This window comes from Citrobacter sp. Cf072 (assembly GCF_030334485.1).
GTDB lineage: Bacteria > Pseudomonadota > Gammaproteobacteria > Enterobacterales > Enterobacteriaceae > Citrobacter > Citrobacter freundii.
Genome location: NZ_JAOWDX010000034.1, coordinates 171,364 through 252,549 on the forward strand (window position 1 = coordinate 171,364; position 81,186 = coordinate 252,549).

The 81,186-nt window shown below is 52.8% G+C and carries 69 protein-coding genes, 1 tRNA gene and 2 other RNA genes; 32 read left to right on the forward strand and 40 right to left on the reverse strand.

Translation table 11 applies throughout. The features are described 5' to 3' along the window. Positions 1-360: 360 nt before the first annotated feature. Positions 361-1,119, reverse strand: a complete 759-nt coding sequence (locus OGX66_RS03665; protein WP_046670983.1) for an SDR family NAD(P)-dependent oxidoreductase — start codon at positions 1,117-1,119, stop codon at positions 361-363. A gap of 119 nt (positions 1,120-1,238) precedes the next feature. On the opposite strand from OGX66_RS03665, the gene OGX66_RS03670 reads away from it, so the two are divergent. From OGX66_RS03670 to OGX66_RS03680, 3 genes are all read left to right on the forward strand, one after another. Then, positions 1,239-2,138, forward strand: a complete 900-nt coding sequence (locus tag OGX66_RS03670; RefSeq protein WP_003837759.1) for a LysR family transcriptional regulator — start codon at positions 1,239-1,241, stop codon at positions 2,136-2,138. Between the two features lie 47 nt (positions 2,139-2,185). After that, positions 2,186-3,211: an inner membrane protein YhjD gene (yhjD, locus tag OGX66_RS03675; RefSeq protein WP_016151136.1), complete on the forward strand. Its 1,026-nt coding sequence runs from the start codon at positions 2,186-2,188 to the stop codon at positions 3,209-3,211. A gap of 350 nt (positions 3,212-3,561) precedes the next feature. Then, positions 3,562-4,884 (forward strand): MFS transporter, encoded by a 1,323-nt coding sequence (locus OGX66_RS03680; RefSeq protein WP_003023312.1) that lies wholly within the window; start codon positions 3,562-3,564, stop codon positions 4,882-4,884. A gap of 93 nt (positions 4,885-4,977) precedes the next feature. On the opposite strand, the gene OGX66_RS03685 is transcribed toward OGX66_RS03680, so the two are convergent. Further along, positions 4,978-7,038 (reverse strand): AsmA family protein, encoded by a 2,061-nt coding sequence (locus OGX66_RS03685; protein WP_088902975.1) that lies wholly within the window; start codon positions 7,036-7,038, stop codon positions 4,978-4,980. Positions 7,039-7,116: 78 nt separating this feature from the next. Further along, complete coding sequence (gene pdeH, locus OGX66_RS03690; RefSeq protein ID WP_003023308.1) at positions 7,117-7,884, reverse strand: cyclic-guanylate-specific phosphodiesterase; 768 nt, start codon at positions 7,882-7,884, stop codon at positions 7,117-7,119. A gap of 230 nt (positions 7,885-8,114) precedes the next feature. On the opposite strand from pdeH, the gene kdgK reads away from it, so the two are divergent. Beyond that, positions 8,115-9,044, forward strand: a complete 930-nt coding sequence (gene kdgK, locus OGX66_RS03695; RefSeq protein ID WP_016151138.1) for a 2-dehydro-3-deoxygluconokinase — start codon at positions 8,115-8,117, stop codon at positions 9,042-9,044. Between the two features lie 100 nt (positions 9,045-9,144). On the opposite strand, the gene OGX66_RS03700 is transcribed toward kdgK, so the two are convergent. From OGX66_RS03700 to OGX66_RS03715, 4 genes are all read right to left on the reverse strand, one after another. Beyond that, positions 9,145-10,638, reverse strand: coding sequence for a M16 family metallopeptidase (locus OGX66_RS03700; RefSeq protein WP_270932821.1), 1,494 nt, complete (start codon positions 10,636-10,638; stop codon positions 9,145-9,147). Positions 10,639-10,859: 221 nt separating this feature from the next. Further along, entirely contained in the window at positions 10,860-12,146 is a 1,287-nt protein-coding gene (dctA, locus tag OGX66_RS03705; protein ID WP_003837746.1) for a C4-dicarboxylate transporter DctC, read from the reverse strand. A gap of 157 nt (positions 12,147-12,303) precedes the next feature. Next, positions 12,304-14,310: a biofilm formation regulator HmsP gene (gene hmsP, locus OGX66_RS03710; protein WP_003846127.1), complete on the reverse strand. Its 2,007-nt coding sequence runs from the start codon at positions 14,308-14,310 to the stop codon at positions 12,304-12,306. Positions 14,311-14,536: 226 nt separating this feature from the next. Continuing rightward, a complete protein-coding gene (locus OGX66_RS03715; protein ID WP_003023297.1) occupies positions 14,537-14,644 on the reverse strand; it encodes a type I toxin-antitoxin system toxin Ldr family protein in 108 nt (35 codons plus the stop codon). A 428-nt stretch (positions 14,645-15,072) separates the two neighbouring features. On the opposite strand from OGX66_RS03715, the gene megL reads away from it, so the two are divergent. Together megL and OGX66_RS03725 are read left to right on the forward strand one after the other, a co-directional pair. Then, entirely contained in the window at positions 15,073-16,269 is a 1,197-nt protein-coding gene (megL, locus tag OGX66_RS03720; RefSeq protein WP_003023295.1) for a methionine gamma-lyase, read from the forward strand. A gap of 117 nt (positions 16,270-16,386) precedes the next feature. After that, entirely contained in the window at positions 16,387-17,685 is a 1,299-nt protein-coding gene (locus OGX66_RS03725; RefSeq protein ID WP_016151142.1) for an aromatic amino acid transport family protein, read from the forward strand. A 35-nt stretch (positions 17,686-17,720) separates the two neighbouring features. On the opposite strand, the gene OGX66_RS03730 is transcribed toward OGX66_RS03725, so the two are convergent. The 13 genes from OGX66_RS03730 to OGX66_RS03790 form a co-directional block, all read right to left on the reverse strand. After that, complete coding sequence (locus tag OGX66_RS03730; RefSeq protein WP_003024321.1) at positions 17,721-18,923, reverse strand: sigma-54 interaction domain-containing protein; 1,203 nt, start codon at positions 18,921-18,923, stop codon at positions 17,721-17,723. Positions 18,924-19,099: 176 nt separating this feature from the next. Further along, positions 19,100-20,104, reverse strand: a complete 1,005-nt coding sequence (gene dppF, locus OGX66_RS03735; protein WP_003024319.1) for a dipeptide ABC transporter ATP-binding subunit DppF — start codon at positions 20,102-20,104, stop codon at positions 19,100-19,102. Beyond that, complete coding sequence (dppD, locus tag OGX66_RS03740; protein WP_003024317.1) at positions 20,101-21,084, reverse strand: dipeptide ABC transporter ATP-binding protein; 984 nt, start codon at positions 21,082-21,084, stop codon at positions 20,101-20,103. The genes dppF and dppD overlap by 4 nt, the downstream gene beginning before the upstream one ends. A 10-nt stretch (positions 21,085-21,094) precedes the next feature. Then, positions 21,095-21,997, reverse strand: coding sequence for a dipeptide ABC transporter permease DppC (dppC, locus tag OGX66_RS03745; RefSeq protein ID WP_057101820.1), 903 nt, complete (start codon positions 21,995-21,997; stop codon positions 21,095-21,097). A gap of 9 nt (positions 21,998-22,006) precedes the next feature. After that, a complete protein-coding gene (gene dppB, locus OGX66_RS03750; RefSeq protein ID WP_003837733.1) occupies positions 22,007-23,026 on the reverse strand; it encodes a dipeptide ABC transporter permease DppB in 1,020 nt (339 codons plus the stop codon). 166 nt (positions 23,027-23,192) lie between these two features. Continuing rightward, entirely contained in the window at positions 23,193-24,800 is a 1,608-nt protein-coding gene (dppA, locus tag OGX66_RS03755; protein ID WP_003837731.1) for a dipeptide ABC transporter periplasmic-binding protein DppA, read from the reverse strand. Further along, positions 24,715-24,951: a hypothetical protein gene (locus OGX66_RS03760; RefSeq protein WP_127674029.1), complete on the reverse strand. Its 237-nt coding sequence runs from the start codon at positions 24,949-24,951 to the stop codon at positions 24,715-24,717. The genes dppA and OGX66_RS03760 overlap by 86 nt, the downstream gene beginning before the upstream one ends. 592 nt (positions 24,952-25,543) lie before the next feature. Then, positions 25,544-25,677: non-coding RNA, RtT sRNA (locus tag OGX66_RS03765), on the reverse strand. Between the two features lie 31 nt (positions 25,678-25,708). Next, positions 25,709-25,842: non-coding RNA, RtT sRNA (locus OGX66_RS03770), on the reverse strand. A gap of 32 nt (positions 25,843-25,874) precedes the next feature. Continuing rightward, positions 25,875-25,951 (reverse strand) — tRNA-Pro (locus tag OGX66_RS03775). 91 nt (positions 25,952-26,042) lie between these two features. Further along, positions 26,043-27,737, reverse strand: a complete 1,695-nt coding sequence (gene eptB / locus OGX66_RS03780) for a kdo(2)-lipid A phosphoethanolamine 7''-transferase (RefSeq protein WP_003846110.1) — start codon at positions 27,735-27,737, stop codon at positions 26,043-26,045. A gap of 213 nt (positions 27,738-27,950) precedes the next feature. Further along, entirely contained in the window at positions 27,951-29,153 is a 1,203-nt protein-coding gene (locus OGX66_RS03785; RefSeq protein WP_003024301.1) for an L-lactate MFS transporter, read from the reverse strand. Positions 29,154-29,404: 251 nt separating this feature from the next. Continuing rightward, the gene (locus OGX66_RS03790) at positions 29,405-30,106 is read right to left on the reverse strand and encodes an autotransporter outer membrane beta-barrel domain-containing protein (protein ID WP_003024299.1); all 702 of its coding nucleotides are present in this window, start codon (positions 30,104-30,106) and stop codon (positions 29,405-29,407) included. A gap of 157 nt (positions 30,107-30,263) precedes the next feature. Between OGX66_RS03790 and tag the strand changes: the two genes are divergently transcribed. Further along, a complete protein-coding gene (gene tag, locus OGX66_RS03795) occupies positions 30,264-30,833 on the forward strand; it encodes a DNA-3-methyladenine glycosylase I (RefSeq protein WP_174328855.1) in 570 nt (189 codons plus the stop codon). Continuing rightward, the gene (locus OGX66_RS03800; protein WP_016151144.1) at positions 30,823-31,263 is read left to right on the forward strand and encodes an N-acetyltransferase; all 441 of its coding nucleotides are present in this window, start codon (positions 30,823-30,825) and stop codon (positions 31,261-31,263) included. Before tag ends, OGX66_RS03800 begins: the two co-directional genes overlap by 11 nt. On the opposite strand, the gene OGX66_RS03805 is transcribed toward OGX66_RS03800, so the two are convergent. Continuing rightward, positions 31,232-33,565 carry a molybdopterin guanine dinucleotide-containing S/N-oxide reductase gene (locus OGX66_RS03805; RefSeq protein WP_044713971.1) on the reverse strand — a complete coding sequence of 778 codons (2,334 nt, stop codon included), beginning with the start codon at positions 33,563-33,565 and terminating at the stop codon, positions 31,232-31,234. The genes OGX66_RS03800 and OGX66_RS03805 overlap by 32 nt on opposite strands. A 159-nt stretch (positions 33,566-33,724) precedes the next feature. Here OGX66_RS03805 and OGX66_RS03810 point away from each other — a divergent pair, with 159 nt between their 5' ends. From OGX66_RS03810 to ghrB, 6 genes are all read left to right on the forward strand, one after another. Continuing rightward, positions 33,725-34,387 carry an OmpA family lipoprotein gene (locus OGX66_RS03810; RefSeq protein ID WP_003837719.1) on the forward strand — a complete coding sequence of 221 codons (663 nt, stop codon included), beginning with the start codon at positions 33,725-33,727 and terminating at the stop codon, positions 34,385-34,387. Positions 34,388-34,528: 141 nt separating this feature from the next. Beyond that, a complete protein-coding gene (locus OGX66_RS03815) occupies positions 34,529-35,545 on the forward strand; it encodes a LacI family DNA-binding transcriptional regulator (RefSeq protein WP_044700393.1) in 1,017 nt (338 codons plus the stop codon). Between the two features lie 99 nt (positions 35,546-35,644). Next, positions 35,645-36,394, forward strand: coding sequence for a sugar phosphate isomerase/epimerase family protein (locus OGX66_RS03820; protein WP_149911611.1), 750 nt, complete (start codon positions 35,645-35,647; stop codon positions 36,392-36,394). Between the two features lie 3 nt (positions 36,395-36,397). Beyond that, on the forward strand, positions 36,398-37,336 hold the full coding sequence (locus OGX66_RS03825) for a sugar kinase (RefSeq protein ID WP_270932822.1): 939 nt from the start codon (positions 36,398-36,400) through the stop codon (positions 37,334-37,336). 70 nt (positions 37,337-37,406) lie between these two features. Beyond that, on the forward strand, positions 37,407-38,717 hold the full coding sequence (locus OGX66_RS03830) for an MFS transporter (RefSeq protein ID WP_032939182.1): 1,311 nt from the start codon (positions 37,407-37,409) through the stop codon (positions 38,715-38,717). A 258-nt stretch (positions 38,718-38,975) separates the two neighbouring features. Further along, entirely contained in the window at positions 38,976-39,950 is a 975-nt protein-coding gene (gene ghrB, locus OGX66_RS03835) for a glyoxylate/hydroxypyruvate reductase GhrB (RefSeq protein WP_016151146.1), read from the forward strand. Positions 39,951-40,008: 58 nt separating this feature from the next. On the opposite strand, the gene OGX66_RS03840 is transcribed toward ghrB, so the two are convergent. Next, positions 40,009-40,719 (reverse strand): DUF3053 domain-containing protein, encoded by a 711-nt coding sequence (locus OGX66_RS03840; protein WP_003837709.1) that lies wholly within the window; start codon positions 40,717-40,719, stop codon positions 40,009-40,011. 380 nt (positions 40,720-41,099) lie between these two features. On the opposite strand from OGX66_RS03840, the gene OGX66_RS03845 reads away from it, so the two are divergent. From OGX66_RS03845 to cueP, 3 genes are all read left to right on the forward strand, one after another. Continuing rightward, positions 41,100-41,390 carry an HTH-type transcriptional regulator gene (locus tag OGX66_RS03845; protein ID WP_003024273.1) on the forward strand — a complete coding sequence of 97 codons (291 nt, stop codon included), beginning with the start codon at positions 41,100-41,102 and terminating at the stop codon, positions 41,388-41,390. A gap of 279 nt (positions 41,391-41,669) precedes the next feature. Continuing rightward, complete coding sequence (gene cspE, locus OGX66_RS03850) at positions 41,670-41,882, forward strand: transcription antiterminator/RNA stability regulator CspE (protein WP_000014594.1); 213 nt, start codon at positions 41,670-41,672, stop codon at positions 41,880-41,882. Positions 41,883-42,069: 187 nt separating this feature from the next. Continuing rightward, positions 42,070-42,609 (forward strand): copper-binding periplasmic metallochaperone CueP, encoded by a 540-nt coding sequence (gene cueP / locus OGX66_RS03855; protein ID WP_003024269.1) that lies wholly within the window; start codon positions 42,070-42,072, stop codon positions 42,607-42,609. A 112-nt stretch (positions 42,610-42,721) separates the two neighbouring features. On the opposite strand, the gene glyS is transcribed toward cueP, so the two are convergent. From glyS to OGX66_RS03870, 3 genes are all read right to left on the reverse strand, one after another. Then, positions 42,722-44,791: a glycine--tRNA ligase subunit beta gene (glyS, locus tag OGX66_RS03860; RefSeq protein WP_003837705.1), complete on the reverse strand. Its 2,070-nt coding sequence runs from the start codon at positions 44,789-44,791 to the stop codon at positions 42,722-42,724. Positions 44,792-44,800: 9 nt separating this feature from the next. Continuing rightward, on the reverse strand, positions 44,801-45,712 hold the full coding sequence (glyQ, locus tag OGX66_RS03865) for a glycine--tRNA ligase subunit alpha (RefSeq protein WP_001168551.1): 912 nt from the start codon (positions 45,710-45,712) through the stop codon (positions 44,801-44,803). A 95-nt stretch (positions 45,713-45,807) separates the two neighbouring features. Continuing rightward, on the reverse strand, positions 45,808-46,116 hold the full coding sequence (locus tag OGX66_RS03870) for a YsaB family lipoprotein (RefSeq protein ID WP_032937205.1): 309 nt from the start codon (positions 46,114-46,116) through the stop codon (positions 45,808-45,810). 172 nt (positions 46,117-46,288) lie between these two features. Between OGX66_RS03870 and OGX66_RS03875 the strand changes: the two genes are divergently transcribed. Beyond that, positions 46,289-47,284, forward strand: coding sequence for an acyltransferase (locus OGX66_RS03875; protein ID WP_003837703.1), 996 nt, complete (start codon positions 46,289-46,291; stop codon positions 47,282-47,284). Here the strand turns inward: OGX66_RS03875 and yiaB are convergent. The 3 genes from yiaB to xylA all read right to left on the reverse strand — a co-directional run bounded on the left by yiaB (position 47,281) and on the right by xylA (position 50,650). Then, complete coding sequence (yiaB, locus tag OGX66_RS03880) at positions 47,281-47,634, reverse strand: inner membrane protein YiaB (protein WP_270932823.1); 354 nt, start codon at positions 47,632-47,634, stop codon at positions 47,281-47,283. The two genes, OGX66_RS03875 and yiaB, sit on opposite strands and share 4 nt — an antisense overlap. Positions 47,635-47,801: 167 nt before the next feature. Further along, the gene (gene xylB / locus OGX66_RS03885) at positions 47,802-49,256 is read right to left on the reverse strand and encodes a xylulokinase (protein ID WP_044713986.1); all 1,455 of its coding nucleotides are present in this window, start codon (positions 49,254-49,256) and stop codon (positions 47,802-47,804) included. 71 nt (positions 49,257-49,327) lie between these two features. Continuing rightward, positions 49,328-50,650, reverse strand: coding sequence for a xylose isomerase (gene xylA, locus OGX66_RS03890; protein WP_003024252.1), 1,323 nt, complete (start codon positions 50,648-50,650; stop codon positions 49,328-49,330). Positions 50,651-51,011: 361 nt separating this feature from the next. Between xylA and xylR the strand changes: the two genes are divergently transcribed. Beyond that, the gene (gene xylR, locus OGX66_RS03895; protein WP_003024250.1) at positions 51,012-52,190 is read left to right on the forward strand and encodes a D-xylose utilization transcriptional activator XylR; all 1,179 of its coding nucleotides are present in this window, start codon (positions 51,012-51,014) and stop codon (positions 52,188-52,190) included. A gap of 44 nt (positions 52,191-52,234) precedes the next feature. Here xylR and OGX66_RS03900 read toward each other — a convergent pair whose 3' ends face one another. After that, positions 52,235-53,059, reverse strand: a complete 825-nt coding sequence (locus tag OGX66_RS03900; protein WP_003024247.1) for a protein bax — start codon at positions 53,057-53,059, stop codon at positions 52,235-52,237. Between the two features lie 316 nt (positions 53,060-53,375). Between OGX66_RS03900 and malS the strand changes: the two genes are divergently transcribed. Both malS and avtA read left to right on the forward strand, forming a co-directional pair. Beyond that, positions 53,376-55,406, forward strand: a complete 2,031-nt coding sequence (gene malS / locus OGX66_RS03905; protein ID WP_044713988.1) for an alpha-amylase — start codon at positions 53,376-53,378, stop codon at positions 55,404-55,406. 176 nt (positions 55,407-55,582) lie between these two features. Beyond that, the gene (avtA, locus tag OGX66_RS03910) at positions 55,583-56,833 is read left to right on the forward strand and encodes a valine--pyruvate transaminase (RefSeq protein ID WP_048217060.1); all 1,251 of its coding nucleotides are present in this window, start codon (positions 55,583-55,585) and stop codon (positions 56,831-56,833) included. A gap of 34 nt (positions 56,834-56,867) precedes the next feature. Here avtA and OGX66_RS03915 read toward each other — a convergent pair whose 3' ends face one another. Together OGX66_RS03915 and yiaJ are read right to left on the reverse strand one after the other, a co-directional pair. After that, positions 56,868-57,341 carry a 4Fe-4S dicluster domain-containing protein gene (locus tag OGX66_RS03915; protein ID WP_044700411.1) on the reverse strand — a complete coding sequence of 158 codons (474 nt, stop codon included), beginning with the start codon at positions 57,339-57,341 and terminating at the stop codon, positions 56,868-56,870. Between the two features lie 117 nt (positions 57,342-57,458). Beyond that, on the reverse strand, positions 57,459-58,274 hold the full coding sequence (gene yiaJ, locus OGX66_RS03920; protein ID WP_003024237.1) for an IclR family transcriptional regulator YiaJ: 816 nt from the start codon (positions 58,272-58,274) through the stop codon (positions 57,459-57,461). Positions 58,275-58,491: 217 nt separating this feature from the next. Here yiaJ and yiaK point away from each other — a divergent pair, with 217 nt between their 5' ends. The 8 genes from yiaK (at position 58,492) to araD (ending at position 66,066) form a co-directional block, all read left to right on the forward strand. After that, complete coding sequence (yiaK, locus tag OGX66_RS03925) at positions 58,492-59,490, forward strand: 3-dehydro-L-gulonate 2-dehydrogenase (protein ID WP_003024235.1); 999 nt, start codon at positions 58,492-58,494, stop codon at positions 59,488-59,490. Positions 59,491-59,501: 11 nt separating this feature from the next. Further along, entirely contained in the window at positions 59,502-59,966 is a 465-nt protein-coding gene (locus OGX66_RS03930; protein ID WP_003024232.1) for a YhcH/YjgK/YiaL family protein, read from the forward strand. A 12-nt stretch (positions 59,967-59,978) separates the two neighbouring features. Then, a complete protein-coding gene (locus OGX66_RS03935) occupies positions 59,979-60,911 on the forward strand; it encodes a DUF4862 family protein (protein ID WP_270932824.1) in 933 nt (310 codons plus the stop codon). Positions 60,912-60,942: 31 nt separating this feature from the next. Further along, the gene (locus OGX66_RS03940; RefSeq protein ID WP_003837687.1) at positions 60,943-62,262 is read left to right on the forward strand and encodes an MFS transporter; all 1,320 of its coding nucleotides are present in this window, start codon (positions 60,943-60,945) and stop codon (positions 62,260-62,262) included. Between the two features lie 97 nt (positions 62,263-62,359). Continuing rightward, a complete protein-coding gene (locus OGX66_RS03945; RefSeq protein ID WP_049001510.1) occupies positions 62,360-63,862 on the forward strand; it encodes an FGGY-family carbohydrate kinase in 1,503 nt (500 codons plus the stop codon). Beyond that, the gene (ulaD, locus tag OGX66_RS03950) at positions 63,862-64,524 is read left to right on the forward strand and encodes a 3-keto-L-gulonate-6-phosphate decarboxylase UlaD (RefSeq protein ID WP_270932825.1); all 663 of its coding nucleotides are present in this window, start codon (positions 63,862-63,864) and stop codon (positions 64,522-64,524) included. Before OGX66_RS03945 ends, ulaD begins: the two co-directional genes overlap by 1 nt. Beyond that, a complete protein-coding gene (locus tag OGX66_RS03955; protein ID WP_003024218.1) occupies positions 64,517-65,377 on the forward strand; it encodes an L-ribulose-5-phosphate 3-epimerase in 861 nt (286 codons plus the stop codon). The genes ulaD and OGX66_RS03955 overlap by 8 nt, the downstream gene beginning before the upstream one ends. Further along, positions 65,371-66,066: an L-ribulose-5-phosphate 4-epimerase gene (gene araD, locus OGX66_RS03960; protein ID WP_003024215.1), complete on the forward strand. Its 696-nt coding sequence runs from the start codon at positions 65,371-65,373 to the stop codon at positions 66,064-66,066. The genes OGX66_RS03955 and araD overlap by 7 nt, the downstream gene beginning before the upstream one ends. A gap of 4 nt (positions 66,067-66,070) precedes the next feature. Here araD and OGX66_RS03965 read toward each other — a convergent pair whose 3' ends face one another. Then, entirely contained in the window at positions 66,071-66,886 is an 816-nt protein-coding gene (locus OGX66_RS03965; RefSeq protein ID WP_136345988.1) for a helix-turn-helix domain-containing protein, read from the reverse strand. Between the two features lie 252 nt (positions 66,887-67,138). On the opposite strand from OGX66_RS03965, the gene OGX66_RS03970 reads away from it, so the two are divergent. Together OGX66_RS03970 and OGX66_RS03975 are read left to right on the forward strand one after the other, a co-directional pair. Next, a complete protein-coding gene (locus OGX66_RS03970; RefSeq protein WP_102191052.1) occupies positions 67,139-68,539 on the forward strand; it encodes an MFS transporter in 1,401 nt (466 codons plus the stop codon). Between the two features lie 10 nt (positions 68,540-68,549). Continuing rightward, positions 68,550-70,505 carry a glycoside hydrolase family 127 protein gene (locus OGX66_RS03975; RefSeq protein WP_202580931.1) on the forward strand — a complete coding sequence of 652 codons (1,956 nt, stop codon included), beginning with the start codon at positions 68,550-68,552 and terminating at the stop codon, positions 70,503-70,505. 87 nt (positions 70,506-70,592) lie between these two features. On the opposite strand, the gene OGX66_RS03980 is transcribed toward OGX66_RS03975, so the two are convergent. Continuing rightward, positions 70,593-71,333, reverse strand: coding sequence for a MipA/OmpV family protein (locus tag OGX66_RS03980; protein WP_003024206.1), 741 nt, complete (start codon positions 71,331-71,333; stop codon positions 70,593-70,595). A gap of 121 nt (positions 71,334-71,454) precedes the next feature. On the opposite strand from OGX66_RS03980, the gene OGX66_RS03985 reads away from it, so the two are divergent. Further along, complete coding sequence (locus OGX66_RS03985; protein ID WP_003844559.1) at positions 71,455-72,417, forward strand: LysR family transcriptional regulator; 963 nt, start codon at positions 71,455-71,457, stop codon at positions 72,415-72,417. Between the two features lie 7 nt (positions 72,418-72,424). Here OGX66_RS03985 and OGX66_RS03990 read toward each other — a convergent pair whose 3' ends face one another. From OGX66_RS03990 to OGX66_RS04020, 7 genes are all read right to left on the reverse strand, one after another. Further along, positions 72,425-73,561, reverse strand: coding sequence for an HlyD family secretion protein (locus tag OGX66_RS03990; RefSeq protein ID WP_061549525.1), 1,137 nt, complete (start codon positions 73,559-73,561; stop codon positions 72,425-72,427). A 5-nt stretch (positions 73,562-73,566) separates the two neighbouring features. Further along, complete coding sequence (locus tag OGX66_RS03995; RefSeq protein WP_003024200.1) at positions 73,567-73,890, reverse strand: DUF3302 domain-containing protein; 324 nt, start codon at positions 73,888-73,890, stop codon at positions 73,567-73,569. A 211-nt stretch (positions 73,891-74,101) separates the two neighbouring features. Next, positions 74,102-75,640 (reverse strand): aldehyde dehydrogenase AldB, encoded by a 1,539-nt coding sequence (aldB, locus tag OGX66_RS04000; RefSeq protein ID WP_003837670.1) that lies wholly within the window; start codon positions 75,638-75,640, stop codon positions 74,102-74,104. 92 nt (positions 75,641-75,732) lie between these two features. Beyond that, complete coding sequence (yiaY, locus tag OGX66_RS04005; protein ID WP_003844555.1) at positions 75,733-76,884, reverse strand: L-threonine dehydrogenase; 1,152 nt, start codon at positions 76,882-76,884, stop codon at positions 75,733-75,735. A 189-nt stretch (positions 76,885-77,073) separates the two neighbouring features. Further along, a complete protein-coding gene (gene selB / locus OGX66_RS04010) occupies positions 77,074-78,918 on the reverse strand; it encodes a selenocysteine-specific translation elongation factor (protein WP_088902963.1) in 1,845 nt (614 codons plus the stop codon). Beyond that, entirely contained in the window at positions 78,915-80,306 is a 1,392-nt protein-coding gene (selA, locus tag OGX66_RS04015) for an L-seryl-tRNA(Sec) selenium transferase (protein ID WP_003837664.1), read from the reverse strand. The genes selB and selA overlap by 4 nt, the downstream gene beginning before the upstream one ends. Before the next feature lie 98 nt (positions 80,307-80,404). Continuing rightward, a complete protein-coding gene (locus OGX66_RS04020) occupies positions 80,405-81,013 on the reverse strand; it encodes a glutathione S-transferase (protein WP_003024191.1) in 609 nt (202 codons plus the stop codon). Between the last annotated feature and the right edge of the window lie 173 nt (positions 81,014-81,186).

An 81,186-nucleotide genomic window follows, 5' to 3' on the forward strand; every position in this document is an offset into this window, starting at 1 on the left:
TAGATTTGAGGTTATAAATGAAATTCACGATTTATTATTCTTCCTATGCGAAATTTTTAGCACATAGGCCATGTTTTCACATACGCGATCGAACGCTCAATTTTTAATGTCGAATTTTTAACATTTCAAAGAATTAAATTCTGAATCTGTGGGGGATGGGGAAGTGATCATGGTTTCTTCTGAGACAAATCCGCTGTCGAAGAAAAATGAGTTATTCAGAAAGTTTATCCCGGATTTCTTTCGGCACCGCGATCGCTGAATTAGATTGCAGGTAATATCGGTAACGCCACCAGCTATATTTTTACCTGGAGTGGCGCACCGGTTTTCTATTGCTCAAAAGCTGAATAAGATACGAGCGATTTACAGGAACATTCCGCCCGATACTTCGATACGCTGCGCTGTCATCCAGGCCAGCTCATCACTGAGCAACGCGGCAATCGCGTCGCCAATATCATCCGGCAAGCCCGCGCGTCCCAGCGCCGTTTGCGATGCCACATATGCATTCAGCTCTTTATTATCCCGCAGTCGACCGCCGCCAAAATCGGTTTCAATCGCCCCAGGCGCGATGATATTTACTGAAATACCCCGCTCTCCCAGTTCTTTCGCCTGATAACGCGTCAGTACTTCCATCGCCCCTTTCATTGAGGCATAGGCGGCATACCCTGGCAGTGCAAAACGCGCCAGTCCCGATGAAACATTCAGGATCCTGCCGCCATTCTGGATCAACGGCAACAGACGTTGGGTCAGGAAGAAGGGGCCCTTAAAGTGAATGTTCACTAATTGATCAAACATCGCTTCGGAGGTATCGGCAAAAGCGCCATACAGACCAATTCCGGCATTGTTCACTAAATAATCAAACGCCTCACGATTCCACATGCTCTTCAGCTGCGCTTGTACCTCATGGGTAAAGGACTCAAAGCCAGACACATCGCTGACATTCAGTTGTATTGCCGCAGCTTTTCTGCCTTTTTGCTCAATTTCAGCAACTACATCCAGCGCCGCCTGCTGCTGGCTGTTGTAGGTAAAGATAATGTCCGTTCCTCTGTCAGCCAGCTTAAGTGCGGCGTTTTTACCGAGCCCACGACTACCACCAGTCACTAATGCGATACGTTGCGTCATAAGAAACCTCATTTCCGACGTTATGATGATTGAGATAAAGCTTATTAGGTGATAGAAAAACAATAAATGTCGTCTGTTGCGCATTACTGTTTCATTTGGAACAACAATAGGGCATAAGAATGGATAAAATTCACGCAATGCAGTTGTTCATCCGCGTCGCAGAACTGGAGAGCTTTTCGCGTGCGGCAGACACACTTGGTCTTCCTAAAGGTAGCGTATCTCGCCAAATCCAGGCCCTGGAAAATCATCTGGGCACGCAGTTGTTGCACCGCACTACCCGCCGCGTTCAGCTCACACAAGACGGTATGATCTATTACGAACGCGCAAAAGATTTGTTGAGCAATCTGGATGAGCTGGATGGACTATTTCATCACGATCCGTCCAGCATCAGCGGCAAGCTGCGCGTCGATATGCCGGTTGGCGTGGCGAGAAATCTGGTGATGCCCCGCTTACCCACTTTCTTGCATCAGTATCCCGGCCTTGAGCTCGAACTCAGCAGCAGCGACCGCCTGGTGGATCTGGTCCGCGAAGGTTTCGACTGTGTGGTACGCGTAGGCACGCTGAAAGATTCAGGGCTGATTGCGCGCCCACTGGGGAAACTCACGCAGATTAACTGCGCCAGCCCGCAGTACCTCGCCCGCTTTGGTTATCCGGAAAGCCTGGAGGATTTAGCTTCACATGCAGTGGTGCACTACTCGGTCAATTTGGGAACGCGTGCGCAAGGCTTCGAAGTGGCGACAGAAAACGGCACGCAATGGGTTAAAACCGGCGGCATGCTAACGGTAAACAGTACCGAAACCTATCACGCGGCATGCCTTGCCGGTCTGGGCATTATTCAGGTACCGCGCGTTGGCGTGCGTGATGCCCTGCGCGCCGGTACGCTGGTCGAAGTGTTGCCGCAATATCGCGCCGAGCCAATGCCGGTCTCTTTGCTTTATCCGCATCGACGCAACCTCTCTCGTCGGGTACATCTGTTTATGGAATGGCTGACTGGCGTGATGAAAGACTATGTGGACTGACAAGCTATACTGTCCTGAGAATGAACAGAACAAGGATTATTGCCCTGATGACGCAGGAAAAAGAGATTAAACGCCCCATTCAGGAACTTGAGCACGCCCCCATCCTAAAAATTGAGCCCCTGGAGCAGGAAAATACAGAAACCAATGGTAAGACCAACCAGGCGCTGAAAACTGCCCTGACCTTCGCTGAAAAAGTTCAACGCCAGCCCATGATTGCCCATCTGATTCGGGCTGCGGAGCGGTTTAACGATCGCATGGGAAATCAGTTTGGCGCCGCGATTACCTACTTCTCGTTTCTGTCGATGATCCCGATCCTGATGGTGTCGTTTGCCGCCGCGGGTTTTATTCTCGCTTCGCATCCTACGCTGTTACAGGATATCTTCGGCAAAATTCTGCTCAACGTCAGCGATCCGACGCTCGCCTCTACGCTGAAAAACACCATTAATACTGCCGTACAGCAACGTACCACCGTCGGTCTGGTGGGGCTTGGCATCGCGCTCTATTCCGGCATTAACTGGATGGGAAACCTGCGCGAAGCAATTCGTGCCCAGTCGCGGGATGTCTGGGAGCGTACCCCGCAGGATCAGGAAAAAATTTGGGTCAAATATCTGCGTGATTTTATCTCATTGATTGGCTTACTGATTGCGCTGATTGTTACTCTGTCCATTACCTCCATTGCCGGCTCCGCCCAGCAGATGATTATCTCTGCGTTGTATCTCGACGGTATCGAATGGCTGAAGCCCGCCTGGCGGCTGATCGGCCTGACCATCTCTATTTTCGCCAACTACTTGCTGTTCTTCTGGATTTTCTGGCGGCTACCGCGTCACCGACCGCGTAAAAAAGCGCTCATACGCGGCACATTTATCGCGGCTCTGGGGTTTGAAGTCATCAAAATGATCATGACATATACCCTGCCGTCACTGGTGCAATCGCCGTCAGGCGCGGCGTTTGGTTCCGTGCTTGGATTGATGGCGTTCTTCTACTTCTTCGCTCGTCTGACTCTGTTTTGCGCTGCCTGGATTGCCACGGCGGAATACAAAGACGACCCGCGTATGCCGGGGAAAACGCAGTAGCCACCGCCGGATTAGTTGTTAATTGCCGGATGGCGACGCACGCGTCTTATCCGGCCTACGGGTGAGTTTAGTAGGCCGGATAAGCGCAGCGCCATCCGGCAATTATAATGCCGCCCGATCTCACCGATTTAGTGAATAAATCCAACCCGTAACTTTTATTTAACCTAAAACTAGTTTTATCATCTAAGTTTTAAATTATGTGAAGCATTTCATGGAAGTGAAATCTCAAGCCTAAAAATTATCCCCTTTTTGCTCTATTTTTGACCATTCTCAAAGTTTGTTACAGATTGAAATGTCTCTTTTGCTGTGCGTAATATGGCCTTTCGTTCGGCCAAAAATAAGAAAATATTATGCAAGCAACAGCCACAACGCTCGACAATGAACAGGAACACACCCCGGTCAACTCGCGCAATAAAGTCGTCGTCGCCTCGCTCATTGGCACCGCCATTGAGTTCTTCGACTTCTATATTTACGCCACCGCCGCGGTGATCGTGTTCCCGCATATCTTCTTCCCGCAGGGGGATCCGACTGCCGCGACGCTACAGTCCCTGGCGACTTTTGCTATCGCCTTTGTGGCACGACCGATTGGTTCTGCGGTATTCGGGCATTTCGGCGATCGCGTCGGCCGTAAAGTCACGCTGGTTGCCTCACTGCTCACCATGGGGATCTCGACGGTTGTGATTGGCCTGCTGCCGGGCTATGAAACAATCGGCATTTTCGCCCCCTTGCTGCTGGCGCTGGCGCGTTTTGGTCAGGGGTTAGGTCTGGGCGGTGAATGGGGCGGTGCTGCGCTGCTGGCGACGGAAAACGCGCCACCGCGCAAACGCGCGCTGTACGGATCATTTCCGCAGTTGGGTGCGCCTATTGGCTTCTTCTTCGCCAATGGTACCTTTCTGCTGCTCTCCTGGCTGCTGACCGACGAGCAGTTCATGAGCTGGGGTTGGCGCGTACCGTTCATCTTCTCTGCGGTACTGGTGATTATCGGTCTGTACGTTCGCGTTTCGCTGCATGAATCCCCGGTCTTCGCCAAAGTAGCCGCGGCGAAAAAGCAGGTGAAAATCCCGCTGGGTACTCTGCTGACCAAACATGTTCGCGTGACGATCCTCGGCACGTTCATCATGCTGGCGACCTATACGCTGTTCTATATCATGACCGTCTATTCGATGACGTTCAGCACCGCTGCCGCGCCTGTAGGACTTGGCCTGCCGCGGAATGAAGTGTTGTGGATGCTGATGATGGCGGTGATTGGCTTTGGCGTCATGGTACCGGTGGCGGGCCTGCTGGCCGACGCATTTGGTCGTCGCAAGAGCATGCTCATCATCACCACGCTCATCATTCTGTTTGCGCTGTTTGCCTTTAAACCACTGCTCGGCTCTGGCAATCCGGTGCTGGTTTTCGCCTTCCTGTTGCTGGGCTTAAGCCTGATGGGGCTGACATTTGGTCCGATGGGCGCGCTGCTGCCGGAGCTGTTCCCGACTGAAGTGCGCTATACGGGAGCGTCGTTCTCGTACAACGTGTCATCGATTCTTGGTGCTTCCGTTGCCCCTTACATTGCCGCATGGCTGCAGGCGAATTACGGCCTGGCGGCGGTCGGTACGTATCTGGCATCAATGGCGGCGTTAACGTTAATTGCGCTGCTGTTAACCCATGAGACACGGCATCAATCGCTGTAATTTGATTGCCTGATGGCGCTATACTTATCAGGCCTACTGACTGCAATCCCCCGTAGGCCGGATAAGGTGTTTACACCTCATCCGGCGCTCTCATCACTTCTTCATCTGCGACAGGATTGTCCGGCACTGATTAGCATCCCCTTCAGAAGGTGAAATCAGCGCCAGCAGGGCTGCCGCTGGCGTCACCAGCGTTGCCAGCGCAGCAGCAACCGCACCGCGCGCAATCAGCGGCCCGGCCTTCACGCCTGCCTGCGGATTCTTAAAGGTGCCGCGAACATACAACGGCGAACGCAGAGTAATAATACGAATGCCTTTACTCTCCGGATCGACGGTTAAATCCAGTTGCTCAGAGGCAAAACTCGCCGTTCCGGTGACATTGATGACCGCGTTCTCGGTATCAAAAGCAAAAATCTGCGGGCGCGCGACGCCGTTAACAATGTCCAGATTTGCCGCCGCGCAGTTCACCCGCACTTCGTCATCGCCAAATATCTGCCCGACAAGATAGTTCCCCAGATTCAAGCCCACAATTTCCATCAGATTCCGGCTGATCAAACCGTCATTCATCAGCAGTTTCAGGTTGCCATTGCTGTTACCCAACAGCGCCGCCACCGAGTTTCCGCTCCCACTAAACCTGGCGTCACCGTTCATTTCACCAAGCGTTTTTTGCATCAGTTCCACATCCGGCATCAGCGCTTTAAGCTTCAGGCGGCGAGCCTGGATATCCGCCTGCCCCCGCATCGGCTTTTTATCCCCTTCCAGATGGATGCTGGAAACAATGCTGCCTCCCGCAAGACCAAATTTCAGCGGTTGCAGACGCAGGTCGGCATTTTTCAGGATGATATGAGTGGAGAGATCGCTGATCGGCAGACTACTGCCATGCTCAATACGCCGTCCTTTGAAACGCACGTCAGCGTCCATTACGTTCCATTTGTCAGTTTCAAAACGGTCATACGGCAACACCTTGTCCGCAGGCTGAACGCTCTTCTCACCTTTGCGCTGTTCAGATTGTTTTGCCCGTTCCGCCCCTTTGCCTGAATCCACCCCGATCAGCGGCCCCAAATCGGCCAGCCTCAGCTGGCGTGATTCCACATCGCCCTTCAGCATGGGTCGCGGCTTGCCGGTGGTGTAGGCCAGCGTTCCGTGAATATCGCTGTCGCCAATGCGGCCATTGAAATCGCGATAATCAAAAACAGAGGATTTTTCCGGGTCAATTTTCGCTACCAGACGTCCGTCGGTTTCAAACGGCGGCGTATCCGGGAGCAGCACGCCGGTCAAATCGTATAAATCCCCTAGCGAATCTCCCGAGAATTTAAGTCGCAGATCCGCCCCGCCCATGTTCATCGGATCGTTTATCGTGCCGATAAACGCTACGCGCGTATTGCCCGAACGGAAATCAGCCTGAATCGGGAAAGGCGTATCTTCACCACGCAGCGCCAGCATTCCGCCAATTTTTCCGCTACCGCTTAGCGGTTCGCCGTTATATCGCCCTTGCACTTTCAGACCAAACACGTAGTCCTCGACGCGGGCGTTGCTCTCTTTACCTTTTGCGCCGGTCACTTCGCTAAAGGGCAACGGTTTGCCAAGCGGATCGACCAGGATCTCAATCTCCGACTTCGTCACCTTATCGTTAATGGCGATGCGTCCCTGGTCAAACAGAATGTTATCCAGCCGGAACGACCACGCGGATGGCGGCGCATTAGGATCGCGGTTTTCGTCCCCAGCTAAGTTAAAGGTCCAGTTATTGTTTTTCTCCGACAGGCGGATCAGCCGCGCATCGGGTTTGACCAGCTTGACCCACGGGAGCCAGACGGTTTTTGTCAGCAGTGCCAGTGGTGCGAGCGTAGCTTCAACACGCGGGAGATGCACCATGGTAACGTCAGGAATGTCTGGCGGGTTGCCGAGGATGATATCTTCAGCATGAACATGCGGCCACGGAACCCAGCTACGCCAGCCGGTTTCCTGCTTCTGGCGTTCCCAAACCACGCCCAGGTCACCCCGTATAGCAAAGGGCCGGTTGAGTTCTGTAGAGACTTTCTGGTTGATGGTCGGTTTGAGCCGGTTCCAGTCAAATGTCGCAATCACAATGATGAGTACGACGATCAACAACAAGAAACCCCCTATTACTGAAGTGGTTATTTTACCTGTTTTCGTCATGTCTAACCTCTCTACTTCCTTCCTTGCCTGTCCTAAAGATAGTCCAGCAGGATGAAAAGGAGGTGTGCTACGTCCTCATCAAAGCGACAGGATCACCTCTTCAAGCGTGTCCAGAGGCACTGGACGAGAGAGAAAATAGCCTTGTGCGGCAAAAGCCGGTGAGTTTTGCACATCGCGCCACTCTTCCAGCGTTTCAACGCCTTCGACAATCACGCCGCGGCAATAGCGGTTCATCAGCTGTAATAGTAGTGTGAAGAGATTACGTCCCTCCGGCGTCTTGCGCAGCATGACGAACAGGTCTCGCGCCACTTTGATATAGTCATAATTCACTTCACTAAGCGCCGAGAAGTTCGCCATTCCGGTACCAAAATCATCCAGCCAGAGCGGGCCAAACTCGCACATTGAGGCGAAGGACGACCCCTTCGGTAAGCGGATATGTTCCACTAGCTCAAAACGCAGCCACGGCAGGCCTTCAATGATTTTCAGGATTTCGGGATCCTGGCGCATCGCTATGAGCGTTGGTCCGTCGACGTTCACGGAAGCCAGCAGGTTGTTGGCTCTGAAAAAGTCCCCTTTCAGCTCAAGTTGAAGAAGTTGCTCTATCACCACATCAACACGATGTCGGACGGTTACTTCGGCAAAATAGCGGTCTGGCGCAATACGTTGGGATGGATTATCAGGATGGCTCACGACAGTCAGCAGTTCAACGGCCATCAGTCGTCCGTTGGTCTGGTAAATTGGCTGGTAGGTGTAAGCACGCTCGCACTGCAGCCAATAGCGTCTCTCCTGCAAGTTTTCAATACTCGCATCGAGCGTAATGAGCTGCTGGGTAACCTGCTTTATCATCTGAGATGTCCTGTAAATAAGAGTGTGACTGACCGGACTCGTCAAAGGTTATCGGCGCTCAGACGCAGAACTTTACGTTCAGCTGTGCGCAAAAATAAAAACTAAGCGGCAAAAACAACGCAGAACACGTGCTGGCTCAAAAAAATAATGGAACGTTGTTTTAATATAGTTGACCACTTAACACCCACAGCGCACACTAACGCTAATTTTTTTCAGAGCAGGTTACGACTATGTCCAGAAAGATTGCCGTGATTGGCGAATGCATGATTGAGCTGTCACAGAAAGGCGCTGACGTTCAGCGCGGATTCGGTGGCGACACGTTGAATACATCCGTTTATATCGCCCGTCAGGTCGATGCTACGGCACTTTCCGTACACTATGTGACTGCACTGGGTACCGACAGTTTTAGCCAACAAATGCTGGAGTCCTGGCAGGGTGAAAACGTGGATACCTCATTAACCCAGCGCATGGAAAACCGCCTGCCGGGTCTCTACTACATTGAGACCGACAGCACTGGCGAGCGCACCTTCTATTACTGGCGTAATGAAGCCGCCGCAAAATTCTGGCTGGAGAGCGAGCAGTCTGCCGCGATTTGCGAAGAGCTGGCGACATTTGATTACTTGTATCTGAGCGGAATCAGCCTGGCGATTTTAAGCCCGGCAAGTCGTGACAAGCTGCTGTCGTTGCTGCGTGAATGCCGTGCCAACGGTGGAAAGGTCATTTTTGATAATAACTACCGCCCACGTCTGTGGAGCAGCAAAGAAGAAACCCAGCAGGTGTATCAGCAGATGCTGGAATGCACCAATATCGCATTCCTGACGCTGGACGATGAAGACGCGCTGTGGGGTGAAAAACCCGTTGCTGAGGTGATTGCCCGTACTCACGCAGCTGGTGTACAGGAAGTGGTTGTGAAGCGTGGCGCAGACTCTTGCCTGGTTTCCATCGCGGGCGAAGCGCTCATCGACGTTCCGGCCGTTAAATTGCCGAAAGAGAAGGTGATCGATACCACTGCGGCCGGAGACTCCTTCAGCGCCGGATATCTGGCGGTACGTCTGACCGGTGGCGATGCTGCTGAGGCCGCAAAACGCGGCCACCTGACGGCAAGCACCGTGATTCAGCACCGCGGGGCGATTATCCCACGCGACGCTATGCCGCAATAACGTCGATTATCCGGTCTGCATACCGTAGGCCGGGCAAGCGAAGCGCCCCCGGCATCTCCAATGCCGGATGGCGGCGTAATCGTCTTATCCGGCCTACAGGTTATTGTACCGGCGGGATATCCGTCACTTCAGGGTGTGATTCATCCGTTTCAACAGATGTTGCCGCTGCGGTAACGGGCGCCATAATGCTATCCCACGTCGCCTGCAGATCCTTCATATTGAATTCAGGTTCACCCTTCGGTTGCAGCAGAATTAACGCCATATCTTGCGACAGCTGCTGTCGCAGGTCCTGATTCAGCATCTCAACACTCAGGCTGTTGAGGAAGCTCTGGCGTAAACGCTGATACTGTTCAGGCGCAATATCCACCACCTGATTTTGCAGCGAGCGCAAACGCTGGCTGATCAAAATATCGGTATCGGTACGACCATAGGTGGCAAACAGCTTCTGCAGTTCCAGATTCTTTTGCGCGACCAGCGCATTGAACTCTTCTTCCGGAAGTCCCTTATCACGCACTTTCGCCAGTTCACGCGCAACCGTACCCAGATTGGCGTTCAGCTTATCGTTTGGCGACTCAACGTTAATCGCACACTGCGCGCGCAGGAACAGCACCCGGCAGTCAAATCCGAGGCCAATGTCTTTGGCATTGTTTTTGGTTAACTCTTGCTGAATGTGCCAGAACAGCGCCTCACGAGCTAAATCAGCGCGCCAATAACGTAACAACGCGGCAGATTCACGGATCGGTTGCCACGGCGTATCCCACATAATAGACAGGCGATCCTGGCGTACCGCATCGGTCATAATGCTTACGGCTTCTGCTCGCAGCGGAGAGAGCGTAGGTACCGGTGCAGGCGTTTCGCGTTTTCCTTTTAACTCGCCAAAGGTTTTATTGATTTGCTCAGCTACGCTGCGTGCATCAACGTTACCGACGATGATCAGCGTCATCGCGTCCGGGGTATACCATTTCTGGTAGAAAGACTGAATTTTCGCCGCATCTACAGGCGTTTTCAGCGGATCGGCGGGATCGTGTCCCAGCAGGGTCGATCCCTTCAGACGGTAACGCCACCACCCTTCTTTGGTATCTGACGGCCAGGTTGCAACCATATCTTCGCTGCTCAGCGCATGATTGACCGTTTCAGGAGTAATGCTCAGATTGCCGGAGATATTCGCCAGATAAGAAAGTGACTCTTTCAGTAGATCGTTACGGCTGTTAGGCAGACTGAGGTTATACAACGTGGAATCATAGGAAACGATAACCGGCGGCATGGGACGTTTGGGATCGAACCCCTGCTGCCACAGTGAACGGGCTTGCGTGGCATCAAGGCCACCGCTTTGCGTCAGCGCGATACGCGGGATCGCATGGCTGAAACCACTCTGTTGCGTACTTTCGGTGAGTGAACCGGTATTAACCAGCAGGCGGACCTCAATACGGTCGCTGGGGCGCTGGGGAGTGGCTAACACTTGCCACTGTAGACCATTTGCCAGCGTGCCCTGTTGCCACGCCGGGTCAGGCTGGAGCGCATCTGCCTGCACATAGCTGGCAGTGGCCATCATCAGCAAGCCGCCCGCTAAAAGTCGAATTTTTGTGCCCTGCATGTGAACCCCTGATCAACTATCCTGGAAATAAAAAGACAGCCCTCGAAAGGACTCTCTGAATATGACGTTAAAAACACTTCGTGTTAGACCGCGAGAACATAAAAATGTCACGGAAGAAGTGAAAAAATCCCGAGCCGCCGAATCGACGGTTTCAGGCACAGGGGGTAATTATGCGCAAACGCCCGCAGTCCTGGAAGGGACTACGGGCATAAGTGACGAGATTAAGAGGATAAATCGTGCGTTTTGCCATCCGGCGCACGATTATTCAGCACATCGTCCAACTTTTTATGGTCCAGTTCTTTGACCCATTTAGCGACGACGACAGTTGCCACACCGTTGCCGACCAGGTTAGTCAGCGCACGTGCTTCAGACATAAAGCGGTCAATACCAAGAATCAGAGCCAGACCCGCAACCGGCAAATGGCCTACAGCAGAGATCGTCGCGGCCAGAACAATGAAGCCACTGCCGGTCACACCCGCTGCACCTTTTGAGGAGAGCAGGAGCACCACTAACAGGGTTATCTGATGGAAGATATCCATATGGCTGTTGGTTGCCTGAGCGATAAACACCGCCGCCATCGTCAGATAGATTGATGTCCCATCAAGGTTAAACGAGTAGCCCGTGGGTATAACCAACCCGACAACCGACTTCCGGCAGCCCAGTTTTTCCATCTTATCGAGCATACGCGGCAGCGCGGATTCAGAAGAAGACGTACCCAGTACGATCAGCAGTTCTTCACGGATATAGCGGATGAATTTGAAAATGCTGAAGCCGGTTGCGCGAGCAATGGAGCCCAGAACCACAACCACAAACAGAATACAGGTGATGTAGAAGCAGATTATCAGCTGACCCAGTTGCACCAGCGTTCCGACGCCATATTTACCGATGGTAAAGGCCATGGCACCGAAAGCACCGATCGGCGCCAGACGCATGATCATATTGATGATGCCGAAAATAACCTGCGAGAAGCTTTCAATCACGTTGAAAATCATCTGGCCTTTGCTGCCCAGACGGTGCAGCGCAAAACCAAACATTACCGCAAACAGTAATACCTGCAGGATGTTACCGCTGGCGAACGCGCCAATCACGCTACCCGGGATAATATCCATCAGGAAGCCTACGATCCCCTGGTCTTTTGCCTGTTCAGCGTAAATGGCAACCGCTTTAGCGTCCAGCGTCGCCGGATCGACGTTCATTCCGGCACCGGGTTGCACCACGTTGACGATGATAAGGCCGATGATCAGCGCAATCGTACTGACAATTTCAAAATAGAGCAGTGCAACCGCACCGGTGCGGCCTACTGCTTTCATACTTTCCATGCCTGCAATGCCGGTCACGACAGTACAGAAGATGACAGGTGCGATGACCATCTTGATGAGCTTAACGAAAGCATCACCAAGCGGCTTCATTTGGGCGCCTAATTCAGGGTAGTAATGGCCAAGGAGAATACCAATGGCAATTGCTGTCAGGACCTGAAAGTAAAGGCTTTTGAATATAGAGGTCTTCATAGGGTGTCCTTAAAGTAAAAACCACAGGTCTTGTAAGGTTTTGTTTAACCTGCGGCCTTAAAGTAACACCCACTCAACATGACAGAAATGCACCTGGATCATAATTGATACAAAAATGTTAAAAATTTTGAGCTGGCTCGCACAAGCGAGACCTTTTTTAACTTTTGTAATCAGCGCTTTCCGGTGCCAGATAACGTTCTTCAAAGATATTTGCCGGAACGGGTCGGGCAAACAGGAATCCTTGCGCCACTTCCACCCCGGCTTTTGATAACCATTCACGTTGCGCTTCGGTTTCAACGCCTTCGGCGATCATCTGCAAGTTGAGGCTATGTGCCAGCTGAATGATGGCGGAGATCATGCTGCAATCTTCGGGCACGCCATCGACAAACATCTTATCGATTTTGAGTACATCCACCGGCAGCGACTTCATATGCTGTAGCTGTCGCAGACCCGCATACCCCATGCCAAAGTCGTCCAGGGCGATGCGCACGCCCGCGTTGCGCAGCGGTCGCAAAATGGCCACTGCGGCGTGGGGATCGTCAATATGCCGGCTTTCAGTCACTTCCAGAATCAATGTGCCTGGCTTAATGCGATAGCGCGTTAACAACTCCAGCAGATCAGACACCATACTTGGGTGCATCAACTGGAGAGCGGATAAATTCACCGAGAGCGGCAGCATGAGACCGCGTTCTTGCCAGGCTGACAGCTGGCGGCATGTTTCTTCCAGCACCCAATAACCGACGGTCACCATCAGACCACAAGACTCAATTCTGTCGATTAACCCTTCCGGCAGCTCCCAGCTACCGTCCGGCTGCTGCATCCGCAACAATGCTTCTGCGCTCAATACCTTGCCGCTGGACATCTCAACCTGGGGCTGCATCCAGAGCGCAAATTGCTGGTTATCCATGGCGGTTAAAATATCGTTCTCTTGGGTTAAACGCTGCTGCGCCTCTTCCATCTGCAACGGATCAAAGAACTGAATTTGGTTTTTACCTTTATGACGCGACGTTAACACGGCTGACAGGGCGCGGCGGTAGAGCTGCTCTGCGGTTAAATCACCATAAAACATCGCCACCCCAATGTTGCAGGTAGGACGTAGTTGAATGCCCTGAATCGGTAACCGCTCATTAACGATTGTGAGTACTTGCTGACCTAGCGTAATAGCGTGCCAGGGTTCTTTTACACCATGGGCGATAATGGCAAAGTCATAGCCACTCACCTGGGTAAGCACCATCCTGGGAGACAATACAGACTTCAGTTTTTCGACCAGCGTAAGTAACAGGATTTCTCGCTGGGTTTCGGTTAACACACCCGCGGTGTCACGTAGGGTTTCGCAGGTGACAATCATCAGCGCCGTCGTCTGTTGGCGGGTAACAACCTGCTCCAGCAGCCCCATTAAAAACGACTTATTGGGAAGTTCGGAAACCGGGAAACGCATTGCTAAGTCGCTTTGATCTTCGCTATGTCGCTGAATCAACTGCTGATTAAGATTGTAGCTACGCACCAGCATACCAATCTCATCATCCTGATGTAGACGCGGCAATGCCAGTTGATAACCAATCAGGTCCTGCTGTTGAATGTCGTTCAGCTCACGGGCAATTTTACGTAAGGGGTGCACAATCAAGCGGTTAATGCACCAGGAGATAGCGACGGTCAGTATTAGCGACAAAAGTAAGTAAATGGTCACTAACGTCGAGAGCGTACTCATCACGAATTTGTACATGCGGTACGAATCCGCCTGCAGCACCAGATACGCCAGCGGTTGTGGGTTAGCGGAACGTTCAAGAGAATAGATCGGCAGCGAAATTTGTACCGGAAGCTCAAACAGGCGAGTCACCGTAACCGGAACCGGACGTTCAGGTATAAAGCTCATCCGCAGCGCCTGAAACTGATTAGGTAGCACCACATCGGCGCGACTTACCACGCCTGCAGGCCGAATACTTCTTAAAATAGCTTCCGCTTCGGGAATATCCCCTTTCAGGATAGTGTTCGACAGAGGTTCACGAACGGAGCGAGCGATACTTTCCAGTTGCGTAGCCGTGTTATAGCGGTTTTGCTGGACCAGATGGAACAACAAAACGGTGCAAAAAATAAAAACGAACACCATAACAACGGCCGCAACCATTGCCATCTGCTTAATTGTTAACGAGCGACTGACACGCAAACTGACTCTCCACGGATAGACGAAACTGCCGTCAGAGTATACCCGATCGTAGCGGTATTAAGAGAGGCGGTATCTGAAAACTTCCCAGCGTGCATTATCGCGACAGGATAGGCACCTGACGACGAGATTTATCTGCATTTAAGCCGAAAAAGGCCGCAAGGTTACCCCCTGCGGCCTGGTTCGGGCGCATGTTGCCATTACGGCAGGCAGACGCCCGCAAAGTGCATTACTTCCTGTTACGCAGCCAGTTCACAATCAAGCTGGCAATAATGCCAGCGATAATTGGAGCCGCTAAATCGTGCCAGAAAGCCACGCCTAACTGTGCGAGCGTCATATAGCCGCCTGTGTTGCAATGGCAACTGTTCGCGGCTATTCTTGAACTGTTGAGGATCAAGGTTAGCCCCCGTTTTGTTGCCAGGTTTATACCGAACAACGTGCGGGGGTTTTCTCTTTCCAGCAACCTATGCCGCCGGGGATCAAGCCCCCGCAACATCGCGCCTCACCGGGTAAACCCGGCTTGCTGCTGATTCTACGGTAACACTTCCGTCTCATCACCCCGGAGTGATCCAGTCTGCGTAAAGCCTCGCAATTACGGCTTAATAAATCCGCCAAGCGCTGGAAAGTTTCTTGCCAACTGGCAACTTTCCTGACGGCCACCCGCACGATAAAACCACTAACACATTGATATCCATTAGTTTATTTTCTGGCACAGCGATTGCTACATGACTGCGAGCTGTTCTGTTCCGAATCAAAGGAGATATCATGTCTGACTGTCGTACTTACGGATTCAACACCCAGATCGTTCACGCGGGGCAACAACCCGACCCTTCAACTGGCGCGCTCAGTACGCCTATTTTCCAGACTTCAACGTTTGTTTTTGACAGCGCCGAACAAGGTGCCGCCCGCTTTGCGCTCGAAGAGTCCGGGTACATTTACACCCGTTTGGGTAACCCCACCACCGATGCGCTGGAGAAAAAGCTGGCGGTACTGGAACGAGGTGAAGCCGGACTGGCAACCGCGTCCGGTATTTCAGCTATCACCACAACGCTGTTGACGCTTTGTCAGCAGGGTGACCATATCGTTTCCGCCAGCGCGATTTACGGTTGTACCCACGCGTTTTTGTCGCACAGCATGCCGAAGTTTGGGATTAACGTCAGCTTCGTCGACGCGGCAAAGCCTGAAGAAATCCGCGCCGCCATGCGCCCGGAAACCAAAGTTGTATATATCGAAACGCCCGCTAACCCGACGCTGTCGCTGGTCGACATTGAAACGGTAGCCGGTATCGCCCATCAGCAAGGCGCATTGCTGGTGGTGGATAACACCTTTATGTCGCCGTACTGTCAGCAGCCTTTGCAACTGGGCGCGGATATTGTGGTGCACAGCGTCACCAAATATATCAACGGTCACGGGGATGTGATTGGCGGCATCATTGTTGGTAAGCAGGAGTTTATCGACCAGGCGCGGTTTGTTGGCCTGAAAGATATCACCGGCGGCTGCATGAGTCCTTTCAATGCGTGGTTGACGCTGCGCGGCGTTAAAACGCTGGGCATTCGTATGGAGCGTCACTGTGAAAATGCGCTGAAAATCGCCCGCTTCCTCGAAGGGCATCCGTCCATTACTCGGGTGTATTATCCAGGCCTGTCATCGCATCCGCAGTATGAGCTGGGCCAGCGACAAATGAGCCTGCCAGGTGGAATTATCAGCTTCGAAATCGCCGGCGGCCTCGAGGCTGGCAGACGGATGATCAATTCTGTAGAATTATGCCTCCTCGCGGTCAGTCTCGGTGATACCGAAACCCTCATTCAGCACCCAGCGTCTATGACACATTCGCCCGTTGCGCCAGAGGAACGGCTTAAAGCAGGTATTACCGACGGGCTTATCCGTCTTTCTGTGGGTCTTGAAGATCCAGAAGATATTATTAACGACCTTGAACACGCCATCAGAAAGGCAACATTCTGACCAATATGGCCTGAACCGACGCCGTTCGGTTCAGGTTGTTGAGAATCAAGGCACAACAGTCTGGCAATACGCGCAATCCTCTTTCGGGGAGAACGTGTATTTTGGGCAGGGGGTTCTATGCAGGACAACACATTACAATTAAGCAACAATACAGCAACCGCCGTACCATTCTCAAAAAAAATACCGTTTACGAAATACGATTTTGGCTGGGTATTACTGTGCATAGGCATGGCCATTGGTGCCGGAACGGTACTGATGCCGGTACAAATTGGCCTAACAGGCATTTGGGTATTTATTGTCGCCTTTATTATTGCTTATCCGGCAACTTATATTGTGCAGGATATTTATTTAAAAACATTATCAGAAAGTGAAACCTGTAATGACTACACGGATATTATAAGTCATTATCTGGGAAAAAACTGGGGCGTATTTCTTGGCGTCATCTATTTTCTGATGATTATTCACGGCATATTTATTTATTCCTTATCGGTGGTTTTTGACAGCGCCTCATATATCAAAACCTTCGGCTTGACCGAGTCCGATCTTTCACAGTCGATAATCTACAAAGTGGCCATTTTTGCCGTGCTGGTCGCCATTGCTTCCGGGGGAGAAAAACTGCTATTCAAAATCTCCGGCCCGATGGTAGTGGTCAAAGTGGGTATCATCATCGTATTTGGTTTTGCGATGGTTCCACACTGGAACTTCGCTAATATCAGCGCCTTCCCTGAAGCCTCGGTGTTCTTTCGCGATGTGCTGCTAACCATCCCGTTCTGCTTCTTCTCCGCGGTGTTTATTCAGGTGTTGAACCCTATGAACATCGCCTACCGCAAACGGGTGGCAGACCGGGTACTGGCCACTCGTATGGCTATACGTACGCATCGGATCAGTTACATTACGCTGATTGCGGTCATCCTGTTTTTCTCTTTTTCTTTTACCTTTTCCATTAGCCATGAAGAAGCCGTTTCAGCCTTCGAACAAAATATTTCCGCACTGGCGCTGGCGGCACAGGTGATTCCGGGACAGATTATTCATATCACCTCAACGGTATTAAATATCTTCGCCGTATTAACCGCGTTCTTTGGTATTTATTTGGGATTCCACGAGGCGATCAAAGGAATTATTCTTAACGTACTGAGCCGCGTTATTGACGTGGAAAAAATTAATCCTCTGGTGCTTACGCTGGGTATTTGTACCTTTATTGTTATCACCCTGGTGATTTGGGTATCGTTTCGCGTATCAGTACTGGTGTTCTTCCAGTTAGGCAGCCCGCTGTACGGGATTGTGTCGTGTATTATTCCGTTTTTCCTGATCTATAAAGTCACACAACTGGAAAAACTACGCGGGCTGAAAACCTGGCTAATCCTGCTGTACGGGATCCTGCTGTGCCTGTCGCCATTACTGAAGCTGATTGAATAACCCGCGTAAACTGCGCCGTCAGCTCCTGGCGGCGCTTAGCTCACACTCTCCAGTTGATAGCTGCGAATTTTATTCAGTACCGTGGTATGTGATACCCCCAGCGCTTTGGCGATATGCCGCGACGACACATTCTCTTCCATCATTTGTTCAATAAGCTGGCGTTCCGCATACAAAACCTGCTCTTTAAAAGGACGTTCTGTCGGGCCTTGCTCAGCGGCGGGCAAATTCACCATCCCTAATTCTTCGGGCGTAATAACATCGGATTCCGCCATTAGCATCAGACGAATAATGGTATTTTCCAGTTCGCGCACGTTTCCCGGCCAGCTGTGATGGTGCAAGGCATCAAAACAAGCTTTATCCAGAATGATCCGCCGCTGGAATTCCTTTGCGTATTTCTGCACAAAGTGGCGAATCAACAGACTGATATCCTGCGGACGCTCCCGCAAAGGCGGAATAGTCAGGGAAAGTACATTGATGCGGTAATAGAGATCGGCGCGCAACAGACGTTGTTCCACCATATCTTCCAGATTGGCGTTGGTTGCCACAATAATGCGTACATTAACCGGAATAATTTGCGCCCCGCCAACGCGACGGATCCCGCCATCCTGCAGGACGCGCAATAATTTAGCCTGTAAGCCCAGCGACATTTCACCAAATTCATCGAGAAAAAGGGTGCCTTTATCGGCCATTTCAAACAGCCCTTTTTTGCCTTTACAATCCGCGCCGCTAAAAGCCCCTTTCTCATAGCCAAAGAATTCACTCTCCATAAGCGACTCAGGTAGTGCAGAGCAGTTGACCGGAATAAACGGATAAAAACGTCGCTGCCCGGAATTATGGATAGCCCGGGCCAGCAGCTCTTTGCCGGTACCCGTATCGCCACGGATCAGAACGGTATATTTGCTGTCAGCAATTTTTATCGCCTTTTCGATAAGCGCGTGCATGCTCTGGCTGCTGCAAATAATGTCAGAGAAATAACGCGGGCGTTCCGGCTCCGGCGTTGACAGCTCGCTTATCTCCTCACAGAGGTAAGCGACATTAATAATATCGGCGCGCTGGCTTAAACAGGATTGCACACAGGAAATATCCTGTAGCTGGCGGCACCAGGATTTAATCAGGATCCGTCCAGGTGTGACTTTCATGGAGATGATATTGATATCGCAGCAGGAAAATTCCTTCAGGACATCCTCAACCATCGACAGACGATCAATTGTTTTAATATCCCAGCGTATCGTGACCACATTTGCTCCTGATAGTTAGCAACTGCGAAATAGATATTTCTGTGGCGAGAGGAAACCTGACTACATTTTAGACGCTGTGGAATAATGTTCTGCCAGAGGACTCACATTGTGGACGGAAAAACAAAATATAAAAAAACCGGAGCACAAGGCTCCGGTTATCGGGTCATAACCCACGTTTATTGCTGTGGGTTTTCGTCCTGATCAACGGCGAAACAGGCCACCAGCTGACCGCCATAGTCTTTTAACTGTGGCTGAAGCTGAGTACACGGACCAAATCGACGACGGCAACGGGCGTTGAATGCGCAGCCTGGTGGCGGATTCAGCGGACTTGGCAGCTCACCGGTCAGCTTGATACGCTCGCGGCGATCGTCCGGGTTCAGGCGCGGCGTTGCGGAGAGCAGCGCCTGAGTGTACGGATGCCGTGGATTATTGAAGATCTGATCCTTGGTCCCTTTTTCCACACAGCGGCCTAAATACATCACCATCACTTCATCGGCAATGTGCTCTACCACCGACAGGTCGTGCGAGATAAAGACGTATGACAGCCCCAGTTCCTGTTGCAAGTCCATCATCAGGTTCAGCACCTGCGCACGTACGGAAACGTCCAGCGCCGAGACCGGTTCGTCAGCAATCACCACATCCGGGTCAAGCATCAGACCGCGGGCAATGGCGATACGCTGACGCTGGCCGCCGGAGAACATATGCGGATAGCGGTCGTAGTGCTCGGTTTTCAGCCCCACTTTCGCCATCATCGCCAGCGCTTTTTCACGACGCTCCTCTTTGCTTAGCGTGGAGTTGATTAGCAACGGCTCTTCCAGAATCTGCCCTACTTTTTTACGCGGGTTCAGGGAACCATAGGGGTTCTGGAACACTATCTGGATTTTCTGCCGACGCAGCTTCTGCGCCTGCGGGTCATGCTTGAGTAAATCCTGTCCCTGGTAATACAGCTCACCGCCAGTCGGGATTTCAATCATCGTCAGCAGACGGCCAAGGGTGGATTTCCCACAGCCCGACTCACCTACCACCGCCAGCGTTTTACCGCGCTCCAGAGTAAAGGAAACGCCATCCAGCGCTTTCACCAGGCGTTCCGGGGCGAACATGCCCTTCTTCACCGGGTAGTGTTTTTTCAGGTCAATTGCCTGCAACAGCGGCTGTTGCGCGGCGGCCTTTTGCGTACTCATAGCCCAGGCCTCCCGGCATCATCAAGTGGGTAGTGGCATTTCGACTGACGACCGCCTTCCAGCAGGTTCAGTTCAGGTTCTTCAGCGCGGCATTTGTCGGTCGCATAGGGGCAGCGTGGATTCAGCAAACAGCCGCTCGGGCGGTCATATTTACCGGGAACCACGCCCGGCAGTGAGGCCAGACGCGCTTTGTCCTGAGCAAACTCCGGCAGCGCGCGCAGCAGCGCCTGGGTGTAAGGATGACGCGGCGCGCGGAAGATATCCTGCGCGGCCCCGGTTTCCACTACCTGCCCAGCGTACATCACGATGATTTTGTGCGCCGCTTCAGCTACCAGCGCCAGATCGTGCGTAATTAAGACCAGCGCCATGTTCTCTTTTTGCTGCAATTCCAGCAGTAGCTCGATGATCTGCGCCTGAATGGTCACATCCAGCGCCGTTGTCGGTTCATCGGCAATCAGCAGCTTCGGACGACAGGCAATCGCCATCGCGATCATCACGCGCTGACTCATCCCACCGGACAACTGGTGCGGATAGACATCCAGACGCGAGGCCGGATCGGGGATCCCCACCAGCGTCAGCAGATCAATTGCCCGCTGAATACGCGTTTTTTTGTTGCCGCCCTGGTGCACCTTGATGGCTTCCATAATCTGGTAGCCGACGGTGTAGCAGGGGTTAAGGCTGGTCATCGGGTCCTGAAAGATCATTGCCACTTCCGCACCCACCAGTTGGCGACGCTCTTTCTCAGAAATGCGTTTCAGGTCGCGACCATTAAACTCCAGATTTTCGGCCATAACGCGGCCAGGGTAGTCAATCAGTCCCATAATCGCCAGCGAGCTGACGGACTTACCAGAACCAGACTCCCCAACAATGCCAACCACCTCACCCTGATTCACACTGTAGCTAATGCGGTCTACGGCGCGGAATTCGGAACCTACGTCGCCGAAATGCACCGATAATTTATCTACATTTAATAACGCCATCTCGAACCTCTTACTGCTTCAGTTTGGGATCGAGCGCGTCACGCAGACCGTCACCCATCAGGTTAAATGCCAGCACCGTCAACAGGATCGCCAGCCCCGGGAAGGTCACAACCCACCAGGCGCTTTGGGCAAACTGCAGAACGTCAGAGAGCATGGTGCCCCATTCCGGCGTAGGCGGCTGTGCGCCCATCCCCAGGAAGCCGAGGGCAGCCATATCGAGAATGGCGTTAGAGAAGCCAAGCGACGCCTGAACAATCAGCGGCGCAAGACAGTTAGGCAGAATATTGACGAACATTTGGCGCATCGCGCCGGCTCCCGCCACGCGGGATGCGGTGACGTAGTCGCGGTTAACTTCCACCAGCACAGCGGCGCGCGTCAGACGCACATAGTGCGGCAATGCCACAAACGTCAGCGCCAGCGCAGCGTTGCCTATCGAGGGACCAAATACCGCCACCAGCACCAGCGCCAGTAACAGGCTCGGCAATGCCAGCATGATATCGACCACACGCATGATGAAGTTATCGACAATTCCACCAAAGTAGCCGGCGATCAGCCCAAGAACCACGCCCATCAGCAGGGAGAGTACAACCACCAGACAGCCAACCAACAGCGACAGACGCGCACCGTACATCAGGCGGGACAGCACGTCGCGGCCCACATCATCAGTACCAAACAGATGCGCCATGGAACCGCCTTCCTGCCACGCAGGAGGAGCTAGTAGCGTATCGCGGAACTGGTCTGCCGGGTTGTAGGGTGCAAGGACGTTGGCAAAGACCGCAATCAGGATCATTACCACCACATACACCAGCCCAACAACCGCGCCTTTGTTGCGTTTAAAATAGTGCCAGAACTCCTGCAGCGGCGTCATCGGCACCGGTGCAGCAATAACTTTGTTTTCAGTAACCTGTGACATGATGGCCCCTTACTTCTTATGCCGAATACGCGGGTTCACCACGCCATACAGCAGGTCTACCAGCAAGTTGACGAGGATAATCATCGTCGCGACCAGCAGTACCCCGCCCTGCACTACCGGATAATCACGGCGTTGCAGCGCATCGATCAGCCAGCGTCCCAGCCCCGGCCACGAGAAGATAGTCTCGGTCAGGATTGCCCCAGCCAGCAACGTACCAACCTGCAGGCCGATAACGGTTACAACGGGCAGCATCGCGTTACGCAGAGCGTGAATGATGATGACGCGCATACGGGTCAAACCTTTAGCGCGCGCGGTACGAATGTAATCCTCGCCCAGTACTTCCAGCATCGACGAACGTGTCATACGCACAATGACCGCCAGAGGAATGGTACCCAGCACCATCGCAGGCAAGACCATATGCGCCAACGCATCGATAAAGTTACCCTCTTCACCCCAGATGGCGGTGTCTATCAACATAAAACCGGTCAGCGGATTGGAATCATCAAGGAACACCATGTCGCTCACCCGCCCAGAAACTGGCGTCAGGTTCCACTGCACGGAAACCAGCATGATCAGCATCATGCCCCACCAGAAAATCGGCATGGAGTAACCGGTCAGCGCCAGGCCAACGGCGGTGTGATCGAAAATGGAGCCGCGCTTAACGGCAGCAAGTACACCCACCGGGATACCCACTGCGACGGCGAAAATCATCGCGCAGACGCCGAGTTCCAGCGTGGCTTTGAATCGAGGTACGAACTCTTCCCACACCGGTAAGCGGCTTTTCAGTGAGATACCTAAATCGCCATGCATAACCCCCCAGATATAGTGGAGGTACTGCTGCCACATAGGCTTATCCAGACCGAGTTCAGCCAGCAGTTGAGCATGACGCTCAGGGGAGATCCCACGTTCACCTGCCATGATCATAACCGGATCGCCGGGGATCATATGGACGAAGGCAAAGGTGAGAAGAGTGATACCGATAAACGTGGGGATGACGAGTCCCAAACGTCGGAGAATGAACTGCAACATAACCCGGATTCTCTCTAATGACGCACGGCCTGGAACCGTGAGTCTGTATTGCTCACAAATCTTATCCCACGCAAACTGCATCGCGGGTAAAGCATTACGCCGGAGGGCGCTGCGCTTATCCGGCCTACACAATACCGGGGCGCAGCGCTTCCTTAATTGCTTTTAATTATTCGACAGAGACGTTTTCGAAGTGGTGTTTGCCTAATGGATCAACCACATAGCCTTTCACTTCTTTACGCACTGGTTCGTACACGGTGGAGTGAGCAACAATCAGAGCCGGGGCCTGATCGTGCATAACAACCTGAGCTTGCTTGTACAGTTCAATACGTTTGTTGTGATCGTCGGTCGCACGCGCCGGTTGGATCAGGTCTTCAAACGGTTTGTAGCACCAGCGAGAGTAGTTGGAGCCGTCTTTCGCTGCCGCACAACTGAACAGGGTGGCGAAGAAGTTGTCCGGATCCCCGTTGTCACCGGTCCAACCCATCATCACCGCCTGATGTTCACCCGCTTTGGCGCGTTTCAGATACTCGCCCCACTCGTAGGTCACAATCTTGGCCTGAACGCCAATTTTCGCCCAGTCAGCCTGAACCATTTCCGCCATACGACGAGCGTTCGGGTTGTAAGGACGCTGTACCGGCATGGCCCACAGTTCAACGGTAAAGCCTTTGTCCTGACCGGCTTCCTTCAACAGCGCTTTGGCCTTCTCAGGATCGTAGGTGTAGTCTTTAACGTCGTCGTTATAGCCCCACATGGTCGGTGGGATCAGGTTTTTCGCGGCAACGCCAGCACCCTGATAAACCGCTTTGATGATCGCTTCTTTGTTTACCGCGTAGGTCAGCGCCTGACGGACTTTCACATCATCAAACGGTTTCTTCTCGGTGTTGAAAGAGAGGTAGCCAACGTTCAGACCGGCCTGCTCCATCAGGTTGATATTTTTATCCTGCTTCATGCGTGCGATGTCAGCCGGGTTCGGGTACGGCATCACCTGGCACTCGTTCTTCTGCAGTTTGGCGTAACGCACAGAAGCGTCAGGCGTAATGGAGAAGACCAGACGGTCGATCTGCGGCTTAGTGCCCCAGTAACCTTCGAATGCTTTATACAGAATACGAGAGTCTTTCTGGTACTGCTGCAGCTGGAACGGACCGGTACCGATTGGGTTCAGATCCACTTTCTCCGGGGAACCGGCTTTCAGCATGTTGTCCGCATATTCTTTGGAAAGAATAGAAGCGAAGTCCATCGCCAGGTCAGCCAGGAACGGTGCTTCCGGGCGAGTCAGCACGAACTGAACGGTTTTATCATCCACTTTTTTCACTTCGGAGATCAGGTCTGGCAGACCCATCCCTTCGAAGTATTCATAGCTGCCGCCAGAAACTTTATGGTACGGGTTCTGGGCATTTTTCTGACGATCGAAAGAGAACACCACGTCATCGGCGTTTAAATCGCGCGTCGGTTTGAAATCTTTGTTGTCCTGCCACTTCACGCCCTGACGCAGGTGGAAGGTATAGGTTTTACCGTCTTCGCTGATTTCCCACTTCTCAGCAAGTCCCGGGATCACTTCAGTTGTGCCGGTTTTGAACTCGACCAGGCGGTTATAGATCGGCACGGAGCTGGCATCATAGGTGGTACCAGAGGTGAAAAGCTGCGGGTTAAAGCCTTCAGGAGATCCTTCTGAACAATAAACCAGAGTTTTAGCCTGTACGCTTGCTGCGACGGTCATAGCCACCAGGCTCAGACCAAGCTTCAGCATCCCTGACTTCTTCAAGGAAATACTCATTCTTCTGCTCCAAATGTGATGTTTGTTGTTTTACCCTTTGCAATGGGTTTGCACCGCCTGGCCTTTTTTGTTTTTTACCCGGCCGGGTCAGCGTTAAGAGGATGGGGATTCCGTTCACATAAGCGACTGAGTTGCAGTGCGGATTCTCCATGAAATGCCCCTCATACCCTACAATCTGTCAACAGAATGTGAAAACGTCAATACAGGTAACCGCGATTTACACCAACGGTGAGAATTGGCAAACAAAGATTAAAAAAAGTGCAAGCGGGTATTTTCAGCAGGGAAATTTGTGCTACGCGCACTATGCCAGAATAAACATCTTCATACTTCGCAACATTTGGAGATTAACATTTATGCAATTTATTCAAATTTTCCCAATGAATGCTGCATATCTGAGCGATTAATGCCATGAACGTTAAAACGCACAGCGGAAAATGCCAGCGCCAGCCATAAGTAGCGCAAAAAAAGTTTCAAGCAAACATAAAAAAAGGCAATGGAATATGTCACAGAATCGTTAACTGTCAGTGGGAAGTGATGCACAATTTTTGCAGATAAAAGGAAGGTCAAAGGTGGGGTTGGAATAACGCCATACACGCCGGGATGAAACTGAGTCTGTAGGCCGGATAAGGCGCTTGCGCCGCCATCCGGCCAATGCCAAAACCGTGCAATGTTTTGCCTGATGGCGCTTCGCTTATCAGGCCTACAAAGCAAAAAACCCTGCTCGTTGAGCAGGGTTTTAAATTTGGTCGGTGATAGAGGATTACTCGCCACTACGTGGCTCGCCCTGCGGGCCGTTGCTGACGCAACGTTCTCTCGCTACGCTCGAGTCGAACCTCTTACCCCCGGAGGTTCTCATCCTCCTGGGCTATAAAACAAAAAACCCTGCTCGTTGAGCAGGGTTTTGAATTTGGTCGGTGATAGAGGATTACTCGCCACTGCGTGGCTCGCCCTGCGGGCCGTTGCTGACGCAACGTTCTCTCGCTGCGCTCGAGTCGAACCTCTTGCCCCCGGAGGTTCTCATCCTCGTCAATTCCGGAAAGCAAAAAGCCAGCCCGAAGGCTGGCTTTTCTAATTTGGTCGGTGATAGAGGATTCGAACCTCCGACCCCTTCGTCCCGAACGAAGTGCGCTACCAGGCTGCGCCAATCACCGAATGCGGGGCGCATCTTACTGCTCAGCCGCGCGCCCGTCAATCCCTTAGTATCAAAATGCCATTTGATCGGCGAGAAAGTCAGCAGCTCTGTTACTGGGCTGTAACCTTCTTCGCGTCCGGGATACGACACCAGTTGTTATTCTCGTTAATCCCCCCATTTGGCGAGGTATAACCAAGGCAACCCAGAACGGTATCGTACAGTTCCACATGACGACGCGGCACCTTCATCTCAGCTTCTTGCTTCAGGTGCGCAAATGCCTTCGCATGGTCAGGGTCTTCCAGATATTTGTCTGACATCCACACCATCATAGGAACGCGGAACTGCTCAGGCGGCGCCATTTTACGCGGCGTACCGTGCAGGTGCTCACGTTCGTTAATTGACTCACCGTGATCGGCGGCGTAAAACACGATCGCTTTCTTATCGCGCAACTGATCAAACACCTGGGTAATAAAGTGATCAACGTAGGTTACCGAATTATCAAATGAATTAATCATCTCAGCTTTCGAGCAGCCACTATCAACATTGACACACTCCGGCTTCCACTGTGCATATTCGCGGGTGTAGCGCTGGGTGTAGTTAAAATGCGAGCCCTTGGTGTGCAGAATAATCAGACGCTTTTCGCCATCATCAGTCTTCTGTAAAGATTGCTGCATCTCATTAATCAGCAGCATATCGTCAACGTTTTTGCCACGGTTACGCGGCTCTGCGCCAATCTGTTCACGATAGGCAATGTTTTCCGCCATGGTATTGCTGTAGAACCACATCTCGCTTTGCATCGCGTAAAGATCGGTCTTGAACCCTAACTGGCCGAGCACAGAAAAGACGTTTTGTTCTTTCAGAGTACGCTGCGGGTTTTCTTCCGCCCCGCCCTCGCGCACAAACATACAGCGCAGCGAAAGTTTAGTCGCCGTATCACAGGAATATCCTCGGAAAGCCGCCAGATTTTTCTCCTGCGCAAGCCTTGGCGTGGTGTTTCGCTCATAGCCAAAAATCCCCATATGATCCCAGCGCGTGGTTTCACCGATAATAAACACGACATAGGTGTCGTCGAGATTGTTGGGGGCAACGTAGGTGAACTTCTTCGCCGGGTTCATCAGCGATTTGTTGTCTGAAGATTCATCCACCTGCGCCCAGGCGTATAAACCCAGCGCAGAGAGCCAGTTTGACGGCAAATAGGAGTTCGCAACGACTCCGCCGTAGCTGGGTAAATCGATCCCTGTTTCACGCTCAACGCTTTTTTGTTGCATGCTGAGCAGACGAATGGGCGCCCACACCATCAGGCCAGCCAATAAAACCGCCGCTACGCTACGCCATCTCATGCCTGGCGTACGAATCTGTTTCATCAGGGTATAGCGGCAGCGATTACTCCAAATCAGAACCAACGGTAAAATGCTGACCGAAACCAGCCACACGATAAAATGCCAGCCGACGACTTCTTTTGATAAATCAATATCGGTGGTCATGACCGAGGCAATAATACCGTAGCCAATGACCACGTTCAGGAAGGTCATGTAATAGCTGGCGCCGGCAGAACAGAGCACCACAAACGTTGCCAGTACACGCCAGGCGCGTCGGCCAAATAAAGAGAGAACACGGAGTAAAAAGAAGGTCACCAGCACAGTGCCAGCTAATTCAACAACCGCAGAGAGTCCTTTCCAGACGGTAAACTCGTGCGCATATCCGCTAAAGCGACGGAAAAACACAGCGCAATTCATAAAAAGACCGATATAGATCGCCAGCAAGAAACTCAGCTTCTGCTGCGTCATCGATTTGATATATCTCATGCAAACAAACCCTGGAGGAAGGGATAAAAACACCCTGCGCAAAAGCCTGTCAGGCCATACAGGGGAAAAGTGCGACAAGTGCAGATAATAAGAAAATTCTACAGCGCAGGTAAGTAGACCACAGGAGGGAAGAAAAGTGCTTATAGAGAATGCAAACGGCGCATATATTTTTGTAAATATATGCGCCGGGCATTAATCAGACCACTAATAGATTCAGGCGTGTGCCTCGGTATAGACGCTACGCTGCGGCTGACGAATAGTGGTAGAAAGCGCCAGCGAGATAATTAACAGCGCAAAGATAACGCAGAAGGTCACATAGAATCCGCCGAACAGCGAGGCGATAATGGAACCACAAATGCTGCCGATACCGAAACCTAAGTAAATGACACCGTAGTTTTTAGCCAGGTTGTTCAAACCGAAGAACTCACTCACCAGTGACGGGAACACGGTGATGGTGCCGCCAAAGTTAAATGCCACACAGGCAATCGCCGTAAAGAAGGTCACATCATTCAACGGCGCGAACAGCAGTGCGGCCATACCCACCAGCGAAACGACCTGACCAATGGTGATAACGCGAATACGAGAGATTTTGTCGGACAGAATCCCCAGAACCAGACGACCGGACAGGTTAGCGATAGAAATCACGGTCACCGCGTTTGCCGCCGTTGCCACATCCATATGTGCCAGACTTTGTGCGATATCTTTCGCCACGCCAATTACGTACAGCCCGCTCATACATGCCGTCAGGAACATGACCGCCAGCATCCAGTACTGCGGTTTACGCATGGACTGCGCCAGGGTGTAGTCATTCTCAACCACGCCATTTTTCGTTTTCACTTCCTGATTCGGCGCGTCTTTCATCAGCGTGGAGCCAAAGACGATCATTACCAGCACAATCGCGCCCCAGATCATGAAGGTTTTTTCCAGACCCACGGTGCTCAACAGTTGGCTATCGATGAATTTAAAACCGAGGCTGCCAAGACCGTAAGAACCGATAGCGAAGGCGGAAATCAGCCCTTTACGCTCCGGGAACCATTTTACACAGTTGGAAAGTGTTAACAGGTAGCCTGCGCCATCCGCCAGACCAACCAACACACCAGCGCTCAGCCACAGCATAATCAGGCTGTCAGAGTGGGCGGTTAAGAAGAAGCCCACACCGAGTAAAATACCGGAGGCCATGGTGACGCGTTTCACGCCAAAACGTTCCTGCAGTTTCCCGGCGACGGAAGAAGAAATTGCCAGCCCGAGGCTCAGCAGGCCAAAGGAAAAGGCAACCTGACTCACCGGCGCATCAAGCTTAGAAGAAAGCGCACCGTTAAACAGGCTCCAGGTATAAACAGAACCTAAAGCAAATTGGGTAATGATGGTGCCGATCAGTGTCAGCCAGCGGGTACGCTGATAATCAGAAGTTTTCATGGCAGTCTTCCTGCATAAACAAAAGGGGAAATTCTCTGCCAACAACCATACCGAAGCGTTTTTATGAGCAGGGGAAAACGGCATGAAATGCCGCCAGGACGGAATGAAATGCCTGGAATGCGGAATGAATGACGAGACAAAAAGTCGGGTTACTGAATTTTATCGCATGAGTTAGTACACGCTATCGCTGGAGTGCGTGTGATTGTTGATCTCAACATGTAATCAAGATGTTTATGTGATGATTGTTTACGTTAAAATTTGGCGCTCACTCCCATGGTGTACATATAGTCGCTGTTGTTGGTGCTATTTTCCGCCTGCGACAGCGCCGCGTAAGCCGCCATGTGCGGGTTCAACAGCATATCCGCACCGACGGTAACATCTACCCAGTTACCGTCCTGACCCGCCGCCGTCATGCGACTGAGACCCGACTGCGCCTTCCAGATATTTTCGCCAAACTGCTGGTTATAGCTGATTTGCGCCCACGGTCGCACATCACCGAACTGCGAATTGACTCGCCAGCCCAACGAGCTCACGCTGGCATGCCACAGCGGATCGTTCTGCGTTGCCGACGTCGCGCTATCGCCAAATTCGTTGTAAGTAGATGTGGTGGAACCGTCATAATGCAGCGCGGCAACCGGACCGGTTGTCACCTGCCTTGAAAGCGGGAAGTTCCAGCCCATACTCATGCCGCTGGTGGCATCCATTGGTGTCTCATCCGCCAGATTCACCACGGGCCCCGCCACGTTCTGAGTGGAACGAATACGTTCTTCCAGAATGTCGTTATAACGTGGTTGGTGATCGCTGTCCCATGTATAACGTTCAGCCGTATGCCCTGACAGCGCATCAACGATATATTCTTGTTGCCAGCCATATGCTGTATTGATGGACAGCGCACAAACTATGACGCTCGCCAGAGTTAACCTTTGGCGACCACTACTGTTTCTTATAAGCATCAACGCGACTCCAGAAAAGAGCCGAATTCGGCGATATTATTGTCATTGTGTGAAGTATTTGGGCCAGCAGGCCTTGTATTAAATATTGTCTTTTTAGCTGGCGCGTCAAGGCGGGCCGAATGAAATTTTTACGCCAGTAAAAACAGCGAGGAAGAATATGCAGCGTTGCGGATGGGTCAGTCAGGATCCACTTTACATTGCCTACCACGACAAGGAATGGGGCGTCCCCGAAACCGATGGCAAAAAGCTGTTCGAAATGATCTGCCTCGAAGGCCAGCAGGCCGGGTTATCGTGGATTACCGTACTCAAGAAACGGGAAAATTATCGCCACGCTTTCCACCATTTTGACCCGGAAAAAGTGGCGGCCATGACCGAAGAGGATGTGGAAAGGCTGGTACTGGATGCCAGCATAATTCGCCATCGCGGAAAAATTCAGGCCATTATCGGCAACGCTCGTGCCTTTCTGACGATGGCACAAAACGGAGAGTCGTTTAGCGAGTTCGTCTGGTCATTTGTTGATAACCAACCACAAGTGACCTGCGCCGCCAACCTGAGCGATATTCCCACCTCCACGCCTGCGTCAGACGCGCTGTCTAAAGCGTTAAAAAAACGCGGTTTTAAGTTTGTCGGCACCACCATTTGTTACTCCTTTATGCAGGCATGCGGCCTAGTCAACGATCATGTCACCAGTTGCATCTGTTATCCGGGAGAACAACATGATTCGTGAATCAAAGGCTGAAGATCTACCAGCGATTCTGACGCTGTGGATGGAAAGCACAATCCATGCCCATCCGTTTATCGAAGAGCGCTACTGGCGCGAAAGTGAATCAGTGGTGCGGGATGTTTATCTGCCAGCCGCGCAAACCTGGGTGTGGGAAGAAGAAGGCGAGCTCAAAGGTTTTGTCAGCGTCATTGATGACCGCTTCCTCGGCGCGCTGTTTGTCGCGCCTGCCGCCATCAGAAGCGGGATCGGCAAAGCGCTGGTGCAGCATGTGCAGCAGCGCTTTTCGTTACTCAGCCTGGAGGTCTACCAGAAGAATCAATCAGCGGTGAACTTCTACCATGCGCTGGGTTTTCGCATTGAAGACGGCGCATGGCAGGAAGAGACTCACCATCCCACGTGGATTATGGGCTGGCAGGCGGATCAAACGCCGTAAGCGTCAACGTGGGTCCGTTGTATTTTTCAAGCCACGCCAGCGCGGTGTTGCCCGCGCAGCCATTCCCCAGCTTCGAGCTGGGGAGATCTTTGGTCAGCACGTTGACGGCGCCATTTTTACAAATACCGTTCGCTGCGAGATCCAAATCAGGCCAGGCGCCTTCATGAATACAGATAACGCCGGGTTTAATACCCGCCGTCACCACCGCGCCCGCCAGAACTTGACCACGCTGGTTCCACACCCTGACCGTATCGCCATCCGCAATGCCGCGCGCGTGGGCATCCTGCGGATGAATCGTTACCGGCTCACGATCCGCTACCGCGTACTGCTCACGTAGCGCACTGTAGTTAAGCTGACTATGCAAACGGTGCGCCGGATGGGCGGAAAGCAGCTGTAGCTGGTCCGGTTCGGCGTTACCGAACCACTCATCCGGCTCCAGCCACATCGGGTGCCCCGCACAGTCCGCGTAGCCGTAACCAGCAATCCTCGCGGAGTAGATTTCAATTTTTCCGCTGTCCGTTTTCAGCGGATGAGCCTGCGGGTCGCGGCGAAAATCCGCAAAACGGATAAACTGCGCGCTGGCGGCATTTTCCGGCATTTCGATCAGGGCGTTGCGCTGCCAAAACTCGGCGAAAGGCGGCAATGTCACCTGCTGACTGGCCCCACGTTGCCCGGCAATATTGTAAAACGTCTCCAGCCATTCCAGCTCGCTTTTGCCTTCGGTGAATCGCTCGTAACCGCCCTCTTCCCAGCGTTCACTCAGCTCGGCAAAAACATCATAATCATTTCGCGCTTCGTCCTGCGGCGGCACAACCTGCTTCATCGGCACCAGGTGCTGGTTGCTGTAGTCGCCGGTCATGGTCAAATCATTGCGCTCAAAGGAGGTGGTCGCCGGCAGTACGATATCGGCATGCTTCGCTGCGGCGGTCCAGAAACACTCCGAGATAACCACCAGCTCCGGTTTTTGCCAGGCGCGAATTAAACGGTTAGTGTCTTGATGATGGGTGAAGTTAGCGCCACCAGCCCACCACAACATGCGGATGTCCGGGAAATGGCGGTCCATGCCGTTGTGCTGGTAAAAACCACCGGGATTTTCCAGCGCTTCAACAATTCGCGCTACCGGGATTTTATCTACCGCGTCGGTACCGCCTTTAACGCTGCCCTGCATTGAAGCCAGCACCGCAGCCCGGCGCGTTGGGTTGCCTCCGTTGGCAAAATGATACGACAGCCCAAAACCGCCGCCTGGCGTCCCGATTTGCCCGAGCATGGCGGCCAGGGTGACGATCATCCAGTGTTTCTGCTCACCATACTGTTGGCGCTGCATCCCCCATCCGGCCATCAGCATGGTGGTATTTTGGTGAAATATCGCCGCAAGTTCGCGTATTTTTGTTGCGGGTATACCGCAAATCTCCGCAGCCCACTCTGCCGTTTTCACAACATCATCAGATTTACCCAACAGATAGTTTGCAAAACGGTCATAGCCGGTGGTACACCGGGCGAGAAAATCCTCGTCATGCCAGCCGTTTTCCACCAGCGTATGCGCGATGCCCAGCATCAGCGCTACGTCGGTTCCCATATGCGGGGCAATCCATTCCATCTTATCGCCAAAGAAATCGACGCTTTCCGATCGCATCGGATCGATACAGATCAACCGTTTACCGCTGTCGCGCAAAGCCTCAAAGTAAGCGAGCCCCTGCTCATCGGACGCGTTCCAGGCAATCTTCAGTGTATTCAGCGGATTAGCGCTCCATAACACCACCACCTCGCTGTTCTCAAGCACCACAGGCCAGCTGGTTTGCTGCTGGTAAACCTCGTTACCGCCCACCACGTACGGCATGATCGCCTGCGCAGCCCCCGTCGAATAATCCCCCAGATGCCCGGTATAACCGCCTGCCAGCGCCATATAACGCTGTAGCAGAGTTGCCGCTTTGTGTAACACGCCGTTAGAGCGCCAGCCGTAGGAACCGGCAAAAATCGAGGCCGGGCCGTAGCTGTCACGGATACGTTTATGCTGCGTATGGATAAGATTCAGCGCGTCGTCCCAACTGACGCGAACAAATTCATCCTGCCCACGCACGCCCTGGGGATTCTCCGGCGAGGCGAGAAAGCCTTTACGCACCATTGGAAAACGTACCCGCGTTTTACTGTGAACCTGGTCGCGCACCACGGTTTGCAAAGAGTTGGGATGGGAAGTGGGCAACGCGCCACGCGAGGAGAAAACCGTCTCACCATCGGTGTCGACGAGAATTGGTCCCCAGTGGGCGGCGGTTAACACCGAGTAATGTGCGGGTGAATTAGCCAAGATGGCGCTCCTGAATGCGATGTAACGACTTATTTATTATGCCGTTCAATGTTACTTACAAATTTCAGAGTCTTCCCTGGAATTTTCTTCATGTTCACACGTCATAATCAACCGCCACGGTCGCTGTGGCAAAGAAGAAAAAGTCATTAAGGAATTAAGATGAAGAAACGTGTTTTTGTTATTGCTGCCATCGTGAGCGGCGCCCTGGCGGTTTCTGGCTGCACAACAAACCCTTACACCGGCGAACGCGAAGCGGGTAAATCCGGCATTGGCGCGGGTATTGGCTCTCTGGTCGGCGCGGGCATTGGCGCACTCTCTTCTTCGAAGAAAGATCGCGGTAAAGGCGCACTGATTGGCGCGGCGGCGGGTGCGGCCGTTGGCGGCGGTGTCGGTTATTACATGGACGTGCAGGAAGCCAAACTGCGCGACAAAATGCAGGGAACGGGCGTCAGCGTGACGCGTAGTGGCGATAACATCATTCTGAATATGCCGAATAACGTCACCTTCGACAGCAGCAGCGCCAACCTGAAACCTGCTGGTGCCAACACCCTGACCGGCGTGGCAATGGTACTGAAAGAGTACAATAAAACCGCCGTCAACGTGCTGGGCTTCACCGACAGCACCGGCAGCCAGGATCTGAATATGCGTCTGTCTCAGCAACGCGCGGACTCCGTGGCCAGCGCCTTAATCACGCAAGGGGTTGCCGCTAATCGTATCCGCACTCAGGGCATGGGTCCGTCAAATCCGATCGCCAGCAACAGCACGGCGGAAGGTAAAGCGCAAAACCGTCGCGTAGAGATTACGTTGAGTCCTATGCAGTAATCGTTGAGCCGGGTGGCGGCTTCGCCTTACCCGGCCTACGTTCGACATGTAGGCCCGGTAAGCGCAGCGCCACCGGGCAAATTACTTGCTTCGTCAGATTTTCCCGCTAAGGTATTCACACGAAATTCAGGGAAATCAGCGATGAGCAAATCAACACGGGCAACCATCAGCGATGTGGCGAAAGCCGCAAAAACCGGCAAGACCAGCATTTCACGCTATCTCAACGGTGAAAAGCACCTGCTTTCCGACGCGCTACTGGCCCGCATTGAACAAGCCATTGCCGATCTCGACTACCGTCCCAGCCTGATGGCAAGAGGCCTGAAACACGGTCGTACCCGCCTGATTGGTCTGATCATCGCCGATATTACCAATCCCTACTCCGTCAACGTGTTAAGCGGCATTGAAGCCGCCTGCCGCGATAAAGGCTTTACCCCGCTGGTGTGTAACACCAACAACGAAGTGGATCAGGAACTGCATTATCTTGACCTGCTGCGCAGCTACCAGGTCGAAGGGATTGTGGTCAACGCCGTCGGGATGCGCGAAGAGGGGCTGAACCGCCTGCAGCAGTCTGCGCTGCCGATGGTGCTGATTGACCGTAAAATCCCCGATTTCGCCTGTGATATGGTCGGGCTGGATAACACCCAGGCGGCAACGGTTGCCACGGAACATCTGGTCGAACAAGGTTTTGAAGCCATCCTGTTCCTCAGCGAACCACTCGGCATGGTGAATACCCGCCGCGAGCGCCTGAGCGCTTTTCGCGCCACCCTCGCACAGTACCCCGGCGTTATCGCGCAAAATGCCGAAGTCCCGCTCACGGACAATACGCAGTTGGACGAAACCCTGCGCCAGTTCCACCAGCAGCACCGGGGAATGCGCAAAGCTGTTATCTCAGCTAATGGCGCTCTCACACTGCAGGTTGCCCGCGCCCTGAAACGCATTGGCCTTAACTGGGGCAGCGATATCGGCCTGCTCGGTTTTGACGAACTGGAATGGGCCGAACTGGCGGGCGTTGGTATTACCACGTTGAAACAACCTACCTGGCAGATTGGCTACACCGCCGTTGAGCAGGTTGTACGCCGGATCGATGGCGGCCCTGCTGCCATTCAGGAACAGGTCTTCTCCGGCGAACTGATCGTTCGCGGCTCTACCGCCCGTTAAATTTCCTTCGTGATGGTGATCATAAATTCAACATCATAAGCTTTTCTTTGGAACCGGTTCCATCTAGCGTTATAGCAAGAACGCTAGTCTGGAGTTTCCATGAAAAGAAAAATTATGGTGGTCACCGCCGCTTACGGCCACGACCAGGTACGGGCCGCTGGCGGGCAAACGGCAATGCTGCCCATTATCGCTGAAGCCGGTGCTGACGGCGTCGAAATCCGCCGCGAATTGCTGACCGACGCCGAGCTGCACACGCTGTCTACGGTGGCATCTGCTATCGAAATCTTCGGCCTGCTGGCCTGTTACTCAGCGCCTGAGCCGTTGTTCCTTGAGGACGGTAGCCTCAATCCCCGACTTCCTGCGCTACTTGAAGAAGCACAGGCCCTGCAGGCTCTGTGGCTAAAAGTCTCCCTCGGCCATTTCTCCCATACCGAACAGTTCAACGTGTTACGTGAATGGCTGGACAACAGCGGAATGGAACTGGTTGTCGAAAACGATCAGACCGCCTGCGGACGCCTGAAGCCGATGCAGCGCTTTAACGAAGCCTGCCAGACGCAAAATCTGCCGATATCTCTGACCTTCGATATGGGCAACTGGCTGTGGGTGGGCGACTCCCCGGAACAGGCGGCGCAGAAACTGGCGTCAACCGTTGGGTATATCCATGTCAAAGCCGCCGTTGCACATCGCGACAGCTACCGTGCCGTACCGCCTGATGCAGCCGATCCGCGCTGGCTGACGCTGTTGAAAACGCTGCCGGGCGATGTTCCACGCGGCATTGAGTTTCCCCTGGAAGGGCAGGATTTGGCGGCGGTTACCCGCCGTTACATCGAGTTGTTACGCGAGGAGTAACGCATGAAAAATTCACTGGATGTGGTCACTATTGGTGAAGCGATGGCGATGTTTGTCGCCACGCAAACCGGCGAACTGGCGGATGTGGAGCAGTTTATCAAGCGCGTTGCTGGCGCTGAACTCAATGTGGCGACCGGTCTTGCCCGGCTGGGCCTGAAGGTCGGTTGGGTAAGCCGTGTAGGCAACGACAGTTTTGGCCGTTTTATCGTTAAGTCGCTGGAAAAAGAAGGGATTAATGCGCAGGGAGTCACCCAGGACGGGCGTTACGCTACCGGCTTTCAGCTTAAATCTAAAGTCGAAAATGGAACCGATCCCATTGTGGAATACTTCCGCAAAGGTTCCGCTGCCAGCCACCTCAGCATTGAGGATTATCACGAAGCCTACTTCGCCAGCGCGCGCCACCTACACCTGAGCGGCGTAGCGGCGGCGCTTTCTGCCAGCTCTTATGAACTGTTAGCCCATACCGCCCGCACACTGAAAGCACAAGGGAAGACCATCTCGTTCGACCCGAATTTACGCCCTGTGCTGTGGAAAAGCGAAGCCGAGATGGTGGAAAAACTGAACCGTTTGGCATTCCAGGCCGACTGGGTTTTGCCTGGATTAAAAGAGGGCATGATTTTAACCGGTCAGCAGACGCCTGAAGCCATCGCCGACTTTTATCTGCGCCACGGGGTGAAGGCCGTGATCATCAAAACAGGGGCCGATGGCGCCTGGTATAAAGCCGCCAACGGCGAGCAGGGCTGCGTCGCACCGGTAAAAGTCGACAACGTGGTCGACACCGTCGGCGCAGGCGATGGCTTTGCGGTCGGCGTTATTAGCGCCCTGCTGGAAGGCCGCTCGCTGCATCAGGCGGTGACCCGCGGCAATAAAATTGGCGCACTGGCCATTCAGGTTCAGGGCGACAGCGAAGGATTACCCACACGTGAACAATTAGGGGAATAAATTCCCGGCCAACTCTGTCTCTGTACCCTACATTCAGAGGCGGCGTATCAGTATAACCAGAGGGCAGTCTATGAATAGCTCAACTAATGCAGCAAAACGCTGGTGGTACATCATGCCAATCGTGTTTATCACGTATAGCCTGGCGTACCTTGACCGCGCGAACTTCAGCTTCGCCTCCGCCGCAGGTATCAACGAGGACCTCGGCATTACCAAAGGGATCTCTTCCCTGCTGGGCGCGCTGTTTTTCCTCGGCTACTTCTTCTTTCAGATCCCGGGCGCAATTTACGCCGAACGCCGCAGCGTACGAAAACTGATTTTTGTCTGTCTGATCCTCTGGGGTGCCTGTGCGTCGTTAACCGGCATGGTCAGCAATATTCCAATGCTTGCCGCCATCCGCTTTATTCTTGGCGTCGTTGAAGCCGCGGTTATGCCCGCAATGCTGATTTATATCAGTAACTGGTTTACGAAGTCCGAGCGTTCGCGCGCAAACACTTTCCTGATCCTCGGTAACCCGGTTACCGTCCTGTGGATGTCCGTGGTTTCCGGGTATCTGATCCAGGCACTGGGCTGGCGGGAAATGTTCATCATCGAGGGCTTCCCGGCCATCATCTGGGCGTTCTGCTGGTGGGTGCTGGTAAAAGACAAACCGTCTCAGGTCGGTTGGCTGTCAGAATCTGAAAAAGCCGCCCTTCAGGCACAACTGGAAAAAGAGCAGCAAGGCATCAAAGCCGTACGGAACTATAGCGAGGCTTTCCGCTCACGTAACGTCATCCTGCTGTGTATGCAGTATTTCACCTGGAGTATTGGCGTCTATGGTTTTGTCCTGTGGCTGCCGTCGATTATCCGCAACGGCGGTGCAAATCTGGGGATGGTTGAGGTTGGCTGGCTGTCATCCGTACCTTATCTGGCGGCGACGGCGGCGATGATCCTCGTTTCCTGGGCCTCCGATAAACTGCAAAATCGTAAGCTGTTTGTCTGGCCACTGTTACTGATAGCTGCTTTCGCTTTTATCGGCTCCTGGGCCGTGGGCGCAGACCACTTCTGGATTTCTTACACGCTGTTGGTTATTGCGGGTGCGGCAATGTATGCCCCTTATGGTCCTTTCTTTGCCATCATTCCGGAAATGCTGCCGCGCAACGTTGCCGGGGGTGCAATGGCGCTGATTAACAGTATGGGCGCGCTAGGCTCATTCTTTGGTTCATGGTTTGTCGGCTACCTCAATGGCGCTACCGGCAGCCCGTCCGCCTCGTACATTTTTATGGGGGTAGCGCTTTTTGTCTCAGTATGGCTAACTCTCATTGTGAGGCCGAGTCCTGCCATTGAACACACCGTCGACACTGTGGCAGAACCGCGTAATCAAGGCGGAGGGCGCTGGGCATAGTGAACTATGCCCAAGCCAGACAACGAAGAGTTCGTGGTTCTGACGCGTGTCCCGAAGGGCTGGGGCTATTTTTGCCCATTGCGGCGTTACTCCCAGCTCGTTTGGTTCACCAAACTTCTCTGCTCGTGCCTTGCACTGGGCAAAAATAACCGCCAGCGACGTGCGTGTGCAACGGCAGGACTCGGCCTGAGCCTGCTAATAATCAACAGCTACCTATTGGCGCACGCCACGCTTAAATTTTAACTTACGGAGATTCGCATGAAGCCGTCCATTATTCTCTATAAAGCGTTACCTGACGATTTACTGCATCGCCTGGAAGAGCATTTTACTGTGACTCGTGTGCCTAACCTGCGCCCGGAAACGGTCGCACAGCACGCCGAAGCGTTTGCCAATGCGGAAGGTCTGCTGGGCTCCAGTGAAGCCGTCAATACCGCGCTACTGGAGAAAATGCCGAAACTGCGTGCGACCTCCACGATTTCCGTCGGCTATGACAACTTCGACGTCGATGCCCTTAACGCGCGTAAGGTACTGTTGATGCACACGCCAACCGTACTGACAGAAACCGTCGCCGATACGGTGATGGCGCTGGTGTTAAGCACCGCTCGCCGCGTGGTAGAAGTGGCTGAACGGGTGAAGGTCGGTGAATGGACCAAAAGTATCGGGCCGGACTGGTTCGGTACGGATGTGCACCACAAAACGCTGGGGATTGTCGGCATGGGCCGTATTGGCTTGGCGCTGGCACAACGTGCGCATTTCGGCTTTAGCATGCCGATTCTCTATAATGCGCGCCGTCATCATCAGGAAGCAGAAGAACGTTTCAACGCGCGCTACTGCGATCTTGATACGCTGTTACAAGAATCCGATTTTGTCTGCCTGATCCTGCCGTTAACCGACGAAACGCATCATCTGTTCAGCACCGAACAGTTTGCCAAAATGAAGTCTTCCGCCATTTTCATTAACGCCGGACGTGGGCCGGTGGTCGATGAAAAAGCACTGATTGCCGCCCTGCAAAACGGCGAAATTCATGCCGCTGGCCTGGATGTGTTTGAGCAGGAGCCATTACCGGCAGACTCACCGCTGCTGTCGCTGCCAAACGTGGTTGCTGTGCCGCACATTGGTTCAGCCACGCACGAAACGCGCTATAACATGGCGGCCTGTGCGGTGGATAACTTAATCGATGCGCTGCAAGGACGCGTTGAGAAGAACTGCGTAAACCCGCAGGTCGCGCGATAAACAAAAGGCCGGGTAGCGCTTACGCTCACCCGGCCCTTCATATCTTACAGCGGCTTAATTACTGAGCGGCATTCACCGCAGCAGTCCAGGCCTGGTTAAATGCTTGATGTTGAGAAGCCAACGGGCCAATCAGCGTGTTGTACTGACTTGCCTGCTGTGACGTTGGGAACTGGATACCGTTGGCGACAAAGCTCACCTGCGTATCCTGCTGCGCCACAAAATCACCAACCTGCACTAACTGCTGCGTGAAGATTTGCGCTGCAGGGATCAGCGGCTGTAACGCCTCTGCAGGTACAGTGACGACTTTATTGTAAACCTGGTCAAAGACCGGCTTCAGATCTTCGCCCTGCTTCAGCGCGCCATGCGCAGCATCTGCCTGTAGTTTCGCATTCTGCAACTGTTGCCCTAATACACCTAGCGCACCATTTGCCTGACGCAGCGGCTCACGCTGAGTCACATAATCCTGAGGAACACGAATCGCATTTACGCTATCAACCACCGGACGCAGACCGGAGTCCATCGCCTGATTAACCTGCTGCGAATAGCCATACAGAATCGCGTAATCGGACACAAACGGGCCAAACTGTTTTTTCTGATCGGCGGTCAGCGTTGGTAAACGCTCTCCGCTACGCATTGCAGTATTCTGCAGAAAATCGATAAACGCTTTGCGTTGATCGCCTTCTTTATCAAAACACCCACTCAGGCCAACTACCATTAAGAGCGCCAAAACAGGCGCAAACCAGCGAGAGCAGGACTTACCTGTCGCCATTTTAATACTCCTTTCACCCAAAAATGCGCACAACGACACCCGCGTGCCTGACGTTAACAAGGATAGTCCAGGTCAGCCCCGCAAGATACCCTTTCCGCATAATCTTGTGGGGGAAAATAACCGTTCCCACCACCGTTCGTTTTGCTAAACAATGCTGCATTTACTACTCGGCGTCATATTTTAGTCATCTTTACAATCGGAATCGATCGTTCGGAGATCCCGACCTTTATCAGTTTGTTAGCCTGCGAAAGATTGTTGCCCACCGTTTGCTGAAACGAATCCATCTCTCAAACCCCGAATCCGACTTCATTTTTTCCGACTACTCTTAATGAGCTTCGAAGAAATTCACGATCCCGCTGTGTGATTTGTAGGAGTTCTCAATGGAATACAAAGATCCTATGTTTGAACTGCTGAGCAGTCTGGAGCAGATTGTTTTTAAAGATGTATCGCAGACGGTCACTCTGACGCAAAAAACCAACCCTTTCACCGAATTTGAACAGTTACGACGAGGGACGGGTTTAAAAACAGATGATTTTGCCCGAGTAATGGGCGTGACAGTCGCGATGGTTCATGAATGGGAGTCTAAACGCGTAAAGCCTTCCACTACCGAATTGAAGTTAATGCGCCTGATCCAGGCAGATCCAAGATTAAGTAAGCAACTGATGGATTGAACTATTTTTCAATTTTGCTTAAGAACGGTCCTGTAACGGGGCCGTTCCCTTACGAAGGTTATCCACAAAAAAGAAAATAGTAGTTGCATCCACATGCGTAAAATGAGTTAATGCCCTCAACGGTTTGACGTACAGACCATTACAGCAGTTAGTAAGGCAAGTCCCTTCAAGAGTTATCGTTGATACCCTTCGTAGTGAGCATTTCCTTTACTGTTAAAAAATCTGTAAAGCACGCCATATCGCCGAAAGGCACACTTATTTTTTAAAAGGTAATACACTATGTCCGGTAAAATGACTGGTATCGTAAAATGGTTCAACGCTGACAAAGGTTTCGGCTTCATCACTCCTGACGATGGCTCTAAAGACGTGTTCGTACACTTCTCTGCTATCCAGAACGATGGCTACAAATCTCTGGACGAAGGTCAGAAAGTTTCCTTCACCATCGAAAGCGGCGCTAAAGGCCCGGCAGCTGGCAACGTAACCAGCCTGTAAGCTTAAAAAGCTCAAGATTCTGAATCCCTGCCAAACGGCGGGGATTTTTTTTATCTGTACTTCTTAAAACGCCTCGCCCACACGCGTCTTTGCATTACTTTACCCGTCGCCCCTTTGACCTTTCCCTAAGGGCAAGCTTTATAGTGAGCCAGTCTGTATTCCACAACGTTCACAAGGAATTGAAGCTATGTCGAAATCCTCATTGCTGCTGGTTTTAGGTTTACTCACCACCGGTAGCGCGTTCGCCGCAACCCCTGAAGCCACTTTTTTGGCGGAACACGGGCTCAGCGGAAAATCCGTCGAGCAAATCGTCGAGGCCATTGACCAGTCTCCCCAGAGCCGCCCACTGCCCTACTCGGCATCCGTCACCAGCACTGAACTGAAGCTATCTTCAGGCGATCAGATCTATACCCTGCCGCTCGGTGACAAGTTCTATCTGTCATTTGCCCCTTATGAATGGCAAACACATCCTTGCTTCAACCACAGCCTTTCCGGTTGCCAGGGCGAAATGCCGGAGAAGACATTCAATGTCAAAGTGACGGATAACAAGGGTGACGTAGTGCTACAAAAAGAGATGAAGAGCGGTCGAAATGGCTTCGTCGGGGTTTGGCTACCGCGCAATATGGCAGGCACCATCGCAGTAAGCTACAACGGCAAAAAAGCGGAGTATCCCATTAAGACCATGGAAGACAGCCAGACCTGTCTGACTAAATTACAGCTGCGCTAACAACATAAAAAAATGCCGGATGGCGCAATGCTTATCCGGCCTACTGGTGTTTATCTCGTAGGCCGGATAAGGCGAAGCTGCATCCGGCATTTTCTAAGTCAGCTCAGGACCGTTACTGCAGCAGCGAAATATCCGCCACGCGCAGGAACAGTTCGCGCAGTTTTTCGAGCATGGAGAGACGGTTGATACGCAGATCTTTATCTTCTACGTTGACCATCACTTTCTCGAAGAACGCATCAACTGGCTCACGCAGTTCCGCTAACTCAACCAGCGCTTCCTGGTAATGGCCAGCGGCGAAAACAGGCTCCAGCTTATCGCGCAGCACCACAACCTGCATCGCCAGCGCAATTTCTTCCGGCTCTTTCAGCGTTGCCGCATTCACACGGTCATTCAGCGTTTCTTCAGACTTCGCCAGAATATTTGATACGCGCTTGTTCGCGGCAGCCAGCGCGGACGCGGCCTCCAGGGTACGGAAGTGCGAAACCGCCTTCATACGTGCGTCGAAATCAGCCGGACGAGTCGGACGACGCGCCAGCACGGCCTGAATGGTATCGACGGTATAACCTTCGTCCTGATACCAGGCGCGGAAGCGACCAAGCATAAAGTCGATAACGTCATCCACCACGTTGGCGTTGGTCAGCTTGTCGCCATACAGACGAACAGCCTCTTCCGTCAGCGTTTGCAGATCCAGATTCAGGTTCTTCTCAACGATGATACGCAGCACGCCCAGCGCAGCACGACGCAGCGCAAACGGGTCTTTATCGCCTTTCGGATGCTGACCAATACCGAAGATACCCGCCAGGGTGTCCATCTTGTCAGCAATCGCCACGGCACAAGCCACCGGATTAGACGGCAGGTCATCACCGGCAAAACGCGGCTGATACTGCTCGTTCAGCGCCACAGCAACATCTTCCGCTTCGCCATCGTGACGCGCGTAGTGCATTCCCATCACGCCCTGAGTGTCGGTGAACTCGAAGACCATGTTGGTCATCAGGTCGCACTTGGACAGCAGGCCAGCACGCGTTGCGTGGTTAACGTCAGCGCCAATTTGACCAGCAATCCAGCCCGCCAGCGCCTGGATACGGTCAGTCTTATCGCGCAGCGTACCCAGTTGCTGTTGGAACAGCACGGTTTGCAGACGCGGCAGATGGTCTTCCAGGCGTTTTTTACGGTCGGTATTGAAGAAGAACTCAGCATCCGCCAGACGCGGACGAACGACTTTCTCGTTACCGGAGATAATCTGGGTCGGATCTTTCGATTCAATGTTGGCAACGAAGATAAAGTTCGGCAGCAGTTTGCCGTCATTCGCGTATACCGGGAAGTACTTCTGGTCACCTTTCATGGTGTGTACCAGCGCTTCAGACGGAACAGCGAGGAATTTCTCTTCGAATTTCGCGGTAAGCACTACCGGCCATTCTACCAGCGAGGTGACTTCTTCCAGCAGGCTTTCGCTCAGATCGGCGTTGCCGCCAATCTTACGCGCCGCTTCTTCAGCATCGGCTTTGATTTTCGCTTTACGCTCAGCGTAATCCGCAATGACTTTGCCGCGCTCACGCAGGATTTCCGGATACTGATCGGCAGAATCGATAGTGAATTCCGGCTCGCCCATAAAGCGGTGTCCACGGATCACACGATCGGACTGAATGCCCAGAATCGTTGCCGGAATCACTTTGTCGCCCAGCAGCAGAGTCACGGTGTGAACCGGACGCACGAAGTGAACGTCAGACGCGCCCCAGCGCATCAGTTTCGGGATCGGCAGCTTCGCCAGCGAAGTGGCAATCATGTTTGGCAGCAGCGTTTCAGCGCTTTCGCCTTTCACATGCGCGCGATACAGCAGCCATTCGCCTTTGTCGGTAGTCAGACGCTCAGCCTGATCAACCGTGATGCCGCAGCCACGTGCCCAACCTTCTGCCGCTTTGCTCGGTTTGCCTTCAGCGTCAAACGCCTGGGCAATGGCCGGACCGCGTTTTTCAACTTCACGATCGGGTTGAGATTCCGCCAGATTCGCGACTTTCAGCGCCAGACGACGCGGCGCAGCGAACCACTCAACGTTGCCGTGCGCAATGCCAGCGTTATCCAGCTCCGCGGTAAAGTTTGCAGCAAAGGACTCAGCCAGGCTGCGCAGTGCTTTTGGTGGCAGCTCTTCAGTGCCGATTTCCACCAGAAAAGTTTTCTCAGACATGGCCGCCTCTTATTTGTCTTTGTTGCACATCGGGAAGCCAAGGGCTTCACGGGAAGCGTAGTAAGCTTCTGCCACTGCTTTGGTCAGGGTGCGAATGCGCAGGATATAGCGCTGACGCTCGGTGACGGAGATGGCTTTACGCGCATCCAGCAGGTTGAAGCTATGGGCGGCTTTCAGAATACGTTCATACGCAGGCAGCGGCAGCGGATTTTCCAGCGCCAGCAGCTGCTGCGCTTCTTTCTCGTACTGCTCGAAGCAAGTGAACAGGAAGTCCACATCGGCGTATTCGAAGTTGTAGGTGGATTGCTCCACTTCGTTCTGATGGAACACGTCACCGTAAGTGGTTTTACCCAGCGGGCCGTCGCTCCAGACCAGGTCGTAAACGCTGTCTACGCCCTGAATGTACATGGCCAGACGTTCCAGACCGTAGGTAATTTCCCCGGTTACTGGTTTACATTCCAGACCACCAACCTGCTGGAAGTAGGTGAACTGAGTCACTTCCATGCCGTTCAGCCACACTTCCCAACCCAGACCCCAGGCACCCAGCGTCGGGTTTTCCCAGTTATCTTCCACGAAACGGATATCGTGAATGGTCGGGTCCATACCCAGCTCTTTCAGAGAACCCAGGTACAGCTCCTGAATGTTGTCCGGTGACGGCTTAATCACTACCTGGAACTGATAGTAGTGCTGTAAGCGGTTCGGGTTTTCGCCATAGCGGCCATCGGTCGGACGACGGGAAGGCTGCACATAAGCAGTCGCCATCGGTTCCGGCCCCAGCGCACGCAGGCAGGTCATTGGGTGAGATGTTCCCGCGCCGACTTCCATGTCCAATGGTTGAACAATGGTGCAGCCCTGGCGAGCCCAGTAATCCTGTAAGGTCAGGATCAAGCCCTGGAAGGTCCTGGTATCAAACTTTTGCATATTATTTCGTGCTGGATACGTGTGGATTTAAAGGAAGCGATCAGTATACCCGCTGGCTGCAAGATATACAGTACGAAACGGGAAAAAGGGGGAACTTAGCGCATGGAAAGGTGCAAAAACTGCCCGTCTGCATCAAAAGAACAGACAAAACTCTCTTTACGGAAGGTAGAACCACGCATCTCATAGCTGCCCTGGAATTGCTCCAGGCCGGAGATATCAATTTTCTGCGCGCCAGTGTTGTAGCGTTGCGCAGCCTCATTTTTGCACAATGACTCCATATCCAGCGAACGTGTGGCACTGACCTTAACCTTTTGCGCTTTCTGCGCGGGTGCAGACGGTTGTGTGTCAGCGCACGCTACCAGCAAAAGGGTAGCGATTGCGGGAAAGAAATACTTCATCATCATTTTATTACCGCCTGGTTTGCTGGTCAGTCTTATTATTAGTGTCTGGAAACAGATCCTATTTTGAGAATCTCATCAGACCATCTCAAGCTTTAGCGTAAGAACTCGGATTATTCCAGTGAGCTACGTTCGCAAAATATCGGTCAGACTTTTTTTAATGGACACAGAGGAACTGATGCAGCCCAAAATTTTCTGGATTGATAACCTGCGCGGGATAGCCTGTTTAATGGTCGTGATGATCCACACCACGACCTGGTACATCACCAATGCGCAAAGCGTCAGCCCGTTGAATTGGGATCTGGCTAACGTGCTCAATTCAGCCTCTCGCGTCAGCGTTCCGCTGTTCTTTATGATTTCGGGCTATCTGTTTTTTGGTGAGCGTAGCGCCAAACCGCGCCATTTCCTGCGCATCGCGCTCTGCATTCTGTTTTACAGCAGCGTGGCGCTGGCCTATATCCTGCTGTTTACCTCGATCAACGCTGAGCTGTCGCTGAAGAACCTGCTGCAAAAGCCGGTGTTCTATCATCTGTGGTTTTTCTTCGCGATCGCCGTCATCTACCTGGTTTCTCCGCTGATACAGGTGAAAAATATCAGCGGCAAGATGCTGCTGGCGTTGATGGTGGTGATAGGCGTGATTGCCAATCCCAACACCGTCTCGCAAAAAATTGGCGGTTTTGAATGGCTACCCATTAACCTGTACATCAGCGGCGACACCTTCTATTACATCCTGTACGGCATGCTGGGCCGGGCGATTGGCATGATGGATACGCAAAAGCGCGCGCTCAGCTGGCTCTGTGCGGCGTTATTCATTACCGCAGTATTTATTATTTCTCGTGGCACATTGCATGAACTGCGCTGGCGAGGCAATTTTGCCGACACCTGGTACCTCTACTGCGGCCCTGCGGTATTTATTTGCGCCGTCTCACTCCTGACGCTGGTCAAAAATACGCTCAGCACACGTACTCTGCCGCTACTGGGCCTTATTTCTCGCCATTCATTGGGCATTTATGGTTTTCATGCGCTGATCATTCACGCACTGCGAACCAACGGAATTGAACTCAAAAACTGGCCACCGCTGGATATGCTGTGGATTTTCAGCGCCACGCTGGCAGGCAGTTTACTGTTGTCCATACTGTTGCAGCGTATCGATACGCGCAGGCTGGTGAGTTAATCCCCCATATTTTGCAGACGTAGCAACAAAACTTGCCCCAGTAAACATACGATGAATGCTACCGGGTACAGCCCTTTTTCGAGGGGAGATAACGGGGCATTCCATACACCCACCAGCAGCAATCCTGCCGTGATGTGTGTGACCATTTGACATACAGAGGTTAAGCGCTCGTCGCTCTGATCGAGATTTTCAGCACGCTGATAAACATATGTCACAAACATTCCCGTCATCAGCACGCCGAAAAAATAGCCTTTGCCACTCAATAACGGGCATGCCCGCCAAAAACCAATAACGTAAATCAGTGCGCCAGAGAGGAATAACATCCATAGCAACAGCCTTGTCGTCTTCATTGGGATCTCCTTATCCATCATGGATACAATATGAATAACCCGCTAAAGACAACACAGAAAAATGGCACTACGCCGGACTTTCAGAATAAATCCATGCGTACTAACTATTTATTGGATTGAAATATACATTTGATAAATCCCCTCTGTTTACCAGAGGGGAACGAGGATCAGGACATCAGCGGTTGCAACTGCTGGTAGATTCGGCGGAAGGTTTCCCGACGTTGTTGGTAAAGCGCGTGGCGCCCGGCGTCAGGATAATGCGCTTGTTCCAGCGTAAGCTGAGGCAGAAGGTCTGATAAAGGCCGCTGCGGATTCATGGCAATTTGCGCCAGTCGCGCCGCACCAAGTGCAGGGCCGACATCACCGCCGGTACGATAATCCAGCTGCAATCCGCTGATGTCAGATAGCATCTGACGCCAGTATTCACTGCGCGCCCCGCCGCCAATCAACGTAATGCTGGCGGGCTGCACGCCGCAGGCATGTACCACGTCCATACCGTCAGCCAGCGCAAACCCCACACCTTCCAGCACCGCCTGCGCCAGTTCTGCCGGACCATGCTGATGCGTCAGACCGAAAAATACGCCCTTGGCCTGCGGATTGTTATGCGGCGTACGTTCACCGGAAAGATAAGGTAAAAACCAGACCGGCTCCGCGAGTTCATCGGCCTGTTGCGCAGCGTCAATCAATGCAGGAACGCTCGCCAGTCCGGTTAATTTTGCCGCCCAGTCCAGACACGATGCCGCACTTAACATCACAGACATCAGATGCCATCGCTCAGGCAAAGCATGGCAAAAACTGTGAACCGCACTTTCCGGTTTGCTAAGGAAACCATCACTCACCGCAAAATAGACACCGGACGTCCCCAGCGAAAGCATCGCCTGACCGGCATTCATCATGCCTACGCCAACCGCTCCCGCCGCGTTATCACCACCTCCGGCAACAACCGCAATTTCCTGCATTCCCCAGGCTTTAGCGACTTCTGGCAACAAGGTTCCGGTAATCTCGCTGCCTTCATAGAGCGCAGGCATATGTGCGCGAGTCAGTTTACAGGCAGCCAGCATGACATCGCTCCAGTCACGCTTCGCGACATCCAGCCACATTGTCCCTGCCGCATCAGACATATCGCTGGCAAAATCACCGGTCATGCGCAAACGCAGGTAATCTTTCGGCAGCAGGACTTTATCAATCTGGTTGAAAATCTCCGGCTCGTGGCGTTGCACCCACAGCAGTTTTGGCGCGGTAAAGCCAGGCATCATCAGGTTGCCGGTGATCGCACGAGACTGCGGAACCTGATTCTCCAGCATCACGCACTCTTCACCACAGCGACCATCGTTCCACAGAATAGCCGGACGCAATACCTTCTGTTGCTCATCCAGTAGCGTCGCGCCGTGCATCTGTCCGGCAATCCCCAACGCTTTCACCTCGCGAAGCGAATGCTGCTGGCCCAATGCTTTCACAGCCCGATCCGTTGCCGACCACCACTGCTCAGGGTCTTGTTCAGACCATAACGGATACGGGCGCGAGACGGTGAGTTTCTCCGTGTGCGAAGCGACCACATCCCCCTGCTCGTTGAGCAGGATGGCCTTTACGCCTGATGTGCCAAGATCTATCCCGATATACATAAGGCATCGTTCCTTAAAGAAAGGCCCGGTAGCGCGAGCTGACCGGGCTTACGGACGTTCTCAGAAACCCGTTATTTGTCGAACAAATAATGGTTCACCAGATTTTCCAGCAATTCCTGATGACCGCTCTGGTGCACCGGCGCCAGGTTATGTTGTTCAGCGTACTGCGCAATTTCCGTCAGCGTCATCTGCCCTTTCAGAATTTGCTGGCCCAGCTCACCATTCCAACCGGCATAACGTTTTGCCACGCGCTGATCCAGACCACCGTCTTCAATCATACGGGCCGCAATTTTCAACGACAGTGCCATGGTATCCATCGCGCCAATATGACCATAGAACAGATCATATTTATCGGTACTCTGACGACGCACTTTGGCATCGAAGTTCAGGCCACCAGTGGTGAAGCCGCCCGCCTTCAGGATTTCGTACATCACCAGCGCGTTCTCTTCTACGCTGTTCGGGAACTGATCAGTGTCCCAGCCCAGTTGCGCGTCACCACGGTTGGCATCAACAGAGCCAAACAGACCCAGCGCGATAGCGGTGGCGATTTCGTGATGGAACGAGTGGCCCGCCAGCGTGGCATGGTTAGCTTCGATATTCAGTTTGATCTCTTTTTCCAGACCGAACTGCTTGAGGAAGCCGTAGACGGTCGCCGCATCGTAGTCGTACTGGTGCTTGGTCGGTTCCTGCGGTTTCGGCTCGATAAGCAAAGTGCCCTGGAAACCGGTTTTGTGTTTGTGTTCCACCACCAGTTGCATGAAGCGACCAATTTGCTCACGTTCCTGACGCAGATCGGTATTCAGCAGCGTCTCATAGCCTTCACGACCACCCCACAGAACGTAGTTTTCACCGCCTAACTTGTGCGTGGCATCCATGGCCGTAACCACCTGCGTGGCGGCCCAGCTGAATACTTCCGGATCAGGGTTCGTGGCCGCACCCGCGCCGTAGCGTGGGTTGGTAAAGCAGTTTGCTGTTCCCCACAGCAGCTTCACGCCGCTCTGTTCCTGTTTTGCCGCCAGCACATCAACCATCTGCGCAAAGTTGTTTTTGTACTCTTTCAGTGAAGCCCCTTCAGGCGAGACATCCACATCATGGAAGCAGTAGTAAGGCACGTTCAGCTTGTGGAAGAACTCAAATGCCACGTCCGCCTTGCGTTTCGCCAGCGCCAGTGCTTCACCAGGCTGCTGCCACGGACGATCGAAAGCCCCCATACCGAACATATCCGCACCGTTCCAGCAGAAGGTATGCCAGTAGCAGGCAGCAAAACGCAGATGATCTTCCATACGTTTGCCCAACACGATTTCGTCAGGATTGTAATGGCGAAATGCGAGCGGGTTAGTGGATTGAGTACCTTCAAAACGAACACGATCGAGTTGGTCAAAATAAGCCGGCATAATAAGCTCCATAATCAGGTAATACGGTAAGTAAACTGCGATATGGCTATACTGGAATTTCCTGATTTATTGCTCAATTACGTTATTTCACACCGCTATTAAGAGAATACCCAAACGTGCGCTGGCTCCCAAAAAAACGCGCTGAAAAACGAAATAAAAAAGCGATCGCGATCGAAGGTTAGCCATTAAACAAAAAACCGTAATGCGCAGATGAAAAATGACAATTGTCATCCCGCTGACAGTATGTAAATTTTGCCTGGCCTCAGGCAATCAGGAAATTTGTCACGCTTCATCAAGCAGTCGTACCGGCGGTTTTGCTAGTATCGACAGGCCCACGTTAACCTTTCCAGGACAGGTTCTTATGTTTGATAAACGTCACCGCATCACTCTGTTATTCAATGCCAATAAAGCCTATGACCGTCAGGTGGTAGAAGGAGTGGGTGAATATTTACAGGCATCGCAATCCGAGTGGGATATATTCATTGAGGAAGATTTCCGCGCCCGTATCGATAATATTAAAGACTGGTTAGGCGATGGCGTTATTGCCGATTATGACGATGATGACATTGCGCAATTACTTGCCGATGTCGATGTTCCGATCATCGGCGTTGGGGGTTCCTACCATCGGGAGCAAGATTATCCCCCGGTACATTACATTGCTACCGACAACCACGCGCTGGTAGAAAGCGCTTTTCTGCATCTGAAAGAGAAAGGGGTTAACCGTTTTGCGTTTTACGGCCTGCCTTCCTCAAGCGGTAAACGCTGGGCCGCAGAACGTGAATATGCCTTTTGCCAGTTGGTGGCTAAAGAAAAGTACCGAGGCGTCGTCTACCAGGGGCTGGAAACTGCGCCGGAAAACTGGCAGCACGCGCAAAATCGTCTGGCAGACTGGCTACAAACGTTGCCGCCGCAAACCGGCATTATCGCGGTCACCGACGCGCGGGCACGACACGTCCTGCAAGTCTGCGAGCACCTACATATCCCGGTACCGGAAAAGCTATGCGTGATAGGAATAGATAACGAAGAACTGACCCGTTACTTGTCACGGGTAGCGCTGTCATCCGTGGCTCAGGGAGCCCGGCAGATGGGCTACCAGGCCGCAAAACTTCTGCACCGCTTGCTGGCGAATGAGGCGCTGCCGCTGCAACGCATTCTGGTTCCTCCGGTGCGCGTGGTTGAGCGGCGCTCAACCGATTACCGCTCCTTGACCGATCCTGCCGTCATTCAGGCGATGCACTTTATCCGCAATCATGCCTGCAAAGGGATTAAGGTTGAGCAAGTTCTTGATTCAGTAGGGATTTCACGTTCAAATCTGGAGAAGCGTTTTAAAGAAGAGGTCGGAGAGACTATTCACGCCGTGATTCATGCCGAAAAGCTGGAAAAAGCGCGCAGTCTGTTGATTTCTACCACGCTTTCAATCAACGAAATTTCACAGATGTGTGGCTATCCGTCTCTGCAGTATTTCTATTCGGTCTTCAAGAAAGAGTACGACACGACGCCAAAAGAGTATCGCGATGTGAACAGCGAAGTGTTGCTGTGAGGATTATTGCCGGATACGGCGAAGCCGCCATCCGGCACACAGAATTACATATGCGCGGCGATTAAACGCTGGTTATCCTGATACATTGCGAACAGATAGTTGTTGTAGCTCTGTCCTTTAGTGGAATAACCCTTCAGCTTATGGATCATCGCGGTAGCGGTGACTTCCTGATCGGCTTTACGCAGCTGCGCACGTGATTTACGGAAAGAAGAGTAAGCCGGGTGCGTGTTCAGGTTGATGACGTAAGCATTCACCGACTCTTTCACCGATTCAAACTGTGAGTAGCCTTTCACCTTACCAGGGGCATTGTTACAACGACCTTTGCCACATTTCATGCCAAACAGGTTGTTGTTGCTACGCGCCAGCTTCGACGTACCCCAGCCGCTTTCGGCCGCAGCCATGGTTGCCACCATGCTCGTCGGGATAATGTCTACGCGCTCAAGCAGCGTATTCCACGGAATTTTACGCGTGTTGCCAGACCAGCTCACCTTGTAGCGCTTCGCGATGTCTTTCATACGCGTACGCTCAGTCGGTGACCAGCGGTTCTGGTACTGTTTTGAAATCAGCCAGTTACGGTCCGCAGTAATGGCAGCATTTTGACTGGTAATATAAGGCATAACCGTCCGGAGAAACGCTTTTTTCCTTGGTGTTCCGGAAGGGTATTTTCGCAAATCAGGAAGTGAACTACTCTTTGCACTATTGCGAGAATACTCTTGTTTACTGCTAACCTGTTTATTACTTGCCTTGGTTATCTGGGGCTTGTGACTCGTTGTCGCCGTGTGTGTCTTTGCCAGCACCTCACCCGAAAATGCAACGGTGAGTAACATAAGAATCATTGCCCCATATCGTCGAATGGGAGTCAATATCATTAGGTCTCCTGGTCGGATTTATACATTCCAACACCTTATATTTTTCACAAAAATGAGAGATGAATCTCAAATCATATCAAAAATAGCCGTCAAGAGCACCCAAAGGAATAGTCCAATTCTGAAACTATGTCACGCATTAACGGTTCAGGGTGCCATTAATTCGAAGAAAATGTGGAGGTTATCGCAAAATTAGTTCATTTTTTGAACGCGATCGCTCACCCTCACTTCTCCTCCTGGCGGAATCGACTCAAAGGATGAGTTTCCAGCCTGATTTCACTGGCAAACTGGCGAAAACAGCAGCACCAAGGACAGCATTATGAAACTTGCCGCCGTTGCGCTGGCGCTCATGCCCGGCATTGCCATCGCCTCATCATGGACTTCTCAGGGACTCCCCAACTTCGAAGCGGAAGGTACGGGTAAATTCGTCAGCCATGCAGCGTTGACGAAGGGTACTCGTCCTTTAATCCTGAATTTTGACCAACAGTGCTGGCAGCCTGCTGATGCGATAAAACTCAACCAGATGCTATCGCTAAAACCGTGTGAAGGCGCGCCGCCGCAGTGGCGTTTATTCAAAGACGGCGATTACACGCTGGAAGTCGATACCCGCTCCGGAACGCCAACGTTGATGCTTTCGGTAAAAAGCGCCGCAGACCCTGTCACGACCCAGATTCGCCAGTGCCCGAAATGGGATGGTTCGCCGTTAACACTGGATGTGAGCCAGACCTTTCCGGAAGGTGCCGTGGTGCGCGATTACTACAGTAAACAAACAGCAACGGTAAAGAATGGGTCGATTACCCTACAGCCTGCCGCAGCCAGTAACGGGCTGTTGCTGCTGGAACGAGCAGAAACCGATGCCCCGGCTGCTTTCGACTGGCATAACGCTACGGTGTATTTCGTTCTGACGGATCGCTTTGTAAATGGTGACCCAGGCAACGACCACAGCTACGGACGTCGCAACGACGGCATGCAGGAAATTGGCACTTTCCACGGTGGCGATTTGCGCGGACTCACCAGTAAACTCGACTACCTGCAACAGTTGGGCGTCAACGCCTTGTGGATCAGCGCACCGTTTGAGCAAATTCACGGTTGGGTCGGCGGTGGCACCAAAGGCGATTTCCCCCACTACGCTTATCACGGCTATTACACTCAGGACTGGACCACGCTCGATGCGAATATGGGTAATGAAGCTGACCTGCGTGCCCTGGTTGAGGGTGCGCACCAGCGCGGCATTCGTATCCTGTTCGATGTCGTCATGAATCATACCGGCTACGCCACGCTGGCGGATATGCAGGAGTATCAGTTTGGAGCGCTGTACTTGTCGGGCGATGAACTGAAAAACACGCTCGGTGAACGCTGGACGGACTGGAAGCCAGCCGCCGGGCAAAGCTGGCACAGCTTTAATGATTACATCAACTTCAGCGATAAAGCAGGTTGGGAAAAATGGTGGGGGAAAAACTGGATCCGTACCGATATTGGCGATTACGACAATCCAGGCTTTGACGACCTGACCATGTCACTGGCCTTCCTGCCCGATCTGAAAACCGAATCCACCACACCTTCCGGGCTGCCAAACTTTTATCAGCACAAGCCAGATACGCACGCTAAAGCTATCGCCGGTTACACGCCCCGCGATTATCTGACGCACTGGCTCAGCCAGTGGGTGCGTGATTACGGGATTGACGGCTTTCGGGTTGATACCGCCAAACACGTCGAGCTTCCCGCCTGGCAGCAATTAAAAACACAGGCCAGCGCAGCGCTGGCTGAATGGAAGAAAGCCAACCCGGATAAAGCGCTGGATGATAAACCTTTCTGGATGACCGGCGAGGCCTGGGGTCACGGCGTAATGCAAAGCGACTATTACCGTCACGGCTTTGATGCGATGATCAATTTCGACTACCAGGAGCAGGCGGCAAAGGCCGTCGATTGTCTGGCAAATATGGATATCACCTGGCAACAAATGGCTGAAAAACTGCAGGATTTCAACGTCATGAGCTATCTCTCCTCGCACGATACGCGTCTGTTTCGCGAAGGTGGAGACAAAGCCGCCGAGCTATTGCTGCTGGCGCCTGGCGCGGTACAACTCTTTTACGGCGACGAGTCGGCCAGACCCTTTGGACCAACAGGTTCAGACCCATTGCAGGGCACGCGCTCAGAAATGAACTGGCAGGATGTGAGCGGGAAATCTGCCGCCAGCGTCGCACACTGGCAGCGCATCAGTCAGTTCCGAGCCAGACATCCCGCCATCGGCGCCGGTAAACAGACTACGCTGACATTGAAGCAGGGATACGGATTTATCCGCGAGCATGGCGACGATAAGGTGATGGTGGTGTGGGCCGGCCAGCCCTGATCCCAACAGGCTTCCCGCTGTGCATACGGCGGGAAGCCCAACACAAAATAAAAAACCAGCCAGGCAAACATCTGCAGCACAAAACATCAATCCGGTCCGCTTCCCCTGATTTGCACCCTGCCATGGGTAGCGCTATGGTTAGCCACTTTACTACTCAGTTCGACAGACCCCCTGCTATGACATTCTCACTTTTTGGCGACAAATTTACCCGCCATTCAGGCATCACCCGCCTGATGGAGGACCTCAACGACGGTTTACGCACCCCAGGCGCCATCATGCTCGGCGGTGGTAATCCGGCGCAAATTCCAGAGATGCAAAATTACTTCCAGTCTCTGCTGACAGATATGCTGGCAAACGGCAAAGCCACTGATGCGCTTTGCAATTATGACGGTCCGCAAGGGAAAACCGAGCTCCTGTCTGAGTTGGCGAAACTGCTACGTGAGAAGCAGGGTTGGGATATTGAGCCACAAAATATTGCACTGACAAATGGCAGTCAGAGCGCGTTTTTCTACTTATTCAATCTGTTCGCCGGACGCCGCGCTGACGGAACAACGCAAAAAGTGTTATTCCCATTAGCCCCGGAATACATTGGCTATGCCGATTCCGGGCTAGAAGAAGATCTTTTCGTCTCCGCACGTCCGAACATCGAACTGTTACCGGAAGGCCAGTTTAAGTATCACGTTGATTTTGAACACCTGCACATCGGTGAAGAGACGGGGATGATCTGCGTGTCACGCCCCACTAACCCGACAGGCAATGTGATCACAGACGACGAGCTGATGAAGCTGGACCGGCTGGCCAACCAGCATGGGATCCCGCTGGTGATTGATAACGCCTATGGCGTACCATTCCCTGGCATCATCTTTAGCGAAGCGCGTCCGCTGTGGAACCCCAACATTGTGCTGTGCATGAGCCTTTCCAAGCTGGGTCTGCCAGGTTCCCGCTGCGGCATCATTATCGCCAATGAAAAAATCATCACTGCGATTACCAATATGAACGGCATCATCAGCCTTGCTCCTGGCGGGATGGGACCGGCGATGATGTGCGAGATGATTAAACGTAACGATCTACTGCGCCTGTCCGAAACGGTAATTAAACCGTTTTACTATCAGCGCGTTCAGGAGACGATTGCGATTATTCGCCGCTACTTGTCAGAAGATCGCTGCCTTATCCATAAACCAGAGGGCGCGATTTTTCTTTGGCTGTGGTTCAAAGATTTGCCCATCACGACTGAACTGCTGTATCAGCGCCTGAAAGCGCGTGGCGTACTGATGGTTCCCGGTGACTACTTCTTCCCGGGGCTGGATAAACCCTGGCCGCATACCCATCAGTGCATGCGGATGAACTACGTGCCAGAACCAGAGAAAATCGAAGCTGGTGTGAAGATTCTGGCTGAAGAGATCGAACTCGCCTGGCTGGAAGGATAACGCAAACCCGACCCAAGTGCGGGTCGGGCTCACTTCACAACGGTTGTGAACGCAGACGCTGTCGCTGAATACTGACGGCATCAATACACTGCAACGCGCTGGTCGGGCAGGCTTCTACACACGCTGGCCCCGTCTCACGATGCCAGCACAAATCGCATTTTATCGCCTGCACCCGCGACGAACGGGCAACGACATTCATTGCCCCAAACGGGCAGGCCAGCATACAGCTTTTACAACCAATACAACGTGTCTGTTCAACGAAGATATGCCCATGTTCACGACGAATGGCGTGCGTTGGGCAAACATTCGCACAGGGAGCGTCTTCGCATTGATGGCAGGCGACTGCCGTTGTAAAGGCGTCATCTTTGATTACCCGAATCCGCGGTATAAACGCAGAAGAAGAGACTGACGCACAGTCCTGGTTTTGCTGGTGCGCGACGACGCAGGCAACTTCGCAGGTACGACACCCAATACATTTTGCCGCATCCGCCATAATAAACGCGTTCATTGTCCCCTCCCTCTGCGTGAAAACCACAGAGTGCCAGAGAGGTCGCTCTTGTCGCTTTGATCGGACAGGGGAAACGGTTAAATATTGTCAGGTGCCTGAATAACTATGGATCTCTGCCTAATCGCGAACGGTAAAACCCAGCTCATTTGAAATCGCCTGCGCGGTTTCCCGTAGTGGCTTGAGTAGATTTTTTTCCCCTATCTGCTTAAGTCGCGAGGTAGAGAGTGAAATTGACACCGCGTACGGCACCCGACCATGAATATCAAACACCGGCACGGCAATACAGGAAACGCCCAGTTCGTTCTCTTCCCGATCCATCGCCATACTGCTTTCGCGGATCTGCGCCAATTCGTCGTACATCGCCGGTAAACCGGTAATGGTATTGCGGGTCAGGGGCTGAATAAGATCCTGATGGCTCTCCCAGTAGGCTTCCACATAATCCGCATGCCCAAACGCCATGTAAATTTTACCCATCGCCGAGCAATACAGCGGCATATGTTGGCCGATATAAGCGCGGGTACGCAGCATGCCCGTCGTCGGTTCCAGCTTATAAATCAGAATCGCGTGGTCATCTTCACGGCTTGAGAAGTTGATGGTTTCACCGGTGGCGATATTCAGCGCTTCGAGGTGCGGCGCAGCAACATGGATGATGTTCAGTGACGACAACGCCTTCTGACCCACGGCAATAAATTTGGTGGTCAGGCGATAACTCCCTGCCGCTGGCGCGGGGGTGACATACCCACAGGATTGCAGCCCTTGCAGGAGTCGATGCACAGTACTTTTGTTCAGCCCTGCCAGTTCAGACAAATGCGCCAACGGGCACCCATTCGGATAGTTACTCAGAATCTCAATCAACATCAAACCACGGAACAGGCTCTGACTTCCGGCTGGCCTCTCTTTGTCTTGCGTCATTTCACTCTCTTTTGTGCCCATCGCTTCCGCTCCCCTTTTCGTCGCGCTCTGATGGTAGCGCAAAGTGTGTTTCAGTTCACGATCTGAACCGAAAAAACACAACTATTTGATTTTGATGATTTTAAAAAATAGACCACCCCGTTGATCTGTCAAAATTTGATCGCTATATTTGAAATCAGATTTCGCATAGTGAAATTTAGAGATAAAAAAGCGATCAAATTTAAACAAGGAAACAGGAATGAAAGTCACTTTTGAGCAGTTGAAAGATGCGTTCAATCGGGTACTGCTGGCACGCGGTATCGCCGTTGAAACCGCCGATGCCTGTGCAGAAATGTTTGCGCGCACCACCGAGTCCGGCGTGTATTCGCACGGCGTGAATCGTTTTCCTCGTTTTATTCAGCAATTAGATAACGGCGACATCATTCCTGAGGCCAAACCGCAACGCATTACTAGCCTGGGAGCGATTGAACAATGGGATGCCCAGCGTTCGATCGGAAATCTGACGGCGAAAAAGATGATGGACCGAGCCATTGAGCTGGCCTCTGATCACGGTATTGGCCTGGTCGCACTGCGTAACGCCAACCACTGGATGCGCGGCGGCAGCTATGGCTGGCAGGCGGCAGAGAAAGGCTACATTGGTATCTGCTGGACCAACTCGATTGCCGTCATGCCGCCGTGGGGTTCGAAAGAGTGTCGCATTGGTACTAACCCGTTGATCGTCGCCATCCCCTCATCGCCAATCACCATGGTTGATATGTCGATGTCGATGTTCTCCTACGGCATGCTGGAAGTGAATCGCCTGGCCGGTCGCGAACTGCCGGTAGATGGTGGCTTTGATGATGAAGGCAATCTCACTAAAGAGCCGGGCGTTATCGAAAAAAACCGCCGCATTTTACCAATGGGTTACTGGAAAGGTTCAGGTCTGTCGATTGTGCTGGATATGATCGCCACCCTGCTTTCAGACGGTTCTTCCGTGGCCGAGGTCACCCAGGACAACAGCGATGAATATGGCGTTTCACAGATTTTCATCGCCATTGAAGTGGATAAGCTGATCGATGGCGCCACCCGTGATGCCAAGCTACAGCGGATTATGGATTTCATCACCTCCGCCGAACGCGCCGATGAAAACACACCTGTCCGCCTGCCGGGCCACGAGTTTACAAAGCTGCTGGAAGAAAACCGCCGCAACGGTATCACCGTTGATGACAGCGTCTGGGCCAAAATTCAGGCGTTGTAAGGAGTCAGAGTATGATCTTTGGACATATCGCTCAGCCTAACCCATGTCGTTTACCCGCGGCGATTGAAAGGGCACTCGACTTTCTGCGCAGCACAGACTTCCGCAATCTGGAACCGGGCGTGGTAGAAATCGACGGTAAAAATATCTTCGCGCAGGTTATCGATTTAACCACGCGTGACGTTGCCGAAAATCGCCCGGAGGTGCATCGCCGCTACCTGGATATTCAATTTCTGGCCTGGGGCGAAGAGAAAATCGGGATCGCGATTGATACCGGGAATAACCAAATCAGCGAATCGTTATTAGAACAGCGCGATATTATTTTTTATCACGCCAGCGAACATGAATCTTTCATTGAAATGATTCCGGGAAGTTATGCCATATTTTTCCCGCAGGATGTTCATCGCCCTGCATGTCATAAAACTGTCGCCACGCCGATCCGCAAAATAGTTGTGAAGGTTGCTATTTCAGTTTTATAAAAGGAGCACAACATGAGCGTTAATAATGCCGGTTATATTATCGGTGCGTACCCCTGTGCACCCTCATTTCACCAAAAGAGTGAAGAGGAAGAGAAGGAATTCTGGCGACAGCTCGCCGATACTCCCGATATTCGCGGTCTGGAGCAGCCCTGCCTTGAACATCTTCATCCGTTAGGCGACGAATGGTTATTACGTCATACGCCGGGCGACTGGCAAATCGTGGTCACCGCCATTATGGAAACCATGCGCCGTCGCGGCGCAAACAGCGCTTTTGGGCTGGCCTCCAGCGACGAAGAACAGCGTAAAGCCAGCGTGGCGTATTACCGTCATCTGCAGCAGAAAATCAACCATATCAATACGGCACACGCCGGAAAAGTGATTGCGCTGGAACTGCATGCCGCCCCCAATGCCAGCAACCCAAATGTTGCACAGGCCACCGACGCGTTTGCCCGTTCTCTGAAAGAGATTACCTCCTGGGACTGGTCCTGCGATCTGGTGCTGGAACATTGCGACGCCATGATCGGCATTGCGCCGCGCAAAGGCTTTCTGCCGTTGGACAACGTGCTGGAGGTCATTGCCGGGTATGACATCAGCCTGTGCATTAACTGGGCGCGATCGACCATTGAAGGACAGAATCCCGCCCTGGCGCTGGCCCACACGCAGCAGGCCAAACGGGCTGGAAAACTGGGCGCGCTGATGTTCTCCGGTACCACGCTTGCGGGGGAATACGGCGAGTGGCAGGACTTACATGCGCCGTTTGCCCCATTCTGCCCACAAAGCCTGATGACCACCGACCATGCCCGCGAATTATTCGCCTGCGCAGAAGCCGAACCACTGCAATTTGCCGGTATTAAATTGCTGGAAATAAACGCCAATGCAGATGTGAACCATCGCGTAGCAATATTGCGCGACGGTATCGCCGCATTAAATAAAGCAAAACTATAAAAATAAAATACTACTCTACGAGAATATTAATATGAACATGACCTCTCGCCCTACACTCAAAGATATACCCCGTCAGCGCTGGCTGCGGATTATTCCACCTATTCTCATCGCCTGTATTATTTCTTATATGGACCGCGTCAATATCGCTTTCGCGATGCCGGGCGGAATGGATGAGGAATTAGGTATTTCCGCCACCATGGCAGGACTGGCTGGCGGTATTTTCTTTATCGGTTATCTGTTTTTACAGGTTCCCGGCGGAAAAATTGCCGTTCACGGCAGCGGCAAGAAATTTATCGGCTGGTCGCTGGTTGCCTGGGCGGTTATTTCCGTCCTCACGGGGTTAATCACTAATCAGTACCAACTGCTGGTTCTGCGCTTTTTACTCGGCGTTGCCGAAGGCGGCATGCTGCCGGTGGTGCTGACGATGATCAGTAACTGGTTCCCCGACGCCGAGCGTGGTCGCGCCAATGCGATTGTGATTATGTTTGTGCCGATTGCCGGGATCATTACCGCTCCGCTCTCGGGCTGGATTATCACCGTTCTCGACTGGCGCTGGCTGTTCATCATTGAAGGTTTGCTTTCCGTCGTTGTACTGGTGTTGTGGGCCTATACCGTTTACGACCGTCCACAGGAGGCGCGCTGGATCTCTGAGGCCGAGAAAAATTACCTGGTCGAAACGCTTGCCGCCGAGCAAAAAGCCATTGCCGGAACGGAAGTCAAAAATGCCTCTCTGGGCGCGGTGCTTTCCGATAAAACCATGTGGCAGCTCATCGCGCTGAACTTCTTCTATCAGACCGGGATTTACGGTTACACCCTGTGGCTGCCGACCATCCTCAAAGAGTTGACGCACAGCAGCATGGGACAGGTCGGTATGCTCGCCATTCTGCCGTACGTCGGGGCCATTGCCGGGATGTTCCTGTTCTCTTCTCTCTCTGACCGCACCGGTAAACGCAAGCTGTTCGTCTGCCTGCCGTTGATTGGCTTTGCCCTGTGCATGTTCCTTTCCGTGGCGCTGAAAAATAACGTCTGGCTGGCTTATGCCGCGCTGGTCGGCTGCGGCTTCTTCCTGCAATCGGCAGCGGGCGTGTTCTGGACCATTCCGGCGCGTTTGTTCAGTGCGGAAATGGCCGGTGGCGCGCGTGGAGTCATCAACGCGCTGGGCAACCTCGGCGGCTTCTGCGGTCCTTATGCGGTCGGCGTACTCATCACCCTGTATAGCAAAGATGCGGGGGTTTACTGCCTGGCTATCTCACTGGCTCTGGCCGCGCTGATGGCGCTGCTGCTGCCAGCCAAATGCGACGCCGGTGCCGCTCCGCTAAAGACACTGAATCCACATAAACGTACAGCGTAAAACAATGCCCGGTGGCGCTGCGCTTACCGGGCCTACAGGTAGCAACCGTCCCAGGCCGGATAAGCGCAGCGCCATCCGGCAAAAATGAGATAACAAGATGAGTGAGAAAGAGACCTTCTGGCTGGGTATTGATTGTGGCGGTACGTATCTGAAAGCCGGGTTGTATGACGCCAAAGGTCATGAACATGGCATTAACCGGCAATCGTTGCAGACCGCATCGCCATTGCCCGGTTACGCCGAACGCGATATGCACCAGTTGTGGCAACAATGTGTAGCCACGATCGCCGGGCTGTTAGCGCGCACCGGCGTCTGCGGCGATCAAATCAAAGGCGTCGGTATTTCCGCTCAGGGCAAAGGCCTGTTCCTTCTCGATAAGCAGGATAAACCGCTGGGCAATGCCATCCTCTCTTCCGACCGCCGGGCGATGGACATCGTTCAGCGCTGGCAGCAGGATGGGATCCCTGAGCAGCTCTACCCGGTCACCCGCCAGACATTGTGGACCGGGCATCCGGCATCATTGCTGCGCTGGGTGAAAGAGAATCAACCTCACCGTTACGCGCAAATTGGCTGCGTCATGATGGGCCATGACTATCTGCGCTGGTGCTTAACCGGCGTCAAAGGCTGTGAAGAGAGCAATATTTCCGAGTCGAACCTCTACAACATGGCTTCGGGTCAGTACGACTCGCGCCTGACCCAGTGGCTGGGCATCAGTGAGATCGACAATGCGCTACCACCGATTGTCGGTTCAGCAGAAATATGCGGGGAAATCACCGCTCAGACAGCCGCCATAACCGGTCTGGCGGCGGGCACGCCCGTCGTCGGCGGACTGTTTGATGTGGTTTCCACCGCACTCTGCGCCGGTATCGAAGATGAATACACCCTCAACGCGGTGATGGGTACCTGGGCCGTCACCAGCGGGATCGCTCACGGTCTGCGCGACCACGAGGCCCATCCCTATGTTTATGGGCGCTATGTCAACGACGGGCAGTACATCGTTCACGAAGCTAGCCCGACCTCTTCCGGCAATCTGGAATGGTTTACCGCCCAGTGGGGCGAACTCTCTTTTGCTGAGATCAATCAGGCCGTCGCCAGCTTACCGAAAGCCGGTAGCGAGCTTTTCTTCCTGCCCTTTTTGTACGGCAGCAACGCCGGGCTGGAGATGACCAGCGGCTTTTATGGCATGCAGGCAATACACACTCGCGCCCACTTATTACAGGCCATCTACGAAGGCGTGGTTTTTAGCCACATGACCCACCTCAACCGCATGCGCGAACGTTTTACGAAGGCGCATACCCTGCGCGTCACTGGCGGTCCGGCGCACTCCGACATCTGGATGCAAATGCTGGCAGACGTCAGCGGTTTACGTATCGAATTGCCGCAGATTGAAGAGACCGGTTGCTTTGGCGCTGCGCTCGCCGCCCGCGTCGGCACCGGCGTTTATTCCAACTTCAGCGACGCCCAGCGCAGCCTACAGCACCCGGTGCGCACGCTATTGCCGGACGCCGCCGCGCAGTCGAGCTACCAGCGTAAATACCGCCAATACCTGGATTTAATTACCGCACTACAGGGCTACCACGCCCGCATTAAGGAGCACGAATGATGAGTCGACCATTACTGCAACTGGCGCTCGACCACACCAGCCTTGAAGCCGCACAACGCGACGTCGCGCTGCTACAAGAGAACGTCGATATCGTTGAAGCGGGGACGATTCTCTGCTTAACCGAAGGACTGAGCGCCGTGAAAGCACTGCGTGCCCAGTGCCCGACTAAAATCATCGTCGCCGACTGGAAAGTGGCCGATGCGGGCGAAACCCTCGCGCAGCAAGCCTTTGGAGCAGGTGCAAACTGGATGACCATTATCTGTGCTGCGCCGCTGGCGACGGTAGAGAAAGGTCATGGCATCGCGCAGTCCTGCGGCGGCGAAATTCAGATGGAGCTGTTCGGCAACTGGACGCTGGATGATGCCCGCGACTGGTATCGCGTTGGCGTTCGCCAGGCGATTTACCATCGTGGCCGCGATGCTCAGGCCAGCGGACAACTGTGGGGAGAAGCAGACCTGGCGCGTATGAAGGCGCTTTCTGATATTGGTCTGGAACTGTCGATTACCGGTGGGATCACGCCCGCCGATCTGTCGTTGTTTCGCGATATTAACGTCAAAGCTTTTATTGCCGGGCGCGCGCTGGCGGGAGCGCAAAACCCAGCGCAGGTTGCTGGCGAATTCCATGCGCAAATCGACGCCATCTGGGGAACACAGCATGCGTAATCATCCATTAGGTATCTATGAAAAAGCGCTGGCGAAAGACCTCTCCTGGCCGGAACGGCTGGTGCTGGCAAAAAGCTGCGGTTTTGATTTCGTCGAGATGTCGGTGGATGAAACCGATGAACGTCTGTCGCGTCTCGACTGGAGTCCGGCTCAGCGCGCATCGCTGGTGAGCGCGATGCTGGAAACCGGCGTGGCGATCCCATCAATGTGCTTGTCCGCCCACCGTCGTTTTCCCTTTGGCAGCCGCGATGAAGCCGTGCGTGAGCGGGCGCGAGAAATAATGAGCAAAGCCATTCGTCTGGCGCGCGATCTGGGTATCCGCACTATTCAACTGGCTGGTTACGACGTCTATTACGAAGAACATGACGCAGGAACGCAGCAGCGCTTTGCCGAAGGGCTGGCATGGGCAGTCGAGCAAGCCGCTGCCGCGCAGGTGATGCTGGCGGTAGAAATCATGGATACCGCGTTTATGAACTCGATCAGCAAGTGGAAAAAGTGGGATGAAATGCTGTCATCGCCGTGGTTCACCGTTTATCCGGACGTGGGCAACCTCAGCGCCTGGGGGAATGACGTCACTGCCGAATTGACGCTGGGCATTGACCGCATCGCTGCTATCCATCTGAAAGACACGCTGCCGGTAACCGAAACTCATCCGGGCCAGTTTCGCGATGTGCCGTTTGGCGAAGGGTGCGTGGACTTTGTTGGCATCTTCAAAACGCTGCATCAGCTGAACTATCGCGGGTCGTTTCTGATTGAAATGTGGACTGAAAAAGCGAAGGAGCCGGTACTGGAAATTATCCAGGCACGGCGCTGGATAGAAGCACGCATGCAGGAAGGAGGATTTCCATGTTAGAACAACTGAAAGCCGAGGTGCTGGCGGCAAACCTGGCGCTCCCGGCTCATGGCTTAGTCACCTTTACCTGGGGCAACGTCAGCGCAGTGGATGAAACACGTAAACTGATGGTGATTAAGCCATCCGGCGTGGAATATGAGGTGATGACCGCCGACGACATGGTGGTAGTGGATATTGCCAGCGGCAACGTAGTGGAAGGCAACAAAAAACCGTCGTCCGACACGCCAACCCATCTGGCGCTGTATCGTCGTTATCCACAGATCGGCGGGATCGTCCATACCCATTCTCGCCACGCGACGATCTGGTCGCAGGCGGGTCTGGATCTCCCTGCATGGGGCACCACGCATGCCGATTATTTCTATGGTTCTATTCCGTGTACGCGTCTAATGACCGCTGAAGAGATCAACGGCGAATATGAATATCAAACCGGAGAGGTGATCATTCAGACCTTCGAGCAGCGCGATCTCAATCCGCTGCAGGTTCCGGCGGTATTGGTGCACTCCCACGGACCGTTCGCCTGGGGTAAAGACGCCGCAGACGCGGTGCATAACGCTGTGGTGCTCGAAGAGTGCGCCTACATGGGGTTGTTCTCTCGCCAGTTAGCCCCGCAGTTGCCGGATATGCAGTCTGAGTTGCTGGATAAACATTATCTGCGCAAACACGGGGCGAATGCGTATTACGGACAATAACGGGTCAGGCGCTATTGATATGTTCTTTGCAATAGCGCCGTTTCCACGCCGCGGGCGTCAGGCTGGTGTGCTTGTGGAATATTTTGCGAAAATAACCCACATCATTAAATCCACATTTCATCGCCACCTCGGTTAGCGACAGCGAATCGCTGATTAACAGTTTTTCTGCCGCCCTTACCCGCTGACGGTGCAACGCTTCGGTTAGCGTCAGCCGGAAAGCGCCACGGAAAACGCGCCCCAGATAATCCGCATTGCAATGCAGCTCTTTCGCCAACGTTGAGGCGGAAATCGGCAGGTGGAACCGGGTGTGAATGATTTGCTGCGCTTTCCAGGCCAACGCATTCCCGGGGCTGTCGACAGGTTGCTCGCAGGCGGCTGCGGATATTTGCTGCAAAATCAGCAGCAGGATCAGTTCCAGCGCCATGCTGCGATGAATATTTTCCTGCTCGCGTAAGAACTGGCGAAACAGCGAAATAATATATTGGGGCTCGCCCACCCGGGTATGTTGAGGGATAGCAAGTAACGGTTCCGTTATTGATGCGTCGTTTTCTGCCGTCACCTCAAAATGCAGCCAGTAAAATTTCAAATCAGCCGGAAATTGCCCAACGCCAATATGCAAGCGCTGCGGCCACAGCAGCAAACTTTCTCCGGCATTCACGCAAAAAACTGTCTGGCCTTCGCGAATCGTTAATGTCCCTTTTTCAACAAAGATAATTTCCCAGGATTGCAATCGTCGCGCAGGATGACTGCCCACGCCCCGGGAAATAAATAGCCCACCATTTTGCACTTTAATCGGAAGAGACATGGATAATTCGAGCATATATATTCAAATTCCCGCTTTCTACATTATTTAAACCGATCTTTATCATTGATTATTCACGATAAACCTGCTTTCCGCCGGATCGAAATCACATTTTTATAATGAAGTCGGAATTGTCATCTTTTTATACTTTTCTCTTCCCTTGTTGACCCAAACATTTCGTGCAGAATAAATAACGTATTTTGCAAATTACAAACAAATAACCCGCAACGTAGCGGGATACTTTCTGAACATCCTCTCCGGGAGTTATTTATGACTTCGGCTCCGATTACAACATCTGATTTGGCACAGCGTGCCCAGGACGACAAATTATCCCTGCGTGAAAAAATTGGTTATGGACTAGGCGATGCTGGCGGGACAGTAATTACCTGCCTGATCATGAACTTCCTGACATTTTTCTACACCGATGTCTTCGGGTTAACGCCTGCGCTGGTCGGCACATTATTTATTGCCCTGCGTGTATTTGACGCCATTTCCGACCCCATCATGGGTGTGCTAGCCGACCGTACGCAAAGCCGCTGGGGGCGCTTTCGCCCGTGGCAACTGTGGGTTGCGATTCCGATCGGTATTATTGGCGTGCTCACTTTTACCGTCCCGGACACCAGCATGGGGGTCAAGATCGCCTGGGCATTCGGCACCTATCTCCTGCTCTCTGTCGGCTATACCGCCATCAACGTACCGTATTGTGCGCTGATCAACACCATGACGACCCGCCATAACGAGGTGATCGCCTGTCAGTCCTGGCGCTTTGTGCTGTGCGGCGTGGCGGGATTCCTGGTTTCCGTTGGTCTGCCGTGGATGGTGGATATTCTGGGTCAGGGCAATGCCGCACAGGGTTATCAGTTTGGCGTGGGCATCCTGTGTGCCATCGCGGTGGTGATGTTCCTGTGCTGTTTCTTCTGGGTTCGCGAGCGTGTACCGCTGGCGATGATGGGGAAATTTACCCTGCGTGAACACATTGGAGGGCTGCGCAAAAACGATCAGCTATTGTTGATGCTGGTAATGTCTTTCCTGCTGATCAACGTCTTTAATATTCGCGGCGGCGGGTACATGTATTTTATTACCTACGTGCTGGAAGGCAGCACCGCCTATACGTCGCTGTTTTTCACCATGGTCACTTTCGCGTCCATCATCGGTTCAGTGATTGTCAGCCCCCTGACCCGCCGCATCGATACCGTCAAACTCTATTACTACACCAATCTGGTGCTGACGGCCCTGGCGATACTGATGTGGTTCCTGCCAACCGGCCCGGCTTATCAGACGCTGTGGCTGGCAGTCATCCTCGGTAACGGCATTATTTTAGGCTTCACGCTGCCGTTGCACTTCTCACTGATGGCCTTCGCCGACGATTACGGCGAGTGGAAAACCGGCGTACGTTCCTCCGGCATGAATTTCGCCTTCAATCTGTTTTTCATCAAGCTGGCCTGGGCCTCAAGTGCGGGGATCATCAGCCTGCTGTTTATTTTTGTCGCCTATCAGCCAGGCGCTGGTAACCAAACCGCCAGCTCGCTGCAAGGAATTACCGCGATGGAGACGCTGCTTCCCGCACTGTTCCACCTGCTGTTGGCGCTGTCCATCCGCATCTGCAAACTCAATAATCCGATGATGTCGCGCATTGCCACCGATCTGCGTCAGCGTCATGTACAGCCTTAAGGAGCACGAAATGAACGTACTGGAAGTCGACCTGCATAAGCTCACCGTCAGCGATCCGTTCCTCGGACAATATCAGCAGTTGGTGCGTGACGTGGTGATCCCCTATCAATGGGATGCGCTCAATGACCGCATTGCAGAGGCGGAACCAAGTCATGCGATAGAGAATTTCCGTATCGCCGCGGGCCTGCAGGATGGCGAATTTTACGGCATGGTTTTTCAGGATAGCGACGTAGCAAAGTGGCTGGAGGCCGTTGCCTGGTCCCTGTGCCAGAAACCCGATGCGGAACTTGAAAAAACGGCCGATGAAGTCATTGAACTGGTGGCGGCCGCCCAGTGCGAAGATGGCTATCTCAATACGTACTTCACAGTGAAAGCACCGGATGAACGCTGGAGCAACCTCGCTGAGTGTCATGAGTTGTACTGTGCAGGTCATTTGATCGAAGCAGGCGTCGCGTTCTTTCAGGCGACGGGTAAACGCCGTCTGTTAGAGGTGGTGTGTCGCCTGGCAGATCACATCGACAGCGTGTTTGGACTCGGGGAGAATCAACTGCGCGGCTACCCAGGACACCCGGAGATCGAGCTGGCGTTAATGCGCTTATACGAAGTGACCCAGCAACCACGCTATATGGCGCTGGTAAATTACTTTGTGGAACAGCGCGGCGCACAGCCCCATTTCTATGACGAAGAGTACGAAAAGCGCGGCCAAACCTCTTACTGGCATACTTACGGTCCGGCATGGATGGTGAAGGATAAACCCTATAGCCAGGCTCATCAGCCCATTTCAGAACAGCAAACGGCGATCGGGCATGCGGTGCGCTTTGTCTACCTGATGACCGGCGTCGCTCATCTGGCACGCTTAAGCCAGGACGAAGGCAAGCGTCAGGATTGCCTGCGTCTGTGGAAAAACATGGCCCAGCGCCAGTTGTACATTACCGGCGGGATCGGTTCACAAAGCAGCGGCGAGGCGTTTAGCTGCGATTACGATCTGCCCAACGACTCCGTGTATGCGGAAAGCTGCGCCTCTATCGGCCTGATGATGTTCGCCCGCAGAATGCTGGAAATGGAAGCCGACAGCCAGTATGCCAACGTGATGGAGCGCGCCCTGTATAATACCGTATTGGGCGGGATGGCGCTCGATGGCAAGCACTTCTTCTATGTGAACCCGCTGGAAGTACATCCTAAATCATTAAAATTCAATCATATTTATGACCACGTGAAACCCGTTCGTCAGCGCTGGTTTGGCTGCGCCTGTTGCCCGCCGAATATCGCCCGCGTGTTAACCTCAATTGGTCACTACATCTATACACCGCGTCAGGACGCGCTGTATATCAATATGTACGTGGGCAATAGCATGGAGGTCCCTGTTGTAAACGGCTCGCTTAAACTGCGTATTAGCGGAGATTACCCATGGCATGAGCAGGTAAAAATCACCATCGAATCACCGCAGTCGGTTTATCACACCCTGGCTCTGCGCCTGCCAGACTGGTGCTCCGCGCCGCAGGTTTTGTTGAATGGTCAGTCGGTTGAGCAGGATATTCGCAAAGGCTATTTGCACATCAGTCGAACCTGGCAGGAAGGCGATACGCTCAGTTTGACCCTGCCAATGCCGGTGCGTCGGGTATACGGAAATCCATTAGTGCGTCATGTTGCCGGTAAGGTCGCCATTCAGCGTGGGCCACTGGTATATTGCCTGGAGCAGGCCGACAACGGCGAGGAATTGCATAATCTGTGGTTGCCAAAAGAGAGTGAGTTCAGAGTATTCGAAGGTAAGGGATTGTTCAGCCATAAAATGTTAATTCAGGCTGAAGGTGTGAAGCAAAGTGCAGCCGATGCAGCACAACAATCGTTGTGGCACTATGATGTTTCCCCAACTTCGCGTCAGGCGCATACATTGACGTTTATTCCGTGGTTTAGCTGGGCAAACCGTGGTGAAGGCGAAATGCGTATCTGGATAAACGAGCAGTAATAATAAGGCGGATGGCGGCGGTTAGCCCCCATCCGTCAATGTCTCATGAAAAGATTGCCCTCCTCCCTGAGGACAAACGGGTGAGAATCAGAAACGCCAGGTCAGACCGGACATAAAGGTAAAGCTGTCATCGCGATCTACCATCGGGCTATTTTTAATGTCATCCGGCAGTGCGCTATAATTGGCGCTTGCCAGCAGCGTCAGGTTAGTGGTCAATGCGTATTTAGCGGACAGGCCAACATACGGTGTCCAGCTATCGCCTGGGGAATAGCTTGATAAGCCACTACGACGGGACTCATTACCCGATATGCCGTAGTAGTATTCATTGAAGTTTTCGTCATAGTAGAGCACGCCAATCGATGGCGTCAGCGTCAGCTTGCCCATCGGCATTGGACGGAACAGTGAAACTTCCCCTACCCAGCCATTACTGTTGTCCAGCACATCCGCAGCGGCGGAGACTTTCACGCTACCCCATCTTTCATGGTGATACCACGCGGCACCCGCCATTGCAGTTGCGTCACGCTTATCCAGCTTTTTCATCGCATGATCGTCATTATCGCCGGGATCAAACTCAAGCGGCATATAAGAGGCAGTAATACTAAATTCATTACTTTCACTCTTAGACAAAATATAACCTAGCGTTGTTTGCCTAAAATAAAATGATTCACTTTCGTAACTGACCAGCGGTACTGCGTGAACATTATCATTATACCCGCGATAAGGTGATTCATTATATACAGCACCAGCGCCAATAGAAAACTCTGCGGCAGTTGCACTCGCCATAAAAGAAAAGGCGAGCAGTGCCACAATATTGTGTTTAATTAACATGCCAACATTCCATTTTAAAATAAGCTACAAAACTGGTGCATAATAATGCTTACAATTTCATCGATGCAAGGTTCATATTTATATAGTAATATATAAAAAATTATATATATTGGGCTTGGCGATGAATAAATTACAACTTAAACACCGGGAGCTGAAGATTATTTCGGTAATCGCTGCCAGTGAAAATATCAGTCATGCCGCGACTGTTCTCGGCATCGCACAGGCCAACGTCAGTAAATATCTTGCTGATTTTGAATCAAAAGTTGGATTAAAGGTGTTTGACCGCACCACCCGGCAACTGACCCTCACGCCGTTTGGTATAGCGTTACTTCCTTACATCAATGACATGTTAGACAGAAACGAGCAGTTAAATAATTTCATTGCTGATTATAAGCACGAGAAACGTGGAAAAGTAACGGTATATGCACCAACCGGAATTATCGCTTACTTATCGCAACATGTTATTGCAAAAATTATGGATATTGGCGATATCAGTCTGGTGCTAAAAACCTATAACCTGGAACGTAAAGCCTTTTATGAAGGAGTCGAATTTCCTGATGACTGTGATGTTTTAATTACTTATGCACATCCAAAAGATGAATCTTTGGTCGCCAGTTTTATTACCAAATATGTAGTTACCGCTTTCGCCAGTAATCAATATCTGGCCCAACATCCCATCAGCACTCCTGAAGAACTTGAGCATCACTCCTGTATTCTGATTGATTCCATGATGATTGATGATGCTAACATTTGGCGATTCTCTTCCCCCGGTGGTAAAGAGATGCATGATTACCGCGTAACGGGTAACTATGTTTGCGACAATACGCAATCTGCGTTGTCGTTGGCGCGAAACCATCTGGGCATTGTTTTTGCACCCAAGGCGAGCGTACAAAAAGAAAGTCAGCCTAACGGGCTGGTTCCGTGTTTCTCCGGACAGCATGAATGGTGGCTGGATCTGGTGGCGATTTTCCGCAAACGTGAATATCAGCCATGGCGGGTACAGTTTATTCTTGATGAGATGTTGGCGGAGATTCGCCGGCAGCTTGCTCAGTCGCTGGATCAGCAGACTGAGCAAGCAAAATAGCCTGAGTTTAATGATCGAGATACAGGTAATGCACCCAACTGGTCATGCGCAACAAGACTTTGCGCATGACGGACACATGTTCGAAGTGGTCAGAATAAACCGCGACCTGCGCGTAGATCCCATCAGGTAACGCGCTAACCTCCGCATTATCATTCAGCTCAATCGTGGCGATCACCCCTTCCGAACCGGGCGTAGAATTTAAGGATTGCAGCGCCCCATTCGACTGGTATGTCCCGCCCGGCACTGCCGGACTAATTGCAGCCAGTTTACCGCTGAATACCTTACCCGGCAGCGCGTTAAATACCACTTCCGCTTCATCGCCAGGTTCCAGACGCAGCAGCGAGTTCTGACGGAACTGGGCGATAATTTGCCTTTTTTGATCCGGGATGAATACCATCACCGGACGCATCGGCAGCGCGGCGGCATAGGTTCCCGGGCGCATCAGCACCTGCGTAACATAGCCATCGCTGGGCGCGCGAACCACCGTCTGGTCCAGGTTGAACTCCGCTTCGGCTAACTGCGCTTTCAGGCTGGCAATTTGCGAATTCTCGCCCAGTATCAGGCTGTCTAACTGACTCTGGATTTGTTGCTGCTCCGCGACGGAAGATTTCACCGACGCTTCCTGCGCCAGATAGTTTTGCCGCGCCGCATCAATATCGCGTTCAGAAAAAGGATTCACCTTCGCCTGACTACCCTGCGCATAGCGCTGGTAATCTTTTGCCAGTTTGTCACGCGTGGCCTTTGCCCGCTGCGTGTTGGCTTTCATTTCGTCTAACTGCGCAACCAGAGCCTGCTCTTTATGCTGTGCGGTGACAATATCAGCTTTCAGGCGATCGACCCGTGCCTGATAACGCCCTGGATTAAGCTTAAACAGAACCTCGCCTTTTTTGATTAGCGTATTCTTCTTATCCGTCACTTCTGTCACTACACCCGTTACCTGCGGCACCACGGGAATAGAAATTACCGCCTTTTGTGCTTTAAAGGTATACGGATGGTTATAATTCATCAGTAATATAAGCCCGCAAACAATGAATATACCGCCTAATGCTGCGGTAGGAACTGTCCATTTATTTACAGGAATTTTAAAAACTTTAAATATTGACCATGCACACGCCACATAGGTCAGAACAATTAGTAAATCCATCGATATTACTCCGCCGGAGAGGTCTTGGCCTCACCCAGTTTCTTTTCCAGATCCGCAACCCTTGCCTGAAGCTGGATCAGGGAAGAATCCGCGCTCTGCATACCCCATCCGCGCTCCGGACGATAAAGCGTTGCCCAGATCCATAAAAAGGGCCAAATAACATGTAAGGTAAACAAACTAACCCAACCCGCAACATGTATTGCGTCGGCATGGGGGTGGTTACGTTTCTTTGCAATTAGATAGGGAATATCATGCAGAATAATAATCCCGTAAAAAATGACCAGGAATACAAAAATAAGCACTCCTAATGCAAAATAATTAAGGAACATATTTGCCTCAGGGATTTAAATTAAGGAATTCAGATGCAATTTGATTTAAACAATAGAGTTGATAATAGTATTGGAATGACCAGACTGGATGCAATTTTCTTATTTATATAACGATATATGGGTTTCTATATATACACGTCGTCTTTCGAGCTGCAGGACATAACTTGATGCCCGGTACGCTAAACGCGACCGGGCAGTAAGAGACGTGAAATTAAAACAGCCCCAGTGGTTTATCAGAGTAGCTCACCAACAGGCACTTGGTTTGCTGATAATGTTCAAGCATCATCTTATGCGTCTCGCGCCCGATGCCCGACTGCTTATAGCCACCAAACGCCGCATGTGCCGGATACGCATGGTAACAGTTGGTCCAAACTCGCCCCGCCTGAATCCCACGTCCCATTTTGTACGCCAGATTTCCATTACGACTCCAGACACCAGCGCCAAGCCCATATTGGGTGTCATTAGCGATTTCCAGCGCCTCTTCCATGGTTTTAAACGTTGTGACAGCCAGCACCGGCCCGAAGATCTCCTCCTGGAAAACCCGCATGTTGTTCTTACCAAACAGAATGGTTGGTTCGAGGTAGTACCCCTCTTTTAACTCGCCATCCAGCTGCTTGCGCCGCCCGCCGGTGAGAACATCTGCTCCTTCTTTCTTACCAATGTCGATGTAATTCAGAATAGTTTCCAGTTGACCATGCGACACCTGCGCGCCCATTTGCGTCACGCTGTCTAACGGGTTGCCGCTACGGATACTTTCCACCCGACGAATGGCTCTTTCCATAAAACGTTCATAAATGGATTCCTGAACCAGCGCACGACTCGGACAGGTACACACTTCGCCCTGGTTGAAGGCAAACAATGCAAAACCTTCCAGCGCTTTGTCAAAGAACGCATCTTCTTCATCCATCACGTCCGCGAAGAAGATATTGGGTGATTTCCCGCCCAGTTCCAGCGTGACAGGAATAATGTTCTGCGTGGCGTACTGCATGATCTGCTGCCCAACTTCCGTTGAGCCGGTAAACGCCACTTTCGCAATACGTTTTGACGTCGCCAGATACTCACCGATCTCCCCACCCGCGCCGTTTACCACGTTCACCACGCCAGGCGGGAGCAGATCGCCGATGACTTCCATCAGCAACAGTACGGACAGCGGCGTCAGGCGCGCGGGTTTCAGCACCACGCAGTTACCCGCCGCCAGCGCGGGTGCCATCTTCCAGCTGGCCATCAGCAGCGGGAAGTTCCACGGGATAATTTGCCCTACCACGCCAAGAGGTTCATGGAAGTGATAAGCCACGGTTTCGCTATCAACCTCGCTGATTCCCCCTTCCTGCGCACGAATACAGGAGGCAAAATAGCGGAAATGGTCAATTGCCAGCGGCACATCGGCCGCGCTGGTTTCGCGGATGGGTTTACCGTTATCCCAGGTTTCAGCCGTTGCCAGCAGCTCCAGATTTTGCTCCATACGATCGGCAATTTTGAACAAAATCGCCGCCCTGTCCTGCACGGAAGTCTGCGCCCATTTATCTTTTACTTTATGCGCGGCATCCAGTGCCAAATCGATGTCCTTTTTGCCGGAAGAGGCCACTTCGCACAGTAATTGCCCGGTTACCGGCGTCAGGTTTTGGTAATACTCGCCGTCCACCGGGGCGACCCAGTCACCACCGATAAAGTTATCGTATCGGGCTTTTAACTTCAGGGGGTAACCATACTCGCCGGGGTAAATACGCGTTGAAGGGGGGTTATTGGTCATGACCGTCTCCTTGCTGTAGGGGTACTACAAGGGTAGACGGGACTGGCGAATTATTCGCCAGCCTTTTACTGCTTTACGACAGGTATCACGAATTACATGGCAGCACGATAAATCGCCATGATTTCTTCATGTGTCGCCTGAATCGGGTTAGTGAAACCACAGGCATCTTTCAGGGCATTAGTCGCCAGAACGGCAAAATCTTCTTCCTTCACGTTCAGCTCACGCAGACCGGCCGGAATATTCACTTTCTGCGCCAGTTCGCGGATCGCCGCGATGCAGGCTTCTGCCCCTTGCTCTTCGCTCAGACCAGCAACGTTCACACCCATTGCCGAGGCGCAATCGCGCAGGCGGGCGGCAGCAACTTTACTATTAAATACCTGTACATGCGGCAGCAGTACGGCATTACATACTCCGTGTGGCAGATCGTAGAAGCCACCCAGCTGGTGCGCCATTGCATGCACGTAGCCAAGAGAGGCATTGTTAAAGGCCATACCTGCGAGGAACTGCGCATAGGCCATGGCTTCGCGCGCCTGAGCATTACTGCCCTCTTCAACGGCGACCGGCAGGTTTTGCGCAATCATGGTGACCGCTTTCAGCGCACATGCATCGGTAATCGGCGTGGCAGCAATCGACACGTAAGCTTCGATAGCGTGGGTTAACGCATCCATACCGGTAGCCGCCGTCAGAGACTTCGGCATGCCGACCATCAGCGAGGAGTCGTTAACCGACAGCAGCGGCGTAACGTGCTTATCCACAATCGCCATTTTAATGTGGCGTACTTCATCGGTGATGATGCAGAAGCGGGTCATTTCAGATGCCGTACCCGCCGTGGTGTTGATGGCGATCATCGGCAACTGCGGTTTTGCAGAACGGTCTACACCTTCGTAATCGCGAATATCGCCACCGTTAGCCGCCACCAGCGCAATACCTTTTGCACAATCGTGTGGAGAACCGCCACCGAGAGAAATAACGCTATCACAGTCGTTTTCAGTCAACATTTGCAGGCCAGCGGCAACGTTGCTGGTCGTGGGATTAGGATGCGTACCGTCGTAAATTACGCTGAAAATATCACGTTCCTGTAATGCTTTTTGAATCTCGCCAGCCATACCTAATTTCGTTAGCATGGCATCCGTGACAATCAGCGTACGGCGAAAACCATATTCCGCCATTGTATTCATTGCGTCTTTTAATGAATCAGCGCCGATTACATTCACGGAAGGAATAAAAAATGTTGAAGCAGCCATTGTACGATCCTTAATTATTCTAAAAGAGTCAGGAAGCATACGAGTGAAATATCCAACAGAATATGATCATGGTTGTTATTTTAATAACAACCAAAATTAAAAAGCACATTAGGTTCATAATCTAATGTGCTTATTTCAATCAATATCTATTTTGTATTAATTCATTTAATTCCTGAATTAATTGTTTCATTACTTTTCGGGGAACAGCAATGCATCGCGCAATAAATGATCATTTCCCCGACGGCGAGTAAAACCAATGCGGTCAAAATATTCCAGAATCTGAATAGCCAATTTGCGCCCGATGTTAAGTCTGTCGCGAAAATCAGCGGCACATGTCGATCCCCTTTCCTGATCCAGTTCGCGGATCATATTGGCAAAGGCCACTATCCGATCGTTACGGTAATAACGATCTTTCACGATCGCGGTGATGATGCCTTGCTGCGCCGCTTGTCGTAACACCACACGCATCATTTGCTCATCCGTGCCCGTCTGTTTTGCCAGGTCGCGCACCCACCACGGCTCATCGCCAAAAAGCGGTTCTGCTTTTTGCCAGATAGCCTGCTGCTCATCGCTGAAACCGGCCTTGTGATCGGGCAAATGCAGCCAGCCATGATGACTATGGATGACGCCGCTCTCGCGCATCTTTTCAATCAGCAGCAGGACCAGCGCTTCATCTTCCATCGGCAAAGCCATCCGGCGCAGGCGTTCGCGCCCAGGTCCAGGCTCATCGCGGTGCTGGGCGTGGTAAGTCGCCAGCGTATCGAGGATTTTGCGCTGCCAGCGCGCTGCAACAGTGGCATCCAACAGACTGTATCCTGCCTGAATAAAACCATGCTGCTCGATCAACGGACGCATGCCGTTACCGTTGAGCTGACGCGCCCAGGCGAAGTCGGGAATATTTACCGCTCCACGCGTCAGATGCAACGCCAGAGCGTCACCATCACTCTGTGCGTTTTCCAACGCCGACAGCCACTGCAAATATTCCGGCTTACGCTTCCCGCGACGCGGCGGATTGAGCGTGACCACGCGCGCACCGGCCAGCGTCGTGCGAGCCGAAATATCGCGCAGCACCAGACGATCGTTATCGGCGAGCCAGAGTGGTGTATCAAACACCAGCTCCGCCAGCGTCCCTTCAAGCAGCGAGATTCTCCCGGTGACGTGGCTAGCCGCGTGGTGAATATGCAACGGTTGCCACTGCATCAGCGGCGCGGCATGTTCTAAAGAGACAATCACGCGGGTAAACGCCTCTGGCGGCGCATCAGCAAGCAGCCAGTCGCCGCGGTTAAGTTCTTCTTTTTGCGCATCACCGGCAATATTTAGCGCAATACGTTGTCCCGCCTGCGCGCGATCGGTGGCCTGATTTTGTGCATGCAGGCTACGTACGCGCATCGGTTTGTTGACGCCCGTGAGCCACAGTGTGTCACCGACATTCACTTCACCGCTGAGCGCCGTCCCGGTCACCACCAGTCCCGCGCCTTTGACCGTAAAGGCACGGTCAATCGCCAGGCGGAAGCTGTGATCGCGGGCATGCTCACGCGACGTTAATTGCAGCAAATGTTCGCGCAGTTCCTCGATGCCACGGCCTTCACTGGCGGCAGTGACGAAAAGCACCGACTCCGCGAAACCATAATTCCCCAGCGCGGCCTGAATCTCCGCACGCACCTCTTCAATTCTTGCTTCGTCCACGCGGTCGGCTTTCGTAAGTGCCACGGTGATCTGCGGATTACCCGTCAGTTGCAGAATTTGCAAATGCTCACGCGTTTGCGCCATCACGCCGTCATCACACGCCACCACCAGCAGCGCGTGATCAATCCCGCCAACACCCGCCAGCATGTTAGACAGAAACTTTTCGTGTCCGGGTACATCGATAAATCCCAGTATCCGCCCGTCCGGCTGCGGCCAGTAGGCATAGCCGAGATCGATGGTCATGCCGCGCTTTTTTTCTTCCGGCAGACGGTCGGCATTCACGCCGGTAATCGCCTGTAATAACGTTGTTTTTCCGTGGTCAACGTGTCCGGCGGTTGCAATAATCATTTCAGCATCATCTCCATAAACCGGGTCTCGTCTTCAAGGCAGCGCAGATCCAGCCACATGCGGCCATCATAAATCCGGCCAATGATCGGCACGGGCAGTGCACGCCAACGGGCGGCCAGTGCCTCGAGGCGGCTACCGCGCCCGTCATGGGGGGTAAAGGTTAATGCCGCGCTGGGCAGCCTATCAACCGGCAGCGAGCCGCTGCCAATTTGCGACAGGCAAGGCATGACGTTCAGGGCGAATTCGTCACCGTAATGCTCGGCAAGCCGTGCCTGTAAGTGTTGGGCCTGCGCGTGGACAGCCTCCTGCGAGCGAGTGAGCTGGCGTAACGTCGGCAACTTCTGCGCCAGCGCTTCCGGGTGCAGGTAGAGCCGCAGCGTCGCTTCCAGCGCAGCCAGTGTCATTTTATCAGCCCGTAATGCGCGTTTCAGCGGATGGCTCTGTAAGCGAGCGATCATCTCTTTTTTACCGACGATAATCCCGGCCTGCGGCCCACCCAGTAATTTATCGCCAGAGAAGCTCACCAGACTGACGCCAGCGGCAATCAGCTGTTGCGGCATCGGCTCCTGCGGTAATCCATACTGGCTGAGATCGACCAGTGAGCCGCTGCCGAGATCCGCCACCACCGGCACATCCACTTCCTTGCCAATAGCGGCCAGCTCAGCCTCATCCACCGACTTCGTAAAGCCTTCAATACTGTAATTACTGGTATGGACTTTCATCAGCAGAGCGGTATTTTCATTCACCGCCTGACGGTAATCTTTCGCATGGGTCCGGTTGGTGGTACCGACTTCGCGCAGAACACATCCGGCCTGGCACATCACGTCCGGAATACGAAACGCGCCGCCAATTTCCACCAGCTCACCGCGCGAAACGACCACCTCTTTGCCGTTGGCCGTGGCGGCCAGCATCAGTAAAACCGCTGCCGCATTGTTATTGACGATACAGGCGTCCTCCGCTCCCGTCAGACGGCAGAGTAAATCCGCCAGCGCCCGATCCCGATGTCCACGTCCGGCATCATCCAGGCTATATTCCAGCGTCACTGGCGTGCGCATTGCTTGCACCACCGCCTCGATCGCTTCTTCGGCCTGCGACGCTCGCCCAAGGTTGGTATGCAGCACCGTTCCGGTCAGGTTAATCACCGGACGCAGCGCGCTTTGCGATTCTCGTTCCAGCCGGGCGCTGGCTTCTTGCGCCCAGTCCTCACACCATGCCGGGAGCGCGTGCGTGTCGCGAATCGCATCTCTGGCTTCGTCAAGCATATGACGCAGCAGGTCAACCACCCGGGTATGACCGTGAGATTCACGTAAGGCTGGGAAGGCGCTATCGCGCAATAAACGATCGATAGCGGGAAGCTGGCTGTAGAGTGAACGCATGTCGGTTGTCATGAAAGGGCCTGGCTGTTGGTGGCCCTCTCCACCGCGGAGAGGGCTATCGATATAGGAAGGATTGTACCGTGACTTTGCTCAGGCAGGTATTATCTGCATCAAGCCTTTGGCGGTTCTGTGCGGGCAAAACTTTCGCGTTGAAAAAGCGTTTCCACCAGTTTGACCAGACGTGGGCGGTCCACACACCAGCCGGGCGCGACCCGACGGAAATTGAGATAACCGACGGCACAGGCAATCGCGATGGTAGCCAGGTTAACCGTATCAGTTTTCAGCGTACCGTCCGCCAGATAGCCTTCCAGCATATCCAGACTGCGGGTGATCTTCTCCCGCTGGCGTAACAGTTCAGTTTCTGACTGCTGCGCGGCGGGGCGAGCCTGCTCGCGCACCGAGACTAATCCCGCATCCATAATACCGTCGGCCAACGCTTCCAGTTGACGAACTTTGAGTGCCGCTAACGGTTCACCCGGTAGCATGGCTGGCGCAATATCCAGCAGCTCGATGTATTCTGCGATGATCGGAGAGTCAAACCAGTACTCACCCTCATCGGTGACCAACGCGGGTACTTTTCCTAGCGGGTTATAACGCGCCACGCCGCTATCCGCGCTATAGGGAAGTTCATTCACAAATTCGAAGGTGATGCCCTTTTCCAGTAACAGAATAGAAATTTTACGCACAAAAGGGCTGGTATAGCTGCCAATGAGTTTCATGCCGGGTCCTTTTTGCCAACAAAAATATCAGTATGGCTCAGGTCGCCGTAAATGGCAGGTGATGACTTCCATTCTTACTGTTTTACTTATGACCTAAACGTTTTCTGAATTTAAGCTGCTTTTTATACAACGTACTTTTCCCTGCATTGTTCGGGACGTATGGTTCTCTGCAA

Coding starts and splice junctions, on each gene's coding strand:
- OGX66_RS03665 (WP_046670983.1), bottom strand. CDS start 1,119: ATGACGCAACGTATCGCATTAGTGACTGGTGGTAGTCGTGGGCTCGGT.
- OGX66_RS03670 (WP_003837759.1), top strand. CDS start 1,239: ATGGATAAAATTCACGCAATGCAGTTGTTCATCCGCGTCGCAGAACTG.
- yhjD (WP_016151136.1), top strand. CDS start 2,186: ATGACGCAGGAAAAAGAGATTAAACGCCCCATTCAGGAACTTGAGCAC.
- OGX66_RS03680 (WP_003023312.1), top strand. CDS start 3,562: ATGCAAGCAACAGCCACAACGCTCGACAATGAACAGGAACACACCCCG.
- OGX66_RS03685 (WP_088902975.1), bottom strand. CDS start 7,038: ATGACGAAAACAGGTAAAATAACCACTTCAGTAATAGGGGGTTTCTTG.
- pdeH (WP_003023308.1), bottom strand. CDS start 7,884: ATGATAAAGCAGGTTACCCAGCAGCTCATTACGCTCGATGCGAGTATT.
- kdgK (WP_016151138.1), top strand. CDS start 8,115: ATGTCCAGAAAGATTGCCGTGATTGGCGAATGCATGATTGAGCTGTCA.
- OGX66_RS03700 (WP_270932821.1), bottom strand. CDS start 10,638: ATGCAGGGCACAAAAATTCGACTTTTAGCGGGCGGCTTGCTGATGATG.
- dctA (WP_003837746.1), bottom strand. CDS start 12,146: ATGAAGACCTCTATATTCAAAAGCCTTTACTTTCAGGTCCTGACAGCA.
- OGX66_RS03715 (WP_003023297.1), bottom strand. CDS start 14,644: ATGACGCTCGCACAGTTAGGCGTGGCTTTCTGGCACGATTTAGCGGCT.
- megL (WP_003023295.1), top strand. CDS start 15,073: ATGTCTGACTGTCGTACTTACGGATTCAACACCCAGATCGTTCACGCG.
- OGX66_RS03725 (WP_016151142.1), top strand. CDS start 16,387: ATGCAGGACAACACATTACAATTAAGCAACAATACAGCAACCGCCGTA.
- dppF (WP_003024319.1), bottom strand. CDS start 20,104: ATGAGTACGCAAAAGGCCGCCGCGCAACAGCCGCTGTTGCAGGCAATT.
- dppD (WP_003024317.1), bottom strand. CDS start 21,084: ATGGCGTTATTAAATGTAGATAAATTATCGGTGCATTTCGGCGACGTA.
- dppC (WP_057101820.1), bottom strand. CDS start 21,997: ATGTCACAGGTTACTGAAAACAAAGTTATTGCTGCACCGGTGCCGATG.
- dppB (WP_003837733.1), bottom strand. CDS start 23,026: ATGTTGCAGTTCATTCTCCGACGTTTGGGACTCGTCATCCCCACGTTT.
- dppA (WP_003837731.1), bottom strand. CDS start 24,800: ATGAGTATTTCCTTGAAGAAGTCAGGGATGCTGAAGCTTGGTCTGAGC.
- OGX66_RS03760 (WP_127674029.1), bottom strand. CDS start 24,951: ATGGAGAATCCGCACTGCAACTCAGTCGCTTATGTGAACGGAATCCCC.
- eptB (WP_003846110.1), bottom strand. CDS start 27,737: ATGAGATATATCAAATCGATGACGCAGCAGAAGCTGAGTTTCTTGCTG.
- OGX66_RS03785 (WP_003024301.1), bottom strand. CDS start 29,153: ATGAAAACTTCTGATTATCAGCGTACCCGCTGGCTGACACTGATCGGC.
- OGX66_RS03790 (WP_003024299.1), bottom strand. CDS start 30,106: ATGCTTATAAGAAACAGTAGTGGTCGCCAAAGGTTAACTCTGGCGAGC.
- tag (WP_174328855.1), top strand. CDS start 30,264: ATGCAGCGTTGCGGATGGGTCAGTCAGGATCCACTTTACATTGCCTAC.
- OGX66_RS03800 (WP_016151144.1), top strand. CDS start 30,823: ATGATTCGTGAATCAAAGGCTGAAGATCTACCAGCGATTCTGACGCTG.
- OGX66_RS03810 (WP_003837719.1), top strand. CDS start 33,725: ATGAAGAAACGTGTTTTTGTTATTGCTGCCATCGTGAGCGGCGCCCTG.
- OGX66_RS03815 (WP_044700393.1), top strand. CDS start 34,529: ATGAGCAAATCAACACGGGCAACCATCAGCGATGTGGCGAAAGCCGCA.
- OGX66_RS03820 (WP_149911611.1), top strand. CDS start 35,645: ATGAAAAGAAAAATTATGGTGGTCACCGCCGCTTACGGCCACGACCAG.
- OGX66_RS03825 (WP_270932822.1), top strand. CDS start 36,398: ATGAAAAATTCACTGGATGTGGTCACTATTGGTGAAGCGATGGCGATG.
- OGX66_RS03830 (WP_032939182.1), top strand. CDS start 37,407: ATGAATAGCTCAACTAATGCAGCAAAACGCTGGTGGTACATCATGCCA.
- ghrB (WP_016151146.1), top strand. CDS start 38,976: ATGAAGCCGTCCATTATTCTCTATAAAGCGTTACCTGACGATTTACTG.
- OGX66_RS03840 (WP_003837709.1), bottom strand. CDS start 40,719: ATGGCGACAGGTAAGTCCTGCTCTCGCTGGTTTGCGCCTGTTTTGGCG.
- OGX66_RS03845 (WP_003024273.1), top strand. CDS start 41,100: ATGGAATACAAAGATCCTATGTTTGAACTGCTGAGCAGTCTGGAGCAG.
- cspE (WP_000014594.1), top strand. CDS start 41,670: ATGTCCGGTAAAATGACTGGTATCGTAAAATGGTTCAACGCTGACAAA.
- cueP (WP_003024269.1), top strand. CDS start 42,070: ATGTCGAAATCCTCATTGCTGCTGGTTTTAGGTTTACTCACCACCGGT.
- glyS (WP_003837705.1), bottom strand. CDS start 44,791: ATGTCTGAGAAAACTTTTCTGGTGGAAATCGGCACTGAAGAGCTGCCA.
- glyQ (WP_001168551.1), bottom strand. CDS start 45,712: ATGCAAAAGTTTGATACCAGGACCTTCCAGGGCTTGATCCTGACCTTA.
- OGX66_RS03870 (WP_032937205.1), bottom strand. CDS start 46,116: ATGATGATGAAGTATTTCTTTCCCGCAATCGCTACCCTTTTGCTGGTA.
- OGX66_RS03875 (WP_003837703.1), top strand. CDS start 46,289: ATGCAGCCCAAAATTTTCTGGATTGATAACCTGCGCGGGATAGCCTGT.
- yiaB (WP_270932823.1), bottom strand. CDS start 47,634: ATGAAGACGACAAGGCTGTTGCTATGGATGTTATTCCTCTCTGGCGCA.
- xylB (WP_044713986.1), bottom strand. CDS start 49,256: ATGTATATCGGGATAGATCTTGGCACATCAGGCGTAAAGGCCATCCTG.
- xylA (WP_003024252.1), bottom strand. CDS start 50,650: ATGCCGGCTTATTTTGACCAACTCGATCGTGTTCGTTTTGAAGGTACT.
- xylR (WP_003024250.1), top strand. CDS start 51,012: ATGTTTGATAAACGTCACCGCATCACTCTGTTATTCAATGCCAATAAA.
- OGX66_RS03900 (WP_003024247.1), bottom strand. CDS start 53,059: ATGATATTGACTCCCATTCGACGATATGGGGCAATGATTCTTATGTTA.
- malS (WP_044713988.1), top strand. CDS start 53,376: ATGAAACTTGCCGCCGTTGCGCTGGCGCTCATGCCCGGCATTGCCATC.
- avtA (WP_048217060.1), top strand. CDS start 55,583: ATGACATTCTCACTTTTTGGCGACAAATTTACCCGCCATTCAGGCATC.
- OGX66_RS03915 (WP_044700411.1), bottom strand. CDS start 57,341: ATGAACGCGTTTATTATGGCGGATGCGGCAAAATGTATTGGGTGTCGT.
- yiaJ (WP_003024237.1), bottom strand. CDS start 58,274: ATGGGCACAAAAGAGAGTGAAATGACGCAAGACAAAGAGAGGCCAGCC.
- yiaK (WP_003024235.1), top strand. CDS start 58,492: ATGAAAGTCACTTTTGAGCAGTTGAAAGATGCGTTCAATCGGGTACTG.
- OGX66_RS03930 (WP_003024232.1), top strand. CDS start 59,502: ATGATCTTTGGACATATCGCTCAGCCTAACCCATGTCGTTTACCCGCG.
- OGX66_RS03935 (WP_270932824.1), top strand. CDS start 59,979: ATGAGCGTTAATAATGCCGGTTATATTATCGGTGCGTACCCCTGTGCA.
- OGX66_RS03940 (WP_003837687.1), top strand. CDS start 60,943: ATGAACATGACCTCTCGCCCTACACTCAAAGATATACCCCGTCAGCGC.
- OGX66_RS03945 (WP_049001510.1), top strand. CDS start 62,360: ATGAGTGAGAAAGAGACCTTCTGGCTGGGTATTGATTGTGGCGGTACG.
- ulaD (WP_270932825.1), top strand. CDS start 63,862: ATGAGTCGACCATTACTGCAACTGGCGCTCGACCACACCAGCCTTGAA.
- OGX66_RS03955 (WP_003024218.1), top strand. CDS start 64,517: ATGCGTAATCATCCATTAGGTATCTATGAAAAAGCGCTGGCGAAAGAC.
- araD (WP_003024215.1), top strand. CDS start 65,371: ATGTTAGAACAACTGAAAGCCGAGGTGCTGGCGGCAAACCTGGCGCTC.
- OGX66_RS03965 (WP_136345988.1), bottom strand. CDS start 66,886: ATGCTCGAATTATCCATGTCTCTTCCGATTAAAGTGCAAAATGGTGGG.
- OGX66_RS03970 (WP_102191052.1), top strand. CDS start 67,139: ATGACTTCGGCTCCGATTACAACATCTGATTTGGCACAGCGTGCCCAG.
- OGX66_RS03975 (WP_202580931.1), top strand. CDS start 68,550: ATGAACGTACTGGAAGTCGACCTGCATAAGCTCACCGTCAGCGATCCG.
- OGX66_RS03980 (WP_003024206.1), bottom strand. CDS start 71,333: ATGTTAATTAAACACAATATTGTGGCACTGCTCGCCTTTTCTTTTATG.
- OGX66_RS03985 (WP_003844559.1), top strand. CDS start 71,455: ATGAATAAATTACAACTTAAACACCGGGAGCTGAAGATTATTTCGGTA.
- OGX66_RS03990 (WP_061549525.1), bottom strand. CDS start 73,561: ATGGATTTACTAATTGTTCTGACCTATGTGGCGTGTGCATGGTCAATA.
- OGX66_RS03995 (WP_003024200.1), bottom strand. CDS start 73,890: ATGTTCCTTAATTATTTTGCATTAGGAGTGCTTATTTTTGTATTCCTG.
- aldB (WP_003837670.1), bottom strand. CDS start 75,640: ATGACCAATAACCCCCCTTCAACGCGTATTTACCCCGGCGAGTATGGT.
- yiaY (WP_003844555.1), bottom strand. CDS start 76,884: ATGGCTGCTTCAACATTTTTTATTCCTTCCGTGAATGTAATCGGCGCT.
- selB (WP_088902963.1), bottom strand. CDS start 78,918: ATGATTATTGCAACCGCCGGACACGTTGACCACGGAAAAACAACGTTA.
- selA (WP_003837664.1), bottom strand. CDS start 80,306: ATGACAACCGACATGCGTTCACTCTACAGCCAGCTTCCCGCTATCGAT.
- OGX66_RS04020 (WP_003024191.1), bottom strand. CDS start 81,013: ATGAAACTCATTGGCAGCTATACCAGCCCTTTTGTGCGTAAAATTTCT.